The following is an 87578-nucleotide window of genomic DNA, read 5'->3' as shown; positions in this document are numbered from 1 at the left end:
CCCCCACCCCGACCCTCGTCCCGCTGCCCGGCGCCGCGCCGCGCAAGCCCGCGGTCGTGCGCGGCAAGCTCTACATCAAGACGCACGGTTGCCAGATGAACGAGTACGACTCGGCGAAGATGGCCGACGTGCTTGCCGCCTCCGACGGCCTCGAGCTGACCGACGATCCGGCGGAAGCCGACGTGGTCCTGGTCAACACCTGCTCGATCCGCGAGAAGGCGCAGGAAAAGGTGTTCAGCCAGCTCGGCCGCTGGAAGTTGCTCAAGCAGGAGAACCCGGACGTCATCATCGGCGTCGGCGGTTGCGTGGCCTCGCAGGAAGGCGAAGGCATCGTCAAGCGCGCGCCCTACGTCGACCTGGTGTTCGGCCCGCAGACCCTGCACCGCCTGCCGGAACTGATCCGCGCGCGCCGCGAGCAGAAGAAGCCGCAGGTCGACATCAGCTTCCCCGAGATAGAGAAGTTCGACCGCCTGCCCGAGTCGCGCGCCGAAGGCCCCAGCGCCTTCGTCTCGATCATGGAAGGCTGCAGCAAGTACTGCTCGTTCTGCGTGGTGCCCTACACCCGCGGCACCGAAGTCAGCCGCCCGTTCGAGGACGTGCTGGTCGAAGTCGCCCGACTGGCGTCGCAGGGCGTGCGCGAGATCAACCTGCTGGGTCAGAACGTCAATGCCTATCGCGGGCCGTATGGCGACGGCGAAATCGCGGACCTTGGCTTGCTGATCCGTGCCATCGCCGAGATCGACGGCATTGGCCGCATCCGCTTCACCACCTCGCATCCGCTGGAGTTCAGCGACTCGCTGGTCGAGGCCTACCGCGACGTGCCGAAACTCGCCAACTTCCTGCACCTGCCGGTGCAGAGCGGCAGCGACCGCATCCTGTCGGCGATGAAACGCGGCTACACCGCGCTGGAGTTCAAGCAGAAACTGCGCAAGCTGCGCGCGGTGCGCCCCGACATCTCGATCAGCTCGGACTTCATCGTCGGCTTCCCCGGCGAGACCGACGCCGACTTCGACAAGACGATGAAGCTGATCGAGGACGTCGGCTTCGACCAGAGCTTCAGCTTCATCTACTCGCGCCGCCCGGGCACGCCGGCCGCGGACCTGCCGGACGACGTCGGCGACGCGACCAAGCATTCGCGCCTCGAACGCCTGCAATCGCACATCAATGCGCATGCGGCGAAGATCTCGCAGGCGATGGTCGGCACGGTGCAGTCGGTGCTGGTCGAAGGCCCGTCGAAGAAGAACCCGAACGAGCTGACCGGCAAGACCGAGAACATGCGCTCGGTGAACTTCCCCGGCCACCCACGGCTGATCGGCCAGTTCGTCGACGTCGTCATCACCGAAGCGCTGACCAACTCGCTGCGCGGGCGCGTGGCGACGACGTAGGACGGGCGTTCTCCCCGGCCTGGAGTGGTTGCGCCCCCTGCCATCGACGACGGAGTCCCCATGTTCACCGGCCGCTGCCTCTGCGGTGCAGTGCGATACGAGTCGCCGGGTCCTGCCCTGTTCGCGGCCGTCTGCCATTGCCGCGACTGCCAGCGCGCATCGGGCAGCGGCGGCGTTCCCGTCCTGGGCGTTCCCAGGGCATCGTTCGCCTGCTCCGGCCCCGTGAAGGCGTCGCGCATCCGCGGCGGCAGCGGCCTGGCCGCCGTGCGCAATTTCTGTTCCGAGTGCGGCTCCCTGCTTTTCGGCACCCCCGAGGCGGCGCCGGAAATGGTCACGATCTACGCCGGCAGCCTGGACGATCCCGCGTGCTTCGCCCCCGCCGAAGCGCTGTTCGCCAGCCAGCGTCCGCCTTGGGCCAAGCTGGCGGCGGATCTGCTCGAGCACGCGACGCTTCCCGGGCAATGACCCGTTGGCGGACGGCCTTTCCACGCCGCAAGGCGGGGCGGACAGCATCCGCCGCCATGCCGTTCGCGCCTAGTCCAGCCGCTTGTGGAAGCGCAGGATCGCGGCGGTCATCATCACCACGACGAAGGCCAGCAGCGCCAGCACGTCGTGCCACAGTTCGGCCAGGCTGGCGCCGCGCAGCATGATGCCGCGGATCAGGCGCAGGAAATGGGTCAGCGGCAGCACCTCGGCCAGCCATTGCGCCGCCTTCGGCATGCCGGCGTACGGGAACATGAAGCCCGACAGCAGGATCGACGGCAGGAACACGAAGAAGGTCATCTGCATGGCCTGGAACTGCGACTGCGCGCGGGTCGAGATCAGCAGGCCCAGGCTCAGGTTGGCGACGATCAGCAGCATCGCCGCGGCGTAGACGTCGAACACGCTGCCGGCGATCGGCACCTTGAACAGCCACATGCCCAGCCCCAGTACCACCGTGGTCTGCAGCAGGCCGATCAGCACGTACGGCGCGACCTTGCCGACCATCAGCTCGCTGCGGCTGACCGGCGTGGCGATCAGCAGCTCCATGTTGCCGCGCTCGCGCTCGCGCACGATCGCCACGCCGGTGAACAGCACCATGGTCATGGTCAGGATCACCCCGATCAGGCCTGGCACGATGTTCACCGCCGAGCGCCGTTGCGGGTTGTAGAAGCTGACCACGCCGACCTGGCCCTTGCCGAGGCCGAGCGGTTGCGTGTTCGCGACCGGCGCGGTGTCCAACGGCAGTTGCGCCAGCTGGATCGCCGCGCTCTGCACCACGGTGTCGCTGCCGTCGACCAGCACCTGCACCGCCTCGCGGCCGTCGAAGCGGCGCGCCTCGAAGTCCGGCGGCACGACCACGCCGACGCTGATCTCGCCGCGGCGCAACGCGTCGGTCAGCTGTTGCGGCGAGGTCGCGGCCAGCTTCGGCGCGATCACGCCGGAGGCGACCATGTCCATCACCACCGCACGCGAGGCCGCGGTGTTGGCCTGGTCGGTGATGCCGGCCGACAGGCCGCGCAGGTTCAGGTTGATCGCATAGCCGAACAGGATCAGCTGCATCACCGGGATGCCGAGGATCATCGCCAGGGTGATGCGGTCGCGGCGCAGCTGCCGCACCTCCTTCAGCATGATCGCGGACAGCCGGCGCCAGTTCATGCCGCGCGCTCCGCGTCCGCCGCGTCGTGCCGGCCGGTGGCGGCGACGAACACGTCCTCGAGGTTCGGCTCGCCGGTTTCGGCGCGCGCCTCGATGCCGGCCGCGCGCAACGCCGCGCGCAGCCGTTCCGCGGCGTCGTGGTTGCCGTCGCACAGCACGCGCAGCGCATTGCCGATCTGCGCGACGCTGAGCACGCCGGGCACCGCGACCAGCGCCTGCTGCGCGCGCCGCGGCTGCGGCGAATGCACGACCACGCTGCGCCCGGCCAGCGCGCCGGTCAGTTCGGCCGGCGTGCCGTCGGCGACCAGGCGGCCGCGGTCGAGGATCGCGATGCGGTGGCAGCGTTCGGCCTCGTCCATGTAATGCGTCGACACCAGCAGCGTGGTGCCGGCATCGGCCAGGTCGAAGAGCTTTTCCCAGAAATCGCGGCGCGATTCCGGATCGACCGCGCTGGTCGGCTCGTCGAGGAACAGCAGTTCGGGCTTGTGGATCACCGCGCCGGCCAGTGCCAGGCGCTGTTTCTGCCCGCCGCTGAGGGTGCCGGCCAGCTGCTTCTGCCGGTCGGCGAAATCGTACTGTTCGACCAGTTCGTCGACGCGGCGCCTCGTCTCGGCCTTCGCCAGGCCCTGCACCGCGGCGAGGAACTCGAGGTTCTCGCGCACGCCCAAATCGTCGAACAGCGAGAACTTCTGGGTCATGTAGCCGATGCGCAGGCGCAGCGCCTCGGCCTGTTCGGGAACGCGCAAACCAAGCACTTCGATCGTGCCGGCGCTCGGCGTCAGCAGCCCGCACAGCATGCGGATGGTCGTCGACTTGCCCGAGCCGTTGGGGCCGAGGAAGCCGTAGACGTGCGCCTTCGGCACGCTCAGGTCCACGCCGTCGACCGCCAGCAGGTCGCCGAAGCGCTTGCTCAGGCCGGAGGCACGGATGGCGAGGTCGCCGGCGTTCATGGCGCCCGCTGCGCGGACGGCCGGTCGCGACCGATCCGCCCGAGGTGCGTTTCGCGGAAGCCCGCGGGGTATTTCAAGCCGTAACCGAGCATGCGGTCGAAGCCGACGTGCGCGATCCAGACCAGGCCGGCCGCCAACAGCGGGCGCACGCCGCTTGCGGCGCCTAGCGCGAGCAGCAGCAGCGGACCGACCAGCGCATGCGTCGCGTTGTAGGCCAGGGCGCCGATGCGTGGGCCGGCGAGATAGCCGAGGAATGCGAGGTCCGGCAGCAGGAAGCACAGGGCGAAGACGCCCCAGCCCGCGCCGTGGCGGTGGTAGGCCCACAGCGACAGCGCCAACAGTAGCGTCGCCTCCGCGCGCAGCAGGGCGCGGACGCCGCCGCGCACCGCACCGCCGGCGGGCGTGGCCGACGGCGCGCTCATGGCGACGCTCCGGCGAAGCTGACCTGCACCGGCAGGCCCGCCGGCAATTCGCGCGCGTCCGCGCCGAGTTGCACTTCGGCCAGGTAACTCAATCGCGCGGCGTCCTGTCCGGTCAGCGCGTAGTACGGGGTGAAGCTGGGATCGCTGCGTACCATCCGCACCGTGCCGGCATAGGTCTTGTCGCTGCCGTCGACGTGCACGCGCACGGCATCGCCGACCCTGCCCCCGGCGCGCAGCGGCTCGGGCACGTAGAGGCGCGCATACGGCGCATCGCCGGCCAGCAGCACCACCAGCGGCGCGCCGCCCGGGGCCTGGGCGCCGAGCCGGTACGGAAGGCTGTCCACCTGCGCATCGCGCGGCGCGGACAGGCTCAGTTTCTGCAGCGTGACCTGCTGCCCCGCCGCCTGTGCCGCGGCCGCCCGCGCCGCCGCTTCGCCCTGCGCGATCTGCTCGGCGCGGGTGCCGCGCTCGAGTTCCAGCAGGGCTTGCTGCGCGGCGCGCACCTGCGCCTCGGCGTTCCCGGCGGCGGCGCGGGCGCGGTCGACATCGGCCGCGGCGACCAGTCGCTGCCGGCCCAGCGGCTGCAAGCGGTTGTAGTAGGCGCGCGCGTCGGCGGCCTGCGCCTGCGCGGCGGAAAGGCTGGCGCGGGCCTGTGCGATCTGTTCGCTGCGCGGCCCGGCCTTGAGTTCGGCCAGCGCTTCGCGGCTCTGTTCGGTCTGCGCCTGCACGGCCTGCAGCTGCGATTGCGTGCGCGTGGCCTCGAGCTGCAGCAGCACGTCGCCGGCCTTCACCCGCTGGCCTTCGCGCACGTCGATGCGCACGATCTTCTCGGCCGCCGGCGCCGGCACGACGATGCGGTCCCACTCCAGCGTGCCGAGCGCGCGCGGCGCTTCGTCGCGGCACGCGGCCAGCGCCAGCAACGCGGAAGCGAGCAGCAGGGTTCGCGATGGCTTCATGGCTTCAGCTCCAGTCCGCGGTCCAACAGCGCCAGCGCGTGCAGGCGCACGTCGTCCATGCCGAGGTCGTCGGCCTGGAACAGCTGCCGCCAGATCGGCGCGCCCGCCGCCGGGAACAGGGTCAGGCCGATCAGCGTCACCAGCAGCAGCCGCGGATCGAGGTCGGCGTTCAGCTGCCCGCGCGCCTGCGCCTGCGCGAAACGCTGCGCGATCATCCGCGAGAATTCCGGCGCGATCCGCGTCACCAGCAGGTCGCGCAGCGCACCGCCCTCGCTCAGCACCTCGCGCACCCACAACGCCGGCCACCACGGATGCGCCTCGACCGCGCGGAACACGCCGCTGACGAAGCCGGCGACCAGCGCGGCCAGGTCGTCGGCGTCCACCCGGGTCAGCGGTTCGCGCACGCTCTGGAACACCGGAAGCAGCCGCTCCTCAATCACGCTGTCGCGCAATTGCTGCGCGTCGCCGAAGTAGTAATGCACCAGCGCCGGGGTCACCCCGGCCTCGGCGGCGATGTCGCGCAGCGAGGTCGCGACGATGCCCTGCCGCACGTAGCAGGCCAGCGCGGCATCGACCAGGCGCGTGCGCTGGTCGGGCGAATCGACGTTCGGCCGGCCCGGCGCGCGTTTCGCGGGCTTGCGGGCCGGGGCGGATCGGACCGGTGCCGCGGCGGGGGTTTCCGCCCGCCGGCCCCGGGGCCGCTTTGGGTGAGGGTGCGTTGCCATGCCCAATATTTAATTCAACATTTAATTAAACGCAAGCCCGGGCCGACGGACGGTCGCCGCGCGCCCGCTTCCGGCCCGGATGGCCTATCCTTCCGCACCTGCCCGGCCGCGATGGCGACCGGCCCCCACGACATCCCCATGACCGCCTTCCACCGCGAATTCGCCCTCGAACCCGAAAGCACCGAACGCCTGGCCAACCTCGCCGGTCCGTTCGACGCGCACCTGCGCCAGATCGAGCTGAAACTGGGCGTGGAGATCGCCAACCGCGGCAACATCTTCCGCGTCACCGGCCCGGAGAAGGCGGTCGCCGCGACCGAGAAGCTGCTGCGCACGCTGTACGACGAGGCGGCGGGCGAAACCTTCGACAGCCAGGCCATCCACCTGCGCCTGAATTCCGCCAACCTCGACCAGGTCGCCGGCGGCGGCTACGAGCCGCAGGAAGTGCAGATCAAGGTCAAGCGCGGCACCGTGCGCGGGCGCGGCCCGAACCAGGCCGCCTACCTGCACGCGATCGCGACCCACGACATCAACTTCGGCATCGGCCCGGCCGGCACCGGCAAGACCTTCCTCGCCGTGGCCAGCGCGGTCGAAGCGCTGAACGACGCGCGCGTGCAGCGGCTGGTGCTGGTGCGCCCGGCGGTCGAGGCCGGCGAGAAGCTCGGCTTCCTGCCCGGCGACCTGACCCAGAAGGTCGACCCCTACCTGCGCCCGCTGTACGACGCGCTGTACGAGATGCTCGGCGTCGACAAAGTGGTCAAGCTGCTGGAGAAGAACGTCATCGAGATCGCGCCGCTGGCCTACATGCGCGGGCGCACGCTCAACGACGCCTTCGTGATCCTCGACGAGGCGCAGAACACCACCATCGAGCAGATGAAGATGTTCCTGACCCGCATCGGCTTCGGCAGCACCGCGGTGGTCACCGGCGACATGACCCAGATCGACCTGCCGCGCAACGTGAAGTCGGGGCTGAAGGACGCGCTGGAAGTGCTGCGCGGCGTCGAGGGCATCGGCTTCACCTTCTTCACCAGCAGGGACGTGGTGCGCCACCCGCTGGTGGCGAAGATCGTGCGCGCCTACGACGCGCGCGACGGCAAGGACGCGGAAACCGGACCGGCAGCGTGATTGCGGTTCCTGGTTCTTGATGCTGGGTGGGATGCGAAATATCCGCGGAGGGTTCGGCCAAGTGCGAATCTGTCGCCAACAACCGTCAACCGGGAACCAAGAACCGCCATGACCCAAGGCCCCGTCCGTCTCGATGTTTCCGTCAGCTACGCGCTGCCGCGCGCGGGCCTGCCGGCGCCGCAGAGCTTCCGCAAGTGGGTCGCGGCGGCGCTGAGGGGCCGCATCCGCGAGGCCGACCTGGCCATCCGCCTGGTCGACGCGAAGGAAGGCCGCGCGCTGAACCGCCACTACCGCGGCAAGGACTATGCGACCAACGTGCTCAGCTTCCCGGCCGACCTGGCCGAAGGCGTCAAGCTGCCGAAGGGCGTGAAGATGCCGCTGCTCGGCGACCTGGTGATCTGCGCGCCGGTCGTGGCGCGCGAGGCGAAGGAGCAGAAGAAGCCGCTGGCCGCGCACTACGCGCACCTGACCGTGCACGGCGTCCTGCACCTGCTCGGCTGGGACCACATGGACGACCGGGAAGCCGAGGCGATGGAGCAGCTGGAACGCGGGATCCTCGCCGAACTGGGCATCGCCGACCCGTATGCGATCGAGGATTGAGCGCATGCGCCTTCATGCACTGCTCGCATTGCCGTTTCTCGCCGGCGCGCCGCACGCCAATGCCGGCGAAACCGCCCCTGCCGGCGTCGACCTGCCCGCGCTGATCGAATGCCGCGCGCAGCTGGCCGACTTCCGTGCGCTCGCGCCGGCGCTGCGGGATCCGCTCAAGGCGGTCGCGCTCGGCTGGAAGCCGTTGCCGCAGGCCAACATGTTCATGACCGAATTCGAATTGAACGCGCCGATCCGCGTGTTCGGCCACGACGCCGAGCGCATCGCCTTCTCCGGCGATGGCATCGTCGCCGTGCTCGACCTGCCCGACCCGCGCCCGCTGGCGAAGCAGCTGGAACTGGAAACCGCATTCGACACGCCGGAGAAGGCGATGTTCGGCAAGGAAGTGCGCGCCACCGACGTCACCGACCCGGACACCGGCGCGGCGATGTACGAATCGGTCGTGCTCACCGTCTCCAACGTCGCCTCGCACCCCGGCAAGACCCTCGCCGGCTGCAGCTACAGCCTCGATGCGCTGGAAGACGAAGGCGAAGCGCCGGCCGATGACGCGCCGCCGGCCGGAAAAGAACCGCCGCCCGCATCCTGATAGACTGGGCCCGATGCCCGTCTGTCGGGTGCCGATCCGAACCACCCACGCGAAATGCCCGAAGACGACAGTAGTTCCTCGACGGAACACGGCGAAAAACCCTCCGAGAGAAGGCGCGGCTGGCTGGAGCGCCTGAGTTCCGCGTTCGCCGGCGAGCCCAGTACGCGCGAAGACCTGGTCGAGCTGCTGCGCGACACGCAGCGCGACGGCCTGATCGCGGCCGACACCTTGCGGATCATGGAAGGCGCGCTGGAGATCGCCGAACTCACCGTCGGCGACGTGATGGTGTCGCGCTCGCAGATGGTGTCGCTGCCGGTGGACGCGAAGTTCCTCGACCTGATGAGGCAGGTGGTCGAATCCGGCCATTCGCGCTTCCCGGTGCACGGCGAGGACAAGGACGAGATCCTCGGCATCCTGCTGGCCAAGGACCTGCTGCGCGGCGTGGTCGCCGACAACGGGCCGGGCACGATCCGCGAACTGCTGCGCCCGGCGGTGCTGATCCCGGAGTCGAAGAAGCTCAACGTGCTGCTGAAGGAGTTCCGCCTGTCGCGCAACCACATGGCGATCGTGGTCGACGAATACGGCGGCGTGGCCGGGCTGGTCACCATCGAGGACGTGCTGGAGCAGATCGTCGGCGAGATCGACGACGAGCACGACGTGGCCGAGGACGAGGCCGCGCTGATCGCGGTGCAGGCCGACGGCCGCTTCGTGGTCGACGCGCTGACCCCGATCGACGACTTCAACGAGAGCTTCGGCGCGGATTTCGACGACGACGAATACGACACCATCGGCGGCCTGGTCACCGCGGCGATCGGGCACCTGCCGGAAACCGGCGAGGAACTGACCCTGGGCCGCTTCGCCTTCCGCGTGAGCAAGGCGGACGCACGCAGGGTGCATGCGTTCCATGTGACCGTGCTGGCGGACAACTGACGCACGATGCATCGCCTAGCTCATCTTGTCGATGGCGAATGGAAAGCCCATTCGTATCCGCCCGTTTTCCGCATTGACGACAGCAGCAGGCACAAACGAATTCTCGCGGGAGTGCCCGCAGGCGACCCGTTGGTCATCGGGCAGATGGCCGAATGCCTGCATGGCCCTTTTTCCCTTCTCTATGTGCTGCATACCCCTCGCGGCGAAGCCGCAGCAGGCCGCTACCAAAGCCCGTATCTGACGCTGGTGGAAATCAAGCAATTTTTGCAGCACTTCGGGCCGTTCCTTTCTGCGGATGGACGATACGACCTCTGGTTGTTTTCGCAGGAAGATGAAGCCACCGTGGTCTGGGATAGGCACAATCAACTGTTCGCCTACGGGCCACTGGAATCTTTCGTGTCGAAATTGAAATCACTGGGCTTCACGCTCGGCGCAATCGAGACACCCTTCCCAGTCCAGCACATGCACTACTACCGTGCCGAGTTCGACAAGGAGGCCAAAGAATTACTGGCAGCTTACGATTGGTCTTACTTCCCGTTGCGACCAGAGGACGAACAGTGAATCGGCTTTTCGTCGTCTGTGTCCTCTGGCTCTTTGCCACCCTCGCCTCCGCCGCCCCGCGCGTCGGCGTGGTGACGATGGCGCCGGGCGAGATCTTCTTCGAACGCTTCGGCCACAACGCGATCGTGGTCGTGGACGAAACCACCGGCGCGGCGACCAGCTACAACTTCGGCTACTTCGACCCGTCCGAACCCGACTTCGTCGCCCGCTTCGCCCGTGGCGAAATGATGTACTACCTCGTCGCCCTGCCCTTCGAGCAGGACATGGCCTACTACCGCGAAGTCGGCCGCGGCGCGAAGATCCAGTGGCTTGACCTGCGTCCGGAACAGGCGCAGGCGCTGGCCGATGCCCTGGCCGAGAACGCGAAGCCCGAGAACGCGCACTACCCCTACGATTATTTCCGCGACAACTGCGCCACCCGCGTGCGCGACGCGCTCGACAACGCGCTCGGCGGCGCGCTGAAGCGGCAACTGGCCGGGCGCTCGCGCGGCAACACCTACCGCAGCGAATCGGTGCGCCTCGCCACGCCGGCCACGTGGATGTGGCTCGGCTTCGATCTTGGCCTGGCGCCCTATGCCGACAAGCCGCTGTCGCGCTGGGACGAAGCCTTCGTGCCGATGCGCCTGGCCGAAAGCCTGCGCGAGGCGAAGAACAGCGATGGCCACCCGCTGGTGCTGCAGGAAACCGAAGTGCTGCCGCACCGGATCGCGCCGGAACCGCCGGAGCGGGCGCGGCGCTGGTGGCCGTGGCTGCTGGCTGGCCTCGCGCTCGCCGCGCTCATCGTCGCCTTCGGCAGGAAACACCCGCGTCTGCTCGGCGCGTTCGCCTTGCCGCTGTGGCTGCTGTGCGCCGTCGGCGGCGCGCTGCTGGTCTACCTGTGGGGCTTCACCGCGCATCGCGCCGCGTGGGCCAACCAGAACCTGCTGCTGCTGAACCCGCTGTGCCTGCTGCTGTTGCCGGCGGCGGTCGCACTGCTGCGCGGGCGCAACCCCGGGAGGTTCTCGCGCTGGCTGGCCTGGCTCGTCGCCATCGCCGCCTTCGTCGCCTGGTTCCTGCACTGGCTGCCGTTCGCGTTCCCGTACCAGGACAACCGCGCCTGGGTCGCGTTGCTGTTGCCGGTGCATGCGGCGATTGCATACGTATGCTTGATGCGGCGCAGCTTGTCGCGCTGAGCCGCCTGCCGCACGATGCGGCTCCTGTAAACGCTTCCACCCCACCGCCGTCCCGGCGTCCAGGAGCCCCATGCTGACCCGACTCTTCGCCCTGGCGATCCTCGCCTTCCCGGCCGTCGCGCTGTCCGCGACCCCGCCCGTCGTCACCTCGCCCGACGGCCGCATCTCGGTGCAATTGAGCGCCTCCACCGACGGCCGCGCCGCCTACGCGGTATCGCGCGACGGCAAGCCGATCATCGCGCCGTCGCCGCTGGGCTTCCTCCTGACCGACGCACCGAAGCTCGACCGCGGCATGCTGATCGGCGAACCGGAATTCTCGCAGTTCGACGAAACCTGGGAGCAGCCGTGGGGCGAACGCCGCTTCATCCGCAACCACTACAACCAGATGCGGGTGACGCTGACCGAGAACTTCAAGCCGTTCCGCCATTTCGACGTGGTGTTCCGCGTCTACGACGACGGCCTCGGCTTCCGCTACGAGTTCCCCGAACAGGAAAACCTCAAGGAACTGAAGATCGGCGAGGAACTGACCGAGTTCGATTTGGCCCAGGACGGCACCGCGTGGTGGATCGCCGCCGGCGAGTTCAACCGCGAGGAACAGCTGTACAACCGCACCACGGTCGGGGAAGTCGGCTACGCGCAGACGCCGATCACCTTCAGGCTGGCCGACGGCACCCACCTGTCGATCCACGAAGCCGCGCTGGTCGACTACTCCGGCATGAACCTGATCCACGTCGAGAAGCGCCGCCTGAAGGCCGCGCTGACCCCGGGCAGCGACGGCTTCGCCAAGGTCGAGCGCGCCGCACCGTTCAACACGCCGTGGCGCACCCTGCAGGTCGGCGACAACGCCGGCGCGCTGGTCGAGTCGTCGCTGATCCTCAACCTCAACGAGCCGAACAAGCTCGGCGACGTGTCGTGGTTCAGGCCGATGAAGTACGCCGGCGTGTGGTGGGAGATGCACCTGGACCGGAAGACCTGGGAGTACGGGCCGAGGCACGGCGCCACGACCGAGAACGTGAAGAAGCACATCGACTTCGCCGCGGAGAACGGCTTCGGCGGCGTGCTGGTCGAGGGCTGGAACGTGGGCTGGGAAGACTGGTTCGGCACCGGCTTCGACTTCGACTTCGCCAAGCCGTACCCCGACTTCGACTTCCCGGCGCTGGCCGCCTACGCGAAGTCGAAGGGCGTGCAGCTGATCGGCCACCACGAGACCGGCGGCAACGCCGCGCACTACGAGGACCAGCTGGACGCCGCGTTCGCGCTGGACAGGAAGATGGGCGTGCACGCGGTGAAGACCGGCTACGTCGCCGACGCCGGCGGTGCGCGCGCCTACGGCCGCGACGGCAAGGTGCATCTCGCCTGGCACGAAGGCCAGGACATGGTGCGCCACCACCTGAAGGTGGTGACCGAGGCGGCGAAATACCAGATCGCGATCAACCCGCACGAGCCGGTCAAGGACACCGGCCTGCGCCGCACCTACCCGAACTGGATTTCGCGCGAGGGCGCGCGCGGCGGCGAGTACGACGCCTGGGGACAGCCCGGCAATCCGCCGGAACACGTGCCCACCATGGTCTTCACCCGCCTGCTGGCCGGGCCGATGGATTACACGCCGGGCATCTTCGGCATGAAGACGCGCTCGCCCAACGGCGTGCAGACGACGTGGGCCAAGCAGCTGGCGTTCTACGTGACGATCTACAGCCCGATCCAGATGGTGCCCGACCTGGTCGAGAACTACGAGGCGAACCCGGGCCCGTTCCAGTTCATCAAGGACGTCGCGGTGGACTGGGAGGAATCGAAGGTGCTGAACGGCGAGGTCGGCGACTACGTGACGATCGCCCGCAAGGTGCGGGGAGGCAACGACTGGTTCCTCGGCTCGATCACCGACGAGAACCCGCGCGAACTGAAGGTGCCGCTGTCGTTCCTCGACAAGGGCCGCAAGTACACCGCGCAGATCTACCGCGACGGCCCCGACGCGGACTGGAAGGGCAAGCGCGAGTCGATCGTGATCGAGCAGCGCGAAGTGACCGCGGGCGACACGCTGACGCTGAAGCTGGCGCCGGGCGGCGGCCAGGCGATCCGCTTCATGGCGCACTGAGCCGACAACCCCTCTCCCGCAAGCGGGAGAGGGGTCGGGAGGCGCTTGCTCCCTGTCCGCGCCTGACGCACCATCCGCGCATGACCGCGGCCCGCCATCCCGACCTTCCGTCCTGCGTCGTCAACTGCTGCGTCTACACGAAACAGGGCAAGCGGCTCGACATCGACCTCGACGCGATCAGCGAGGTGCTGGCGCGCGACGACGGCAGCTTCCTGTGGGTCGGCCTGTTCGAGCCGGCCGACGAGATCCTCGACAAGCTGCAGGAGGAGTTCTGCCTGCACGACCTGGCCGTGGAGGACGCGCAGCACGCGCACCAGCGGCCGAAGGTCGAGGCCTACGGCAACTCGCTGTTCATCGCCGTGCACACCGCGCAGACGCTGGACGAGCAGATCGTCTACGGCGAAACCCTGGTCTTCCTGGGCCCGCGCTACCTGCTGACCGTGCGCCACAACGCCGCGCTGTCGTACGCGCCGGCGCGCGCGCGGGTCGAGCGCGAGCCGGAACTGCTGGCGCTGGGGCCGTCGTTCGGGCTGTACGCGATCCTCGACTTCATCGTCGACAACTACCTGCCGATCGTCCAAGCGTTCAAGGAAAGCCTGACGCGGCTGGAGAAGGACGTGTTCAGCGAAACCTACCGCCGCGACACCCTGGTCCGGCTGTACGCGCTCAAGCGCCAGCTGACCGAGATGCGCAGCGTGGTGGCGCCGCTGCAGGACGTGCTGTCGCAGCTGACCCGCAGCACCAGCCCGCTGATCCCCGACGAAGTGAAGCTGTATTTCCGCGACGTGCTCGACCATTCGGTGCGGGTCAACGACAGCATCGACGCGATGCGCGACATGCTGGGCACGGCGATGAGCGTCAACCAGTCGCTGGTGACGCTGGCGCAGGGCGAGGTGGTCAAGCGCCTGGCCGGCTGGGCCGCGCTGCTGGCCGCGCCGACGCTGATCGCCAGCTGGTACGGCATGAACTTCGCCAACATGCCCGAGCTGCACGGCCGCTACGGCTACTTCGTCCTGATCGGCATCGTCGCCCTGGTCTGCCTGGCGCTGTACCGCTACCTGAAGAAAGTGCGCTGGCTCTGACGCGCTGCAGCACGCCGGCTGCGACGGCAGTCCGACTTTAGACCAAAGTCGAAGCCGGAAAGCACGGCTTTGCGTTGACCCCCGGTGCCGCCGGGCCGACTCTATGCGCTGTTTTCCCCCGTGGAGAAGGACATGAAGGGGTTCTCGAAGATCGCCTGGGCCGCGCTTGCGGTGCTCGGCGCGTTCTGCCTCGGCACGATCGCGCTGCGTCGCGGCGAACAGATCAACGCGCTGTGGATCGTGGTCGCGGCGGTCAGCATCTACCTGGTCGCCTACCGCTACTACGCGCTGTTCATCGCCAGCAAGGTGATGCAGCTCGACCCGAGCCGCGCCACCCCGGCGGTGCTGCGCAACGACGGCCTCGATTACGTGCCGACCAACAAGTACGTGCTGTACGGCCACCACTTCGCCGCGATCGCCGGCGCCGGCCCGCTGGTCGGCCCGGTGCTGGCCGCGCAGATGGGCTACCTGCCCGGCCTGCTGTGGCTGGTGGTCGGCGTGGTGCTGGCCGGCGCGGTGCAGGACTTCATGGTGCTGTTCATCTCCAGCCGCCGCGACGCGCGTTCGCTCGGCGACCTGGTGCGCATGGAGATGGGCAACATCCCCGGCACCATCGCCCTGTTCGGCGCGTTCCTGATCATGATCATCATCCTCGCCGTGCTGGCGATGGTGGTGGTGAACGCGCTGGCGGAAAGCCCGTGGGGCATGTTCACCGTGGTCGCGACGATGCCGATCGCGATCCTGATGGGCCTGTACATGCGCTTCGTCCGGCCGGGCAGGATCGGCGAGATCTCGGTCGTCGGCCTGGTCCTGCTGCTGGCCGCGATCTGGCTGGGCGGCAAGGTCGCCGCGTCGCCGACCTGGGGTCCGGCCTTCACCTTCGACAAGGAGCAGATCACCTGGATGATGGTCGGCTACGGTTTCGTCGCCTCGGTGCTGCCGGTATGGCTGCTGCTGGCGCCGCGCGACTACCTGTCGACCTTCCTCAAGATCGGCACGATCGTGGCGCTGGCCATCGGCATCGTGCTGGTGATGCCGGCGCTGAAGATGCCGTCGCTGACCCAGTACGCCAGCAACGGCATGGGTCCGGTCTGGGTCGGCGGGATGTTCCCGTTCCTGTTCATCACCATCGCCTGCGGCGCGGTGTCGGGCTTCCACGCGCTGATCAGTTCCGGCACCTCGCCGAAGCTGCTGGCGAACGAAGGCCACATGCCGTTCATCGGCTACGGCGGCATGCTGATGGAGTCGTTCGTCGCGATCATGGCGCTGGTCGCCGCGGCGATCATCGAGCCGGGCGTGTACTTCGCGATGAACGCGCCGCCGGCCTCGGTCGGCGCCGACGTCGCCGCGGTCGCGGCCAAGGTCAGCGAATGGGGCTTCACCGTCAGCCCGGACGTGCTGACCGCCACCGCCGCCGACATCGGCGAGAAGACCATCCTCAACCGCGCCGGCGGCGCGCCGACGCTGGCGGTGGGCATCGCCCAGATCCTGCACAGCGTGCTGCCGGGCGAGGACACGATGGCGTTCTGGTACCACTTCGCGATCCTGTTCGAGGCGCTGTTCATCCTGACCGCGGTCGACGCCGGCACCCGCGCGGGCCGCTTCATGCTGCAGGACCTGCTGGGCAACTTCGTGCCGGCGCTGAAGAAGACCGAGTCGTGGGGCGCCAACCTGGTCGGCACCGGCGGTTGCGTGGCGCTGTGGGGCTACCTGCTGTATACCGGCGTCACCGACCCGTTCGGCGGCATCAAGACGCTGTGGCCGCTGTTCGGCATTTCCAACCAGATGCTGGCCGGCATCGCGCTGATGCTGGGCACGGTGGTGCTGTTCAAGCTCAAGCGCGACCGCTACGCCTGGGTGACCGCGATACCGGCAGCATGGCTGCTGATCTGCACCACCTCCGCGGGGCTGATCAAGATCTTCGACGGCAACCCGGCGCAGGGCTTCCTGGCGCAGGCGCGCAAGTTCCAGGCCGCGATCGGCAACGGCGAAGTGCTGGCGCCGGCCAAGGACATGGGCCAGATGCACCAGATCGTGACCAATGCCTACGTCAACACTACGCTGACCGCGCTGTTCCTGTTCGTGGTGTTCAGCGTGCTGGTCTATTCGATCAAGGCGATCCTGGCCGCACGCCGCAACCCGCAACGCAGCGACACCGAGACCGCGTACGTCGCGCTGACCGCCGAACAACTGGCGGCGCAGGCGAACCTGTAGGGAGGAGAAGGCCATGGGCACCGCGCTCGTCCCGCTGGGCCACTACGCCACGCACAAGCGGGTGTGGCGCCGGCTGGTGCAGACCGCGCGGCTGTGCTGCGGCGTGCCGGACTACGACAACTACGTCCGGCACATGCTGGAGAAGCATCCCGACCGCGAGGTCATGGACTACAAGACCTTCTTCCGCGAACGGCAGGAAGCGCGCTTCGGCGGGGGCCGCGGGTTCCGCTGCTGCTGAAGCGGCTCCGCGGCGATGCAATGGAAAACGGGAGCCGCGAGGCTCCCGTTCCGTTTCGGCGACGTGCTTCCGTCAGCCCTTCGCGAACGCCAGGTGCCCGCCCTCGGCACGCACGCGCACCGTGTCGCCGCTGCCGAATTCGCCGGCGAGGATCTTCTGCGCCAGCGGATTCTCCAGCTGCTGCTGGATCGCCCGCTTCAGCGGGCGCGCGCCGTAGACCGGATCGAAGCCGACGTTGCCCAGCAGCGCCAGCGCGCTGTCGTCCAGTTCCAGCCTGATGCCGCGCTCGGCCAGCCGCTTCTCGAGGCCGGCCAGCTGGATCTTCGCGATCGACTTGATCTGCGCCTTGTCCAGCGGATGGAACACCACGATGTCGTCGAGGCGGTTGATGAACTCGGGGCGGAAATGCGCCTGCACCACCGCCATCACCGAAGCCTTCATCTGCGTGTAGGCCTCGGCGGAATCGTCGCCGGCGAGCTCCTGGATCTGGTGCGAGCCGAGGTTCGACGTCATCACGATCACCGTGTTGCGGAAATCGACCGTGCGCCCCTGGCCGTCGGTCAGGCGGCCGTCGTCGAGCACCTGCAGCAGGATGTTGAACACGTCGGGGTGCGCCTTCTCGACCTCGTCGAGCAGGATCACGCTGTACGGGCGACGGCGCACCGCTTCGGTCAGGTAGCCGCCCTCCTCGTAGCCGACGTAGCCCGGAGGCGCACCAACCAGCCGCGACACCGCGTGCTTCTCCATGAACTCGCTCATGTCGATGCGCACCATCGCGTCCTGCGAATCGAACAGGAACTCGGCCAGCGCCTTGCACAGCTCGGTCTTGCCCACGCCGGTCGGGCCGAGGAACAGGAACGAGCCGGTCGGCCGGCCGGGATCGGACAGGCCGGCGCGCGAACGGCGGATCGCGTCGGAAACGACCTTGATCGCCTCGTCCTGGCCGACCACGCGCCCGTGCAGCGCGTCCTCCATCTTCAGCAGCTTCTCGCGCTCGCCCTCGAGCATCTTGCTGACCGGGATGCCGGTCCAGCGGCTGACGACCTCGGCGATCTCCTCGGCGGTCACCTTGTCCTGGACCAGCTTGAATTCCTTGTTCTCGGCCTCCTGCGCGGCGACCAGCTGCTTCTCCAGCGCCGGCAACTTGCCGTACTGGATCTCGCTCATCTTCGCGTAGTCCTGCACGCGCTGCGCGGCCTCCAGCTCGACCTTGGCCTGTTCGATCTGTTCCTTGATCCGGGTGGCGCCTTGCAGCGCGGCCTTTTCCGCCTTCCACACTTCGTTGAGGTCGGCGAACTCGCGCTCGAGCGATTCGATGTCGGCCTCCAGGTCGGCCAGGCGCTGCTTCGACGCTTCGTCCTTCTCCTTCTTCAGCATCTCGCGCTGGATCTTCAGCTGGATCAGCCGGCGCTCCTTGCGGTCCAGTTCCTCGGGCTTGGAGTCGATCTCCATGCGGATGCGCGAAGCGGCTTCGTCCATCAGGTCGATGGCCTTGTCCGGCAACTGCCTGTCGGCGATGTAGCGGTGCGACAGCGTGGCCGCGGCGACGATCGCCGGGTCGGTGATCTCGACGCCGTGGTGCACGGCGTAGCGTTCCTTCAGCCCGCGCAGGATCGCGATGGTGTCCTCGACGCTCGGCTCGCCGACGAACACCTTCTGGAAGCGGCGCTCCAGCGCGGCGTCCTTCTCGACGTACTTGCGGTATTCGTCCAGCGTGGTCGCGCCGATGCAGTGCAGCTCGCCGCGGGCCAGCGCCGGCTTGAGCATGTTGCCGGCGTCCATCGCGCCCTCGGCCTTGCCGGCGCCGACCATGGTGTGCAGTTCGTCGATGAACAGGATGATCTGGCCTTCGTTCTTGGCCAGGTCGTTGAGCACCGCCTTCAACCGTTCCTCGAACTCGCCGCGGAACTTGGCGCCGGCGATCAGCGCGCCCATGTCCAGCGACAGCACGCGCTTGTTGCGCAGGCCTTCGGGCACCTCGTTGTTGACGATGCGCTGCGCGAGGCCCTCGACGATGGCGGTCTTGCCGACGCCGGGCTCGCCGATCAGCACCGGATTGTTCTTGGTGCGCCGCTGCAACACCTGGATGGTACGGCGGATTTCCTCGTCGCGGCCGATCACCGGGTCGAGCTTGCCGGATTCGGCGCGCGCGGTCAGGTCGATGCAGTACTTCTCCAGCGCCTGGCGCTGGTCTTCCGCATTCTCCGACTGCACGCTCTCGCCGCCGCGCACCTTGTCGATCGCGGCCTCGATCTTCTTCCGGTCGGCGCCGGCAGCGCGCAGCGCGGTGCCGAGCGAACCCTTGTCGTCGGCCGCGGCCAGCACGAACCATTCGCTGGCGATGAAGGCATCGCCATGCTGCTGCGCCAGTTTGTCGGTCTGGTTGAGCAGGCGGGTCAGGTCGTTGCCGATCGAGAGGTTGCCCTCCTGCCCGGAGACCTTCGGCAGCTTGTCCAGCGCCTCGCCCAGCCGCTCGCGCAGCACCGGCACGTTGACGCCGGCCTGCGCCAGCAGCGGCCGCGTGCTGCCGCCGCTCTGGTCGAGCAGCGCGGTCAGCACGTGCACCGGCTCGATGATGTTGTGGTCGCGGCCCACGGCCAGCGACTGCGCGTCCGCCAGCGCCTGCTGGAAGCGCGAGGTCAGTTTGTCCATCCGCATCGGGATTCCCTCGGGAAAAGATGGCCAGCCTGCGGCCGGCAATGCTACCCAAATGCGGTTGCGACGGAACGTTTCAAGCCCCGCCAAGATGCGGATTCAGGGGCCGGCCGGGGACCGGCTGGCCACCAACACCCCGCCGCTGCCTTCCCTGGGCGGCAGCGGCGTTCGCCTCAGTCCAGCGGCGCCGGCTGGATGATCTCGACCCAGTAGCCGTCCGGGTCCTTGATGAAGGCGATGCTCTTCATCATGCCGTCGCTCAGGCGCTTCTGGAACGGCACGCCGAGCGCCTCGAAGCGCGCGCAGGCGGCGCGGATGTCCGGCACGCTGACGCAGATGTGGCCGAAGCCGCGCGGCTCGCGGTTGCCGTCGTGGTAGACCGGGCCGGATTCGAGTTCGGTGCCGTGGTTGTGGGTCAGCTCGAGCACGCCACGCTGTTGCGCCAGCCATTGCCGGCGTTCCTCGTCGCCGTCGGGGATGGCGCCGGCGTCGTCGACGGTGACGAGGAAATACAGCGTGAACTTCGCCTGCTCGAAATCGACCTTGCGCGCCAGGGTGAAACCGAGCACGCGGGTGTAGAAGTCGAGCGAAGCCCGCGGGTCCTTGACCCGCAGCATGGTGTGGTTGAACACGAAATCGCGGGTGGCGGCGTCGCGCTGCGCGGCGACGCCCGGCACGGCGGCCAGCTCGGCGCGGGTCTGTGCGGTCATCGGGAAGTTTCCTCGCGTGGGGGTGCGTGCATTCTATCGATGCAGGCCGCGAACCGCGGGGGCGCGGCGCGCCCCTACCCGCCGTCGGCCGGCTGCAGCCAGCCCTCGTAGCGGATCAGCGGGCCGACCAGCGGCAACGCGGCCTCGACGCGGAACTCGTAGCGGCCCTGGTGCTCGCGTTCGCGGCACTGCACGCCGTTGAACAAGCGCGCCGGCAGCGGCAGCAGCCCGAACAGCCGCACCCTGGCAACGTTCCAGTACACCGTGCCTTCGTGGATGTGCAGTTCGTAGCGGAACTGCACCGGGCCGAGGCGCTCGCACAACAGGCCGTCGCGGCAATACAGCTTCGACGACATCCTCCTGCCGCCGAAATCGCGCTTCCAGATCTCGCGCCGGGCGTCGGCGATGAATTCGACCCGCGTCGGCGCATCGCGCATGCGCGGCGGCAGCCCGGCGCAGGTCGCGCAAAGCCACGCGAGCGGGCCCTTGCCACGCTCGATGCTGGCGCGCCCGGCGTATTCGCCGCGCCCGCGGATGCTGTGCAGCGCGCGCACCGCGTCCGGCATGCTGAAGAACGGCGCGCGCAATACCTGCTGGAAGACAGTGGGTTCCATCGCGGTCCCGCGGACTGGTGACGAAGCCGGCACGCAGGATAGCCGGCGCGGCTCCACGCCGGATGAAGATCAGCCGGCCGGTTTCGATTTCTGCAACGAAAGCAGCAAAAGCGCAATCGCCAGCGCGACGTAAGCCATTGAAAACTGGAAGGCCAGGCGCGCGCGCAGGCCCTGCAGTTCCCACGGCTGGTAGATGCCGCCGCGCGGATCGACCGAATGGATCACGCCGAACGACGTCGCCGCCGCGGCGACGAACAGGACCAGCGCCGCGAGCCGCATGCGGCCGTCGAGCAGCGCGACCAGCGCGCTCGCCCACAGCATCGCGGTGATGATGAAGCCGTTGCCGAGCGTGGCGATCGTGGCGAGGTCGGAGAAGCCCTGGCCTTCGCCGGATTCGAACAATGCGACGAACTTCTCCGGCGGCAGCAGCGCCGGATTGCCGAGCTTGATGCCGAGCAGGTAGGCGATCGCCGGCAGGAACGCCAGCGCCACCGCGATCGCGTGCCGGCGCGGGGTTTCGTGGAACGCCTGCACGGCGATGTCGAGGCCGACGTAGACGATGATCGGCGCCAGCACCGCGACCGGCAGCCACTGCACCAGCCCGGACACGTAGCCGAACACGCCGCCCAGGCCGACGAACAGGCCGGCCAGCAGCGTGTAGCCGCTGCGCGCGCCCATGTGCTTGTACGCCGGCTGGCCGATGTACGGCGTGGTCTGCGCGACGCCGCCGCAAACGCCGGCGACCAGCGTGGCCAGCGCCTCGACCAGCAGCACGTCGCGGGTGCGGTAGTCGTCGCCGGCGGCGCGCGCGCTTTCGCTCACGTTGATGCCGCCGACCACCATCAGCAGGCCGAACGGCAGCAGCAGCGGCAGGTACGGCACGGTGTGCGGCAGGCCGGCGACGAAGCCGGGCGTCGGCAGCGGCAGGGTGAAACCGAGCCGCATCGCCTCCGGCAGCGCGAAGCCGGGCGCGCCGAGCCCGCCGAGGCCGAGCCCGTAGTGCAGCGCGACGCCGACCAGCAGCGCGAACAGCACGCCGGGCAACTTCACCGGCAGTTTCCCCTTCGCCACCAGCGCGTACAGCAGCAGGCCGAAGGTGGTGAAGCCGACCACCGGCTCGCGCAGCAGTTCCACCAGCGGCAGGAAACCCAGCAGGGTCAGCGCCGCGCCGCCGATCGAGCCGAGCAATGCCGCGCGCGGCAGCACGCGCGTGACCCAGTCGCCGGCGAACGACAGTGCGGTCTTGAACAGGCCGATCACCACCAGCGAGGCCATGCCGAGCTGCCAGGTGGACATCGCGGCAGCGTGTTCGTCCATGCCCTGCGCCTTGAAGCCGGCGAAGGCCGGGCCCAGCACCAGCAGCGCCATGCCGATGCTGGTCGGCGCATCCAGGCCCAGCGGCATCGCGGTGACGTCGCCGCGCCCGGTCTTCGCCGCCAGCCGGCGCGCCATCCACGTATAGGCCAGGTTGCCGAGCAGCACGCCCAGCGCGGTGCCGGGGAACATCTTCCCGAACACCACGTCGGCCGGGAAGCCGAACGCGCCGACGAGGACGGCGGCGATGAAGCCGAGGATCGACAGGTTGTCGACCACCAGGCCGAAGAAACCGTTGAGGTCGCCGGCGACGAACCAGCGCGGGCGGAATCGGTCGGAAGGGAACGGGGCGTTCATGCGGTTCGCGCGTATCCGGTGGCGGCGTTCACAACGCCAGGTGCAGGAACTGGTTGAAGTCGCTGGCGGCATAATCGCCGAACGCCGGCCCCGGCACGAAGCCCCGCCGCCGGTACAGCGCCAGCGCCGGCTCGAATGCCGGGCCGCTGCCGGTTTCAAGGCTCAGCCGCGGCATGCCGCGGGCACGCGCCGTGGCGACGATGTGTTCGAGGATGGCCGCGGCCGCGCCCCGGCGCAGGAAGTCCGGATGGGTGCGCATCGATTTCAGTTCGCCGTTGCCGTCGCCCAGCGTGCGCAACGCGCCGATCGAAGCGATGCGTCCGCCGCGCCAGGCGCTCCACACTTCCACGTCCGGCCGCCGCAGGCCCGACAGGTCCAGCGCGAACGCGCTGCCAGGCGGCGAGTTGGCGTGCATCTGCCGCAAATGCAGCGCCAGCAGCGCACGCGAAGCGTCGCCGGAGAGGTCGTCGCGGATGATGTCGAAGCCCACTGCCTGCCTCCTGCGCGGACGCCGGGCGGCGTACCCGCCCTGTTCCCGGCCATGCGCAGAATACGGCACTTCAGAACGACACCTCGACTTGGTCGCGCGACCACAGCACCGACTCGTGCCCGGTCGCCTTCTTCCAGGCATCGCGGATGGCCTCGATGTCGGCGCGATGCCGCGGCGTGTCCTCGTGCAGGATCACCAGCACCTTGGTCTTCTCGCGGGTTGGCGTGGCCGCATCCCGGTAGCGCCATTGGCCACGGGCATCGAACACGGTCAGGCCGTCGGGGAAACGCGGCGTCACCTCGCGGTCGAGGAAGTCGCGCCATTGCGCCTCGCCGATCGGCGCATCCTGCGGGCGGCTGGCGACCCCGCCTGCTGCTATCGAGCGCTCCGCGCCGACGCCGAAGTACAGTTCGCTGCGGATCCAGCCCGGCGCTTCGGCCGCGCCTCGCGCCGGCGTCGACGCCGGCGGTGCGGTCGCAACGCAGGCCGGCAACAGGCCGACGAGGAAAAACGCCGCCAGCCGCGCCGCGTTCACGCGTCGCGCCACACCAGCGTGGCCATGCGCCCGGTGCGCCCGCTTCCATCGGCCGTGCTGCGGCGGTGCGAGAAGAAGCGCCTCGCGTCGCCGATCGTGCACAGAGTCCCGCCGAAGACGCCGTCCGGCGCGAGGCCGGCATCGGCCAGGCGCAGTTTCGCCAGCGCGTACAGGTCGACCTTCCAGTGGCCCGGTCGCGTCGGCGCGAACGCCGCGTCGGCGCGCGGGTCGCGCGCGACGAAGGCGTCGAACACCTCCCGGCCGATTTCGTAGGCCTGCGGCCCGGCGGCGGGGCCGAGCCACGCGACCAGGTCTTGCGGCGCCGTCTTCATCGCCGCGACGGTGTTCTCCAGCACGCCGGCGGCCAGGCCGCGCCAGCCGGCGTGCGCGGCGCCGACTTCGCTGCCGTCCTTCGCCGCGAACACCACCGGCAGGCAGTCGGCGGTGAGGATGGCGAGCACGGCGCCGGCATTGGAAGTGACCGCCGCGTCGGCGACCGGCTCCTGCCCTTCCCGCGCCCGCAGCGCATCGGCGCGGACGACGTCGGTGCCATGCACCTGTTGCAGCCAGTGCGGCATGCCGGGCAATCCGAAGCGATCGATCAGTTCGTTGCGGTTGGCCTGGACCGCGCGCACGTCGTCGCCGCTGCGCAGGCCGAGGTTGAAGCGGTCGAACGGTTTCTCCGACGCGCCCGCGCCGAAACGCAGCGTGGTGAACGCGTGCACGCCGGGCGGCGCCGGCCAGTCGGCGGGCAGCACGCCCTTGTCCGGCGCCGCGCTCATGCGGGGTTCGCCTCGCGGTCGGCGCGCAACGCCGCCATCAGCTCGAGCATGTCCTGCGGCACCGGCGCGGTGGCGCGCACCGGTTCGCCGCCGACCGGATGCGCGAACTCCAGCGTCTCCGCATGCAGCGCCTGGCGCCTGAAGCCGCGCAACGTGGCGACCAGTTCGTCCGCGGCGCCCTTGGGCAGCTTCAGCGGCCCGCCGTACAGCGGGTCGCCGACGATCGGGTACTTGATGTGCGCCATGTGCACGCGGATCTGGTGGGTGCGGCCGGTTTCCAGCCGGCACTCCACCGCGGTATGGGCGCGGAAGCGCTCGCGCAGGCGGTAGTGGGTGACCGCATCGCGGCCGTCGTCGCGCACCGCCATCTTCAGCCTGTCGCGCGGATGGCGGTCGATCGGCGCGCGCACGGTGCCGCCGCTGACCATCGCGCCGACCACGACCGCGAGGTACTGGCGGTGCACGTCGCGCGCCGCCAGCTGTTCGACCAGCGACGCGTGCGCCTGCAGCGTGCGTGCGACGACCATGACGCCGCTGGTGTCCTTGTCGAGGCGGTGCACGATGCCGGCGCGCGGCAGCGCGGCCAGCGCCGGGTCGCGGAACAGCAGCGCGTTGACCAGGGTGCCGTCGGGATTGCCGGCGCCGGGGTGCACGACCAGCCCGGCCGGCTTGTTCACGACGAAGACGTGTTCGTCCTCGTGCAGCACGTCGAGCGGAATGTCCTGCGGCAGCGCATGGGTCTGCGTGTCCAGCACCGCATCGAGGCTGGCGACCTGCCCCGCGCGCACCGGGTCGCGCGGCCGGACGACCTGCCCGTCCAGGCGCGCGTCGCCGGACTTGATCCATTCGGCCAGCCGCGAGCGCGAGACCTCCGGGAACAGCTCGGCCAGTACCGCGTCGAAGCGGCGGCCGGCGGCGGCGGCAGGCACCGCGGCGCGGCGCGGGCCGGCGGCTTCGTCGAGCGGGTCGGGATTCGGGTCGGGGGCGGGGGAATCAGTCATGCGCGGGAACGGACGGCTAGGGGGAAGGGTCGGTGTTGGCCGGACGTTCATGGCCCGGACGGCGTCTAGGCTATCATCGCCCCTTCGCTTCCCAGCCGTAATCCGCCGCCCGCCCATGTCCCAGCGCTTTCCCGCCCCCTTCCGCAGCATCGGCCCGGTGCTGATGATCCTGGCCGTCGCCTCCCTGGGCACGGGCTGCAAGATGTTCAAGAAGAAAGGCGATCCGCTGCAGGGCGCGCCGGCCGCGCAGATCTACCAGGAAGCCCACGAGGCGATGGCCCGGAACAACTGGTCCAAGGCCGAGACCACCTTCAAGAAGCTGATCGCGCAGTACCCGTACGGCCCGTACACCGAGCAGGCGCAAATGGAAACCGCCTACGCCCAGTACAAGTCCGGCAAGCTGGAGGATGCGGTCTCCACCATCGACCGCTACATCCGCACCTACCCGACCCAGCGCAACATCCCGTACATGTACTACCTGCGCGGCCTCAGCAATTCCAGCCGCGACACGGTGTTCCTGCAGAAGGTCTGGCGCCTGGACGCCAGCCGCCGCGACCTGAGCACGCCGATGCAGGCCTACAGCGACTTCAGCAAGGTCGCCGACAACTACCCGACCAGCCGCTACGCCGCCGACGCGCGCCAGCGCATGATCAAGCTGCGCAACCAGTTCGCCCGCCACGAGCTGGACACGGCCCTGTACTACCTGCGCCGCACCGCGTGGGTCTCGGCGGCCAACCGCGCCAAATACCTGCTGGAAACCTATCCGCAGAGCGAGTACCAGTACGACGCCATCGCCGTGCTCGGCGAGGCCTACACCCACCTGGGCGACAAGACCCTGGCCGACGACGCCCGCCGCGTGCTGCAGCAGAACGACCCGCAGCACCCGTGGCTGCAGGGCGACTGGCCGGACTATCCGTCGTCGCTGCGCCGGCTCAATCCGTTCGCCGGCGAGAAGTCGGCGGTGGACAACGACGACCGCCACGACCGGGAATGACGAAAGGGGCCGCAAGGCCCCTTCGCTTTTGCGTAGGAGCGGCGTGAGCCGCCACCGCCATGATCGACGCTCCGCGGAAAATTCCGCCGAGCCGGATGCTTCCCGGTCGCGGCTTACGCCGCTCCTGCAATCACGCGGGATATTTGTTGGTGATCGGGTAGCGCCGCTCGCGGCCGAACGCGCGCCGCGACACCTTCGGCCCCGGCGCGGCCTGGTGCCGCTTCCATTCGTTGACCCGCACCATCCGCAGCACCCGGTCGACGATGGCGGCGTCGAAGCCGGCCGCCACGATCTCGTCGCGCGACTGCTCCAGGTCGACGTAGCGGTACAGGACCGCGTCGAGCACGTCGTACGGCGGCAGCGAGTCCTGGTCCTTCTGGTTCTCGCGCAATTCCGCGGTCGGCGGGCGCTCGATCACCGCGGGCGGGACCACCGGTTCGCCGGCGATCGCGTTGCGCCACTTCGCCAGCGCGAAGACCTCGGTCTTGTACAGGTCCTTGATCGGCGCGTAGCCGCCGCACATGTCGCCGTAGATCGTCGCGTAGCCGACCGCGTATTCGCTCTTGTTGCCGGTGGTCAGCAGCAGGCCGCCGAACTTGTTGCTCATCGCCATCATCAGCGTGCCGCGGATGCGCGATTGCAGGTTTTCCTCGGTGGTGTCGGCCGGCCTGCCGGCGAAGGCGTCGGCCAGCGTGTCCAGGAACCCCTGGAACGGCCTTTCGATCGGCAACGCCATCAGCTCCACCCCCAGCGCGTCGCACTGTTCCTGCGCCAGGTCGTTCGACAGGCCGGCGGTGTAGCGCGACGGCATGCGCACCGCGGCGACGTTGTCGGCGCCCAGCGCATCGACGGCGAGCGCCAGCACCAGCGACGAATCGATGCCGCCGGACAGGCCCAGCCACGCCTTCGCGAAGCCGTTCTTGCCGCAATAGTCGCGGATGCCGCGCACGATCGCGCGCCACGCCAGCGAATCGCGGCCTTCGTCCTCCTCGGCATCCCACCGTACCGGCGCGAACTTGCGCGTGGCCGCGTTGTAATCGACCACCAGCCACTGGTCGGAGAACGCGCGCGCCGCCTGGTGCACGTGGCCGTCGCCGTCGGCGACCACCGAGGCGCCGTCGAACACCAGCGCGTCCTGCCCGCCGACCACGTTGAGGTAGGCCAGCGCGACGCCCCGGCCGTCGACGGCAGTCTCGGCCACGCGCTGTGCCAGCAGCGCATCGCGCTGCGCGTGCTTGTCGCGCTCGAACGGCGACGCGTTCGGCACCAGCACCAGCTGCGCGCCGGCGCGCGCGGTGTCGGCCAGCGGCTCGGGGAACCACAGGTCCTCGCAGATCACCAGCCCGACCGGCACGCCCCCGACTTCGAACACGCACGGGCCGCCGTCCGGATCGACATGGAAGTAGCGGCGTTCGTCGAACACGTTGTAGTTCGGCAACTCGCGCTTGCGGTAGGTCGCGGCGACGCGCCCGTCGCGCAGCACGCTGGCCGAGTTGTAGAGCACGCTGCCGGCGCTTTCCGGCCAGCCGACCACGGCGACGATCCCCCGCGCGGCGGCGGCGATGCGCTCCAGCGCGGCCTGGCAGTCGGCGAGGAACGACGGCCGCATCAGCAGGTCTTCCGGCGGGTAGCCGCTGACCGCCAGTTCCGGGAACAGCACGATGTCGGCGCCGGATTCGTCGCGCGCCCGGCCGATCATCTCGACGATGCGCTTCTCGTTGCCGGCGACGTCGCCGACCGGGAAGTCGGACTGGGCCAGGGCGATGCGGAGGGTTGGGGTCATGTCGGCTGCCGTATTGTGTCCTGTCCCGCACTCGCGGAAGACGGATCGTTCAATGCATCGAAGATCACGGCGAGCACCACTTGCTGGCTCGCTAGTGCGTCATTGTCCCAGAATCGCAGGACACGGTAACCGGCGGCTTGCAGCACGCGGTCGCGGGTTTCGTCGCGGGGATCGCCGGCGTGTTGGCCTCCGTCGAGTTCGACGATCAGCCGACGTTCCAGACAGACGAAATCGGCGATATAGGGACCGACGGGATGCTGCCGGCGGAACTTGTGGGCCATGAAGGCGCGATTGCGCAGGTGGTGCCAGAGCGAACGCTCGGCGTCGGTCATGGCTCGCCGCAGGTGGCGGGCGAGCTTGGTCTTCTGTCCTTCGCGCATGTCCAGGGGCCCTTCCCCAGGTGTGGAGACGCGAATGGTTCCAGGGCGCATTGACGCTGTCTGTAGGGGAAAGCCGTACCCTCACCCTCGCGCGCATCGCGCGCTTTCCCTCTCCCGCACGCGGGAGAGGGGTTATCCGGCGCATCGCGGCAACGGAGCGGCTTGCCCGCAACCCTTCTCCCGCTTGCGGGAGAAGGTGCCCCGAAGGGGCGGATGAGGGGCCGGTTCCCGACTTCGCCCAAAAGCAGGAAGCCGCCCCGGGGGGCGGCTTCCTTGAACTGCATTTCGCGAAGGACTTATTTCAACCGCGCCGCGATCGCCGCGCCCAGGTCGCCCGGCGAGCGCACCGTGGTCACGCCCGCCGCTTCCATCGCCGCGAACTTGCCCTCGGCCGTGCCCTTGCCGCCCGACGCGATCGCGCCGGCGTGGCCCATGCGCTTGCCCTTCGGCGCCGAGGCGCCGGCGATGAAGCCGACCACCGGCTTCTTGACGTGCCTGGCGATGTATTCGGCGCCGGCTTCCTCGGCGTCGCCGCCGATCTCGCCGACCATGATGATGCCCTCGGTCTGCGGGTCCTCGTTGAACAGCTTCAGGCAGTCGACGAAGTTCAGGCCGTTGATCGGGTCGCCGCCGATGCCGATGCAGGTCGACTGGCCGAGGCCGACGTCGGTGGTCTGCTTCACCGCCTCGTAGGTCAGCGTGCCGGAGCGCGAGACGATGCCGACCTTGCCCGGCTTGTGGATGTGGCCCGGCATGATGCCGATCTTGCACTCGCCCGGGGTGATGATGCCGGGGCAGTTCGGGCCCACCAGCACCACGTCCGGGTAGGTGCGGGTCAGCACGTTCTTCACCCGCAGCATGTCCAGCACCGGGATGCCCTCGGTGATCGCGACGATCACCTTGATGCCGGCCGCGGCCGCTTCCAGGATCGCGTCGGCCGCGAACGGCGGCGGCACGTAGATGACCGAGGCGTCGGCGCCGGTGGCCTCGACCGACTCGCGCACGGTGTTGAACACCGGCAGTTCGATGTGCTGGGTGCCGCCCTTGCCCGGGGTCACGCCGCCGACGACCTGGGTGCCGTATTCCACCATCTGGGTGGCGTGGAAGGTGCCCTGCTGGCCGGTGAAGCCCTGCACGATCACCTTGGTGTTCTTGTTGATCAAGACAGACATGGTTCTTTCCTAGGTTCTCGTGGGATCAGGCGGCCAATGCGGCCACGGCCTTCTTCGCGCCGTCGTTGATGTCGTCGGCGGGGATGATCGCCATGCCGCTTTCGCGCAGCAGCCGCTTGCCCTCTTCCACGTTGGTGCCTTCCAGGCGCACCACCACCGGGACCTTGACCCCGACTTCCTTGACCGCGTCGATGATGCCCTCGGCGATCATGTCGCAGCGGACGATGCCGCCGAAGATGTTGACGAAGATCGCCTTGACCTTGTCCGAGGACAGGATCAGCTTGAACGCCTCGATGACGCGCTGCTTGTTGGCGCCGCCGCCGACGTCGAGGAAGTTCGCCGGCTCGCCGCCGTTGAGCTTGATCACGTCCATCGTGGCCATCGCCAGGCCGGCGCCGTTGACCATGCAGCCGATGTTGCCGTCCATGGTCACGTAGTTGATGTCCAGTTCCGAGGCGATGACTTCGGTCGGGTCTTCCTGGCTCTTGTCGCGCATGGCGACCAGTTCCTTGTGGCGGAAGCCGGCGTTGTCGTCGCTGTTGAACTTGCCGTCCAGCGCGTACAGGTTGCCGTCGTCGAGGATCGCCAGCGGGTTAAGCTCCACCAGCGACAGGTCCTTCTCGTTGAAGATGCGGTACAGGTTGACCATGATCGAGGCCAGCTGGCCGGCCTGCTTCGCGGTCAGGCCCATCTTGAAGCCGATCTCGCGGCCCTGGTAGCCCTGCACGCCTTCGACGAAGTCGACGCTGAGGGTGTGGATCTTCTCCGGCGTTTCCGCCGCGACCTGCTCGATCTCCACGCCGCCCTCGGCCGAGACGATGTAGGTGATGGTCTTGGTGCCGCGGTCGACCAGGACCGACAGGTACAGTTCCTTGACGATTTCGCCGGCGGTGGTCACCAGCACCAGGTTGATCGGCAGCTCGACGCCGGCGGTCTGGTAGGTGGCCATGCGCTTGCCGAGCATGCCGGCCGCGGCGGCCTTGACGTCGTCGACGGTCTTGCAGAACTTGACGCCGCCGGCCTTGCCGCGGCCGCCGGCGTGGATCTGCGCCTTGACCATCCAGGGGCCGGCGCCGAGCGACTTGGCGGCTTCGACGGCTTCGTCGGGGGTCGCCGCGACCTTGCCGGGGGGGACCGGGATACCGTATTCGGCAAGCAGCTGCTTGGCCTGATATTCGTGGAAATTCATGCGTCACCGTGATGGGGAGAACGAAAACGCATCGCGTCGTCGGGCGACCGGACCGGGCCGGGGGCGGGGCGGCGGATGGGCCCGCTATTGTCGCCGAAGCGTTGCTGCAGCGCAAAAGGCCGGGTCCGGGAGCGCCCGTTCCGCGCCGCCGCCCGCCCGCCGGGCATGCATGGCGGGCGTCCGCTCCGCCCCCCTATAATCGTGCCAGCCACCCGGGAAACCACCGCTTGGAAACCACCCCTTGAAGCAGGGCCGCGCGATCATCGGGCAACTCGAGTCCTCATCGCGGCTCGACCTGTATTTCTTCGCCCTGTACCGGACCCTCGAGGCCGGCATCCTCGCCGGGCTGCTGGCCAGCCCGCTGTCGGACGTGCTCGGCGTGGTCCACGCGCCGCTGCTGGCCACCGCCCTCACCGTCTTTTACCTGCTGTTCGCGCTGGCGATGCTGTTGCTCAGCCGCTGGCCGCGGTGGCTGTACGGGCTGACCCTGGTCGGCGCCTGCGTCGACATCGCGGTGGCGACGGCGTTCATCTGGATCCTGCCGCAGGCGGTTTCCGGCATCGCGATGCTGCTGCTGTTCAACGTGGCCATCGCCTGCGTGCTGCTGCCGCCGCGCACGGGTTATGCGGTGACCATGCTGGCGGCGGCGGCGATCCTGGGCGAATACCTGTTCGAGGTGTTCGGCCCGCAAACCGGCGACCGCCCGTTCGCCGAGATCGTGATGTACATCGTCAGCTTCCTGGCCGTGGGCTACCTGGCCGGCCGCATCGGCGAGCGCGCGCGGCGCAACGAACGGCTGGCCGAGCAGCGCGGCGCCGAGGTCGCCAGCCTGGTCGAGATCAACGAACTGATCATCCGCCGCATGCGCACCGGCGTGCTGGTGATCGACGCCGACTACCGGATCCGCCTGGCCAACGAGGCCGCCAGCCTGCTGCTCGGCGAAGGCGGCGAGGCCGCCGACAGCCGCGGCGCGCACCTGCCGAAGCTGTCGCCGGAACTGGCGCGGCGCCTGCAGCAGTGGCGCAACGGCTGGCAGGGCGACGAGACCCCGCTGCAGCTGGCGCCCGACCAGCAGGAAGTGCAGCCGCGCTTCGCCCGCCTGCTGGCCGGCAGCGAGCTGTCGCTGGTGTTCCTGGACGACGCCAGCGTGGTTTCGCGCCGCGCCGAGTCGCTGACCCTGACCACGCTGGGCCGCTTCTCGGCCAGCCTGGCGCACGAGATCCGCAACCCGCTGGCCGCGATCAACTACGCCGTGCAGCTGCTCGAGGAATCGAAGCAGATGAACGAAGCCGACCGCCGCCTGCTGCAGATCATCCACCAGCAGTGCCAGCGCACCAACGGCATCGTCGAGAGCGTGCTCGGCCTGGCCCGGCGCGAGCGCGCCAAGCCCGAGAACGTCGACCTGAACTGGTTCGCGCGCCGCTTCGTCGACGAATTCCGCCAGTCGATGTCGATCGAGACCGACAGCCTGGAGGTCATCGCCGGCACCCAGGCGGTGCCGGCGATGATCGACCCGCGCCACCTGCAGCAGGTGCTGACCGTGCTGGTGCAGAACGCGCTGAACTACGGGCGCCTGCCCGGCGAACCGGCGCGGGTGCGGCTGCGCGTGTTCCCCGGCGAACAGCAGCGCGCGCTGGTCGACGTGATCGACCGCGGCCCGGGCATCCCCGACGCGGTTGCCGCGCAGCTGTTCCGACCGTTCTTTACCACCTCCGAGCACGGCACCGGCCTTGGCCTGTACATCGCCCGCGAGCTGTGCCGCGGCAACCAGGCCACGCTGGAATACATCTCCGTGCCCGGCGGCGGCAGCTGCTTCCGGGTCACCGTGCCCGGCCCGCACACGCTGCTGCCGGAATGACCCGGCTGTCGCAGGCGCAGCGTGAGCCGCGACCGCCACGCCCCGCGGACGATTCCGCAGACCCGGCCGGTTCCCGGCCGCATCATCCCCTGTAGGAGCGGCGTGAGCCGCGATCGGGAATCGTCCGGTCCCGCGAAAGCTTCCGCGAAGCGCTCGTGGATGGCGGTCGCGGCTCACGCCGCTCCTGCAGGCGGGGCTGCCTATCCCTATCCCGGCGCAACCGCTACACTTGGTCCGGGGGGAGTGCAGGGAAATCATGAGTGAAGCGCGCAACGCACTGATCGTCGACGACGAACGCGACATCCGCGAACTGCTGACCCTGACCCTCGGCCGCATGGGCCTGCGGGTCGATACCGCCGCCAATCTCGGCGACGCACGCGAGTTGCTTTCGCGCAACCGCTACGACCTGTGCTTCACCGACATGCGCCTGCCCGACGGCGACGGCCTCGACCTGGTCGGCGAGATCGCGCGCAACCATCCGCAGACCCCGGTGGCGATGATCACCGCGTTCGGCAACATGGAGCTGGCGGTCGAGGCGCTGAAGAAGGGCGCGTTCGACTTCGTCAGCAAGCCGGTCGACATCAGCGTGCTGCGCGGCCTGGTCAGGCACGCGCTGGAACTCAACAACGCCGAGCGCGCGCCGGCGCCGCCGCCGCCGCCCGAGCTGGCCAGCCGCCTGCTCGGCGATTCGCCGGCGATGGCGCAGCTGCGCGACACCATCGCCCGCGTCGCGCGCAGCCAGGCGCCGGTGTACATCCTCGGCGAATCCGGCGTCGGCAAGGAGCTGGTCGCGCGCACCATCCACGAGCAGGGCGCGCGCGCGGCCGGCCCGTTCGTGCCGGTCAACTGCGGCGCGATCCCGGCCGAGCTGATGGAAAGCGAGTTCTTCGGCCACAAGAAGGGCAGCTTCACCGGCGCCCACGCCGACAAGCCCGGCCTGTTCCAGGCCGCGAACGGCGGCACCCTGTTCCTCGACGAGGTCGCCGAGCTGCCGCTGCCGATGCAGGTCAAGCTGCTGCGCGCCATCCAGGAAAAGTCGGTGCGCCCGGTCGGCGCCGCCGCCGAAGTCGCGGTCGACGTGCGCATCCTCTCGGCCACGCACAAGGACCTGGGCGAACTGGCGGCCGACGGCCGCTTCCGCCACGACCTGTACTACCGCATCAACGTGATCGAGCTGCGCGTGCCGCCGCTGCGCGAACGCGCCGCCGACCTGCCGGGCCTGACCGGGGCGATCCTCGCGCGCCTGTCCGCGCAGCAGGGCCGCGCCGCGCCGCAGCCGACCGCGGCCGCGCTCGACGCGCTGGCCGCCTCCCCGTTCCCGGGCAATGTGCGCGAGCTGGAGAACATCCTGGAGCGCGCGCTGGCGATGGCCGCCGGCGACCGCATCGACGCCCCCGACCTGTACCTGCCGCAACCCGGCGCGCGCCGCGGCGACACCACCATGCGCGGCGACGCCACCTTCAACCCCGCGCTCGACGACCCGCCGATCACCCCCGGCGCCCCGGGCGCCCTGCCCGGCTACATCGAGCAGATGGAGCGCGCCGCGATCCAGAAGGCCCTGGAAGCCACCCGCTGGAACAAGACCAAGGCCGCCGAACAGCTGGGCATCACCTTCCGCGCACTGCGCTACAAGCTGAAGAACCTGGGGATGGAGTAGCATCCGGCCATGACCCGCGACCCCGCCACGCCAACTGGCGCCATCGGCGAGGCCCTGCGCGCCGGCATCGACATCGGCCTGCTGGAGGACAACCTGCGCCTGACCTACGAGCAGCGTGCCCTGCAGCACCAGGACGCACTCGACTTGGCGCTTGCCTTGGAACGCGCTGGACGCGACCTGCATGAGCGACCTGCAACGCCTGCTGCAACGGCTCGATGAAACCGGCATCGAGTTCGTCCTGGTCGGCGGTTATGCCGCCATGCTGCATGGCTCCAGCCTGCTGACCCGCGACGGGGATGTCTGTGCGGTGCTGACCCCCGCCAATATCGAGAAGCTGCGCGATGCCTTCCACGATTTGCACCCGCAACACCGCCTCTCGATGCCGCGCCGCTCGTTCCTCGACGAACCTGCGCCCGGCACGGCGCTGGACAACCTCTACCTGAGCACCGACTGGGGCGCGCTCGACCTGCTCGGCAGCATCACCGGCGTGGGCGACTACGCCCGCGTGGCCAGCGATGCGGTCGAAATCGATCTATTCGGCCGCCGCGTGCGCGCCATCGGCCTGGACGACCTCATCGCCGCCAAGGAAGCGCTGGGACGCGACAAGGACCGGATCGCGGCCAAGGAACTGCGCGCCATCCGCGAAAAGCTGCGTGGCGGCTGAATTGCCCCGCCCCACCCCGTAGGAGCGGCGTAAGCCGCGACCGCCAGGTCCCGGCGCTTCGCGGACAATGCCGCTGGTCCGGGCGGTTCGGTCGCGGCTTACGCCGCTCCTACAGGATGCGTTCGACGCGAAGTGGTGAGGGTGGACACGTCGTGCCCACCCTGTGCGGCGCAGCCCCGCATCATTAACGCTTGACGTTATTAACGCAATGCGTTAATATCTGGCCATGTCGATCCGCTCCTTCCGCTGCAAGGACACGCAGGCGTTGTTCGAGCGCAACGCGGTGAAGCGGTTCGCGAACATCGCGACGCCGGCCCGACGCAAACTGGAGCAACTGGATTGGGCAGGCCACCTTGATGATCTGCGCATTCCGCCGGGCAACCGGTTGGAAGCATTGAAGGGCAAGCGGGCCGGTCAGCACAGCATCCGCATCAACGACCAGTTCCGTCTCTGCTTCCGATGGACCGGAAGCGACGCCGAAGATGTCGAGATCGTCGACTATCACTGATTCGAGGTTACGAAGCCATGGCACGCAAACTTCCCCCCATCCATCCCGGCGAGATCCTGCTGCACGAATTCCTGGAGCCCCTGGGCATCACCCGCTACCGCCTGTCCAGGGACATCGGCGTGCCGCCGCAGCGCATCGGCGACATCGTCGCCGGCAAGCGCGCCATCACCGCCGATACCGATCTGCGCCTCTGCCGTTACTTCAGCCTGTCGGACGGTTACTGGCTTCGCGGCCAGGCGCGCTACGACACCGAACGCGCCCGCGACGCATTGGCCGGCGATCTGGAACGCATCCAGCCCCTGGCCCGGCAAGCGGCATGAAGGCGACGCGGACCCTGGGCGTGAAGTCGCACGCGGTGGAGGCCTGAGCCCGGGACACGACTGCAGTAGCGATAGCCTCGTTGCGCAAAAAAAAACGTGACCCATGCCAAGCTGGCACCGCGCCACGGCGGGACTGGAGCGCGCAACGGCTATATTGCCGTCCCCGCGCGACGCATCCCGACTCCCGGCAATGTCCATCCATCCCGACGCATCCAGCCCCGTTCCGCACGACCGCGACCGGCGGACCGCCCTCGCCGTGCTGGCCCTGGTGGCCCTGCTGCGCTTCGTGCACCTGCTGTACGCGCTGCAGAGTCCGCTGACCTTCCAGATCGGGCCGGACGAAGACTACTACCGCCGCTTCGGCCTGGACGTCGCCTTTGGCAGCGGAGGCATGACGCCGGAATTCGGCTTCATGGATCCCCTGTACGGCTACCTGCTGGGACTTTCGTTCAAGCTGGCCGGTGGCGTGTTCCCGATCTACCTGTTGCAGGTGGCGACTGATGTCGGCACTGCGTTCGCCCTGATCCTGATCGCCCGCGAATTCGGTCGGCCAAAGATCGGACTGGTCGCTGCCGCGATTTACGCCGCGCTCGGCCCGGCGATGGCTTTCACCATGATGTTGCTGAAGACCACGCTGGTTACCGCGTGGCTGGCATGGTGGGTATGGTTCGCCCTGCGCGTCTCCCGTACCTCGCGCCTGCTGCCATGGCTGGGATTCGGGTTGTACTGCGGCATCGGCGTGGCGCTGCGCGCGAACCTGCTGCTGATGGCGGTGCTGGCGCTGGCGATCCTGCCCGCGTTGCGCTGGCGCGACCTGCCGCACGCGCGGCTGGCGTGCGCCTGCGCGCTGTTCCTGTTCGGCCTGTCCCTGCCGCTGGCCGCGTTGACCGCGCGCAACGTCGCCGCCACCGGCCGCTGGAGCTTCGTACCCACCAACGGCGGCGTAGTCCTGCACCAGTTGTACAACCCGGAAAACCCCCTTTCGCGGTCGGGCTTCCCCTCCTTCGTGCGGTACCGCCATCCCAGCGAGGTCCAGCGGGCCTATGCTGCCGAAGCGCAGCGTCGCACCGGACATCCACTGGACGCGGGACAGGTGGAGCGTTATTGGCGCAGCCGAGCAACGTCATACATCCTCGCGCACAAATGGCAGAGCGTTCGCAACGGCCTCCGCAAACTCGGCGAATTCAGCGCGTACACCGAAGTGCCGAACAACCGCACCTACCGGGACGAGCAACGCTTCTCGCCGCTGCTGAAAGCGCTGCCGCAGCCGTTCGGCTGGCTGTTCGCGCTCGGCGTGCCCGGTCTGTTGCTGCTGGTGCGGCAGCAGGCTCGCGGCTGGCTGGTGCTTGCCCCGGTGTCGATGGGGCTCTTCACCATCGCCGTGTTCTTCGCCGAGGACCGTTTCCGTTCCAACATCGTCGCGCCATTCGTCCTGGGAACGGCTTTCTGGGCGGCATGGCTGTACGAATGGATGCGCGCGCGGCGCTGGTCCGCTGTTTCGCTGGGATTTGCAGCTTCACTCTTGCTCGGTGCCGTCTCGATCTGGCAAGCGGCGCGAATCGCGCCCGTTGCAACCAACTGGCTGCGCATCGCCAACGGCTACGTCCTGCTGGGCGACAGGGCAAACGCGCTGCGCGCGCTGGATGAAGCGGAACGGTCGCAGCCCGGCGCGGCCGATCCGCACGAGCTGCGCGGCCTGATTGCCCTGCAAGGCGGGGACTACGCGGTCGCGCGTCGCGAACTGGAATCCGGCCTGCGCCTGCGCCGCGACCGCCACGAGGTCTGGCACAACTACAGCTTGGTGCTGGAACACGATGGCGAAACGGAAGCCGCGCTGGCCGCCGAAGCCCGGGCCGAGGCGCTGCTGCCGCTGCCCGACTATCGCCTGCGCATGGGGGACCTGCTGGCAAAGCTGGGGCGCACGCAGGAGGCGGCGGAACTGTACCGGCAGGTTGAGCAGGACCCCCGTGCCCACATACCCCCTGCCAACCTGGCTACGCATGCTGCTGCGCGGCTCAGAAAGCTGGGGATGGAATAAGACCGGGTCATACTCTGATCCGGCCTCATCGACGACCCGTGATGCGTCTTTGGGCACCCGGGTCGACACAACCCGTCAAATACGTGATTGCCATCACCACAACAGCGTCGAACCCATCGTGCGCACGCCTTTCGTCGGGTTGCAACGCCCGATACTCCCCCACAATTGCTTGTTCTGTGAGGAAAATTCCAATTGGCCCGTGCCACGATTCCAGACTGACCATTCGCGTCACTTTTTGACGCAAATGGTCAATTGAACCGTGCAAACCATGAGATTAGTCTGCGCTCGGGGAAATTCGCAGCGGATAAAGCCAACTGCATCCCGCAAGGTGTTTGGCATGTTTCCTGCGACTTGAACCTTGCGCGTGGCTGTCCACGGCACCCACGGTCCACTTCATGGGGGACACGGGGGAAAGAATGTGTCCCTTTCCATCAACCAAACCGAGGTTCACCTTATGAAGAAGAACATGCAGGGCTTCACCCTCATCGAACTGATGATCGTGGTGGCCATCATCGCCATCCTGGCCGCCATTGCGCTGCCGGCGTACAGCGACTACACCAAGAAGGCCAAGGTGTCGGAAGTCATCACCGCCGCCTCGTCCGGCCGTACCGCGATCGCGGAATACGTCGCCTCCAACAGCGCCTGTCCGACCGGCAACATCCTGCCGACCCAGACCTCGCATTATGTCGCCAGCGTCGCCAACGCCGGCTGCGTGGTGACCGCGACCTCCAAGAGCATCCCGGGCGTGACCGGCACGATCGTCCTGACCGGCACCGCGAACACCACGCAGGGCACGGTGGCTTGGGTTTGCGGTCCTAACTCCACCATTCCGCCGCGCTATCGCCCCGGCACCTGCCAGTAAGTTACGCTGGCAAAGCTTCAATGCGTACCCGCAACCCCGGCCCCGGCCGGGGTTGCTTTTTTCCCGGACCCATTCCAACCATGGGCGCACGATGATCCCGGCACCTCCCAGGACTATCCGCATGGACTGGCGCCAAGCCACTCGCATCCTTCTGCCACTGCTGGCGCTGGCGGCCTGCCTGCTGGTTTTCGTCCCGGGACTCAGCGGCCCGTTCCTGCTGGACGACCTGGCCAACCTGGAAACCCTGCGCATCGACCAGCTGGATCTGGGCAATGTCTACCGGGGCATATTGAACAACCCGTCCGGCTTGCTGCTACGCCCGATATCCAACCTGACACTGCTGTTGCAGCAGGCAATGGGCGACGGGCACTCGTTCGGCTTCAAGCTGTTCAACCTGCTGGTCCACGGCATCAACGGCTTCCTGCTGTGGCGGCTGTGCATCCTGATCGCCGGCGCACTTTCCCCCCGGCCCGACCAAGCCAACACCACGAAGTACATGGCCCTGCTGGCGGCAATGCTGTGGACCCTCCATCCCTTGCAGGTCAGCAGCGTGCTGTACGTGGTCCAGCGCATGACCCTGCTGTCCGGCACCTTCATCCTGCTGTCGGTGACCGCCGCCGTGGCCCCGCTGCTGCGCCCGGGCGCGCTGCGCACGCCCGCCAGCGGCGTGCTGCGGACCGCGATCGTCGGATTGCTGGCCGTACTGGCCCTGCTGTCGAAGGAAACCGGCGCGCTGGTTCCTTTCATGCTGCTGGCGATCTGGCTGGCCGTGCCCGATGCCAGCCGCGAAACTTTCCGCGACACGCCGGGCAAGCGGGTCTTCGCCTGGACCGCCGTGTACCTGCCCGTGCTGGCGGGCCTTGCGGCTGCCGTGGCGCTGTGGCCCAAGATTTCGGCGGGCTATTCGGGCCGCCATTTCGCGCCGCTCGAACGGCTGATTTCGGAATCCTGGATCCTGCTCGACTACCTGACCAGCATTTTCGTCCCCCTGCCCCAGCGCATGGGACTGCTGCTCGACGACACTCCCGTGATCCGGCTCTCCACTGCCGGCTGGTGGATTGCCCCCCTGGTACTGCTGGCCATGGCATCCGCCGCGGCGCTGGTGCGCAGGCGCTATCCGTTCGTCACGTTCGCCATCTACTGGTTCCTTGCCTGCCATCTGCTCGAATCCACCGTCCTGCCGCTCGAACTCAAGTTCGAGCACCGCAACTACCTGGCATTGCTGGGCCCCATGCTGCTGCTGGCCCGCGGCGTCGCCACGCTGGGGAAAGCGATCTCGGCCCGCACGGCCGTCGCGACCGGCGCGGTGCTGGTGGTGCTGATGGCTGGACTGACTTCGATCCGCAGCGACACCTGGTCCACGGACGTGAAATTCATCGCGTTCGAAGCCCGGCATCATCCCAACTCCGCCCGCGCACAGCTGGAAATGGCGCGCCTTGAAAGCAACAACGGCCGCGACGACCTGGCATACCAGCGGGTAGAAGCGGCGATTGGCGCCAATCCCGATCACTACGGGCTCCTGCTGTACGACATGTTCCTTGGCTGCAAGGCGGGAACCCCGGTGCGCTGGGATGACATGCGGCGCCACATCCGGACGCACCCCGACGATTTCTCGATCCGCAACGATTACCTGTATGGGGCGACCCTGTCCTTGCTGCTGAGCCACCGTTGCCAGCCCGGCTTCGACGCTGCGTTCCGCGCCCATGTCGACGATGCAACGGCGCTCTACAGGTCACGACGACTGCCGCTCGGGCAAACGTTCTTCCAGGTGATGCAGGCGCAGATGGAGAGCGACCCACGCTTGCAACGGACGCTGATCGCCGGCATCCCGGAAGAAACTCAGACGACCGATCTCCGGCTCCGAGTTGCCTATCTCGACCTGTACCTCGGCGATTTCGAATCCGCCGAGGACATGCTGTCCCGGCTCAAGGCCACCACGCCCGCCTGGCATCCCGACTATCCCGAGGTGCGGACCTTCGAGGCCAATCTGCTGAAGGCCAAGGAGCAAGGATCAAACGGGAAGAGCGGCGGCGGCGCGCCATGAACTCGACTGCAGGCGGGGATCCCGCGGCAACTTGAGCCGCGGGATGGCAGTAGCAACCTTCAAATCATTGGAGCGGCAGGACATTCAAGGTCTTGCGAACGGCCAGCCGGCCCGCAAACCTCACTTGCGCGCGTACAGCAGGAAACGCGCGCCCTCGTTCCAGGACGGGTCCGGCGGCGCCAGCGTCGCCTCGAAGGACGACATGCGCTCAAACGCCGGAAACCAGAACGCCACGTCATCGGCCACCTTGCGATGGCGCACATGGCGCAGAGTGCGTCCTCCGGCCTCATCGACCGTGGAATAAATCACGACGTACTTGTCGGCTGCCGCGAACAGCCGGTCCATGTAGGCGCGGTACACGCCATCCTCGACCAGGTGGAAAATCACGTCCAGCGACAGCGCCGCGTCCGCGGTCTGTCCGCGATAATCGTCTGCCAGCATGAATGCCTTGCCGGGATCCGTGGCGAATTTCTCGCGGCACAGCGCAACGGCATCGGGACTGATGTCGATGCCCAGGTAGGATGGGTACCGGGCCAGCGCCAGTTGGCGACCGTCGCCACAGCCGAATTCGATCAGGCTGGATACCTCATGCTCGACCACGAATCGATTGAGCACCTTCGCCTTGTAGTCGGCAGATTCTCCGGCGGAACCGGTACCCGAATCGCCGCCATAGCGATAGCGCCTACGCCAGTAATCACTAGACCCTCTGAACGAAAGCAAGGGAAGCCATTTCCCAATGAATTTCATGATTTATCCAGTTGCGCTTTCGGCCTGTGTCCGTTCGAAAATAACGCAAACAAGCCAGCCAGCAAGTCCAGTCCCACGCTCGCCAGTCTTAGAAGACTCGCCAGCAACAACGCACGCTCCAAACCCAGCCACTCGCCGGAAAGCGCGACCATGGCTCCCTCCCGTACGCCAATGCCTCCGGGCGAAATCAACACCAACACCCCCGCCCCCACCGCCAGGCCGAACGATCCAACCACGCCAAGGATGATGCTGCAAGAAGCATCGAACAAGCGCCACGACAACCAACCGACCAGCAACGACCACAGCAATTGCTGAATTAAGCAAAGCGCTGCCGCAACCAACAAGGAACGGACGTGGAACCCTGGCATCACTGACAGACGCGGGAACCTGTTCCCTGCCTTCGACGCCAACAGGATGGCGCCCGTTGCAAGCAAGGGTAGCACCGGGATGGCGAGCAATATGGCGACATGGTGCAACCTGGTCGCCAGATAGAACAACCCTCCCAACGAAATCGCCATGCCCGCGCCGATCATTTGCTCCGCCAGGCCGGCCGCAAGTTGCCTTGCGCGCGTCGTACCGTCTCCCGAATATAACCGTGCCAAAAAGCCGAACACGCCGCCGGGAACGTATTTCCCTATCAGCAGAAGCCCCAGTTGGCGAAAAGCGGCCGCCCACGGCAAACGCATCGATACGAAGGAGAACCAGTATTTTTGCCATGCTGCCGCAGAGAGCAGCAATTGCACGATCATCCAGATGCTCAATCCCGCCCATTCGATGGCACGGACGCTCGGAACGCCGCCTACTGTCCTCGCACCCAACTTCCAAGCCAGTGAAAGGCAGAACCCAACGCCCACCAAGAATACGAGGGTGGGGATAATGCGCCGGGCCATAGAAGCGCGGTCGGCACCCTTCGTCATGCATATGCCTGCAGGACATCCACCAGGACGCCGGTCGGCGAACCGCCATCGATCAAGCGCAGGCTCCAGCCACCTTGTGCATGTCGATTCACGAATTCGCGAATTCGAACCGGATCGAGCCCGGACACCTCCACGACGCCACCAACACCGTCCATCCGTTCGGTCGTGCGTCTTAAAAGGAGGGTGGGCAACCCCATCATGGCGGCTTCTTCCTGATTGCTGCCCCCATCGGTCATCAGGAAGCGGGCGCCCACTAGCAATCTGACGAAATCCGGGTAGTCCATGCGCTCCAGCAGTTCCAGCGCAGGAACCCGCTGGAGGCGGGCCAACCATTCGCTCGCACCAATCTTTTCCCGCGTAGCCGGATGCAGGACGAACTTGATCGGGACAACTTCTGCAGCATCGATCACCGCACCCATCAGCATGTCAAAGACCGCCTTGCTGGAGAGATTCTCACTGCGGTGCATGGATACGACGGCATAACCGCCATTGCCACCAGATCGCTCGCTCTCCGACAGCCGCTGCAGGGACATCGCCAATGCGTCCTTCAGGGTATTTCCCTGTGTATGGATCACGCGGCCGCCGACACCGGCAAGATTCCTTTCTGCGTTGTCGTCTGGAACAAAATGCAGATGCGACATGCGCGATACCAAGCGACGAATGATTTCTTCTGGGAACGGCTCAAGCAGTCGCGGCGAGCGCAAGCCTGCTTCGATATGCCCGACCATGCCGCCAGCGAAGCGAATGGCGATCGCTCCAAATAGCGTTGAAGCCGTGTCTCCATGCACCAGCCCAAGGCTCACGCCCTTCCATGCATCCGAACGCATCCGGACCAGCACAGCCTGCCAATAGCGGAAAATCCAAGACAGGAAGCTGCGGTGCGTTGCCGCTTCGAAATCAGGGACCAACACATCATCCGGAGGACGGGTGCCGAATGCGGCTTCTAGCAGATCGAATGTTTCACTGTGCTGTCCGGTGTATACCAATCGATACGGCACTAAACGTTTATCCATCTCGCGCAGAACCGGGGCCATCTTAATGAACTGCGCTTTTGTTCCTATCAGCACAAGCAGCGACATGACTCAACACCACACGCAATCGCCCCGGCAAACACCCCGGCAGCACTGTTCGCACGCATTGCTCAAATACCCGCCATGCTCGGTGCCGAAGGGATATTCAGCCGCAGCGCCAAGGAAGCGCCAAATCACAGAAACACCCCGAGTGACAGAATCAGGCAGAGGCATGCATATATGTACTGAAGCCATCCAGTCTACTCATCATAATTAACACTTCCCTTTCTTCATCAGCTTTCCTCACTCATCTCGCTTGTACGTCAACGCGGTGATCTGCTCAGAGATCAACCCGATCAGGAAGATGATCACCGCCGCGCTGAACAGCAGCATGCTCATGTTGGTGAAGCGATGCTGGGCCAGGAAGGTATAAACGTAGTAGCCCAAGCCGACCAGGAAGAACATCACTGCCGTCGGCGCGAACAGCTTCAGCGGCGAATACAGCGTGGCAATCTTGAAGATGATCAGTAGAAAGCGGACGCCATCGCGCAGTGGGCGGATGTGGCTGCGGCCGATGCGCCTCGCTACCGGGATCGGCTCATAGGCCACCGCATAGGCGCTGCGGAAGAAGGCCATGGTACTGGTGGTCGGATACGAGAACCCGTTCGGCAACATGTAAAGGAACTCGCGGAACTTGTCCGCCCGCACCACTCTGAACCCGGACGTTAGGTCCTTCACCTCGAACCCGGTCATGCGCGTGGCCAACCAGTTGTAGAAGGCATTGGCCACGCCGCGGTGCGCGCCGGCCTGCCCTGCCCAGTCGCGCGCCCCAACCACCATGTCGTAACCCTGCCTCAGTCTTCCCAGCAGGCGCGGAATGCAGGCCGGGTCGTGCTGGCCGTCGGCGTCCATGAACACAATAACCTCGCCGGTGGCCACACGCGCTCCACGCTTGATCGCCGCGCCGTTGCCCATCGAATACGGCGACGACAGCGCGATGGCGCCGTGCTCGGCTGCCACCAAGGCGGTTTCGTCGCTGGAACCGTCGTCGACGACGATGATCTGGGCATTCGGCAATTGCGCCCGCAACGCCGGCAGCGTGCGGCGCAAGCCGGCGGCCTCATTTTTGGCGGGCAGTACGACGCTGATCTCCAAACCCTTCCCCCCAACGGCATCGTTCGCAGACAGGATACTGCAATTGCCGATGGGCGCCGGCCGGAACGGGGCCGGCACCCCTGCACTGCGACCCCGTTCACGTTCGGTCGACCGTGCCTGGCACGTCGCTTGCTGGTATCTTCCTGCAGGGGAGAAATACCTGTAGGCCGATTTACGGGGGGATCCGGGTCCATGAACGCCGCTGTCAATCTTGTCGGTATCACCGGCATCGCCCGCCGCCTGGTCATGGACGGTGCCTTGGACGAAACCGCCGCCCGCGCCGCGATGGCCAACGCCAGCGAGGCCAAGGTGCCACTGGCGCAGTGGCTGGCCGAGAAGAAGCTGGTCGCGCCGGCACAGATGGCCGCAGCCAATGCCCTCGAGTTCGGCATCCCGCTGCTGGACGTGACCGCCTTCGACCGCACCCAGAACGCCCTGAAGCTGGTCAGCGAGGAACTGCTACAGAAGTACCGGGTACTGCCGCTGTTCAAGCGCGGCAACCGTCTGTTCGTCGGCATCTCCGACCCCACCCAGACCCGCGCGCTGGACGACATCAAGTTCCACACCAACCTGGCGGTGGAACCGATCATGGTCGCCGACGACCAGTTGCAGCGCGCGCTGGACCAGTGGAGCAGTTCCGAATCGCTGGGCAGCGCGCTCGGCGACGACGACGAAGGGCTGGACAACCTGGACGTCAGCGGCGGCGACGACGACTTGACCGGTGGCGACACAGGCGTTGATGCCAAGGGCGACGACACGCCGGTGGTGAAGTTCGTCAACAAGGTGCTGGTCGACGCGATCCGCCGCGGCGCCTCGGACATCCACTTCGAGCCGTACGAAACCGACTACCGGGTACGCGTACGCATCGACGGCATCCTCAAGCAGATCGCCCGGGCGCCGGTAAAACTGAACCAGCGCATCGCCGCGCGCCTGAAGGTGATGGCGCAGCTGGACATCGCCGAGAAGCGCGTGCCGCAGGACGGCCGCATCAAGCTGAACCTGAGCAAGAGCAAGCAGATCGACTTCCGCGTCAGCACCCTGCCGACCCTGTTCGGCGAGAAGGTGGTGCTGCGCATCCTGGACGGCAGCGCGGCCAAGCTGGGCATCGACAAGCTGGGCTACGAACCGGACCAGCAGAAGCTGTTCGAGGACGCCATCGAGAAGCCCTACGGGATGGTGCTGGTGACCGGCCCCACCGGTTCGGGCAAGACCGTGTCGCTGTACACCGCGCTGGGCATCCTCAACGACGAGTACCGCAACATCTCCACGGTCGAGGACCCGGTGGAAATCCGCCTGCCCGGGGTCAACCAGGTGCAGCAGAACACCAAGCGCGGCATGACCTTCGCCGCGGCGTTGCGCAGCTTCCTGCGCCAGGACCCGGACGTGATCATGGTCGGCGAAATCCGCGACCTGGAAACCGCCGAGATCGCGATCAAGGCCGCGCAGACCGGCCACATGGTGCTGTCCACCCTGCATACCAACGACGCACCGCAGACCATCGCCCGCCTGATGAACATGGGCATCGCCCCGTACAACATCACCAGCTCGGTGACCCTGGTCATCGCGCAGCGCCTGGCGCGGCGCCTGTGCACCAAGTGCAAGAAGCCGGTGGAGCTGCCCGAGCACGCGCTGCTGGCCGAGGGCTTCACCGAGGCCGAACTGCGCGAGGGCTTCACCCTGTACGACGCGGTCGGCTGCGAGGAATGCACCGAAGGCTACAAGGGCCGCACCGGCATCTACCAGGTGATGCCGATGACCGACGAGATCGCCGAGATCGTGCTGGAAGGCGGCAACGCCATCCAGATCGCCGCGGCCGCGCAGAAGGCCGGGGTGCGCGACCTGCGCCAGTCGGCGCTGTGGAAGGTCAAGCAGGGCGTGACCAGCCTGGCCGAGATCAACCGCGTCACCAAGGATTGATGTAGGAGCGGCGTGAGCCGCGACCGCCATGTCCCAGCGCGCCGCGGACAGCGCCACAGGCCCGGACGGTTCCCGGTCGCGGCTTACGCCGCTCCTACAAATTCGTGGGCCACGACCACCATGTCCCAGCGCTCCACGGACAATGCCGCAGGCCCGGACGGTTTCCGGTCGCGGCTTACGCCGCTCCTACAAATTCGCGGGCTGCGACCATCGCTTGGCGCGCCGCGGACGATTCCGCACGGCCGGACGGTTCCCGGTCGCGGCTCACGCCGCTCCTACGGGGTCACAACCAGCAAGCGTTCCAGAACGGGTAATCGCGGACCTTGTCGACCAAACCCGCACGTACCGGATTCATGATCAGATAGCGTGCGGCGGCCAGCAGATCGTCCTCGGCGCGCACGGCGCGATCATGGAATGCGCGGGCCCACACCGGGCCCAAACCCGGAAATTCTGCCCGCACCTGTCCGGCAGAATTGCACTTCAACCGGCGGATGGTCCCGGACAAATCGCCATCTGCGCCGACCTGGATCAGGCCATGCCAATGGTCCGGCATCAACACCCACGCCAGGAGTTGCGCATCCGACCATATCCGCCGATCCGACATGGCCCTGCATGCTGCCATCGCCAGATCGCCGTCCCGGAACAATGGCCGCCTGCCCCGGGTGATGAAAGTCACGAAATAGACATGGTTGGGTAAGGACACCCGTCCCTTGCGCAAGGCGGCATGGCCGGGGTGGGGATCTGGCCGGGTCGTGTTCATGGCCGGATGATCCGCGAACCGAATCGGCCCGCCCATCGGCAGTGCCCCAAACCGCGGGTCAGAAAAACCCTGTAGGAGCGGCGTAAGCCGCGACCGCCATGTACCAGCGCCCCGCGGACAGCGCCACAGGCCCGAATGGGTCCCGGTCGCGGCTTACGCCGCTCCTGCAAATTCGTGGGCCGCGACCGCCATGTCCCAGCGCGCCGCGGACAATGCCGCAGGCCCGAATGGGTCCCGGTCGCGGCTTACGCCGCTCCTGCAAATTCGTGGGCCGCGACCGCCATGTCCCAGCGCGCCGCGGACAGCGCCACAGGCCCGGACGGGTCCCGGTCGCGGCTCACGCCGCTCCTACAAATTCGTGGGCCGCGACCGCCATATCCCTGCGCCCCGCGGATAATGCCACAGGCCCGGACGGGCCCCTGCCGCGGGCAGGGCCTGCCCCGCGAAGGCGGGGGTCGCTCCTGCGCCCGGTTCCGCGAACGGATGCCGGGCAAACCCTGCCAGCCGTCACATCCGGTAGTTCCCTTGCCGGAATAACGCGTTACCATGCATTTCGATGACCGTGGCCGAACTGGCCCGGAACCGGGGAAAACTCATGGCCGTAACCCGCAGCGCCGCCAAGAAAAGCGTTCCTGTCGCCCGCGACACCAAGTTGCTGGTGCCCTTCGTCTGGGAAGGCACCGACAAGCGCGGGATCAAGATGAAGGGCGAGCAGGAGGCGCGCAACGCCAACCTGCTGCGTGCCGAACTGCGCCGCCAGGGCATCACCCCGAACGTCGTCAAGCCCAAGCCCAAGCCGCTGTTCGGCCAGGCCGGCTCGCCGATCACGCCGAAGGAAATCGCGTTCTTCAGCCGGCAGATGGCGACGATGATGAAGTCCGGCGTGCCGATCGTGCAGGCGCTGGAGATCATCGGCGGCGGACAGAAGAACGTGCGGATGAAGAAGCTGGTCGGCGACCTGCGCGCCGACATCGAGGGCGGCTCGTCGATGCACGAGGCGATCAGCAAGCACCCGGTACAGTTCGACGAGCTGTACCGCAACCTGGTGAAGGCCGGCGAGGCTGCTGGTGTGCTCGAAACCGTGCTGGACACCATCGCCACCTACAAGGAAAACATCGAGACGCTGAAGGGCAAGATCAAGAAGGCGCTGTTCTACCCGGCGATGACTGTCGCCGTGGCGATCCTGGTCAGCGCGGTCCTGCTGATTTTCGTGGTCCCGCAGTTCGAGGCGACCTTTGCGGACTTCGGCGCCGAACTACCTGCCTTCACCAAGGCAGTCATGGCCTGTTCGCGCGTCGCCGTGTCCTACTGGTGGCTGGCGCTGATCGTAACCGGCGGCGCCATCTTCGCCTTCATCTTCTTCAAGAAGCGTTCGCTGGCGTTCCAGCATTTCCTGGACCGCATGATCCTCAAGGTTCCGGTAATCGGCGAACTCATGCACAACAGTTCCATCGCCCGCTTCGCCCGCACCACCGCGGTCACCTTCAAGGCCGGCGTGCCGCTGGTGGAAGCGCTGGATACCGTGGCCGGCGCCACCGGCAACACCGTGTACGAGAAGGCCGTGCACCGCATGAAAGATGACGTGTCGGTGGGCTATCCGCTGAACATGGCGATGAAGCAGACCGCGCTGTTCCCGCACATGGTGATCCAGATGACCGCGATCGGCGAGGAAGCCGGCGCGCTCGACACCATGCTGATCAAGGTCGCCGAGTACTACGAACAGGAAGTCAACAACGCGGTCGACGCGCTGAGCAGCCTGATCGAACCGATGATCATGGTTGTGCTGGGCATCCTGGTCGGCGGCATGGTCATCGCCATGTACCTGCCGATCTTCAAGCTGGCCGCGACCATCTGACGCCCGCGTAGGCCGCCCGCATGGCTTATCTGGACCAGAACCCCGGGCTGGGGTATCCGCTCGCGGCCGGGCTCGGCCTGCTGGTGGGCAGCTTCCTGAACGTGGTGATCCTGCGCCTGCCGCGCCGGCTGGAATGGCAGTGGCGGCGCGACGCGCACGAGATCCTCGAGCAGCCCGACACCTACGAACCCCCGCCGCCGGGCATCGTGGTCGAGCCCTCGCATTGCCCGCACTGCAAGCACCGGCTGGCGTGGTTCGAGAACATCCCGTTGTTCAGCTGGCTGGCGCTGCGCGGCAAGTGCCGCTACTGCAAGGCGCCGATCTCGCCGCAATACCCGCTGGTGGAACTGCTGACCTGCCTGCTGACCGTGGCCTGCGTGTGGCGCTTCGGCTTCGGCTGGCAGGGCTTCGGCGCGGTGGTGCTGACCTGCTTCCTGATCGCGCTGTCGGGCATCGACCTGCGCACGCGCCTGTTGCCCGACCAGCTGACCCTGCCGCTGATGTGGCTGGGCCTGGTCGGCAGCATGGACAACCTGTACATGCCGGCCAAGCAGGCGCTGATCGGCGCGGCGCTGGGCTACGTGTCGCTGTGGGCGGTGTGGTGGCTGTTCAAGCAGCTGACCGGCAAGGAAGGCATGGGCTTCGGCGACTTCAAGCTGCTGGCGGCGCTGGGCGCGTGGTGCGGCTGGAAGGGCATCCTGCCGATCGTGCTGCTGTCGTCGCTGGTCGGCGCGATCATCGGTTCGATCTGGCTGGCGGCGAAGGGCCGCGACCGCGCGACCCCGATCCCGTTCGGCCCGTACCTGGCCGTCGCCGGCTGGATCGTGTTCTTCTGGGGCGACCAGCTCGTCGGCGCCTACCTGCGCTTCGCCGGATTGCGCTGAGCTTTTGCCTTTGTAGGAGCGGCGTAAGCCGCGACCGGGAACCGTCCGGGCTGATGGAACCGTCCGCAGAGCGCTCGGGCATGGCGGTCGCGGCTTACGCCGCTCCTACACCCCCCCATCCCGGCCTTTCCCTGCAAACAGGGGACGGGGCATCATCTCTACATGAGCGACTACCTGATCGGACTGACCGGCGGCATCGCCTCGGGCAAGAGCGCGCTGGCGCAGGCCTTCGCCGCGCGCGGCATCGCCATTGCCGATGCCGACGTGGTGGCGCGCGAAATCGTCGAACCCGGCCAGCCGGCGCTGGCCGCGGTGGTCGATCGCTTCGGCAGCGGCATCCTCGGCGCAGACGGCCGCCTGGACCGCGCCGCGCTGCGCCGGCGCATCTTCGCCAGCCCGGACGACAAGCGCGCGCTCGAATCGATCCTGCACCCGGTCGTGCGCATGCGCCTGCACGAACTCTGCGCGACCGCCGCCAGCCCCTACGCCATCGCCGCGATCCCGCTGCTGGCCGAAGGCGGGCGCACGAACTATCCGTGGCTGGACCGCATCCTGGTGGTCGACGCGCCGGCCGGGACGCAACGGCAACGGCTGATGCAGCGCGACGGCATCGACGCGGCGCTGGCGGACAGCATGATCGCCGCGCAGGCCACGCGCGCGCAGCGGCTGGCGATCGCCGACGACGTGGTGGTCAACGACGGCAGCCTGGCCGACCTCGAAGCCGCCGCGGACGAGATGGACGCGCGCTACCGCGCGCTGGCCGCCGCCGGTGCAGGAGCGACGTGAGCGTGATCGCCATCACCGAGCGCTTCGCGGACGGTTCCGCAGGCCCGGGCGGTTCCGGTCGCGTCATCCCCCTGTAGGAGCGGCGGTTTTCAACAGACGAATGTCTGGTCAAGCCGCGACCGCCATGTACCAGCTCCCCGCGAACAATTCCGCAGACCTGGACGGTTCCGCGGTCGCGGCTTGCGCCGCTCCTACAAAGGAAAGAGCCATCACGCCGGCCACAGCGACCGGATCGCGGCGATGCCCTGCGCGCCCTGCCCGCGCGCCGCGGTGATATCGGCCGGCGAAAGGCCGCCGATGGCGTAGATCGGCAACGACACCGCTTCGCGCAGCGCGGCGAAGGATTCCCAGCCCAGTGCGTCGGCGCCCGGGTGCGTCGCGGTTTCGCGCACCGGGCCGAGCACGGCGAAATCGCAGCCGATGCGCTGCGCGGCCTTCAGCTCGCCGGCGTCGTGGCAGGACGCGGCGACCGGCAATTCCTTCGGCAGCGGCCGCCCGATCGCCTCGCGCAGCTGCGTCGCGCGCAGGTGCACGCCGATGCCCAACTCGCGCGCCAGCTGCGCATCGCCATTGAGCAGCACGTCGGCGCCGGCCCGGCGGCACAGCGCGATCGCGCGTTCGGCCAGGCTGCGCATGCGCGCCGGCGCCGCCTGGCGCATGCGCAACTGCACGCGCGCGGCACCGGCGCCAAGCGCCCGCTCCAGCGCGGACAGCCAGGCCTCGTCGTCCGCGGCGGGTTCCGGCGTCACCAGGTAGCGGTCCGGGTGCAGCAGCACGCCCACCACCGGACGGTCCGCCGGCGGCATTGCGTACGAAGTCAGCCGGTCCGGCGCGACCCAGGCCAGCGCCTGGCCCTCGTGGCCGCGCGGCGCGCCCTTCCAGCCGGTGATGCGCCGCACTTCCAGGCGCAGGCGCTTGTCCGGGTACAGCTGCGGCACCTCGATCAGCGCTTCGCCGACCTCGGCCTCGATGCCGAGTTCTTCCCGCAGTTCGCGCACCAGCGCCGCCTCGGACGTCTCCCCCGCCTCGCGCTTGCCGCCGGGGAATTCCCACAACCCGGCCATGTCGCGCCCGCCGCTGCGCCGCGCCAGCAATACCCGCCCGCGCGCATCGGTGATGACGCCGGCGACGACATGGATCGAGCGGATCGGTTGGTCCATGCGGCTAGCTTGCCGGGAAGTCGGTTACGGGTGCAATCGTGCGAGTGTGACGCGCACCCGGTTCCTGCGCCGCCACGCTGGAGCGCGCCACGATTCCAAGGGGCTGGAACGACATCGCCCCCGGCTGGCGGGGGCGATGTCGGGTCATATCGGGTCTGTGCTTGCCCGGTCCGGCGCAGCGCGCCGGGCGTTCGAATGGAATGGCCCGCACGGCAATGCCGCGCAGGCAGGCCATTCTTACCCCAGCTGCCCGTGGCAGTGCTTGAACTTCTTGCCGCTGCCGCAGGGGCACGGATCGTTGCGGCCGCCCTTGTAGCCGAACGGCGACTGCACCGGCCGCGCCGCCAGCGCCGCCCGCACCTGTTCGGCCTCTTCGTCGGCGCCATAGCCGCCGGCCTCGGCGTGCTGGAACTGCAGGGCCTGCGCCTGCGCCGCCGCCTGCGCGCGCTCCTGCGCCTCCAGCGCGGCGACCTCGTCCTCGGTGCGGATGCGCACCCGCGCCAGCAGGGTCACGACCTCGCGCTTGACGTTGTCCAGCATCTCCGAGAACAGCTCGAAGGCTTCCTTCTTGTACTCCTGCTTCGGCTGCTTCTGCGCATAGCCGCGCAGGTGGATGCCCTGGCGCAGGTAATCCATCCGCGCCAGGTGCTCCTTCCAGTTCTTGTCGAGCACGCTCAGCATCACGTGCTTCTCGAGCATGCGCATGGTCTCGGCGCCGATCGCGGCCTCCTTCTCGTCGAAGTGCGCCGCCACCGCCTCCTGCACGCGCTGCTCGATGCGCTCGGCGTCGAGCTCCTCGAACTGCTGCGGCCACTGCGCGACCGGCAGGTCCAGGCCCAGCTCGGAAGCCAGTTCCACCTGCAGGCCGGGCAGGTCCCACTGCTCGTCGATCGAATTGGCCGGCACGTGGCCCTCGACGATGTCGGCGACCACGTCGCCGCGGATGCCGTCGATGTTGTCCTTCACTGACTCGGCTTCCAGCAGCTCGTCGCGCTGGGCGTAGATGACCTTGCGCTGGTCGTTGTTGACGTCGTCGTAGTCGAGCAGGTTCTTGCGGATGTCGAAGTTGTGCGCCTCGACCTTGCGCTGCGCCTTCTCGATCTGGCGGGTGACCAGGCGGTCCTCGATGACGTCCTCTTCCTTCATGCCGATCATGCGCATCGCCTTCTGCACCCAGTCGGAGGCGAAGATGCGCATCAGGTTGTCTTCCAGCGACAGGTAGAAGCGCGAGCTGCCCGGGTCGCCCTGGCGACCGGAGCGGCCGCGCAGCTGGTTGTCGATGCGGCGGCTCTCGTGGCGCTCGGTGCCGACGATGTGCAGGCCGCCGGCGGCCTTGACCGCGTCGTGGCGCTTCTGCCATTCGCGGCGGAGCTTTTCCCTGTCCAGCGGCGTGGCGTCTTCCGGCAACGCCGCCAGCTCGGCTTCCAGCGAACCGCCGAGCACGATGTCGGTGCCGCGGCCGGCCATGTTGGTGGCGATGGTCACCGCGCCCGGACGGCCGGCGTTGGCGACGATCTGCGCCTCGCGCTCGTGCTGCTTGGCGTTGAGCACCTCGTGCGGCACGCCGGCCTGGCGCAGGAATTCGGACAGCATCTCGGAGGTTTCCACCGAGGTGGTGCCGACCAGCACCGGCTGGCCGCGCTGGTGGCAGTCCTGGATGTCGGCCAGCACCGCGTTGAACTTGCCCTTGCGGTTCAGGAACACCTGGTCCGGCGAATCCTTGCGGATGGTCGGCTTGTTCGGCGGGATCACCACCACTTCCAGGCCGTAGATGCTCTGGAACTCGTAGGCCTCGGTGTCGGCGGTGCCGGTCATGCCCGACAGCTTGCCGTACATGCGGAACAGGTTCTGGAAGGTGATCGAGGCCAGCGTCTGGTTCTCGCGCTGCACCGGCACGCCTTCCTTGGCCTCGACCGCCTGGTGCAGGCCGTCGGACCAGCGCCGGCCGACCAGGGTGCGGCCGGTGAACTCGTCGACGATGATCACCTCGCCGTCGCGGACGATGTAGTCGACGTCGCGCTGGTAGATGGCGTGCGCGCGCAGCGCGGCGTTGAGGTGGTGGACCACGCTGAGGTTGTGCGGCGCGTACAGGTTGTCGTCCTGGCCGAGGATGCCGGCCTGGTGCAGCAGCGCCTCGGCGTGCTCCTGGCCGGCCTCGGACAGGTGCACCTGCTTGGACTTCTCGTCGACCCAGTAGTCGCCTTCGGCTTCCTCGTCCTTCTGCCGGGTCAGCTGCGGCACGATGCGGTTGACCCGCAGGTACAGCTCCGGCGATTCGTCGGCCGGGCCGGAGATGATCAGCGGCGTGCGCGCCTCGTCGATCAGGATGCTGTCGACTTCGTCGACGATGGCGTAGTGCAGGCCGCGCTGGTAGCGGTCCTGCTTCGACATCGCCATGTTGTCGCGCAGGTAGTCGAAGCCGAACTCGTTGTTGGTGCCGTAGGTGATGTCGGCGGCGTAGGCGGCGTGCTTGTCCGAATGCGGCATGCCCGGGTAGACCACGCCGACGCTCAGGCCCAGCCAGTTGTACAGCTTGCCCATCCACGCCGCGTCGCGGCGCGCCAGGTAGTCGTTGACGGTGACCACGTGCACGCCCTTGCCCTGCAGCGCGTTGAGGTACACCGGCAGCGTGGCGACCAGGGTCTTGCCTTCGCCGGTGCGCATCTCGGCGATCTTGCCCAGGTGCAGGACCATGCCGCCGATCAGCTGCACGTCGTAGTGGCGCATGCCCAGTACGCGCTTGCCGGCCTCGCGGCAGACCGCGAAGGCCTCGGGCAGGACCTTGTCCAGCGATTCGCCGTTGGCGATGCGCTGCTGGAACTCCGGGGTCTTGGCCTTGAGCTGCTCGTCGGAGAGCTTCTCCAGCTCCGGTTCCAGCGCGTTGATCTTCGCGACGATGCGCTGGAGCTGTTTCAGCAGACGTTCGTTGCGGCTGCCAAAGACACGGGTGAGCATGCTGTTGATCATTTACGGGAACCGGTTGGAAAGGAGCGGCGGGCGGGCCATGAACCCGCCCCCAAAACAGAACAGGGCGCGAGGCGCCCTGTCTGGCAACTGCTTATTGTAGCTTGGGACGACGGGCCGGGAATCAACCCGTCCGTTGCGCATCAACCCCGCTTCACCACGCCGACCGGGGTCGGGCCGTTGCCGAGGAACTTGCGCGGGTTGACCACGCGGCCGTTCTCCCAGACCTCGAAGTGCACGTGCGCGCCGGTGGAGCGGCCGGTGGAGCCGGCCTTGGCCACTTCGTCGCCGACGTGGACCAGGTCGCCGACCTTCACGCTCAGCCGCGAGTTGTGCGCGTAGCGGGTCACGTAACCGTTGCCGTGGTCGACTTCGACCGCGTTGCCGTAGCCGCCCTTGACCCCGGCGAAGCTGACCACGCCGTCGGCCACCGCGCGCACCGGGTCGCCGACCGAGGCCTTGAAATCGATGCCCTTGTGGAACTGGCCGCCGCGGCCGAACGGATCGGCGCGGCCGCCGAAGCCCGAGGTGACGTAGCTGTTGACCGGCGCGCCCGACGGCACCGCGTTGCGGTCCAGCTGGCGGTTGAACAGCAGCGCCTCGAGCACCGACAGCTGCTTGTCCGACGTTGCGTAGCCCTGCTCGAGCTGGGCGAGCTGGCGGTTCAGTTCGGTCGGCGACATGTCGTGGACTTCGTCGCTGTCGCCGCCGCCGATGCCGACCGGCTCCTCGAAGTCGAATTCGCCGTCCTCCAGCTGGCCCATGCGGGTCAGGCGCTCGCCCAGCGCATTGAGGCGGTTGGCCTGCGCCTGCAGCTCGCCCAGGCGCGCGGCCAGCGCGTTGATTTCCTGCTGCGCGCCTTCGCGCACGCGTTCCAGCTCGGCCTGCTGCTTGGCGGCCTTGGCCTGCAGCAGCCAGACCTGGCCCATGCCCAGCGCACTGCGCGTGCCGACGCCGGCGACCACGCCGACGGCCAGCAGCACGGCGATGCTGGCGAACGGACGGTAATGCAGGGCGTAGCGGACCCGGTAGGAAAGTTCGGCCTTGCAATGCGCCAAGCGGGTCCGGGAATTGTTTACGATGGTTTGAAAGGTCATAGGTCCGATGTCAGATTCGAAGTCCCATCCGCATCGTTCGTCGACCCCAACCCCGGCCCTGCAGGCCGCGCTGTCGGGGGCTACTTCCGATCCGGTGCGCCGTGCCCTGTGGCTGGACGCGCTGGAACAGCAACTTCGCCCCTGCCTGCCGCCCGAATTGGCCAACCATTGCCGGCTGGCCAACGTCGCGAACGGCAGACTCGTTTTTCTGGTCGATTCCCCGGTATGGCGGGCCAAACTGCGCCTCGTCGCCCCCGTACTCGTCAACCTTGCCCAATCCATCGGGTTGGCCGTCACCGAAGCGACCGCCAAGATCGGCACCGTGCCGGCAACCCCGGGCGCGGCGTCGGTGCGCAACGTATTGCCCATGTCGGCCGCCTCGCGCGAGGCGCTGCAGGCCGCCCTGGCTTCCCTGGACGATCCCGACTCCGCGGGACCGAATACCACTCCACGGTCTTCCGGCCGCCGCAGGTGAAAAGCGGTTGCCGGGACCGCCGCGATGTTACCGGCGAAACCGGCGGCAATCGTTAGGTATTCGTTAGTTTTAAGTTAAGGAAGCTGACTGGCCGGCTGCCGGATTCACAGTTCGGACAAGTGCCAAACCGGTCGACCGGGGGAGGGTTCGCGGATCGCACCCCAAGCGCCAAACCCGTCACGAACGAGGGCCGGGCCGCCGGATGGGGCGGACTCAGCCCGCCAGCGCGGGGGTGCCGTAGGCGACCGGCGTGGCGCCGGAGGCATCGTCGAAGCTGACCTCTTCCCAGGCCGAGGTCTCGGCCAGCAGGGCGCGCACCAGCTTGTTGTTGAGCGCGTGGCCGGACTTGTAGCCCTCGTAGGCGCCCAGGATGGGATGCCCAGCCAGGTACAGGTCGCCGATCGCGTCGAGGATCTTGTGGCGCACGAATTCGTCGGCGTAGCGCAGGCCGTCGTCGTTGAGCACGCGGAACTCGTCGAGCACGATCGCGTTGTCCATCGAGCCGCCGAGGCCGAGGTTGCGCTCGCGCATGTATTCGAGGTCGCGCATGAAGCCGAAGGTGCGCGCGCGCGAGACTTCCTTGATGTAGGCCGCGGTCGAGAACTCGACTTCGGCGCGCGACTGCGCCGCCGGGATCGCCGGGTGGTCGAACTGCACGGTGAAGCCGAGGCGGAAGCCGTCGTGCGGCTCGAAGCGCGCGATCTTGTCGCCGTCGCGCACCTCGACCGGCCTGGTGACGCGGATGAAGCGCTTCGGCGCGCCCTGTTCGACGACGCCGGCGGACTGCAGCAGGAACACGAACGGCGCGGCGGAACCGTCCATGATCGGCAGCTCGGCCGACGACAGTTCGACGTAGACGTTGTCGACGCCGAGGCCGGCCAGCGCCGACATCAGGTGTTCGACGGTGAGCACCTTGACCCCGTCGCGGCTGAGGCCGGTGCACAACGTGGTTTCGGTGACCAGGGTGCCGTCGGCGCGCAACTCGACCACCGGATCGAGGTCGATGCGGCGGAAAACGATACCGGTGTTCACAGGCGCCGGGCGCAAGGTCATGAAGACCTTTTCGCCGCTGTGCAATCCCACGCCGGTGGCGCGGATCACGTTCTTCAGGGTGCGCTGCTGGGACATCGGTGGAGGGAGGGGCCTGGAAGCTCGGATTCGGGCGCGAGAATAGCACGCAGAACGATGAATCTTAACGGAATAATCACATCGTTCCAGCAGTGAAACGAGGCCGCCAGCGTGGCCGTTCAGGTCGGGGGCCGCCATGGCGGGAAGTCGCGAAAACCTGCCGGGCCGTATCGGCCCGGCAGCAAGTCGGGACATGGATCTTCCTCCCTCTTCCCGCGGGCGGGAAGAGGGTTGCCACACTTGCGCCCGCCTCAGTCCGCCTGGCGGCGCAGGAAAGCCGGGATGTCCAGGTAGTCGCCCATCGGCGGCAGGTCCGCGGTCGGCGTGGTCGCCGGTTCCGCGGCGGCGCGACGCAGGCCGAGGCCGCCGACCGCGCTCTGCACCGGGTCGGCCGCTGCCGGCGCGTAGGCGTCCACCGCCAGGCCGGTGGTGGCGTCGCGGACCAGCTTGATCGGCGCGCGCATCGGCTCGCGGAAGCTGCCGCCGAAGTCGGCGCGCTCGCCGCCGCCCACGCGGGTGACCGGCTGGCGCGCCGCGGCGCGGTTCAGGCCGGTGGCGACCACGGTCACGCGCACTTCGTCCTGCATGTCCGGGTCGAGCACGGTGCCGACGACCACGGTCGCGTCCTCGGAAGCGAAGCCCTCGATGGTGCGGCCCACTTCGTCGAACTCGGCCATGGTGAAGTCCGGGCCGGCGGTGATGTTGACCAGGATGCCGTTGGCGCCGGACAGGTTGACGTCGTCGAGCAGCGGGTTCTGGATCGCCGCCTCGGCCGCGGCCTGCGCACGGTCGTCGCCGCGGGCGTGGCCGGTGCCCATCATCGCCAGGCCCATTTCGCTCATCACGGTGCGCACGTCGGCGAAGTCGACGTTGATCAGGCCCGGGCGCACGATCAGGTCGGCGATGCCCTGCACCGCGCCGAGCAGCACGTCGTTGGCGGCGCGGAAGGCCTGGATCATCGTCGCGTTGCGGCCGAGCACGGTGATCAGCTTCTCGTTCGGGATGGTGATCAGCGAGTCGCAGTGGTGGCTCAGTTCCTCGATGCCCTTCAGCGCCACCTGCATGCGCCGGCGGCCCTCGAACGGGAACGGCTTGGTCACGACCGCGACGGTCAGCACGCCCATCTCCTTGGCCAGCTGCGCCACGACCGGCGCCGCACCGGTGCCGGTGCCGCCGCCCATGCCGGCGGTGATGAACACCATGTCGGCGCCGTCCAGCGCCTCGATGATCCGCTCGCGGTCCTCGAGCGCGGCCTGGCGGCCGACTTCCGGGTTCGCGCCCGCGCCCAGGCCCTTGGTGACGTTGCCGCCGAGCTGCAGCTGCAGCTTGGCGCCGCAGTTCTTGATCGCCTGCGCGTCGGTATTGGCGGTGATGAACTCCACGCCCTCCACGCTGCTGCTGACCATGTGCGCGACCGCGTTGCCGCCGCCGCCGCCGACGCCGATGACCTTGATCACCGCGTTCGGAGCCATTTTTTCAACCAGTTCGAAATGCGCCATGTCCGTAGTCCTCATTTAGTTATAGGTTGTGTTGCTCGGGGTGTTGCAAATGCACTGCCTCTTCCTGCCTGCGCCCGTCCGCGCCTTCGCGGACGGGAAAACCGAACCGCGCGGCCTAGAACTCGCCGCGGTACCAGTTCTTCAATTTCTTGAACAAGCTGCCGGCCCTGCCGGTCGGCAGCGACGGCCGCCGCGGGTGCTCGATCTGGCTGCCCATCAGCAGCAGGCCCACGCCGGTGGCATGCACCGGGTTGCCGACCACTTCGCCGAGGCCGGTGACGTGCTGCGGGATGCCCACGCGCACCGGCATCTGCAGCATCTCTTCGGCCAGTTCGACCACGCCCTCCATCTTCGAGGCGCCGCCGGTCAGCACCATGCCGGCGCGGACCAGCTCCTCGAAGCCGGAGCGGCGCAGTTCGGCCTGCACCATCTCGAAGATCTCCTCGTAGCGGCCCTGTACCGCCTGCGCCAGCGAATGCCGCGGCAGCCGCCGCGGCGGGCGGTCGCCGACGCTGGGCACCTGGATGCTTTCCTCGGCCGTGGCCAGTTGCGCCAGCGCGCAGGCGTAGCGGACCTTGATCTGTTCGGCCTCGGGCGTGGGCGTGCGCAGCATGTGCGCGATGTCGTTGGTGACGTGGTCGCCGGCGATCGGCAGCGACGCGGTGTGGCAGATCGCGCCCTGCACGAACACCGCGATGTCGGTGGTGCCGGCGCCGAGGTCGACCAGCACCACGCCGAGCTCGCGCTCGTCGCTGGTCAGCACCGCGACGCTGGAGGCCAGCGACGACAGGATCAGGTCGTCGATCTGCAGGCCGCACTTCTGCACGCACTTGCTGATGTTGGCCGCGGCCGACTGCGCGCAGACCACCAGGTGCGCGTGCACCTCCAGGCGCACGCCGGTCATGCCGACCGGGTTGCGGATGCCCTCCTGCGAATCGTCGAGCACGTACTCGCGCGGGATCGCGTGCAGGATGCGCTGGTCGGCCGGGATGGCCACCGCCTTCGCCGCCTCGAGCACGCGGTCGAGGTCGTTCCAGGTCACCTCGCCGTCGCGGATCGGGACGATGCCGGGCGAATTCTTGCACTGCACGTGGTTGCCGGAGATCGACGCGTAGACGCTGCGGATCTCGCAGCCGGCCATCAGCTCGGCCTCCTCGACCGCGCGCTGGATCGACTGCACGGTCGATTCGATGTCGACCACCACGCCGCGCTTGAGTCCGCGCGATTCGTGCGTGCCGATGCCGATCACCTCGATCGGGTTGCCCGGCGAGTACTCGCCGACCAGCGCGGTGACCTTGGAAGTGCCGATGTCGAGCCCGACGATCAGCGATTTGTCGCCTTTTCTGTTCATGCCATGCTTGCCTGCGCCGGTTGCGACGCGTTCGATTGCGGTGCGGCCGCGCCCCAACTGAGCGCGAATCCATTCGTGTAGCGGAGGTCGGCGCGCTTCAGCGGCTGCGGATGCCGCGACAGCAGCTGCGGCAGCATCCGCGCGAAGCGCGCCAGGCGCGGCCGCGCGTCGGCGCGGCCGATCACGACCTCGGCGCCGTTGTCGAGTTCGAGCGACCAGCTGCCGCGCGCGTCCATCGCCAGCGCGCGCACCTCCAGGCCGAGCGGCGCGAACAGCCGCTTCGATTCGTTGTACAGCGCGACCACTTCCCGCGCGCGCGAATCCGGCCCGCCGAGTTGCGGCAGCCCGGCGACCGGCAGGCCCGCGGGCAGCGGGAACAGGCTCCCGCTTTCCGACAGCAGCTTGTCCTTGCCCCAGCGCGCGAACGGACGGTGCTCGACGATGCTGACCTCGAGCACGTCCGGCCAGCGCTTGCGCACCTCCGCGCGCTCGACCCACGGCAGCTTCTGCACCGCGTCCTGCGCGTCCTGCAGGCGCACGGCGAAGAAGCCGCGCCGCGCATGCGGCAGCACCGCCGCGCGCAGCTGCGCGGCATCGACGCGCTCGAGTTCGCCGTGCACGCGCAGCCGGGTCAGCGGCCAGCGCTCGGCGCCGACCCAGCCGTTGACCACGGCCACGACCGGCAGCGCGACCAGCGCGATCGCGAGCAGCCAGGCGAAGAGGCGCAGCGCGGTGTTCATCTCGCGCCCGCCTCCGGCATCGTCTGCTCGAGGATCCGCCAGCACAGCTCCTCGAAACCGACGCCGACCTGCCCCGCCGCCTTCGGCACCAGCGAATGGCTGGTCATGCCCGGCGCGGTGTTGACCTCGAGCAGGTAGAAGCCGCCGGTCGCGCGGTCGCGCATCACGTCGACGCGGCCCCAGCCGCTGCAGCCGGCGGCCTGGAACGCGGCCAGCGAGAGGCGGCGGATTTCGGCTTCGTCGCCGCCATCGAGGCCGGGGCACAGGTACTGCGTGTCCTCGGCGACGTACTTGGCGTGGTAGTCGTACCACTGGCCCTTGGGCACGATCCGGATCGACGGCAGCGCGACGTCGCCGAGGATGCCGACGGTCAGCTCGTCGCCGACCACCATCTGCTCCATCAGCAGCTCGCCGGGGTAGCGCGCGGCCAGCGCGACCGCGTCGCCGAGGCCGGCGGCGTCGAACACCCGCGACACGCCGACGCTGGAGCCTTCCATCGACGGCTTGACGATCAGCGGCAGGCCGATTTCCTTCGCCGCCGCATCGACGTCGTCGCCCTTCGCCAGGCGCTTGTACTTCGGCGTCGGCAAGCCCAGCGACAGCCACACCTGCTTGGTGCGGATCTTGTCGAGGGTCAGCGCGCTGCCGAGCACGCCGGAGCCGGTGTACGGGACCTTCAGCGCGTCGAGCAGGCCCTGCACGACGCCGTTCTCGCCGTCGCCGCCATGCAGGATGTTGAAGACGCGGTCGATCCTGCCGGCGCGGATTTCCTCCAGCAAGGCGGGAATGCCGTCGACCGCGTGCGCATCGACGCCGCGCGCGCGCAGCGCCTCGAGCACGTTGCCCCCGGAATTCAGCGATACCTCGCGCTCGCTGGAGTCGCCGCCGAGCAGCACGGCGACGCGCCCGAAGGCCTTCGGGTCGGTAACGCGCAGTGGCGGGAAACCGGCGTTCGTCACGGATGCCTCGCTCATTGGTGCCCCGCCGTTTCGAATCCGTGCGCCGCGATCTGCTGTGCGACGTGGCCGATGTCGCCCGCCCCCATCATCAGCAGCAGGTCGCCGTCCTTCAGCACGTCGGGCAGCACGCTGGCGAGGTCGGCGACCTTGCCGACCACGACCGGTTCGTTGCGCCCGCGCGCGCGGATCGCACGCGCCAGCGACTTCGCGTCGGCACCGGCGATCGGCGCCTCGCCCGCGGGATAGACTTCGCTGAGCACCAGGGCGTCGACGTCGGACAGCACCGCGGCGAACGCGTCGAACTGGTCGCGGGTGCGGCTGTAGCGATGCGGCTGGAACGCGACCACGAGGCGCCTGTCCGGCCAGCCGCCGCGCGCGGCGGCGAACACCGCCGCCAGTTCCTTCGGGTGGTGGCCGTAGTCGTCGACGATGCGCACCTTCGCACCGCCCGGTGTGGTCACTTCGCCGAGGTCGTTGAAGCGGCGGCCGACGCCGGCGAACTTCTCCAGCGCGGCCGCGATGTGCTGCGGCGACACCCCCAGCTGCCAGCCGATCGCGGCGGCGGCCAGCGCGTTCTGCACGTTGTGGCGGCCCGGCAACGCCAGCGACACCGGCACGCCGACGTCCTCGGGCAGGCGCAGGGTGAAGCGCATCCGCGCGCCGTCCTGCACGACGTCCTCGGCGCGGACGTCGGCGTTCCCGGCGAAGCCGTAGCTCATCACGTGGCGCGGCGTCTCCGCGGCCAGCGCGGCGACTTCCGGGTCGTCGATGCACAGCACCGCCAGTCCGTAGAACGGCAGGCGCTGCAGGAATTCGGCGAACGCGGCCTTGACCCGGGCGAAATCGTTGCCGTAGTTCTCCAGGTGGTCGGCGTCGATGTTGGTGATCACCGCCATCAGCGGGCTCAGGCGCAGGAAGCTGCCGTCGCTTTCGTCGGCCTCGGCGACCAGCCACTGGCCGCCGCCGAGCTTGGCGTTGGCGCCGGCGGCGAGCAGTTGCCCGCCGATCACGTAGGTCGGGTCGAGGCCGCCTTCGCTGAGCACCGACGCGATCAGGCTGGTGGTGGTGGTCTTGCCGTGGGTGCCGGCGACCGCGATGCCGCGGCGGAAGCGCATCAGTTCGGCCAGCATCGCCGCGCGCGGCACGATCGGGATGCGCTGGCTGCGCGCCTCCATCAGTTCCGGGTTGTCGGGCTTGATCGCGCTGGACACGACCACGCAGTCGGTGCCGAGCACGTTCGCCGCGTTGTGCCCGCGCATCACCCGCGCGCCGATCGACGCGAGGCGGCGCGTGGTCGCGTTGTCGGCGTTGTCCGAACCGGAGACCTCGTAGCCCAGCGTGCACAGCACCTCGGCGATGCCGCTCATGCCGGAACCGCCGATGCCGACGAAATGCACGCGCCGGAAGACCTCGGCGAGGTTGCCGGTGTTCTGCAGGCGGCGCTCGCGCGCGGGGGCCATCATGGTGCGGACTCCTGGAGGATGATGTCGGCGATGCGCTCGGCCGCATCGGGTTTGGCCAGCGCGCGCGCGGCTTCGGCCATCGCCAGGCGCTTGCCCGGGTTGGAAACCAGTTCGCGCAGCACCGGCTGCAGGTTCGCGGCGAGCTGCCCGTCCTGCTTCAGCAGCAGCGCCGCGCCGTGTTCGGCGAGGTATTGCGCGTTCCGGGTCTGGTGGTCGTCGACCGCCGCGGCGAACGGCACCAGCACGCTGCCGACGCCGGCCGCGCACAGTTCCGCCAGGGTCGAGGCGCCGGAACGGCAGACGACGAGGTCGGCCCATGCGTACGCGCCGGCCATGTCGGCAATGAAGCTTTCGACGCTGGCCTTCACCCCGGCCCGCGCATAGGCCGCGTCGGCCTCGGCGCGCAGCTTCTCGCCGCACTGGTGGCGCACTTCGATATCGGAATCGCCCAGCTGGGCCAGCACGCGCGGCAGGGCGTCGTTCAACGCGCGCGCGCCCTGGCTGCCGCCGAGCACGAGCAGGCGGACCGGCGCATCGCCCGCCTCCATCGCGCGCGACGCGAAGCGCTGTGCCGGCGGCGGCAGCGCGGCGATCTCCTCGCGCACCGGATTGCCGACCGCTTCCTCGCGCGGCAGGCCGCTGCCGGGGAAGCCGACCAGCACCCGCCGCGCGAACTTCGCCAGCACGCGGTTGGTGAAGCCGGGCGCGCGGTTGGATTCGTGCACCAGCAGCGCGCGGCCCTGCAGCCGCGCGGCCATGCCGCCGGGGCCGGCGGCGAAACCGCCGAAGCTGACCACCACGCGCGGCGCGCGGCGCTTCAGCACCTTGCCCGCGGCCACCACCGCGTTGAGCACGCGCAGCGGCGCGCCGAGCAGGGCCAGCTTGCCCCTGCCGCGCAGGCCGCTGATCGCGACGGTGTCGATGTCGATGCCGTGCTGCGGCACCAGCCGGGTTTCCATCGACCCGTCGGCGCCGAGCCAGGTCACCGGCACGCCGCGCCGGCGCAGCACCTTCGCCACCGCCAGCGCCGGGAAGATGTGCCCGCCGGTGCCGCCGGCCAGGATCATCACCGAGTTGAGCGAGGGGTTCGCGACCATGCTCAGGCGATCCTCTCGAAGGTCGGCTCGACCCGCGGCTTCAGCCGGCTGGTGCCGCGCACGGCCGGCTGGGCGGCCGGCGCGGGCGACGACGGCGCCGCCGCGGAATCGCGGCCCTGCGCCATCTCGCCGCGCAGCAGCGCGACCTGCTTGCCGGCGCGGTTGAGCTCGTACGACACGCGCAGCAGCAGGCCCATCGCCACGCAGGTCATCATCACGCTGGAGCCGCCGGACGAAACCAGCGGCAGGGTCAGGCCCTTGGTCGGCAGCAGGCCGAGGTTGACGCCGATCGAGACGAACGCCTGCATGCCGATCCACAGCCCGATGCCGAAGGCGACGTAGCCGGCGAAGTGGCGGCGCATCTCCACGCACTGGTAGCCGATCCAGAACGCGCGGCCGACCAGCAGCGCGTACAGGCCGATCACCGCGCACACGCCGACGAAGCCGAGCTCCTCGCCGATCACCGAGAAGATGAAGTCGGTGTGCGCCTCGGGCAGGTAGTTGAGCTTCTGCACCGAACTGCCGAGGCCGACGCCGGCCCATTCGCCGCGGCCCAGCGCCATCAGCGCGTTGCTGAGCTGGTAGCCGGAACCGAGCTGGTCGGCCCACGGGTCGAGGAACGAGGTGACGCGGCGCATGCGGTACGGCTCGAACACCACCAGCGCGACCAGCACCGGCAGCGCCAGCACGATCGGCATCTGCATGCGGGTCAGGTTCGCGCCGCCCAGCACCAGCATGCCGGCGGTGATGCCCAGCAGCAGCGTCGACGAGCCGAAGTCCGGCTGCGCCAGCAGCATCGCGATCAGCAGCGCGGCCACCCCGAGCGGCTTCAGCATCGCCGACCAGCTGGCGCTGACTTCGTCGCTGAAGCGGATCAGGTAGCTCGACAGCCAGACGATGTACAGCACCTTCACCGCCTCGACCACCTGGAAGCGCGCCAGGCCGAGGTTGATCCAGCGCCGCGCGCCGTTGACGCTGACGCCCAGCCCCGGCATCCAGACCAGCAGCAGCAGGCCGAAGCAGGCCAGCAGCAGCAGGTGGTTGTGCTTCTCCACGCTCTTGAGCTCGGTGCGCATCGCCCACAACCCCAGGCCGGCGCCCAGCGCGAGGAACACCAGGTGCCGCTCGAGGTAGTAGAACGGGTTGCCCGACAGCGCGATCGAGCTCGACGCCACCATCACCACGCCGAGCGCGGCCAGCGCCACGACGGCGCCCAGCAGCCACGCGTCGTAGCGGCCTTCGATGGCTTCGAGCCGGGTGGCCTGGCGCGGGGTGTCGTTCATCAGCGCACCTTCAGCGTGGCCAGGCCGACCAGGACCAGGATCACCGAGATGATCCAGAAGCGCACGATCACGCGCGGCTCCGGCCAGCCCTTCAGCTCGAAGTGGTGGTGGATCGGCGCCATCCGGAACACGCGCTTGCCGGTGAGCTTGAACGACGCGACCTGGATCATCACCGACAGCGTCTCGACCACGAACACGCCGCCCATCACCACCAGGATCAGCTCCTGGCGCACGATCACCGCGACCGTGCCCAGCACCGCGCCCAGCGCCAGCGCGCCGATGTCGCCCATGAACACCATCGCCGGGTAGGTGTTGAACCACAGGAAGCCCAGGCCCGCGCCGGCGATGGCGGCGCAGATCACGATCAGTTCGCCGGCGCCCGGGATGTAGGGGATCTGCAGGTACTCGGAGAACTTCACGGGGCCGCTGGCGTAGGCGAACACCGCCAGCGCGCAGGCGACCAGCACGGTCGGCATGATCGCCAGCCCGTCGAGGCCGTCGGTCAGGTTGACCGCATTGGAGAAGCCGACGATCCAGAAATAGGCGATGGCGACGAAGCTGATGCTGACCATCGGCAACGCGACCGCCTTGAACAGCGGGATGTAGAAAGTCGTTGCCGCCGGCACGTCGGCGCTGTAGTACAGGAACAGCCCGGCGGCGAGGCCGAAGATCGACTGCAGCAGGTACTTCCAGCGCGACTTCAGCCCGTTCGGATCGCGCCGGACGATCTTGATCCAGTCGTCGTACCAGCCGATCGCGCCGAACGCGGCCATCACCGCCAGCACCAGCCACACGTAACGGTTGCGCAGGTCGCCCCACAGCAGCACCGACAGCGCCACCGTGACCAGGATCAGGCCGCCGCCCATGGTCGGCGTGCCGGCCTTGGAGAAGTGGCTTTGCGGGCCTTCCTTGCGGATCGGCTGGCCGCCCTTGAGCTGGGCGAGCCGGCGGATCGCGGCCGGGCCCAGCCACAGCGACAGGAACAGCGCGGTCAACGCGGCGAGGATGCCGCGCAGGGTCAGGTAGCCGAACAGCCGGAACAGGTCCTCGAGCTGCTGCAGCCAGCGGGCGAGTTCAAGCAGCATGCGGTTTCTCCCCTTTGTTCTTGTCGTTGTCGGAGACGGGCAGCAATGCGGCGACGACGCGGTCCATGGCGCTGCCGCGCGAGCCCTTGACCAGCACGCGCAGACCGGGCGCCGTCGCGCCCATGTCGGCGCGCAGCGCGGCGGCGAGCGCGCCGTGGCTGTCGAACACCCGCGCGCCCTCGCCGAAGGCGCGCGCGGCGGCGGCGCTGAGCGGGCCCAGCGCGTACAGGCGGCGGATGCCGGCGTTCTTCGCGCGCAGCCCGGCGTCGGCATGCAACGCCTCGCCCTCCGGGCCGAGTTCGCGCATGTCGCCGAGCACCAGCCAGCTTTCGCCGCCCGCCGCGGCGAGGGTGTCGATCGCCGCGGCGAGCGAACCGGGATTGGCGTTGTAGCTGTCGTCGATCAGCGCCGCTCCGTTCCCCAGCACGTGCGCGACCAGGCGGCCCTTGACCGGTTCCGCCGCCGCCAGGCCATCGGCGATGGCGGCGAGCGGCACGCCGCAACCGAGCGCCAGCGCAGCGGCGGCCAGCGCGTTGAGCACGTTGTGGCGGCCGGGCAACCGCAGCGCGATGGCGGCTTCGCCTTGCGGCGAAACCAGGCGGAAGCTCGAACCGGCATCGCCCGGCCGGATGTCGCGCGCGGTGACGTCGGCGCTGCTTTCGAGGCCGAAGCGGAGGATGCGCCGGCCCGCGGCGAGGCCGGCGAAGTATTCGGCGAAGGCGTCGTCGGCATTGACGACGGCGACGCCGTCGCCGGCCAGCGCGCCGTAGATCGCGCCCTTGGTTTCGGCCACGCCCAGCAGGCTGCCCATGCGCTCCAGGTGCGCCGGCGCGACGTTGTTCACCAGCGCCACGTCGGGGCGCACCACGGCGGTCAGGTAGGCGATGTCGCCGGGCTTGCCGGCGCCCATTTCGTAGACCGCGAAGTCGGCGGCATCCGGCGCGTCGATCACCGCCAGCGGCAGGCCGATCTCGTTGTTGCGGTTGCCGGGATTGGAATAGGTCTCGCCGGCGCGCCGCAGGATCGACACCAGCAGCGTCTTCACGCTGGTCTTGCCGTTGCTGCCGGTGATCGCGACGACCTTGCCGGCGCGCCCCTGCTGGATGCCGGCGGCGATCTTCGCCAGCGCGAGCTCGGTGTCGGCGACGACGATCTGCGGCACGTCGATCCGCCCGACCACGTGGTCGACCAGCACCGCGGCCGCACCGCGCATCGCCGCGTCGTAGGCGAAGTCGTGGCCGTCGAAGCGTTCGCCGCGCAGCGCCACGTACAGGCTGCCGGGCGCCAGCGCGCGGGTGTCGTTGCCGATCGCGTCGATGGAAACGTCGTCGCCATGCAGTTCGCCGCCGGCCCAGTGCGCGATCAGGGAGAGAGGCAGGCGCTTCATGCGCGCGCCTCCAGCGCCTTCGCCGCCTCGACGGTGTCGTCGAACGGATGCTTGACGCCGCGGATTTCCTGGTAGGTTTCGTGGCCCTTGCCGGCGATCAGCACGATGTCGTCCGGGCCGGCCTCGCCGACCGCGCGGGCGATGGCTTGCGCGCGGTCGCGCTGCACCGTCACCGCCTGCGGATGCGCGAAGCCGCGCAGGATGTCGGCGACGATGGCGTCGCCGTCCTCGCCGCGCGGGTTGTCGTCGGTGACGACCACCGCTTCGGCCAGGCGCTCGGCGATCGCCGCCATCTGCGGGCGCTTGCCGGTGTCGCGCTCGCCGCCGCAGCCGAACACGCAGACCAGGCGGCCGCGCAGGTGGCCGCGCAGCGACTCCAGCGCCTGTTGCAGCGGGTCGGGCTTGTGCGAGTAGTCGACCACCACCAGCGGCAGGCCGTCGTGGCCGCCGAGGCGGTTCATGCGCCCGGGGATCGGCTGCAGCCTGCCGAGCACGTCGGCGATGGCGTCGACGCCTTCGCCCAGCGCCTGCAGCACGCCGGCGACGACCAGCAGGTTGTCGACGTTGAAGCGGCCGAGCAGCGGCGAATGCACGCGGCGCATTTCGTCGCCGACGTGCAGGTCGAAGGCGATGCCGGCCGCGTCCAGCACCACGCCGCCCGCGCGGATGCCGGCAGCGTCGGCGCCGCGCGCGCTGGTGCCGATGCGCTGCAGCGAGGCCGGCAGCGAAGCGAACAGGCGGCGGCCGTAGTCGTCGTCGAGGTTGACCACCGCCGCGCGCAGGCCCGGCCAGGCGAACAGCCGGGCCTTCGCCGCGCCGTAGGTTTCCATGTCGCCGTGGTAATCGAGGTGGTCGCGGGTGAGGTTGGTGAACACCCCGATCGCGAAATGCACCGCGTCGACGCGGCCCTGGTCGAGCGCGTGCGAACTGACTTCCATCGCCACCGCCTGCGCGCCGGCGTCGCGCAGTTGCGCAAGCAGCGCGTGGGTCTGCAGCACCAGCGGCGTGGTGAAACCGGTCGCCCGCGCCTGGCCGTACAGGCCGGCGCCGAGCGTGCCGATGGTGCCGCTGCGCACGCCGCGCAGTTGCAGCGCCTGCGCCAGCAGTTGCACGGTCGAAGTCTTGCCGCTGGTGCCGGTGACGCCGATCGTGGTCATCTGCGCCGACGGCCCGCCGTGGAACCGGTCGGCCATCCGCCCCATGCGCGCGCGCAGGCCGGGCACGCCGATGGCGTCGGCGGGCGCGGGATATTCGCCGGAAGGCGCGGACGCATCGAACAGGATCGCCGCCGCCCCCTTCTCCCGCGCCTGGTCGACGAAGGCCAGCCCATGCGTGCCGAAGCCGGAAATCGCCACGAAGGCGTCGCCCGGCCCGACCTGGCGCGAGTCCATCACCAGCCCGCCGACGACGACATCGCGCGGCAGCGCCACGTCCGGCAGCAATTCCGAGAGCGGCATGGAGCGCTTCATCGCGCACCTCCCGCCGGCGCCTTCGCTTCGGTCCCGGCCTGCGCCGCCAGCCATGTCTCGATGTCGTCCGGCGGCACGTCCATCAGGCGCAGCGCGCCTTCCATGACGTTGCGGAACACCGGCGCGGCGGCGAGGCCGCCGAAGTGCGAGCCCTTGGTCGGCTGGTTGATCACCACCGCCATCGCGAAGCGCGGGTTGTCCACCGGCACCACGCCGGCGAAGAACGCCACGTAGTCGCGCTTCGAGTAGCCGCCGTTGCTGGCCTTGTGCGCGGTGCCGGTCTTGCCGGCGACGTGGTAGCCGAGGATCGTGCCCCACGGGTAAGCGGTGCCGCCGGGCTCGGTCACCGTCTGCATCATCTTCATCACGTCGTGCGCGATCCGCGGGTCCAGCACCTGCTTCGATTCGCCGGGCTGGCCCTTGACGAAGGTCGGCACGTTGGCGCGGCCGCCGTTGGCCAGCGTCGCGTAGGCGTGCGCCACCTGCAGCGGCGTCACCGAGATGCCGTAGCCGTAGGACAGCGTCTGCTTGGTGGTGCCGCTCCAGCGCGCCGGCGGCGGGAACAGGCCGCCGGCCTCGCCGGGGAAACCGCTGTGCGTGCTTTCGCCGTAGCCGAAGCGCCTGAGGAAATCGTAGAACTCCTGGTTGGACAGGCGCTGCGCGATCTTCGAGACGCCGACATTGGAGCTCTTGCGGATGATGCCGGTGACGTCGAGCACGCCGTAGTTGTGCGTGTCGGTGGTGGTGTACTTGCCGTTCGGCATCCAGCCGGGGTTGGTGTCGAACACGCTGGCCGGCGTGATCCTGCCGGCCTCGAGCGCGGCGGCGACGGTCAGCGGCTTCATCGTCGAGCCCGGCTCGAACAGGTCGGTGACCGCGCGGTTGCGGTGCGCCTCGCGCTGGCCGGCCTCCACCGCGTTCGGGTTGAACGACGGCAGGTTGGCCATCGCCAGCACCTCGCCGGTCGCCACGTCCAGCACCACCGCGGTGCCGCTGGCCGCGCCGGATTCGATCAGCTGCCGCTTCAGTTCGCGATAGGTCAGGTACTGGATGCGGCGGTCGATGCTCAGCGTGAGGTCGCGGCCCGGCACCGCCGGTTCGATCAGGTCGATGTTCTCGACGATGCGGCCGTTGCGGTCGCGGATCACCTTCTTGACGCCGGGCTTGCCGCGCAGCCATTCGTCGAAGGCGAGCTCGACGCCTTCCTGGCCCTGGTCGTCGATGTTGGTGAAGCCGAGCACGTGCGCCATCGCCTCGCCCTGCGGGTAGAAGCGGCGGAACTCGCGCTTGGAATACACGCCGGGGATGCCGCGGGCGACGATCGCCTTCGCCTCGTCCGGGTTGATCCGGCGCTTGAGGTACATGAACTCCTTGTCGGCGCGCTGGCTGACCCGGCGGGTCAGCGCATCCGTGGATTCGCCCAGCGCGCGCGCCAGCTCCGGCAGGCGGTCGGGCGCCTTCGCCATCAGTTCCTTCGGGTCGCACCATACCGACTCGACCGGCGACGACACCGCGACCGGCTCGCCGTTGCGGTCGGTGATCATGCCGCGCGAGACCGGGATCTCGATCTCGCGGACGAAGCGCGCATCGCCCTCGCGCTGGTAGAAGTCGTTGCCGATCAGCTGCACGTAGGCGGCGCGCCCGATCAGGCTGACCGAGCACAGGCCCAGCGTGCACAGCACCAGCGCGAGGCGGCCGCGCAGGTTGAAGCGCGCGCGGTTGCGGTTGCGCGGCGGCGCGCTGCGCTCGCCGTCGCCGCCGAACCTGGCGCGCAGCGACTGCAGCAGGCGTTCGGGCAGGGACTCCCTGGCGGCCGGTTTCCTCATGGCCGGATCACCACCACGTCGCCGGCTTCCGGCGACTTCATGCCCAGCCGTTCGCGCGCGATCCGGTCGATGCGCGTGCTCTCGGCCACGGTCGCCTGCTCCAGCTGCAGGCGGCCGAATTCGATGTTCAGTTCGTCGCGCGCGCGCTCCAGCTTCGACAGCTCGACGAACAGGATGCGGTGGCGGTGGCGGGCGTAGACCACGCCGATCGCGGTGGCGACGTTCAGCACGACCAGGGCGAAGACCAGGAAGCGGCTCATGCGGCCGCCCCCAGTTTCTCCGCCACCCGCAACACCGCGCTGCGCGCGCGCGGGTTGGCGGCGGTTTCCGCCTCGTCGGCGCGCTGCGCGTCGCCGATCGCCTTCAGCGTCGGGGTGAACGCCACGGCGACCGGCAGGCGCCGGTTCGACGGCGGCGCCTTGGCGTGCGCGGCGATGAAGCGCTTGACGATGCGGTCTTCCAGCGAATGGAAGCTGATCACCGCGAGCCGGCCGCCGGGGTTGAGCCGCGCCAGCGCGCCCTCGAGGCCGGCCTCGAGGTCGGCCAGCTCGCGGTTCACGTGGATGCGTATCGCCTGGAAGCTGCGCGTGGCCGGATGGATCTTCTCGCCCGTACGCGGCATCGCCGAGGCGATCAGTTCGGCCAGTTCGGCGGTGCGCAGCAGCGGCTTGTCGGCACGGCGGGCGACGATCGCGCGGGCGATGCGCCGGCTCATCCGTTCCTCGCCGTAGGTCCACAGCACGTCGGCGATCTCGCGTTCGTCGGCGCGGGCCAGCCATTCGGCCGCGCTTTCGCCGCTGTCCGGATCCATGCGCATGTCCAGCGGGCCATCCTTGCCGAAACTGAAGCCGCGCTCGGCCACGTCGAGCTGCGGCGACGACACGCCGAGATCGAGCAGCACGCCGTCGAGCCCGGCCGCGGTCGCCTGCCACTGCGCGAGCGCGGCGAAGCTGCCGCGGCGGATCGCCACGCGCGCGTCGCCGGCGAACTCGCGTTCTGCGTGGGCGATCGCTTCGGGATCCTTGTCCATCAGCAGCAGCCGACCCTCGGGGCCCAAACGTTGCAGCACGCCGCGCGCGTGGCCGCCGCGCCCGAACGTGCCGTCGAGATAGGTTCCATTCGCCTTCACCTGCAGCCCTTCCATGACCTGCGCGAACATCACCGGAAGGTGGCCAGCATGCGCGGTGCGCACCTGGTCACCCGCCGTCACAGCTTCAACTCGAGCATGTGCGCGCTCAGATCGTCGTCGGACAGGGTCTGACGGATCTGCGCGTGGTGCGCCTGCTCGCTCCACAACTCGAACTTGTCGCCCATGCCCAGCAGCACGGCCTTCTTCTCGATGCCGACCGCGCTGCGGTGGCTGGCCGGGATGCTGATGCGGCCGTTGCCGTCCAGTTCGACCGGCGTCGCCGCGCCGATCAACTTCAGCTGCAGCGCCCGGTGCGCCTTCTGCGTGCTCGGCAATGCGTTGACCGCATCGCGCACGCGCTGCCATTCCTTCTCCGGATACAGGTAGAGGCTGCCGGACTCGAACGGGTTGTAGGTCAGCACCAGGCGGTTGCCGCACTCGCGCGCGACGAGGTCGCGGTAGGCGGTGGGCACCGCCAACCGGCCCTTGTCGTCGACTGTGATGGCGGTCTCGCCCTGGAACACGACTGTCGGCACCTTGTCGCCCGCTGGAGGGCGTTATTCAACCACGAGAAACCACAAAAAACCCGGTTTCCCCTCGGATTCCCACCTTAGCACCAGCTGATACCTTGTCAACAGGACACGAATGAAAAAATCGCCTGTCACATCAATGGCTTGCGCGGAAGTTCACAGACTTGTTCAAACTTTATCCACAAGTCCATGTTTCGTCTCAAATTTTGAGATTCGGCGAGAATTCAGCCCCGTGCAGGCCGGGTGAAGCCAAAAATCTCACGACGAGGCGAGACGGAGCGCATTGCGCAGACCTGTTTGCGCCGGTCCGGCCCGGACGGCCCAGAATGGGCGCATGTGCCTGGTCGCCGCCGCCTGGAAAACCCACCCCCGCTGGCGCCTGCTGCTGGCCGGCAACCGCGACGAATTCCACGCCCGCCCGACCGCGCCGCTGGCGCACTGGCCCGGCACGGGTATCCGCGCCGGCCGCGACCTGCAGTCCGGCGGCACCTGGGTCGGGATCGGCGGCCACGGCCGCTGCGCGGTGGTCACCAACGTGCGCGATCCCTTCGCCGCGACCGGCGGGCCTTCGCGCGGGCGGTTGCCGGTCGGCTTCCTCGAAACCGGCGCTGATGCCCTGAGCCACGCCGAGGCGCTGATCGCGGACGCGAAGGATTTCGCGCCGTTCAACCTGCTGCTCGCCGACGCCGACGCCTGCGTCTACCTGGGCAACCATCCGCGCGTCGAGCGGCGCGCGATCGCGCCCGGCGTGCACGCGATGTCGAACGGCGGCTTCGACGTGGCGTGGCCGAAGACGCGGATGCTGCATGCGGCGATGCAGAAATGGATCGAGTCGGGGCGCGACGATTTCGATCCGCTATGGCACGCGCTGGCCGACGAAACCATCGCGCCGGACGAACAACTGCCCGACACCGGCGTGGGCCTGGAAAAGGAACGCATGCTTTCCGCGGCCTTCATCCGCACGCCGGCCTATGGAACGCGCGCCAGCACGATCATCGCGATCGACTATGCAGGCAAAAGCTGGATCAGCGAACGCCGCTACGGCCCGAACGGCGTGTTCGGGGGCGAGACGCTGCTGCGCAACGACGACTGAAATCCACCCGGAGCAAAGCCCCCCTCTTGCAGAGGGGCGCCGCGAAACGGCGGGGATTGGGAAGCGGAACTTGGCGGCTTTTCCATGCGGCGCATGGAAAAGTCGAGCGGCGGAGCCGGCCGATAAGCCGGGTTCTGTCTGGGACAGTCATTCCTCTAGGCGCATCGTCGCCGATACGCTCGAGCAGCCTACCCGGTGACTCCGCGGGCCGCGTCATCGTCACCCTATTTGGCCTTGCTCCCGGTGGGGTTTGCCGTGCCGGTCCGTTGCCGGACTCGCGGTGCGCTCTTACCGCACCATTTCACCCTTGCCCGCACTCCGAAGAGCCGCTGGCGGTATCTTTCTGTTGCACTTTCCGTCGGCTCGCGCCGCCCAGGCGTTACCTGGCACCGTGCCCTGTGGAGCCCGGACTTTCCTCGGCACCCTTGCGAGTGACGCGACTGTCTGGCCGGCTCCGCCGCGCGTATTGTCGCACGCCGCCGCCGGCGACCGGCGCGCGTACCTATACTGCGTTCATGCGCGCGATGCTGCTGAGGCAACAGGGCCGGCCACTGGAAGCGGTGGAGCTTCCCGACCCCGTGCCCGGCCCCGGCGAAGTACTGGTCCGCGTCGCCGCCTGCGGGGTCTGCCGCACCGACCTGCACGTGGTCGACGGCGACCTGCACGAACCGCGCCTGCCGCTGGTCCCGGGCCACGAAATCGTCGGCGACGTCGTCGCGCTCGGCCTTGGCGCGGATGCGCTGCACGTCGGCCAGCGGGTCGGGGTCGGCTGGCTGGGCCACGCCTGCGGGCATTGCGAATACTGCGCGGAAAGCCGCGAGAACCTGTGCGATGCGCCCGGCTTCACCGGCTACACGCGCAACGGCGGATTCGCCGAACTGGCCGTCGCCGACGCGCGCTACACCTATCCCCTGCCCGATGGCTTCGCCGCGGAAGCGCTGGCGCCCTGGCTGTGCGCGGGGCTGATCGGCTGGCGTTCGCTGGTGATGGCGGGCGAAGGCCGGCGCCTGGGCATCTACGGCTTCGGCGCCGCCGGCCATTTGATCCTGCAGGTCGCGCGCTGGCAGGGCCGCGAAGTACATGTGTTCACCCGCCCCGGCGACTCCGCCGCGCAGGACTTCGCGCGTGCGCTCGGCGCCGCCAGCGCCGGCGATTCCGACGCGCCGCCACCACTGCCGCTGGACGCGGCGATCGTCTACGCCCCGGTCGGCAGCCTGGTTCCGGCCGCGTTGCGCGCCGTGCGCAAGGGCGGGCGCGTGGTCTGCGCCGGCATCCACATGAGCGACATCCCTGCGTTCCCCTATCGCTGGCTGTGGGAGGAGCGGCAGATCCTGTCGGTGGCGAACCTGACCCGTCGCGATGCGCTGGATTTCCTGACGCTGGCGCCGCGCGTCGGCCTGCAGGCGCAGACCACGCCCTATCCGCTGGCCCGCGCCAACCAGGCGCTGTCCGACCTGCGCGACGGCCGCCTGCTCGGCGCGGCGGTGCTGGTGCCGTAGCGGTGCTTCAGCGCGACAGCGCCCGCGCCAGCCGCGCCAGCGCTTCGCGGATGTCGTCCGCATCGATCACCGCATAACCGAACACCGCGGCCTGCAGCGCATCCGCCTGCAGCGAATATTCGGCCGCCGTCTGTGCGCCGGGCGCGTGGCGGCGCAGCGCGTCGAACACCGCGCGCGCATCCGCCGCCGGATCGATGCGCGCGGCCAGGTGCAGGCCGGCGATCGACGGGATCGGCGCGAACCAGCGCCGCAGCCCGCCCTCCAGCGCTTCGAGCAGGACCTCGCGCCGTTGCGCGTAGATCGGCGTCATCCGGCGCACGTGCCGCGCCAGGTGTCCTTCGCGGATGAACGCCGCCAGCGTTTCCTGCAGCGGACCGGGCGCGTGCGAATCGCCCATGCGCTTGACCGCGGCCAGCGATGCGCGCGCCCACGCCGGCGCAACGACGAAACCGGTGTCGATCGCCGGGAACAGGCTTTTCGAAAACGTGCCGACGTAGAACACGCGCGCATCGCGATCCAGCGTCTGCAGCGCGTCGAGCGGACGGCCGCTGTAGCGGAATTCGCCGTCGTAATCGTCTTCGACGATCACGGCATCGTGTTCGCGCGCGTGCGCGAGCAGCGCGGCGCGCCTTCGCATCGACAAGGCCACGCCGGTCGGCGACTGGTGCGACGGCGTCACGCAGACGACGCGCACGTCCTTCGGCAGCAGGTCGACGCGCAGGCCTTCGTCGTCGACCGGCACCGGCACGACCAGCGCGCCGGCGGCGGCGAAGGCCTGGCGCAGGGTCGGATAGCCCGGCGACTCGACCGCGACGCGCGTGCGCCCCGGTTCGACCAGCAGTCGCGCCAGCAGGTCGAACGCGTTCTGCGCGCCGGAGGTCACCACCACTTCGTCGCCGTTGCACGCGACCGCGCGCGAGAACGCGACGTGCTGGGCGATGGCCTCGCGCAAGGCCGGCACGCCTTCGACCGGCGGGTAGCCGAACGGACGCTTCGACCATTGCCGCCATGCGCGCGCCGACAGCCGGCGCCACGCGTCGTGCGGGAAGAATCGGTGTTCCGGCACGCCGGTGCGGAAGCTGCGCTCGGGCAACGGCACGGCCTGCGCGTGGCGCGGCGGCGGCGTCCGCCAGGCCGGCGCGATCAGTTCGCTGCGCGCACGCGCTTCTAACGGACCGGTCCTCGAAGCCCGGCGCGCGGCGATGTCGGCGACCGCGGCGCGGGCGCCGGGCCGCGGCAGCACGTAACCCTCGGCGATCAGCAGGTCGTAGGCGGCAACCACGGTCTTGCGCGCGACGCCAAGCGCCTCCGCGGCGCGGCGCGAGGACGGCAGCCGCTCGCCCGCGGCCAAGCGGCCATCGATGATCGCGTCGCGCAGCTGCCGGTGCAGCGCGGCGGTGCGCTGGCCTTCGCCGATCCCCGGCAGGTCGAAGGGAATCGCGAAAACTGGCTCCCTGAGATTCGATGAATCTGGACTCATCAGGAGTCCATGTTTTGCCCAGACTGGGCTCCGAGTCAACTGCCAGAGCCCGCCATGCCCCGTTACATCTGCGAAACCTGCGGCACCCAGTACGCCGAATCCGCCACCCCGCCGGCGACGTGCGTGGTCTGCACCGACGAGCGCCAGTACGTGGGCTGGAACGGCCAGCGCTGGACTACCCACGACCGGCTTGCGGCCACGCACACGCTGCGCATCGCCGAAGACGATGGCGTGCTCGGCATCGGCATCGCGCCGGACTTCGCGATCCCGCAACGCGCGGTGTTCGTGCCGACCGCCGACGGCAACCTGCTGTGGGAATGCCTGAGCCTGGTCACCGACGCGGCCGTGGCCGAACTGGAATCGCGCGGCGGCGTGCAGGCGATCGCGATCTCGCACCCGCACTTCTACAGCGCGATGCTGGAGTGGAGCGAGGCGCTGGGCGACGTGCCGATCCTGCTGCACGAAGCCGACCGGCAATGGGTACAACGCAAGTCGCCGCGGATCGAGTTCTGGTCCGGCGCGCGCAACCAGCTTTCCGATTCGCTGACCCTGCTGCACTGCCCCGGCCACTTCGCCGGCAGCACCGCGCTGCACTGGCGCGAGGGCGCGCACGGCAAGGGCGCGCTGCTGCCCGGCGACTCGCTGCAGGTGGTGTTCGACCGCCGCCACGTGGCCTTCATGTACAGCTATCCGAACCAGATCCCGATGAAGCCCTCGTTCGTGCGGCGCATGCGCGAAACGCTGGACGGCCACGACTTCGACGACGTCTACGGCTACACCTGGGGCCGCAACATCATCGGCGGCGGCCGCGCCGCGGTCGACGCTTCCTTCGAGCGCTACCTGGCGGCCGTCGCCGCGTGAATGGGGGGAACGAAATGAATGCGACGACGATGACGAACCCGCGCAGCATCGCCCTGCCGCCGCCGGACCTGCTGGTGTTGGGCGCGATCTGGGGCGCCTCGTTCCTGTTCATGCGCGTGGCCGCGGCGGATGTACCGCCAACCGTGATGGTGGAAGTCCGGCTCGCGCTCGGTGCGCTGGTGCTGCTGCCGGCGCTGTGGCGCAGTCGCGCGCTGTTCCCGCCGAAGCTGTGGCCGAAGCTGGCGCTGATCGGCGCGGTCAATTCGGCGATCCCGTTCCTGCTGTTCGGCTGGGCCGCGCATTCGGCGCCGGCCGGGGTCAGCGCGATCTCCAATGCGATGGTCGTGCTGTTCACCGCGCTGGTCGGCTTCGCGTTCTTCGGCGAAAGGATCGGCCTGCGCCGCGGCATCGCGATCGCGACCGGGTTGATCGGCGTGGTCGTGCTGGCCGGCGGCCGCACCGGCGGCGGCGCGCACGTCGGCACGGCGGTGGCCGCGGGCGTGGCCGCGTCGCTGATGTACGGCATCGGCCTGCACCTGGTGCGCCGGCACCTGTCCGGACTGCCGCCGGCGGCGCTGGCCTCGGCCAGCCTGTTCGCCTCTGCGCTGCTGGTGCTGCCGCCCGCGCTGGCCGACTGGCCGCAGCACGCGGTCGCGGCACGGTCGTGGCTCGCGGTCGTCGCGCTCGGCGTGCTGTGCACCGGCTTCGCCTACGTGCTGTTCTACCGGCTGGTCGCGCGCGTCGGCGCGGGCCGCACTTCGACCGTGACCTACCTGGTGCCGGTGTTCGGCGTGGCCTGGGGCTGGCTGCTGCTCGGCGAGGCGCTGACCCCGGCGATGGCAGTCGCGGCGCTGCTGATCCTCGGCAGCGTGGCGATCAGTCAACGCAGCTGAACGGGATCACGCCGCGACGAAGTAACCCGCCGTGCCCAGCGCGACCACGACCACCCACGGCGGCAGCTTCGCCCACATCAGCGCGGCGATGCCGACGGCAACCAGCGCCACGTCGCGCCAGTCGCGCACCGCGCTGGTCCACAGCGGGTCGTAGAGTGCGGCAAGCAGCAGGCCGACCACGGCGGCGTTCACGCCGGCGAGCGCCGCCCGTACCTTCGCGCGCCGGCGCAGGCTTTCCCAGAACGGCAGCACGCCGAGCACCAGCAGCAGCGACGGCAGGAAGATCGCGACCAGGCAGGCCAGTCCGCCGAGCCAGCCGCCCGGCCCGACCGACATCGCCGCGCCGAGGAAGCCGGCGAAGGTGAACAACGGCCCCGGCACCGCCTGCGCGGCGCCGTAACCGGAGAGGAAATCGCCCGCGCCGATCCAGTCCCGGGCCACGGTTTCGGCCTGCAGCAACGGCAGCACGACGTGGCCGCCGCCGAACACCAGCGAGCCGGTGCGGTAGAACGCATCGGCGACGCGCACCATGTCCGAACCGGCCGCCGCGGCGAGCAGCGGCAGCCCGGCGAACAGGACGAAGAACAGCACGAGCGCGACGATGGCGAAGTTCCGCGACACGGGGACTTCCAGCCCCTTGTCATCGGAAACATCGCGCAGCTTTCCCCAGGCCGGCCCGACGAAAGCCGCGAGCGCGATCACCCCCACCTGCACCCACGCCGACGGCCACGACAGCACGCAAGCGGCCGCGGCGAACGCGAGCAAGGCATGGCCGAGGTCGCGGCAGAACGCCCGCGCCATGCCCCACACCGCCTGCGCGACCACCGCGACCGCGACCAGCTTCATGCCGTGCAGCGCATCGGCCGGCATGCGCGCGCCCCAGCGCGACAGGCCGATGGCGAAGCCGATCATCGCGATGGCCGACGGCAACGTGAACCCGCACCACGCCGCCAGCGCGCCGCGCAATCCGGCGCGTTGCAGGCCGATCGCCATGCCGACCTGGCTGCTCGCCGGCCCCGGCAGGAACTGGCACAGCGCGACCAGCCCGGCGTATTCGGATTCGCCGAGCCAGCGCCGGCGCACGACGAAATCGTCGCGGAAGTAGCCGAGGTGCGCGATGGGGCCGCCGAACGAAGTCAGGCCGAGGCGCAGGAAGGCGAGGAAGACGCACCAAGCGCCTTTTCGATCCGGCACGCGATCGTCGGTGGAAGAGGAAGATGTCATCGCCCGCCGGAATTCCTCGGGTCGTCATTCCCGCTTGTGCGGGCGTAACGGACGAAACCAAGGCGCCATCACCCGCCCTGCCCGTACAACGCCTTGCGCGGCGCGCCGGAAATCTCCGCGGCCAGTTTCGCCGCGGTCGACGGCGGCAGGTGTTCGTTGAGCAGCGCGTAGATGCGGCGGCCTTCGGCGATCTTCGCGCCTTCGTCGTCGCCGGCGCCCTGCACGACGATCGCGAACTCGCCCTTGCGCTGGTTGGCGTCGGCTTCGACTTTCGCCTGCAGCTGCGCCAGCGTGCCGTCGAGCACGGTCTCGAACAGCTTGGTCAGTTCGCGCGCGACGACGGCGGGGCGTTCGTCGCCGAACGCAGCGCGCAGGTCGGCCAGCGATTCGGCGATGCGGTGCGCCGATTCGTAGAACACCAGCGTGCGCGTCTCGCCGGCCAGCGCGGCGAGTTGCTCGCGCCGCGCCGACGCCTTCGCCGGCAGGAAGCCTTCGAAGGCGAAGCGGTCGCTCGGCAGCCCGGCCACGCTCAGCGCGGCGATCAGCGCGCTCGGCCCGGGCACCGGCGAGACGCGCACGCCGGCCGCACGCGCGGCGCGGACCAGGCGGAAGCCGGGGTCGCTGACCAGCGGCGTGCCGGCATCGGAGACCAGCGCGAGGCTTTCGCCGTTCAGCAGGCGCGCGACGATGCGCTCGGCGATCTCGCCTTCGTTGTGCTCGTGCAACGCCAGCAGCGGCCGTTCGATGCCGAAATGGGCCAGCAACTGCCGCGTGTGCCGGGTGTCCTCGGCGCAGACCGCGTCGGCTTGGCGCAGGGTTTCCAGCGCGCGCGGCGACAGGTCGGCCAGGTTGCCGATCGGCGTGGCGACTATGAACAGGGTCCCGGATTGGGCGGCGTGCATCGGCGGGCGGTCCAAGGGCGGGGGTAGAATCGTAGCCGGTTCCCCTGCAAGGCCGCTCATCGACGATGGATACGAAGTCCGGAAGGAAGCCCGCTCGTGCCCTGTTCACCCCGCTGCTGCTGGCGCTGCTGTTCGCCGGCTGCGCCACCACCCAGGTCGCCGGGCCCGCCAGCCAGCCTTCGGTGCACTCCGCCTTCGCCGAAGCCGGGGCGCTGGCACGTAACGACGCCGCGCTGGGCGGGACGGCCAAGGCCGACAACGCACGCGCGATCGAGCGCCTGCTGGCCGGCATCGACGACGCCAGCCTGGCCCGCGAAGCCGCGAAGCTGCCTGCCGGCGATCCGTTGTACGACTTCGCCGGCCGGGCCCTGCTCAACCGCGGCCTGCCCTTGCCGAGGCCGTTCGACAGCGCCGCGCGGTGGCGCTTCGACAACCGCCCGCCGGCCGAACGCGACGGCTACCGCCCGCCGGTGAAGCTGGCGGTGCTGCTGCCGCTGTCGGGTTCGCTGGCCACCGCCGCCGCGCCGGTGCGCGAGGGCCTGCTGGCCGGCTATTACGGCGAATCCCGGCAGCGCCCGGAAATCGCCTTCTACGACACCACCGCCGGCGCGGTCGACGCCTACCGGCAAGCGGTGGCCGGTGGCGCGGACTTCGTGGTCGGTCCGCTCGGCCGCGAGGAAGTCGGCAAGCTGTTTTCGCAACCCGACCTGCCGGTGCCGGTGCTGGCGCTGAACCGCGGCGCGGTGGCGCCGCCGGCCGGCAACGCCGGCTTCTCGCTGGCGCCGGAGGACGACGGCCTGATCGCCGCCGAATACCTGCTCGGGCTGGAACGCCACAACGTGCTGGTGATCGCCGGCAACGATGACAACGGCATCCGCGCGTCGGAGGCGTTCCGCGACCGCTTCCGGCAGCGCGGCGGCACCGTCGCCGAAACGCTCAGCGTCGGCGAGGACCCCGGCGACCTGGCGACGGCGCTGTCCGCGGCGGCGCAGAAGAACGTCGACGGCATCTTCCTTGCCGTGCGCGGCGGCACCGCGCGCCTGCTGGCGCCGCAACTGGCGCTGGCCGGGCTCGGCGGCAAGACCCGCGTCGGCACCTCGCAGCTGGCTTCCGGCACCGGCAAGGCCGACGAGGACGCGGCGCTGGACGGCATCGTGTTCCCGACCGAAGTGTGGACCTCGCGCGGCGTGCCCGGCCTGCCGGTGGCCAGCGTGGTCGGCATGGACAACCCGGCCGCGCGCGGCCCGGCCGCGCGGCTGTTCGCCTTCGGCTACGACGCCTGGCAACTGGTCGCCTATCTCGAGAAGCTGGTGCTGGCGCCGAATTCGGAAATCCGCGGCGCGACCGGCACGCTGAAGCTGGACGGCTTCGGCAACGTGCTGCGCACGCCGGCGTGGTCGGTGTTCAGCGGCGGGCAGCCGGTGCCGGTACGCGATGGCGGCTGAGCGACGCCTGCGCGGCGATGCGGCCGAAGCCGCGGCGCTGCGCCTGCTGCTCGACGCGGGACTGGCGCAGGTCGCCGCGAACGCCCATTACCGCGGCGGCGAGCTGGACCTGGTCATGCTCGACCGCGATACGCTGGTCTTCGTCGAAGTGCGCTACCGCCGCTCGAACGCCTTCGGCGGCGGCGCGGCCTCGGTCGACGCTTCCAAGCGTCGCAAGCTGGTCGCCGCTGCGCAGCAGTTCCTCGCCGGGCATCCGCATTACGCGAACGCGCCGTGCCGCTTCGACGTGGTCGAAGCCAGCGGCGATATCGCCTCGCCGCGCGTCGAATGGCTGAAGGACGCCTTCCGCGCCGACGAGGCCTGAGCGCCACGCCGGCCTACAATGGCCGGCATGCCCACGACGCTCCCCGACAGCCTGCACGACGAACTGGCCGCGCTGCTCGGCGATGGCTGGCAGACCGACGCAGCGGCGCGACAGCGCCATGGCGAGGACGATTCGCGCCGCCATGCCTTGCCCGGCGCGGTGGCGCTGCCGCGCACGCGCGAGCAGGTCGCCGCCATCGTGCGGGCGTGCCGCGCGCATCGCGTGCCGGTCGTGGCGCGCGGCGCGGGTACCGGCACCACCGGCGCGGCGGTGCCGACCCTGGGCGGCGTGGTGGTGTCGTTCGCGCGGATGAACCGCATCGTGGACGTGCGCCCGGCCGACCGTTGCGCGGTGGTCGAACCCGGCACGCTCAATGGCGAACTGCAGCAGGCGCTCGCACCGCACGGCCTGTTCTGGCCGCCGGATCCGTCCAGCGCGGATCGCTGCACCGTCGGCGGCAACCTGGCGACGAATGCCGGTGGCCCGCGCGCGGTCAGGTACGGCACCGCGCGCGACAACGTGCTGGGACTGGTGGCGGTCACCGGCACCGGCGAACTGGTCCGCTGCGGCGGCGCCTACACCAAGGATTCGACCGGCTACGACCTCACCCACCTCATCGTCGGCAGCGAAGGCACGCTGGCGTTGATCGTCGAAGCCACGCTGAAGCTGGCGCCGCGGCCGCGGGCCCAGGCCGGATTGCGCGCGTTCTACCGCGATGCCTCCAGCGCCGCCGCCGCCGTGTCGCGGCTGATGAACCAGCCGGCGACGCCAACCGCGCTGGAATTCATGGACCGCCGCAGCCTGGCGCTGCTGCGCCACAACGGCAGCGACGTGCCCGAAGCCGGTGCGATGCTGCTGGTCGAAGCCGAGGGCGACGACGACACCCTGCCGGCAACGCTGTCGGCAATGGCGACGGCGGCCGAAGGCGACGGCCTGCTGGACCTGGACGTGGCGCAGGACGGCATCGCCCGCGATCGCCTGTGGGCGGCGCGACGCGCGCTGTCGCCGGCGCTGCGCACCATCGCGCCGGGCAAGATCAACGAGGACGTCGTGGTGCCGGTGTCGCGCATCCCCGACCTGGTCGCCGGCGTGGAAACGCTGGCGGACGAATTCGCCCTGCCCATCGTCGCCTTCGGCCATGCCGGCAACGGCAACCTGCACGTCAACCTGATGTACCGCCCCGACGACGCGGCGGAAACCGCGCGCGCGAACGCCGCGCTGCCGCGGCTGTTCGCGCTGGTGCTGTCGCTGGGCGGTACGCTGTCCGGCGAACACGGCATCGGCCTGAGCAAGCGCGACTACATGGCCGACGCCTTCACGCCGGCGACGCTGGAGCTGATGCGCGCGGTCAAGGCCGCGTTCGATCCCGACGGCATCCTCAACCCGGGCAAGGTGCTGCCGCCGCGTCGCGCATCCGCGGGTTGACGAACGCATTCCGCGCCGAGGGAAACTGCCGCATGCGCAACCTCCGCCCGCGATCTCCTGCCCCGGTGCCGACCCGGTTGCTGGCCATGCTCGTGCTTTGCGTCGCCTGCATTCCGGCCTTCGCCGCGGAGCGCGCCGAACTTCGCGTGCTGCTGGTCGGCAACAGTTTGACCTACACCAACAACCTGCCCGGCCTGCTGCGCAGCCTGGCCGCCGCGCAAGAAGAAGGGCCGACGATCGCCACCGCCAGCTATGTCTTTCCAGGCGCCGATCTGGCCTGGCACTGGCGCAAGGGCGCGGTCGCAAAGGCGCTGCGCGACGAACACTGGGACGCGCTGGTGCTGCAGGAACGCGGCGGCATCCTCGCCTGCCTCGCCAACCGCCTGCACAGCAACGAACCCGACTGCCAGGCCAGCCGGCGCGCGCATCGCCAGTTCGCCGAACTGGCGCGGGAGCGGAGCGTGCGCGTGCTGCTGCTCGGCACCTGGGGCCCGGATCCGCAATGGCAGGCGGAGCTCGATCGCGGCCTGCGCATCGCGGCGAAAAGCTCCAAGGCCACGCCGGTGTTTGCCGGCACGGCGCTGCGTGCGTATGCGCATGCGAACCCGCGGCAGGAAATGTTCACCGACGGGAACCTGCACCCGGCGTTGCCGGCGTCGCTGATCGTCGCCGCCAGCCTGTATCGCGAACTCGCCGGGCGCGAAGCGCAGGCCCGCGATCTTGCGCTGGACTTCCCGCTGCGCCCCGTCTCAGCGCAATTGCAGGGGATCGCACCGATGGAGGCCGCCCGGCCCGCCAGCGAGGGCCGACGCGCATCGTTGCCCGCAAGCGAGCTCGCGCCGTTGCTGCAGGCGGCGGCTATCGACCCCTAGGCGAAGTGCACGTATCCGGCCTGCGGCGGCTGCCATTCGTTGCCTTCCGCGTCGAGCGCCTTCACCCCCGTCCCTGCGACGATCCGGCCGATGCGCGTGCCCGGCGTCTCGGCGAAATCGAGCGCCTGCCGGATCTCGTCGCGCAGGCGCGGTGCGGCGGTGAAGCACAGCTCGTAGTCGTCGCCGCCGCCGGCCTGCCACGGAATGCGCATCGCCGGCGCGAAGCGTTGCAGCGAAGGCGATGCGGGCAGTTTGCTGATTTCGACTTCCGCACCGACCTTGCTGCGCTCGCAGATATGGCCGAGGTCGGCAAGCAGCCCGTCGGACACGTCGATGCAACTGTTCGCAAGGCCGACCAGGCGCAGGCCCGCGGCGACGCGCGGCGCCGGCCGGTCGAGTCGCATGCGCAACGCGCGATCCAGCGCCGCGCCGGCGAACAGCGACTGCAACGCCGCCGCCGCGTCGCCGAGCGTGCCGGTGACCCAGATGTCGTCGCCGACCTTCGCGCCATCGCGCCGCACCGCGCTGCCGTTGTCGACCAGGCCCATCGCGGTCACCGCGATCGACAGTGGCCCGCGCGTGGTGTCGCCGCCGACCAGGGCGATGTCGTGCCGCGCGGCGAGGTCGAGGAAGCCGTCGATGAAGCCGTCCAGCCATTCCGGATCGGATTCCGGCAGCGACAGCGACAGCGTGCACCACGCCGGTTGCGCGCCCATCGCGGCGAGGTCGGAAAGATTCACCGCCAGCGATTTCCAGCCGATGTCCCCGGGCTTGGTCGCTTCGGGGAAATGCACGCCGGCATTCAGCGTGTCGGCGGTGACGACGAGTTGCTTGCTCGGCGGCGGCCGCAGGATCGCCGCGTCGTCGCCGATGCCGAGCACGATGTCGTCGCGCGTGATGGCGCGGGCGCGGATGCGGTCGATGAGTTCGAATTCGCTGATTGCCATGCAACTACGCCAGCGGAGCGGAATCGGCGGCGGAGGCTCCCGCCCCCCAGATCAATCCCTTTGAATCAATGACAAGACCTGGAATTCGTCTTATCTCTTTCCAAGGAACACTCGAGGTCTCGTACTCGATGATCTCGTAATTCCGCCCGCAAGTTTCCCAGCTCTTGCAAGGCGCCACATTTGGCGGCTGATTCCAAGCGATGGAAGACCGCCTCTTTAACTCATTCCATGCTGCATCTATCGACGAATACTCACCGACTTGCTCGGCGTGGAATTCGTCTTCGATGACGAAGCATTTGGGCATGGCGCCAGAGCGATCAGCGCGACTTGCCGGCGCCGGTCTCCGCCGTCCGCCACAGCAATGCCGCGCGATCGAGCACGCCGTTGACGTAGGTGTGGCCGTGTTCGGCGCCGAAGCGCTTGGCGGTTTCGATGGCTTCGTTGATCACCACGCGGTACGGCACGTCGATGCGGTGCAGCAGTTCGTACGTGGCGATGCGCAACACCGCGCGTTCGACCGGATCGACTTCCTCGACGGTGCGGTCCAGGTACGGGGTCAGCGCCTCGTCCAACTGCGCGGTGTGCTGCATCACGCCACGGACCAGGTCTTCGAAATACTCGAGGTCGGCGATCTCGTGCGCCTGTTCGTGCGCGAACTGGGCGATGACCTGCTGCAGGTTGCCGCCGGAAACCTGCCACGCGTACACCGCCTGCAAGGCGCGGCGGCGCGCGCGCGCGCGCAACACGGGATCGACGCCGTCACGGCGGACGTCCTTGTGGGAGCGATGGTTCAAGGCAACTTCTCCATCAGGTTGGCCATCTCGATCGCGGCCAGCGCCGCCTCTTCGCCCTTGTTGCCGTGGCTGCCACCGGCGCGCTTCTCGGCGTCGGTCACGTCTTCCACCGCCAGCACGCCGTTCAGCACCGGGATCCCGGAATCCAGTTGCACCCGCATCAGCCCTTCGGCGCAGCGGTCGGCGACGTGCTCGTAATGCCGCGTGTCGCCGCGCACCACGCAGCCCAGCGCGATGATCGCTGCGTGCTTGCCGGTGAGGGCCAGCTTCGCCGCCGCAGCCGGGATTTCCCAGGCGCCAGGCACGCGCACCACGTCGATCGCGGCCTCGGCCACGCCGTTGCCGGCCAGGCTTTGCCGCGCGCCGGCGACCAGCGCGTCGACGATGCGCGCGTTCCAGCGGCTGGCGATGATCGCGAAGCGCGCGTCGGCATGGACGCGCAGGTCGCCTTCGTAATGGGGCATGGGGCGGTTTCCTCGGGGGGCGCAGTTTAACAG

General features: G+C 68.9%; 78 protein-coding genes, 1 other RNA gene and 4 pseudogenes. 36 read left to right on the top strand and 47 right to left on the bottom strand.

The features are described from left to right. The first annotated feature begins 23 nt into the window (after positions 1-23). A complete protein-coding gene (gene miaB / locus CSC71_RS09165) occupies positions 24-1385 on the top strand; it encodes a tRNA (N6-isopentenyl adenosine(37)-C2)-methylthiotransferase MiaB (protein ID WP_162374068.1) in 1362 nt (453 codons plus the stop codon). 60 nt (positions 1386-1445) lie between these two features. Continuing rightward, the gene (locus tag CSC71_RS09160) at positions 1446-1850 is read left to right on the top strand and encodes a GFA family protein (RefSeq protein ID WP_162374059.1); all 405 of its coding nucleotides are present in this window, start codon (positions 1446-1448) and stop codon (positions 1848-1850) included. Between the two features lie 69 nt (positions 1851-1919). Here the strand turns inward: CSC71_RS09160 and CSC71_RS09155 are convergent, their stop codons facing one another. Genes CSC71_RS09155 through CSC71_RS09135 form a run of 5 tightly spaced genes read right to left on the bottom strand, consistent with a single transcriptional unit; the run spans position 1920 to position 6076 of the window. Continuing rightward, positions 1920-3023 carry an ABC transporter permease gene (locus tag CSC71_RS09155; RefSeq protein WP_162374058.1) on the bottom strand — a complete coding sequence of 368 codons (1104 nt, stop codon included), beginning with the start codon at positions 3021-3023 and terminating at the stop codon, positions 1920-1922. Then, on the bottom strand, positions 3020-3952 hold the full coding sequence (locus tag CSC71_RS09150; RefSeq protein WP_162374067.1) for an ABC transporter ATP-binding protein: 933 nt from the start codon (positions 3950-3952) through the stop codon (positions 3020-3022). The genes CSC71_RS09155 and CSC71_RS09150 overlap by 4 nt, the downstream gene beginning before the upstream one ends. Before the next feature lie 17 nt (positions 3953-3969). Beyond that, the gene (locus CSC71_RS09145; RefSeq protein ID WP_162374057.1) at positions 3970-4395 is read right to left on the bottom strand and encodes a DUF4260 domain-containing protein; all 426 of its coding nucleotides are present in this window, start codon (positions 4393-4395) and stop codon (positions 3970-3972) included. Next, positions 4392-5351: an HlyD family secretion protein gene (locus CSC71_RS09140; RefSeq protein ID WP_162374056.1), complete on the bottom strand. Its 960-nt coding sequence runs from the start codon at positions 5349-5351 to the stop codon at positions 4392-4394. Before CSC71_RS09140 ends, CSC71_RS09145 begins: the two co-directional genes overlap by 4 nt. Continuing rightward, complete coding sequence (locus CSC71_RS09135; RefSeq protein ID WP_162374055.1) at positions 5348-6076, bottom strand: TetR/AcrR family transcriptional regulator; 729 nt, start codon at positions 6074-6076, stop codon at positions 5348-5350. Before CSC71_RS09135 ends, CSC71_RS09140 begins: the two co-directional genes overlap by 4 nt. A gap of 138 nt (positions 6077-6214) precedes the next feature. On the opposite strand from CSC71_RS09135, the gene CSC71_RS09130 reads away from it, so the two are divergent. The 10 genes from CSC71_RS09130 to CSC71_RS09085 all read left to right on the top strand — a co-directional run bounded on the left by CSC71_RS09130 (position 6215) and on the right by CSC71_RS09085 (position 16682). Beyond that, positions 6215-7198 (top strand): PhoH family protein, encoded by a 984-nt coding sequence (locus CSC71_RS09130; RefSeq protein ID WP_162374054.1) that lies wholly within the window; start codon positions 6215-6217, stop codon positions 7196-7198. A gap of 108 nt (positions 7199-7306) precedes the next feature. After that, entirely contained in the window at positions 7307-7798 is a 492-nt protein-coding gene (gene ybeY, locus CSC71_RS09125) for an rRNA maturation RNase YbeY (protein WP_162374053.1), read from the top strand. A 4-nt stretch (positions 7799-7802) separates the two neighbouring features. Further along, a complete protein-coding gene (locus CSC71_RS09120) occupies positions 7803-8393 on the top strand; it encodes a hypothetical protein (protein ID WP_211367946.1) in 591 nt (196 codons plus the stop codon). Between the two features lie 54 nt (positions 8394-8447). Further along, the gene (locus tag CSC71_RS09115) at positions 8448-9323 is read left to right on the top strand and encodes a CorC family transporter (RefSeq protein ID WP_162374052.1); all 876 of its coding nucleotides are present in this window, start codon (positions 8448-8450) and stop codon (positions 9321-9323) included. A gap of 6 nt (positions 9324-9329) precedes the next feature. After that, positions 9330-9884, top strand: a complete 555-nt coding sequence (locus CSC71_RS09110; protein ID WP_162374051.1) for a hypothetical protein — start codon at positions 9330-9332, stop codon at positions 9882-9884. Beyond that, complete coding sequence (locus tag CSC71_RS09105) at positions 9881-11056, top strand: lipoprotein N-acyltransferase Lnb domain-containing protein (protein ID WP_246192111.1); 1176 nt, start codon at positions 9881-9883, stop codon at positions 11054-11056. Before CSC71_RS09110 ends, CSC71_RS09105 begins: the two co-directional genes overlap by 4 nt. A 70-nt stretch (positions 11057-11126) precedes the next feature. Beyond that, entirely contained in the window at positions 11127-13148 is a 2022-nt protein-coding gene (locus CSC71_RS09100) for a glycoside hydrolase family 97 protein (RefSeq protein WP_162374050.1), read from the top strand. A gap of 80 nt (positions 13149-13228) precedes the next feature. Then, positions 13229-14230 (top strand): magnesium/cobalt transporter CorA, encoded by a 1002-nt coding sequence (corA, locus tag CSC71_RS09095; RefSeq protein ID WP_162374049.1) that lies wholly within the window; start codon positions 13229-13231, stop codon positions 14228-14230. A 132-nt stretch (positions 14231-14362) separates the two neighbouring features. Next, the gene (locus CSC71_RS09090) at positions 14363-16444 is read left to right on the top strand and encodes a carbon starvation CstA family protein (protein ID WP_162374048.1); all 2082 of its coding nucleotides are present in this window, start codon (positions 14363-14365) and stop codon (positions 16442-16444) included. A gap of 13 nt (positions 16445-16457) precedes the next feature. Next, entirely contained in the window at positions 16458-16682 is a 225-nt protein-coding gene (locus CSC71_RS09085) for a YbdD/YjiX family protein (protein WP_162374047.1), read from the top strand. 72 nt (positions 16683-16754) lie between these two features. On the opposite strand, the gene clpB is transcribed toward CSC71_RS09085, so the two are convergent. The 8 genes from clpB to rluD form a co-directional block, all read right to left on the bottom strand. Beyond that, positions 16755-19340 carry an ATP-dependent chaperone ClpB gene (clpB, locus tag CSC71_RS09080; protein WP_162374046.1) on the bottom strand — a complete coding sequence of 862 codons (2586 nt, stop codon included), beginning with the start codon at positions 19338-19340 and terminating at the stop codon, positions 16755-16757. Positions 19341-19510: 170 nt separating this feature from the next. Continuing rightward, a complete protein-coding gene (gene gloA, locus CSC71_RS09075; protein ID WP_162374045.1) occupies positions 19511-20047 on the bottom strand; it encodes a lactoylglutathione lyase in 537 nt (178 codons plus the stop codon). A gap of 74 nt (positions 20048-20121) precedes the next feature. Further along, positions 20122-20661, bottom strand: a complete 540-nt coding sequence (locus CSC71_RS09070) for a DUF4166 domain-containing protein (RefSeq protein WP_162374044.1) — start codon at positions 20659-20661, stop codon at positions 20122-20124. 69 nt (positions 20662-20730) lie between these two features. Further along, positions 20731-22332 carry a hypothetical protein gene (locus CSC71_RS09065; RefSeq protein ID WP_162374043.1) on the bottom strand — a complete coding sequence of 534 codons (1602 nt, stop codon included), beginning with the start codon at positions 22330-22332 and terminating at the stop codon, positions 20731-20733. A 28-nt stretch (positions 22333-22360) separates the two neighbouring features. Continuing rightward, entirely contained in the window at positions 22361-22822 is a 462-nt protein-coding gene (locus CSC71_RS15465; protein WP_246192109.1) for a GNAT family N-acetyltransferase, read from the bottom strand. A gap of 70 nt (positions 22823-22892) precedes the next feature. Then, positions 22893-23369: a DUF3574 domain-containing protein gene (locus tag CSC71_RS09055; RefSeq protein ID WP_162374041.1), complete on the bottom strand. Its 477-nt coding sequence runs from the start codon at positions 23367-23369 to the stop codon at positions 22893-22895. Then, positions 23354-24139 (bottom strand): peptidoglycan editing factor PgeF, encoded by a 786-nt coding sequence (gene pgeF / locus CSC71_RS09050; RefSeq protein ID WP_162374040.1) that lies wholly within the window; start codon positions 24137-24139, stop codon positions 23354-23356. Before pgeF ends, CSC71_RS09055 begins: the two co-directional genes overlap by 16 nt. Next, the gene (gene rluD, locus CSC71_RS09045; RefSeq protein WP_162374039.1) at positions 24136-25140 is read right to left on the bottom strand and encodes a 23S rRNA pseudouridine(1911/1915/1917) synthase RluD; all 1005 of its coding nucleotides are present in this window, start codon (positions 25138-25140) and stop codon (positions 24136-24138) included. The genes pgeF and rluD overlap by 4 nt, the downstream gene beginning before the upstream one ends. 115 nt (positions 25141-25255) lie before the next feature. Here rluD and CSC71_RS09040 point away from each other — a divergent pair, with 115 nt between their 5' ends. Then, positions 25256-26134 carry an outer membrane protein assembly factor BamD gene (locus CSC71_RS09040; protein ID WP_162374038.1) on the top strand — a complete coding sequence of 293 codons (879 nt, stop codon included), beginning with the start codon at positions 25256-25258 and terminating at the stop codon, positions 26132-26134. A gap of 130 nt (positions 26135-26264) precedes the next feature. On the opposite strand, the gene CSC71_RS09035 is transcribed toward CSC71_RS09040, so the two are convergent. From CSC71_RS09035 to sucC, 4 genes are all read right to left on the bottom strand, one after another. Beyond that, positions 26265-27917: an NAD+ synthase gene (locus CSC71_RS09035; protein WP_162374037.1), complete on the bottom strand. Its 1653-nt coding sequence runs from the start codon at positions 27915-27917 to the stop codon at positions 26265-26267. Next, positions 27914-28297 (bottom strand): endonuclease domain-containing protein, encoded by a 384-nt coding sequence (locus CSC71_RS09030; RefSeq protein WP_162374036.1) that lies wholly within the window; start codon positions 28295-28297, stop codon positions 27914-27916. Before CSC71_RS09030 ends, CSC71_RS09035 begins: the two co-directional genes overlap by 4 nt. Positions 28298-28593: 296 nt before the next feature. Beyond that, entirely contained in the window at positions 28594-29469 is an 876-nt protein-coding gene (gene sucD, locus CSC71_RS09025) for a succinate--CoA ligase subunit alpha (RefSeq protein WP_162374035.1), read from the bottom strand. 25 nt (positions 29470-29494) lie between these two features. After that, on the bottom strand, positions 29495-30658 hold the full coding sequence (sucC, locus tag CSC71_RS09020) for an ADP-forming succinate--CoA ligase subunit beta (protein WP_162374034.1): 1164 nt from the start codon (positions 30656-30658) through the stop codon (positions 29495-29497). 241 nt (positions 30659-30899) lie between these two features. On the opposite strand from sucC, the gene CSC71_RS09015 reads away from it, so the two are divergent. From CSC71_RS09015 to CSC71_RS08975, 10 genes and pseudogenes are all read left to right on the top strand, one after another. Beyond that, positions 30900-32516 (top strand): ATP-binding protein, encoded by a 1617-nt coding sequence (locus CSC71_RS09015; RefSeq protein WP_162374033.1) that lies wholly within the window; start codon positions 30900-30902, stop codon positions 32514-32516. Positions 32517-32772: 256 nt separating this feature from the next. Further along, positions 32773-33937, top strand: a pseudogene (locus tag CSC71_RS09010) (sigma-54-dependent transcriptional regulator); the annotation flags it as partial. 65 nt (positions 33938-34002) lie between these two features. After that, positions 34003-34173 (top strand): annotated as a pseudogene (locus tag CSC71_RS15750) (helix-turn-helix domain-containing protein); the annotation flags it as partial. Between the two features lie 9 nt (positions 34174-34182). Continuing rightward, entirely contained in the window at positions 34183-34392 is a 210-nt protein-coding gene (locus CSC71_RS09005; protein ID WP_162374031.1) for a hypothetical protein, read from the top strand. After that, complete coding sequence (locus CSC71_RS09000; RefSeq protein ID WP_162374030.1) at positions 34355-34837, top strand: nucleotidyltransferase; 483 nt, start codon at positions 34355-34357, stop codon at positions 34835-34837. The genes CSC71_RS09005 and CSC71_RS09000 overlap by 38 nt, the downstream gene beginning before the upstream one ends. A 226-nt stretch (positions 34838-35063) precedes the next feature. Continuing rightward, the gene (locus tag CSC71_RS08995) at positions 35064-35345 is read left to right on the top strand and encodes a type II toxin-antitoxin system RelE/ParE family toxin (RefSeq protein ID WP_162374029.1); all 282 of its coding nucleotides are present in this window, start codon (positions 35064-35066) and stop codon (positions 35343-35345) included. A 17-nt stretch (positions 35346-35362) separates the two neighbouring features. Next, positions 35363-35665, top strand: coding sequence for a HigA family addiction module antitoxin (locus CSC71_RS08990; protein ID WP_162374028.1), 303 nt, complete (start codon positions 35363-35365; stop codon positions 35663-35665). 190 nt (positions 35666-35855) lie between these two features. Further along, a complete protein-coding gene (locus CSC71_RS08985; protein ID WP_162374027.1) occupies positions 35856-37703 on the top strand; it encodes a tetratricopeptide repeat protein in 1848 nt (615 codons plus the stop codon). A gap of 454 nt (positions 37704-38157) precedes the next feature. Then, positions 38158-38565, top strand: coding sequence for a pilin (locus CSC71_RS15670; protein WP_162374026.1), 408 nt, complete (start codon positions 38158-38160; stop codon positions 38563-38565). Between the two features lie 121 nt (positions 38566-38686). Beyond that, on the top strand, positions 38687-40609 hold the full coding sequence (locus CSC71_RS08975; RefSeq protein ID WP_162374025.1) for a hypothetical protein: 1923 nt from the start codon (positions 38687-38689) through the stop codon (positions 40607-40609). A 120-nt stretch (positions 40610-40729) separates the two neighbouring features. On the opposite strand, the gene CSC71_RS08970 is transcribed toward CSC71_RS08975, so the two are convergent. From CSC71_RS08970 to CSC71_RS08955, 4 genes are all read right to left on the bottom strand, one after another. Further along, positions 40730-41356, bottom strand: coding sequence for a class I SAM-dependent methyltransferase (locus CSC71_RS08970; protein ID WP_162374024.1), 627 nt, complete (start codon positions 41354-41356; stop codon positions 40730-40732). Beyond that, complete coding sequence (locus CSC71_RS08965; RefSeq protein WP_162374023.1) at positions 41353-42117, bottom strand: lysylphosphatidylglycerol synthase domain-containing protein; 765 nt, start codon at positions 42115-42117, stop codon at positions 41353-41355. The genes CSC71_RS08970 and CSC71_RS08965 overlap by 4 nt, the downstream gene beginning before the upstream one ends. 152 nt (positions 42118-42269) lie before the next feature. Further along, on the bottom strand, positions 42270-43352 hold the full coding sequence (locus CSC71_RS08960) for a UDP-N-acetylglucosamine 2-epimerase (RefSeq protein WP_162374022.1): 1083 nt from the start codon (positions 43350-43352) through the stop codon (positions 42270-42272). 234 nt (positions 43353-43586) lie between these two features. Next, positions 43587-44438 carry a glycosyltransferase family 2 protein gene (locus CSC71_RS08955; protein WP_162374021.1) on the bottom strand — a complete coding sequence of 284 codons (852 nt, stop codon included), beginning with the start codon at positions 44436-44438 and terminating at the stop codon, positions 43587-43589. Positions 44439-44630: 192 nt separating this feature from the next. Between CSC71_RS08955 and pilB the strand changes: the two genes are divergently transcribed. Beyond that, positions 44631-46355, top strand: a complete 1725-nt coding sequence (gene pilB, locus CSC71_RS08950) for a type IV-A pilus assembly ATPase PilB (protein ID WP_162374020.1) — start codon at positions 44631-44633, stop codon at positions 46353-46355. Positions 46356-46638: 283 nt separating this feature from the next. Here the strand turns inward: pilB and CSC71_RS08945 are convergent, their stop codons facing one another. Beyond that, the gene (locus CSC71_RS08945; RefSeq protein ID WP_162374019.1) at positions 46639-47115 is read right to left on the bottom strand and encodes an REP-associated tyrosine transposase; all 477 of its coding nucleotides are present in this window, start codon (positions 47113-47115) and stop codon (positions 46639-46641) included. A gap of 595 nt (positions 47116-47710) precedes the next feature. On the opposite strand from CSC71_RS08945, the gene CSC71_RS08940 reads away from it, so the two are divergent. From CSC71_RS08940 to coaE, 3 genes are all read left to right on the top strand, one after another. Next, positions 47711-48970, top strand: coding sequence for a type II secretion system F family protein (locus CSC71_RS08940; protein ID WP_162374018.1), 1260 nt, complete (start codon positions 47711-47713; stop codon positions 48968-48970). A gap of 20 nt (positions 48971-48990) precedes the next feature. Further along, complete coding sequence (locus CSC71_RS08935; RefSeq protein WP_162374017.1) at positions 48991-49854, top strand: prepilin peptidase; 864 nt, start codon at positions 48991-48993, stop codon at positions 49852-49854. 162 nt (positions 49855-50016) lie between these two features. Next, positions 50017-50640 carry a dephospho-CoA kinase gene (gene coaE / locus CSC71_RS08930; protein ID WP_162374016.1) on the top strand — a complete coding sequence of 208 codons (624 nt, stop codon included), beginning with the start codon at positions 50017-50019 and terminating at the stop codon, positions 50638-50640. A gap of 209 nt (positions 50641-50849) precedes the next feature. Here coaE and CSC71_RS08925 read toward each other — a convergent pair whose 3' ends face one another. The 3 genes from CSC71_RS08925 to CSC71_RS08915 form a co-directional block, all read right to left on the bottom strand. Then, a complete protein-coding gene (locus CSC71_RS08925) occupies positions 50850-51800 on the bottom strand; it encodes a Nudix family hydrolase (RefSeq protein WP_162374015.1) in 951 nt (316 codons plus the stop codon). A gap of 237 nt (positions 51801-52037) precedes the next feature. Beyond that, positions 52038-54767, bottom strand: coding sequence for a preprotein translocase subunit SecA (gene secA / locus CSC71_RS08920; protein ID WP_162374014.1), 2730 nt, complete (start codon positions 54765-54767; stop codon positions 52038-52040). A 140-nt stretch (positions 54768-54907) separates the two neighbouring features. After that, positions 54908-55861, bottom strand: a complete 954-nt coding sequence (locus CSC71_RS08915) for a M23 family metallopeptidase (RefSeq protein ID WP_162374013.1) — start codon at positions 55859-55861, stop codon at positions 54908-54910. Between the two features lie 7 nt (positions 55862-55868). On the opposite strand from CSC71_RS08915, the gene CSC71_RS08910 reads away from it, so the two are divergent. Next, entirely contained in the window at positions 55869-56336 is a 468-nt protein-coding gene (locus CSC71_RS08910; protein ID WP_162374012.1) for a DciA family protein, read from the top strand. 213 nt (positions 56337-56549) lie between these two features. On the opposite strand, the gene lpxC is transcribed toward CSC71_RS08910, so the two are convergent. From lpxC to mraZ, 15 genes and pseudogenes are all read right to left on the bottom strand, one after another. Further along, positions 56550-57464, bottom strand: coding sequence for a UDP-3-O-acyl-N-acetylglucosamine deacetylase (gene lpxC, locus CSC71_RS08905; protein WP_162374011.1), 915 nt, complete (start codon positions 57462-57464; stop codon positions 56550-56552). Positions 57465-57715: 251 nt separating this feature from the next. Further along, positions 57716-58963: a cell division protein FtsZ gene (ftsZ, locus tag CSC71_RS08900; protein ID WP_162374064.1), complete on the bottom strand. Its 1248-nt coding sequence runs from the start codon at positions 58961-58963 to the stop codon at positions 57716-57718. Positions 58964-59078: 115 nt separating this feature from the next. Then, positions 59079-60314 (bottom strand): cell division protein FtsA, encoded by a 1236-nt coding sequence (gene ftsA / locus CSC71_RS08895; RefSeq protein ID WP_162374010.1) that lies wholly within the window; start codon positions 60312-60314, stop codon positions 59079-59081. Beyond that, positions 60311-61054: a cell division protein FtsQ/DivIB gene (locus CSC71_RS08890; protein ID WP_162374009.1), complete on the bottom strand. Its 744-nt coding sequence runs from the start codon at positions 61052-61054 to the stop codon at positions 60311-60313. Before CSC71_RS08890 ends, ftsA begins: the two co-directional genes overlap by 4 nt. Then, complete coding sequence (locus CSC71_RS08885; RefSeq protein ID WP_211367944.1) at positions 61051-62028, bottom strand: D-alanine--D-alanine ligase; 978 nt, start codon at positions 62026-62028, stop codon at positions 61051-61053. The genes CSC71_RS08890 and CSC71_RS08885 overlap by 4 nt, the downstream gene beginning before the upstream one ends. Next, entirely contained in the window at positions 62025-63476 is a 1452-nt protein-coding gene (gene murC, locus CSC71_RS08880; protein ID WP_162374008.1) for a UDP-N-acetylmuramate--L-alanine ligase, read from the bottom strand. The genes CSC71_RS08885 and murC overlap by 4 nt, the downstream gene beginning before the upstream one ends. After that, positions 63473-64573 carry an undecaprenyldiphospho-muramoylpentapeptide beta-N-acetylglucosaminyltransferase gene (murG, locus tag CSC71_RS08875; protein WP_343037684.1) on the bottom strand — a complete coding sequence of 367 codons (1101 nt, stop codon included), beginning with the start codon at positions 64571-64573 and terminating at the stop codon, positions 63473-63475. Before murG ends, murC begins: the two co-directional genes overlap by 4 nt. Positions 64574-64575: 2 nt before the next feature. Further along, positions 64576-65856: a putative lipid II flippase FtsW gene (gene ftsW, locus CSC71_RS08870; RefSeq protein WP_162374007.1), complete on the bottom strand. Its 1281-nt coding sequence runs from the start codon at positions 65854-65856 to the stop codon at positions 64576-64578. Next, positions 65856-66941, bottom strand: a complete 1086-nt coding sequence (gene mraY, locus CSC71_RS08865) for a phospho-N-acetylmuramoyl-pentapeptide-transferase (protein ID WP_162374006.1) — start codon at positions 66939-66941, stop codon at positions 65856-65858. Before mraY ends, ftsW begins: the two co-directional genes overlap by 1 nt. Then, on the bottom strand, positions 66931-68328 hold the full coding sequence (locus CSC71_RS08860; RefSeq protein WP_162374005.1) for a UDP-N-acetylmuramoyl-tripeptide--D-alanyl-D-alanine ligase: 1398 nt from the start codon (positions 68326-68328) through the stop codon (positions 66931-66933). Before CSC71_RS08860 ends, mraY begins: the two co-directional genes overlap by 11 nt. Beyond that, on the bottom strand, positions 68325-69797 hold the full coding sequence (locus CSC71_RS08855) for a UDP-N-acetylmuramoyl-L-alanyl-D-glutamate--2,6-diaminopimelate ligase (RefSeq protein WP_162374004.1): 1473 nt from the start codon (positions 69795-69797) through the stop codon (positions 68325-68327). The genes CSC71_RS08860 and CSC71_RS08855 overlap by 4 nt, the downstream gene beginning before the upstream one ends. 14 nt (positions 69798-69811) lie before the next feature. Further along, positions 69812-71623, bottom strand: a pseudogene (locus CSC71_RS08850) (peptidoglycan D,D-transpeptidase FtsI family protein); the annotation flags it as partial. Beyond that, on the bottom strand, positions 71620-71883 hold the full coding sequence (ftsL, locus tag CSC71_RS08845; RefSeq protein ID WP_162374002.1) for a cell division protein FtsL: 264 nt from the start codon (positions 71881-71883) through the stop codon (positions 71620-71622). The gene ftsL and the pseudogene CSC71_RS08850, both read right to left, overlap by 4 nt. Beyond that, complete coding sequence (rsmH, locus tag CSC71_RS08840; RefSeq protein WP_425501940.1) at positions 71880-72833, bottom strand: 16S rRNA (cytosine(1402)-N(4))-methyltransferase RsmH; 954 nt, start codon at positions 72831-72833, stop codon at positions 71880-71882. The genes ftsL and rsmH overlap by 4 nt, the downstream gene beginning before the upstream one ends. Further along, entirely contained in the window at positions 72830-73276 is a 447-nt protein-coding gene (gene mraZ, locus CSC71_RS08835; protein WP_162374061.1) for a division/cell wall cluster transcriptional repressor MraZ, read from the bottom strand. The genes rsmH and mraZ overlap by 4 nt, the downstream gene beginning before the upstream one ends. Before the next feature lie 340 nt (positions 73277-73616). Here mraZ and CSC71_RS08830 point away from each other — a divergent pair, with 340 nt between their 5' ends. Then, positions 73617-74375 (top strand): NRDE family protein, encoded by a 759-nt coding sequence (locus CSC71_RS08830; protein WP_162374000.1) that lies wholly within the window; start codon positions 73617-73619, stop codon positions 74373-74375. Positions 74376-74482: 107 nt separating this feature from the next. Here the strand turns inward: CSC71_RS08830 and rnpB are convergent. After that, an RNA gene (rnpB, locus tag CSC71_RS08825) (RNase P RNA component class A) lies at positions 74483-74831 on the bottom strand. 59 nt (positions 74832-74890) lie between these two features. Between rnpB and CSC71_RS08820 the strand changes: the two genes are divergently transcribed. Continuing rightward, positions 74891-75874 (top strand): zinc-dependent alcohol dehydrogenase family protein, encoded by a 984-nt coding sequence (locus CSC71_RS08820; RefSeq protein WP_162373999.1) that lies wholly within the window; start codon positions 74891-74893, stop codon positions 75872-75874. A gap of 7 nt (positions 75875-75881) precedes the next feature. Here the strand turns inward: CSC71_RS08820 and pdxR are convergent, their stop codons facing one another. Further along, positions 75882-77354 carry a MocR-like pyridoxine biosynthesis transcription factor PdxR gene (gene pdxR, locus CSC71_RS08815; RefSeq protein ID WP_162373998.1) on the bottom strand — a complete coding sequence of 491 codons (1473 nt, stop codon included), beginning with the start codon at positions 77352-77354 and terminating at the stop codon, positions 75882-75884. 54 nt (positions 77355-77408) lie between these two features. Between pdxR and CSC71_RS08810 the strand changes: the two genes are divergently transcribed. Continuing rightward, positions 77409-78215, top strand: coding sequence for an MBL fold metallo-hydrolase (locus CSC71_RS08810; protein ID WP_162373997.1), 807 nt, complete (start codon positions 77409-77411; stop codon positions 78213-78215). 14 nt (positions 78216-78229) lie between these two features. Further along, positions 78230-79108, top strand: coding sequence for a DMT family transporter (locus tag CSC71_RS08805; RefSeq protein WP_162373996.1), 879 nt, complete (start codon positions 78230-78232; stop codon positions 79106-79108). 6 nt (positions 79109-79114) lie between these two features. On the opposite strand, the gene chrA is transcribed toward CSC71_RS08805, so the two are convergent. Both chrA and rsmI read right to left on the bottom strand, forming a co-directional pair. Continuing rightward, positions 79115-80302, bottom strand: a complete 1188-nt coding sequence (chrA, locus tag CSC71_RS08800; protein ID WP_246192107.1) for a chromate efflux transporter — start codon at positions 80300-80302, stop codon at positions 79115-79117. Between the two features lie 98 nt (positions 80303-80400). Beyond that, the gene (gene rsmI / locus CSC71_RS08795; RefSeq protein ID WP_162373994.1) at positions 80401-81234 is read right to left on the bottom strand and encodes a 16S rRNA (cytidine(1402)-2'-O)-methyltransferase; all 834 of its coding nucleotides are present in this window, start codon (positions 81232-81234) and stop codon (positions 80401-80403) included. 155 nt (positions 81235-81389) lie between these two features. On the opposite strand from rsmI, the pseudogene CSC71_RS08790 reads away from it, so the two are divergent. The 4 genes and pseudogenes from CSC71_RS08790 to CSC71_RS08775 all read left to right on the top strand — a co-directional run. Next, a pseudogene (locus CSC71_RS08790) lies at positions 81390-82679 on the top strand (penicillin-binding protein activator); the annotation flags it as partial. Continuing rightward, positions 82669-83043, top strand: a complete 375-nt coding sequence (locus tag CSC71_RS08785; protein ID WP_162373992.1) for a YraN family protein — start codon at positions 82669-82671, stop codon at positions 83041-83043. The pseudogene CSC71_RS08790 and the gene CSC71_RS08785, both read left to right, overlap by 11 nt. 27 nt (positions 83044-83070) lie before the next feature. Continuing rightward, positions 83071-84468, top strand: a complete 1398-nt coding sequence (locus CSC71_RS08780) for an FAD-binding oxidoreductase (protein ID WP_162373991.1) — start codon at positions 83071-83073, stop codon at positions 84466-84468. Between the two features lie 32 nt (positions 84469-84500). Further along, positions 84501-85340 (top strand): hypothetical protein, encoded by an 840-nt coding sequence (locus CSC71_RS08775; RefSeq protein WP_162373990.1) that lies wholly within the window; start codon positions 84501-84503, stop codon positions 85338-85340. Here CSC71_RS08775 and thiL read toward each other — a convergent pair. The 3 genes from thiL to ribH all read right to left on the bottom strand — a co-directional run bounded on the left by thiL (position 85337) and on the right by ribH (position 87545). After that, positions 85337-86281, bottom strand: a complete 945-nt coding sequence (thiL, locus tag CSC71_RS08770) for a thiamine-phosphate kinase (RefSeq protein ID WP_162374060.1) — start codon at positions 86279-86281, stop codon at positions 85337-85339. The genes CSC71_RS08775 and thiL overlap by 4 nt on opposite strands. A 323-nt stretch (positions 86282-86604) precedes the next feature. Then, on the bottom strand, positions 86605-87081 hold the full coding sequence (nusB, locus tag CSC71_RS08765; RefSeq protein ID WP_162373989.1) for a transcription antitermination factor NusB: 477 nt from the start codon (positions 87079-87081) through the stop codon (positions 86605-86607). After that, on the bottom strand, positions 87078-87545 hold the full coding sequence (ribH, locus tag CSC71_RS08760; protein WP_162373988.1) for a 6,7-dimethyl-8-ribityllumazine synthase: 468 nt from the start codon (positions 87543-87545) through the stop codon (positions 87078-87080). Before ribH ends, nusB begins: the two co-directional genes overlap by 4 nt. Positions 87546-87578: the final 33 nt, after the last annotated feature.

Origin of the sequence: Pseudoxanthomonas sangjuensis, from assembly GCF_010211755.1 — a bacterium.
In the GTDB taxonomy this organism is placed as follows: Bacteria; Pseudomonadota; Gammaproteobacteria; order Xanthomonadales; family Xanthomonadaceae; genus Pseudoxanthomonas_A; species Pseudoxanthomonas_A sangjuensis.
Note: the sequence above shows the minus strand (reverse complement) of the source record. Positions and strands in the feature narration are given on the sequence as shown.

Bases quoted from the DNA above. Each gene is read 5' to 3' on its own strand.
- CSC71_RS09160 (WP_162374059.1), top strand. From the start codon at position 1,446: ATGTTCACCGGCCGCTGCCTCTGCGGTGCAGTGCGATACGAGTCGCCG.
- CSC71_RS09155 (WP_162374058.1), bottom strand. From the start codon at position 3,023: ATGAACTGGCGCCGGCTGTCCGCGATCATGCTGAAGGAGGTGCGGCAG.
- CSC71_RS09145 (WP_162374057.1), bottom strand. From the start codon at position 4,395: ATGAGCGCGCCGTCGGCCACGCCCGCCGGCGGTGCGGTGCGCGGCGGC.
- CSC71_RS09140 (WP_162374056.1), bottom strand. From the start codon at position 5,351: ATGAAGCCATCGCGAACCCTGCTGCTCGCTTCCGCGTTGCTGGCGCTG.
- CSC71_RS09135 (WP_162374055.1), bottom strand. From the start codon at position 6,076: ATGGCAACGCACCCTCACCCAAAGCGGCCCCGGGGCCGGCGGGCGGAA.
- CSC71_RS09130 (WP_162374054.1), top strand. From the start codon at position 6,215: ATGACCGCCTTCCACCGCGAATTCGCCCTCGAACCCGAAAGCACCGAA.
- ybeY (WP_162374053.1), top strand. From the start codon at position 7,307: ATGACCCAAGGCCCCGTCCGTCTCGATGTTTCCGTCAGCTACGCGCTG.
- CSC71_RS09120 (WP_211367946.1), top strand. From the start codon at position 7,803: ATGCGCCTTCATGCACTGCTCGCATTGCCGTTTCTCGCCGGCGCGCCG.
- CSC71_RS09115 (WP_162374052.1), top strand. From the start codon at position 8,448: ATGCCCGAAGACGACAGTAGTTCCTCGACGGAACACGGCGAAAAACCC.
- CSC71_RS09110 (WP_162374051.1), top strand. From the start codon at position 9,330: ATGCATCGCCTAGCTCATCTTGTCGATGGCGAATGGAAAGCCCATTCG.
- CSC71_RS09100 (WP_162374050.1), top strand. From the start codon at position 11,127: ATGCTGACCCGACTCTTCGCCCTGGCGATCCTCGCCTTCCCGGCCGTC.
- corA (WP_162374049.1), top strand. From the start codon at position 13,229: ATGACCGCGGCCCGCCATCCCGACCTTCCGTCCTGCGTCGTCAACTGC.
- CSC71_RS09090 (WP_162374048.1), top strand. From the start codon at position 14,363: ATGAAGGGGTTCTCGAAGATCGCCTGGGCCGCGCTTGCGGTGCTCGGC.
- CSC71_RS09085 (WP_162374047.1), top strand. From the start codon at position 16,458: ATGGGCACCGCGCTCGTCCCGCTGGGCCACTACGCCACGCACAAGCGG.
- clpB (WP_162374046.1), bottom strand. From the start codon at position 19,340: ATGCGGATGGACAAACTGACCTCGCGCTTCCAGCAGGCGCTGGCGGAC.
- gloA (WP_162374045.1), bottom strand. From the start codon at position 20,047: ATGACCGCACAGACCCGCGCCGAGCTGGCCGCCGTGCCGGGCGTCGCC.
- CSC71_RS09070 (WP_162374044.1), bottom strand. From the start codon at position 20,661: ATGGAACCCACTGTCTTCCAGCAGGTATTGCGCGCGCCGTTCTTCAGC.
- CSC71_RS09065 (WP_162374043.1), bottom strand. From the start codon at position 22,332: ATGAACGCCCCGTTCCCTTCCGACCGATTCCGCCCGCGCTGGTTCGTC.
- pgeF (WP_162374040.1), bottom strand. From the start codon at position 24,139: ATGAGCGCGGCGCCGGACAAGGGCGTGCTGCCCGCCGACTGGCCGGCG.
- rluD (WP_162374039.1), bottom strand. From the start codon at position 25,140: ATGACTGATTCCCCCGCCCCCGACCCGAATCCCGACCCGCTCGACGAA.
- CSC71_RS09040 (WP_162374038.1), top strand. From the start codon at position 25,256: ATGTCCCAGCGCTTTCCCGCCCCCTTCCGCAGCATCGGCCCGGTGCTG.
- CSC71_RS09035 (WP_162374037.1), bottom strand. From the start codon at position 27,917: ATGACCCCAACCCTCCGCATCGCCCTGGCCCAGTCCGACTTCCCGGTC.
- CSC71_RS09030 (WP_162374036.1), bottom strand. From the start codon at position 28,297: ATGCGCGAAGGACAGAAGACCAAGCTCGCCCGCCACCTGCGGCGAGCC.
- sucD (WP_162374035.1), bottom strand. From the start codon at position 29,469: ATGTCTGTCTTGATCAACAAGAACACCAAGGTGATCGTGCAGGGCTTC.
- sucC (WP_162374034.1), bottom strand. From the start codon at position 30,658: ATGAATTTCCACGAATATCAGGCCAAGCAGCTGCTTGCCGAATACGGT.
- CSC71_RS09005 (WP_162374031.1), top strand. From the start codon at position 34,183: ATGACCCGCGACCCCGCCACGCCAACTGGCGCCATCGGCGAGGCCCTG.
- CSC71_RS09000 (WP_162374030.1), top strand. From the start codon at position 34,355: ATGAGCGACCTGCAACGCCTGCTGCAACGGCTCGATGAAACCGGCATC.
- CSC71_RS08995 (WP_162374029.1), top strand. From the start codon at position 35,064: ATGTCGATCCGCTCCTTCCGCTGCAAGGACACGCAGGCGTTGTTCGAG.
- CSC71_RS08990 (WP_162374028.1), top strand. From the start codon at position 35,363: ATGGCACGCAAACTTCCCCCCATCCATCCCGGCGAGATCCTGCTGCAC.
- CSC71_RS08985 (WP_162374027.1), top strand. From the start codon at position 35,856: ATGTCCATCCATCCCGACGCATCCAGCCCCGTTCCGCACGACCGCGAC.
- CSC71_RS15670 (WP_162374026.1), top strand. From the start codon at position 38,158: ATGAAGAAGAACATGCAGGGCTTCACCCTCATCGAACTGATGATCGTG.
- CSC71_RS08975 (WP_162374025.1), top strand. From the start codon at position 38,687: ATGGACTGGCGCCAAGCCACTCGCATCCTTCTGCCACTGCTGGCGCTG.
- CSC71_RS08970 (WP_162374024.1), bottom strand. From the start codon at position 41,356: ATGAAATTCATTGGGAAATGGCTTCCCTTGCTTTCGTTCAGAGGGTCT.
- CSC71_RS08960 (WP_162374022.1), bottom strand. From the start codon at position 43,352: ATGTCGCTGCTTGTGCTGATAGGAACAAAAGCGCAGTTCATTAAGATG.
- pilB (WP_162374020.1), top strand. From the start codon at position 44,631: ATGAACGCCGCTGTCAATCTTGTCGGTATCACCGGCATCGCCCGCCGC.
- CSC71_RS08945 (WP_162374019.1), bottom strand. From the start codon at position 47,115: ATGAACACGACCCGGCCAGATCCCCACCCCGGCCATGCCGCCTTGCGC.
- CSC71_RS08940 (WP_162374018.1), top strand. From the start codon at position 47,711: ATGGCCGTAACCCGCAGCGCCGCCAAGAAAAGCGTTCCTGTCGCCCGC.
- CSC71_RS08935 (WP_162374017.1), top strand. From the start codon at position 48,991: ATGGCTTATCTGGACCAGAACCCCGGGCTGGGGTATCCGCTCGCGGCC.
- coaE (WP_162374016.1), top strand. From the start codon at position 50,017: ATGAGCGACTACCTGATCGGACTGACCGGCGGCATCGCCTCGGGCAAG.
- CSC71_RS08925 (WP_162374015.1), bottom strand. From the start codon at position 51,800: ATGGACCAACCGATCCGCTCGATCCATGTCGTCGCCGGCGTCATCACC.
- secA (WP_162374014.1), bottom strand. From the start codon at position 54,767: ATGATCAACAGCATGCTCACCCGTGTCTTTGGCAGCCGCAACGAACGT.
- CSC71_RS08915 (WP_162374013.1), bottom strand. From the start codon at position 55,861: ATGACCTTTCAAACCATCGTAAACAATTCCCGGACCCGCTTGGCGCAT.
- CSC71_RS08910 (WP_162374012.1), top strand. From the start codon at position 55,869: ATGTCAGATTCGAAGTCCCATCCGCATCGTTCGTCGACCCCAACCCCG.
- lpxC (WP_162374011.1), bottom strand. From the start codon at position 57,464: ATGTCCCAGCAGCGCACCCTGAAGAACGTGATCCGCGCCACCGGCGTG.
- ftsZ (WP_162374064.1), bottom strand. From the start codon at position 58,963: ATGGCGCATTTCGAACTGGTTGAAAAAATGGCTCCGAACGCGGTGATC.
- ftsA (WP_162374010.1), bottom strand. From the start codon at position 60,314: ATGAACAGAAAAGGCGACAAATCGCTGATCGTCGGGCTCGACATCGGC.
- CSC71_RS08890 (WP_162374009.1), bottom strand. From the start codon at position 61,054: ATGAACACCGCGCTGCGCCTCTTCGCCTGGCTGCTCGCGATCGCGCTG.
- CSC71_RS08885 (WP_211367944.1), bottom strand. From the start codon at position 62,028: ATGAGCGAGGCATCCGTGACGAACGCCGGTTTCCCGCCACTGCGCGTT.
- murC (WP_162374008.1), bottom strand. From the start codon at position 63,476: ATGATGGCCCCCGCGCGCGAGCGCCGCCTGCAGAACACCGGCAACCTC.
- murG (WP_343037684.1), bottom strand. From the start codon at position 64,573: ATGGTCGCGAACCCCTCGCTCAACTCGGTGATGATCCTGGCCGGCGGC.
- ftsW (WP_162374007.1), bottom strand. From the start codon at position 65,856: ATGAACGACACCCCGCGCCAGGCCACCCGGCTCGAAGCCATCGAAGGC.
- mraY (WP_162374006.1), bottom strand. From the start codon at position 66,941: ATGCTGCTTGAACTCGCCCGCTGGCTGCAGCAGCTCGAGGACCTGTTC.
- CSC71_RS08860 (WP_162374005.1), bottom strand. From the start codon at position 68,328: ATGAAGCGCCTGCCTCTCTCCCTGATCGCGCACTGGGCCGGCGGCGAA.
- CSC71_RS08855 (WP_162374004.1), bottom strand. From the start codon at position 69,797: ATGAAGCGCTCCATGCCGCTCTCGGAATTGCTGCCGGACGTGGCGCTG.
- ftsL (WP_162374002.1), bottom strand. From the start codon at position 71,883: ATGAGCCGCTTCCTGGTCTTCGCCCTGGTCGTGCTGAACGTCGCCACC.
- CSC71_RS08830 (WP_162374000.1), top strand. From the start codon at position 73,617: ATGTGCCTGGTCGCCGCCGCCTGGAAAACCCACCCCCGCTGGCGCCTG.
- CSC71_RS08820 (WP_162373999.1), top strand. From the start codon at position 74,891: ATGCGCGCGATGCTGCTGAGGCAACAGGGCCGGCCACTGGAAGCGGTG.
- pdxR (WP_162373998.1), bottom strand. From the start codon at position 77,354: ATGAGTCCAGATTCATCGAATCTCAGGGAGCCAGTTTTCGCGATTCCC.
- CSC71_RS08810 (WP_162373997.1), top strand. From the start codon at position 77,409: ATGCCCCGTTACATCTGCGAAACCTGCGGCACCCAGTACGCCGAATCC.
- CSC71_RS08805 (WP_162373996.1), top strand. From the start codon at position 78,230: ATGAATGCGACGACGATGACGAACCCGCGCAGCATCGCCCTGCCGCCG.
- rsmI (WP_162373994.1), bottom strand. From the start codon at position 81,234: ATGCACGCCGCCCAATCCGGGACCCTGTTCATAGTCGCCACGCCGATC.
- CSC71_RS08785 (WP_162373992.1), top strand. From the start codon at position 82,669: ATGGCGGCTGAGCGACGCCTGCGCGGCGATGCGGCCGAAGCCGCGGCG.
- CSC71_RS08780 (WP_162373991.1), top strand. From the start codon at position 83,071: ATGCCCACGACGCTCCCCGACAGCCTGCACGACGAACTGGCCGCGCTG.
- CSC71_RS08775 (WP_162373990.1), top strand. From the start codon at position 84,501: ATGCGCAACCTCCGCCCGCGATCTCCTGCCCCGGTGCCGACCCGGTTG.
- ribH (WP_162373988.1), bottom strand. From the start codon at position 87,545: ATGCCCCATTACGAAGGCGACCTGCGCGTCCATGCCGACGCGCGCTTC.